The 113,198-nt window shown below is 60.3% G+C and carries 102 protein-coding genes, 5 tRNA genes and 2 pseudogenes (2 of these 109 only partly in view); 66 read left to right on the top strand and 43 right to left on the bottom strand.

The window, feature by feature from the left end:
• Positions 1-410 carry the beginning of an NAD(P)/FAD-dependent oxidoreductase gene (locus ACM530_RS05910; protein ID WP_106578574.1) on the bottom strand. It extends 577 nt beyond the left edge of the window, so the window shows 410 of its 987 coding nt (coding positions 1-410); the start codon lies at positions 408-410; its stop codon lies off the left edge, out of view.
• Positions 411-621: 211 nt separating this feature from the next.
• On the opposite strand from ACM530_RS05910, the gene ACM530_RS05905 reads away from it, so the two are divergent.
• Both ACM530_RS05905 and hemH read left to right on the top strand, forming a co-directional pair.
• The gene (locus ACM530_RS05905) at positions 622-1,521 is read left to right on the top strand and encodes a TIGR01777 family oxidoreductase (RefSeq protein ID WP_416364417.1); all 900 of its coding nucleotides are present in this window, start codon (positions 622-624) and stop codon (positions 1,519-1,521) included.
• A 14-nt stretch (positions 1,522-1,535) separates the two neighbouring features.
• Positions 1,536-2,561, top strand: a complete 1,026-nt coding sequence (hemH, locus tag ACM530_RS05900) for a ferrochelatase (protein ID WP_416364416.1) — start codon at positions 1,536-1,538, stop codon at positions 2,559-2,561.
• A 131-nt stretch (positions 2,562-2,692) separates the two neighbouring features.
• Here hemH and ACM530_RS05895 read toward each other — a convergent pair whose 3' ends face one another.
• The 3 genes from ACM530_RS05895 to algW all read right to left on the bottom strand — a co-directional run bounded on the left by ACM530_RS05895 (position 2,693) and on the right by algW (position 6,799).
• Entirely contained in the window at positions 2,693-3,412 is a 720-nt protein-coding gene (locus tag ACM530_RS05895; protein WP_404486810.1) for a DUF4198 domain-containing protein, read from the bottom strand.
• A 12-nt stretch (positions 3,413-3,424) separates the two neighbouring features.
• Positions 3,425-5,536: a TonB-dependent siderophore receptor gene (locus ACM530_RS05890; protein ID WP_416364415.1), complete on the bottom strand. Its 2,112-nt coding sequence runs from the start codon at positions 5,534-5,536 to the stop codon at positions 3,425-3,427.
• Between the two features lie 108 nt (positions 5,537-5,644).
• A complete protein-coding gene (gene algW / locus ACM530_RS05885; RefSeq protein ID WP_416364414.1) occupies positions 5,645-6,799 on the bottom strand; it encodes a Do family serine endopeptidase AlgW in 1,155 nt (384 codons plus the stop codon).
• 102 nt (positions 6,800-6,901) lie between these two features.
• On the opposite strand from algW, the gene ACM530_RS05880 reads away from it, so the two are divergent.
• The 3 genes from ACM530_RS05880 (at position 6,902) to cysN (ending at position 10,761) form a co-directional block, all read left to right on the top strand.
• A complete protein-coding gene (locus ACM530_RS05880; protein WP_416364413.1) occupies positions 6,902-7,660 on the top strand; it encodes a Nif3-like dinuclear metal center hexameric protein in 759 nt (252 codons plus the stop codon).
• A 271-nt stretch (positions 7,661-7,931) separates the two neighbouring features.
• Positions 7,932-8,849 carry a sulfate adenylyltransferase subunit CysD gene (gene cysD / locus ACM530_RS05875; RefSeq protein WP_017137614.1) on the top strand — a complete coding sequence of 306 codons (918 nt, stop codon included), beginning with the start codon at positions 7,932-7,934 and terminating at the stop codon, positions 8,847-8,849.
• A gap of 13 nt (positions 8,850-8,862) precedes the next feature.
• Complete coding sequence (gene cysN / locus ACM530_RS05870; RefSeq protein ID WP_262210075.1) at positions 8,863-10,761, top strand: sulfate adenylyltransferase subunit CysN; 1,899 nt, start codon at positions 8,863-8,865, stop codon at positions 10,759-10,761.
• Positions 10,762-10,876: 115 nt separating this feature from the next.
• Here cysN and ACM530_RS05865 read toward each other — a convergent pair whose 3' ends face one another.
• The 3 genes from ACM530_RS05865 to ACM530_RS05855 all read right to left on the bottom strand — a co-directional run bounded on the left by ACM530_RS05865 (position 10,877) and on the right by ACM530_RS05855 (position 14,246).
• Entirely contained in the window at positions 10,877-11,776 is a 900-nt protein-coding gene (locus ACM530_RS05865; protein WP_369302559.1) for an acyltransferase, read from the bottom strand.
• Positions 11,777-13,876 carry a phosphate acetyltransferase gene (pta, locus tag ACM530_RS05860; protein ID WP_106578583.1) on the bottom strand — a complete coding sequence of 700 codons (2,100 nt, stop codon included), beginning with the start codon at positions 13,874-13,876 and terminating at the stop codon, positions 11,777-11,779.
• A 79-nt stretch (positions 13,877-13,955) separates the two neighbouring features.
• Positions 13,956-14,246: a DUF3565 domain-containing protein gene (locus tag ACM530_RS05855; protein ID WP_242195076.1), complete on the bottom strand. Its 291-nt coding sequence runs from the start codon at positions 14,244-14,246 to the stop codon at positions 13,956-13,958.
• Between ACM530_RS05855 and ACM530_RS05850 the strand changes: the two genes are divergently transcribed.
• Positions 14,245-14,730: an FKBP-type peptidyl-prolyl cis-trans isomerase gene (locus tag ACM530_RS05850; protein ID WP_003188398.1), complete on the top strand. Its 486-nt coding sequence runs from the start codon at positions 14,245-14,247 to the stop codon at positions 14,728-14,730. The two genes, ACM530_RS05855 and ACM530_RS05850, sit on opposite strands and share 2 nt — an antisense overlap.
• A 283-nt stretch (positions 14,731-15,013) precedes the next feature.
• Here the strand turns inward: ACM530_RS05850 and rpsT are convergent, their stop codons facing one another.
• Entirely contained in the window at positions 15,014-15,292 is a 279-nt protein-coding gene (rpsT, locus tag ACM530_RS05845; RefSeq protein WP_003171647.1) for a 30S ribosomal protein S20, read from the bottom strand.
• 253 nt (positions 15,293-15,545) lie between these two features.
• Here rpsT and murJ point away from each other — a divergent pair, with 253 nt between their 5' ends.
• From murJ to ispH, 6 genes are all read left to right on the top strand, one after another.
• Positions 15,546-17,084: a murein biosynthesis integral membrane protein MurJ gene (gene murJ / locus ACM530_RS05840; protein WP_145165592.1), complete on the top strand. Its 1,539-nt coding sequence runs from the start codon at positions 15,546-15,548 to the stop codon at positions 17,082-17,084.
• Between the two features lie 119 nt (positions 17,085-17,203).
• The gene (gene ribF / locus ACM530_RS05835) at positions 17,204-18,142 is read left to right on the top strand and encodes a bifunctional riboflavin kinase/FAD synthetase (protein WP_064450635.1); all 939 of its coding nucleotides are present in this window, start codon (positions 17,204-17,206) and stop codon (positions 18,140-18,142) included.
• Between the two features lie 14 nt (positions 18,143-18,156).
• Positions 18,157-20,988: an isoleucine--tRNA ligase gene (gene ileS, locus ACM530_RS05830; RefSeq protein ID WP_416364412.1), complete on the top strand. Its 2,832-nt coding sequence runs from the start codon at positions 18,157-18,159 to the stop codon at positions 20,986-20,988.
• Entirely contained in the window at positions 20,981-21,490 is a 510-nt protein-coding gene (lspA, locus tag ACM530_RS05825) for a signal peptidase II (protein WP_106578588.1), read from the top strand. Before ileS ends, lspA begins: the two co-directional genes overlap by 8 nt.
• Before the next feature lie 7 nt (positions 21,491-21,497).
• Positions 21,498-21,935: an FKBP-type peptidyl-prolyl cis-trans isomerase gene (gene fkpB, locus ACM530_RS05820; RefSeq protein WP_010213263.1), complete on the top strand. Its 438-nt coding sequence runs from the start codon at positions 21,498-21,500 to the stop codon at positions 21,933-21,935.
• Positions 21,936-22,119: 184 nt separating this feature from the next.
• On the top strand, positions 22,120-23,067 hold the full coding sequence (ispH, locus tag ACM530_RS05815) for a 4-hydroxy-3-methylbut-2-enyl diphosphate reductase (protein WP_083360219.1): 948 nt from the start codon (positions 22,120-22,122) through the stop codon (positions 23,065-23,067).
• On the opposite strand, the gene ACM530_RS05810 is transcribed toward ispH, so the two are convergent.
• Positions 23,021-23,602, bottom strand: a complete 582-nt coding sequence (locus ACM530_RS05810; protein WP_416364411.1) for a GspH/FimT family pseudopilin — start codon at positions 23,600-23,602, stop codon at positions 23,021-23,023. The genes ispH and ACM530_RS05810 overlap by 47 nt on opposite strands.
• A 206-nt stretch (positions 23,603-23,808) precedes the next feature.
• Here ACM530_RS05810 and pilV point away from each other — a divergent pair, with 206 nt between their 5' ends.
• The 5 genes from pilV to thiO all read left to right on the top strand — a co-directional run bounded on the left by pilV (position 23,809) and on the right by thiO (position 27,121).
• Positions 23,809-24,294, top strand: coding sequence for a type IV pilus modification protein PilV (gene pilV, locus ACM530_RS05805; RefSeq protein WP_416365078.1), 486 nt, complete (start codon positions 23,809-23,811; stop codon positions 24,292-24,294).
• Positions 24,291-24,998 carry a PilW family protein gene (locus tag ACM530_RS05800; protein WP_416364410.1) on the top strand — a complete coding sequence of 236 codons (708 nt, stop codon included), beginning with the start codon at positions 24,291-24,293 and terminating at the stop codon, positions 24,996-24,998. The genes pilV and ACM530_RS05800 overlap by 4 nt, the downstream gene beginning before the upstream one ends.
• 7 nt (positions 24,999-25,005) lie before the next feature.
• Complete coding sequence (locus ACM530_RS05795) at positions 25,006-25,536, top strand: PilX N-terminal domain-containing pilus assembly protein (RefSeq protein ID WP_416364409.1); 531 nt, start codon at positions 25,006-25,008, stop codon at positions 25,534-25,536.
• Between the two features lie 11 nt (positions 25,537-25,547).
• Entirely contained in the window at positions 25,548-25,949 is a 402-nt protein-coding gene (locus ACM530_RS05790; RefSeq protein ID WP_242194796.1) for a type IV pilin protein, read from the top strand.
• 62 nt (positions 25,950-26,011) lie between these two features.
• A complete protein-coding gene (gene thiO, locus ACM530_RS05785) occupies positions 26,012-27,121 on the top strand; it encodes a glycine oxidase ThiO (protein WP_416364408.1) in 1,110 nt (369 codons plus the stop codon).
• Here thiO and ACM530_RS05780 read toward each other — a convergent pair.
• Positions 27,108-27,341, bottom strand: a complete 234-nt coding sequence (locus tag ACM530_RS05780) for a PP0621 family protein (RefSeq protein ID WP_092240641.1) — start codon at positions 27,339-27,341, stop codon at positions 27,108-27,110. The two genes, thiO and ACM530_RS05780, sit on opposite strands and share 14 nt — an antisense overlap.
• A gap of 125 nt (positions 27,342-27,466) precedes the next feature.
• Entirely contained in the window at positions 27,467-28,492 is a 1,026-nt protein-coding gene (locus tag ACM530_RS05775; RefSeq protein WP_106578596.1) for an outer membrane protein assembly factor BamD, read from the bottom strand.
• A 149-nt stretch (positions 28,493-28,641) separates the two neighbouring features.
• Between ACM530_RS05775 and rluD the strand changes: the two genes are divergently transcribed.
• The 9 genes from rluD to ACM530_RS05730 all read left to right on the top strand — a co-directional run bounded on the left by rluD (position 28,642) and on the right by ACM530_RS05730 (position 35,598).
• Entirely contained in the window at positions 28,642-29,604 is a 963-nt protein-coding gene (gene rluD, locus ACM530_RS05770; RefSeq protein ID WP_005784662.1) for a 23S rRNA pseudouridine(1911/1915/1917) synthase RluD, read from the top strand.
• Entirely contained in the window at positions 29,601-30,326 is a 726-nt protein-coding gene (gene pgeF, locus ACM530_RS05765) for a peptidoglycan editing factor PgeF (protein ID WP_369302567.1), read from the top strand. The genes rluD and pgeF overlap by 4 nt, the downstream gene beginning before the upstream one ends.
• A 170-nt stretch (positions 30,327-30,496) precedes the next feature.
• On the top strand, positions 30,497-33,061 hold the full coding sequence (clpB, locus tag ACM530_RS05760; RefSeq protein ID WP_242194788.1) for an ATP-dependent chaperone ClpB: 2,565 nt from the start codon (positions 30,497-30,499) through the stop codon (positions 33,059-33,061).
• A gap of 302 nt (positions 33,062-33,363) precedes the next feature.
• Positions 33,364-33,439, top strand: a tRNA-Asn gene (locus tag ACM530_RS05755).
• A gap of 10 nt (positions 33,440-33,449) precedes the next feature.
• A tRNA-Pro gene (locus ACM530_RS05750) sits at positions 33,450-33,526 on the top strand.
• A gap of 5 nt (positions 33,527-33,531) precedes the next feature.
• A tRNA-Lys gene (locus ACM530_RS05745) sits at positions 33,532-33,607 on the top strand.
• A gap of 94 nt (positions 33,608-33,701) precedes the next feature.
• Positions 33,702-33,778, top strand: a tRNA-Pro gene (locus tag ACM530_RS05740).
• 166 nt (positions 33,779-33,944) lie between these two features.
• Positions 33,945-34,679, top strand: coding sequence for a cysteine hydrolase family protein (locus tag ACM530_RS05735; protein ID WP_242195074.1), 735 nt, complete (start codon positions 33,945-33,947; stop codon positions 34,677-34,679).
• Positions 34,680-34,710: 31 nt separating this feature from the next.
• Positions 34,711-35,598 carry a LysR family transcriptional regulator gene (locus ACM530_RS05730; protein ID WP_242194784.1) on the top strand — a complete coding sequence of 296 codons (888 nt, stop codon included), beginning with the start codon at positions 34,711-34,713 and terminating at the stop codon, positions 35,596-35,598.
• Between the two features lie 59 nt (positions 35,599-35,657).
• Here the strand turns inward: ACM530_RS05730 and ACM530_RS05725 are convergent, their stop codons facing one another.
• The 3 genes from ACM530_RS05725 to ACM530_RS05715 form a co-directional block, all read right to left on the bottom strand.
• Complete coding sequence (locus ACM530_RS05725; protein WP_145165303.1) at positions 35,658-36,956, bottom strand: NAD(P)/FAD-dependent oxidoreductase; 1,299 nt, start codon at positions 36,954-36,956, stop codon at positions 35,658-35,660.
• A 60-nt stretch (positions 36,957-37,016) separates the two neighbouring features.
• Positions 37,017-37,190, bottom strand: coding sequence for a DUF3094 family protein (locus tag ACM530_RS05720; protein ID WP_064450648.1), 174 nt, complete (start codon positions 37,188-37,190; stop codon positions 37,017-37,019).
• 89 nt (positions 37,191-37,279) lie between these two features.
• On the bottom strand, positions 37,280-37,909 hold the full coding sequence (locus ACM530_RS05715) for a DUF1780 domain-containing protein (protein WP_145165302.1): 630 nt from the start codon (positions 37,907-37,909) through the stop codon (positions 37,280-37,282).
• A gap of 100 nt (positions 37,910-38,009) precedes the next feature.
• On the opposite strand from ACM530_RS05715, the gene ACM530_RS05710 reads away from it, so the two are divergent.
• From ACM530_RS05710 to ACM530_RS05700, 3 genes are all read left to right on the top strand, one after another.
• Positions 38,010-38,477 (top strand): FAD/FMN-containing dehydrogenase, encoded by a 468-nt coding sequence (locus ACM530_RS05710; RefSeq protein ID WP_242194782.1) that lies wholly within the window; start codon positions 38,010-38,012, stop codon positions 38,475-38,477.
• Positions 38,474-39,163 carry an energy-coupling factor ABC transporter permease gene (locus ACM530_RS05705; protein ID WP_416364407.1) on the top strand — a complete coding sequence of 230 codons (690 nt, stop codon included), beginning with the start codon at positions 38,474-38,476 and terminating at the stop codon, positions 39,161-39,163. The genes ACM530_RS05710 and ACM530_RS05705 overlap by 4 nt, the downstream gene beginning before the upstream one ends.
• Before the next feature lie 66 nt (positions 39,164-39,229).
• The gene (locus ACM530_RS05700) at positions 39,230-39,445 is read left to right on the top strand and encodes a hypothetical protein (RefSeq protein ID WP_003171680.1); all 216 of its coding nucleotides are present in this window, start codon (positions 39,230-39,232) and stop codon (positions 39,443-39,445) included.
• On the opposite strand, the gene yacG is transcribed toward ACM530_RS05700, so the two are convergent.
• From yacG to ACM530_RS05680, 4 genes are read right to left on the bottom strand one after another with little or no spacing between them, the layout of a single operon-like run.
• Positions 39,442-39,642: a DNA gyrase inhibitor YacG gene (gene yacG / locus ACM530_RS05695; RefSeq protein ID WP_106578604.1), complete on the bottom strand. Its 201-nt coding sequence runs from the start codon at positions 39,640-39,642 to the stop codon at positions 39,442-39,444. The two genes, ACM530_RS05700 and yacG, sit on opposite strands and share 4 nt — an antisense overlap.
• Positions 39,639-40,262: a dephospho-CoA kinase gene (gene coaE / locus ACM530_RS05690; RefSeq protein ID WP_262210097.1), complete on the bottom strand. Its 624-nt coding sequence runs from the start codon at positions 40,260-40,262 to the stop codon at positions 39,639-39,641. The genes yacG and coaE overlap by 4 nt, the downstream gene beginning before the upstream one ends.
• A complete protein-coding gene (locus tag ACM530_RS05685) occupies positions 40,259-41,125 on the bottom strand; it encodes a prepilin peptidase (RefSeq protein WP_416364406.1) in 867 nt (288 codons plus the stop codon). Before ACM530_RS05685 ends, coaE begins: the two co-directional genes overlap by 4 nt.
• On the bottom strand, positions 41,122-42,330 hold the full coding sequence (locus ACM530_RS05680) for a type II secretion system F family protein (protein ID WP_416364405.1): 1,209 nt from the start codon (positions 42,328-42,330) through the stop codon (positions 41,122-41,124). Before ACM530_RS05680 ends, ACM530_RS05685 begins: the two co-directional genes overlap by 4 nt.
• A 202-nt stretch (positions 42,331-42,532) precedes the next feature.
• Between ACM530_RS05680 and ACM530_RS05675 the strand changes: the two genes are divergently transcribed.
• The 3 genes from ACM530_RS05675 (at position 42,533) to ACM530_RS05665 (ending at position 43,561) form a co-directional block, all read left to right on the top strand.
• Positions 42,533-42,946 carry a pilin gene (locus ACM530_RS05675; RefSeq protein WP_262210148.1) on the top strand — a complete coding sequence of 138 codons (414 nt, stop codon included), beginning with the start codon at positions 42,533-42,535 and terminating at the stop codon, positions 42,944-42,946.
• Positions 42,947-43,010: 64 nt separating this feature from the next.
• A tRNA-Thr gene (locus ACM530_RS05670) sits at positions 43,011-43,083 on the top strand.
• A 172-nt stretch (positions 43,084-43,255) separates the two neighbouring features.
• Positions 43,256-43,561: a DUF6388 family protein gene (locus ACM530_RS05665; protein ID WP_106578609.1), complete on the top strand. Its 306-nt coding sequence runs from the start codon at positions 43,256-43,258 to the stop codon at positions 43,559-43,561.
• A 43-nt stretch (positions 43,562-43,604) separates the two neighbouring features.
• On the opposite strand, the gene nadC is transcribed toward ACM530_RS05665, so the two are convergent.
• The gene (gene nadC, locus ACM530_RS05660) at positions 43,605-44,453 is read right to left on the bottom strand and encodes a carboxylating nicotinate-nucleotide diphosphorylase (protein ID WP_145165288.1); all 849 of its coding nucleotides are present in this window, start codon (positions 44,451-44,453) and stop codon (positions 43,605-43,607) included.
• 245 nt (positions 44,454-44,698) lie between these two features.
• Here nadC and ACM530_RS05655 point away from each other — a divergent pair.
• The 6 genes and pseudogenes from ACM530_RS05655 to ACM530_RS05630 all read left to right on the top strand — a co-directional run bounded on the left by ACM530_RS05655 (position 44,699) and on the right by ACM530_RS05630 (position 51,091).
• Positions 44,699-46,855 (top strand): annotated as a pseudogene (locus ACM530_RS05655) (DUF1631 domain-containing protein).
• 61 nt (positions 46,856-46,916) lie between these two features.
• Entirely contained in the window at positions 46,917-47,480 is a 564-nt protein-coding gene (gene ampD / locus ACM530_RS05650; protein ID WP_145165284.1) for a 1,6-anhydro-N-acetylmuramyl-L-alanine amidase AmpD, read from the top strand.
• Complete coding sequence (gene ampE, locus ACM530_RS05645; RefSeq protein WP_369302575.1) at positions 47,477-48,313, top strand: regulatory signaling modulator protein AmpE; 837 nt, start codon at positions 47,477-47,479, stop codon at positions 48,311-48,313. The genes ampD and ampE overlap by 4 nt, the downstream gene beginning before the upstream one ends.
• A 224-nt stretch (positions 48,314-48,537) precedes the next feature.
• A pseudogene (locus tag ACM530_RS05640) lies at positions 48,538-49,632 on the top strand (methyl-accepting chemotaxis protein); the annotation flags it as partial.
• Positions 49,606-50,535, top strand: coding sequence for a methyl-accepting chemotaxis protein (locus tag ACM530_RS05635; protein ID WP_416365077.1), 930 nt, complete (start codon positions 49,606-49,608; stop codon positions 50,533-50,535). The pseudogene ACM530_RS05640 and the gene ACM530_RS05635, both read left to right, overlap by 27 nt.
• Before the next feature lie 127 nt (positions 50,536-50,662).
• Positions 50,663-51,091, top strand: a complete 429-nt coding sequence (locus ACM530_RS05630; RefSeq protein ID WP_124416411.1) for a hypothetical protein — start codon at positions 50,663-50,665, stop codon at positions 51,089-51,091.
• On the opposite strand, the gene ACM530_RS05625 is transcribed toward ACM530_RS05630, so the two are convergent.
• Together ACM530_RS05625 and cra are read right to left on the bottom strand one after the other, a co-directional pair.
• Positions 51,038-51,814 carry a TatD family hydrolase gene (locus ACM530_RS05625; protein WP_242194763.1) on the bottom strand — a complete coding sequence of 259 codons (777 nt, stop codon included), beginning with the start codon at positions 51,812-51,814 and terminating at the stop codon, positions 51,038-51,040. The genes ACM530_RS05630 and ACM530_RS05625 overlap by 54 nt on opposite strands.
• Before the next feature lie 2 nt (positions 51,815-51,816).
• Positions 51,817-52,812 (bottom strand): catabolite repressor/activator, encoded by a 996-nt coding sequence (gene cra, locus ACM530_RS05620; protein WP_145165276.1) that lies wholly within the window; start codon positions 52,810-52,812, stop codon positions 51,817-51,819.
• Between the two features lie 294 nt (positions 52,813-53,106).
• On the opposite strand from cra, the gene ptsP reads away from it, so the two are divergent.
• From ptsP to ACM530_RS05600, 4 genes are all read left to right on the top strand, one after another.
• Positions 53,107-55,965, top strand: a complete 2,859-nt coding sequence (gene ptsP, locus ACM530_RS05615; protein WP_416364404.1) for a phosphoenolpyruvate--protein phosphotransferase — start codon at positions 53,107-53,109, stop codon at positions 55,963-55,965.
• A complete protein-coding gene (pfkB, locus tag ACM530_RS05610) occupies positions 55,966-56,907 on the top strand; it encodes a 1-phosphofructokinase (RefSeq protein ID WP_404486857.1) in 942 nt (313 codons plus the stop codon).
• Between the two features lie 11 nt (positions 56,908-56,918).
• Entirely contained in the window at positions 56,919-58,634 is a 1,716-nt protein-coding gene (locus tag ACM530_RS05605) for a PTS fructose-like transporter subunit IIB (RefSeq protein ID WP_416364403.1), read from the top strand.
• Positions 58,635-58,828: 194 nt separating this feature from the next.
• Positions 58,829-60,370: an alkaline phosphatase D family protein gene (locus ACM530_RS05600; RefSeq protein WP_145165269.1), complete on the top strand. Its 1,542-nt coding sequence runs from the start codon at positions 58,829-58,831 to the stop codon at positions 60,368-60,370.
• A 132-nt stretch (positions 60,371-60,502) separates the two neighbouring features.
• On the opposite strand, the gene ACM530_RS05595 is transcribed toward ACM530_RS05600, so the two are convergent.
• Together ACM530_RS05595 and ACM530_RS05590 are read right to left on the bottom strand one after the other, a co-directional pair.
• Entirely contained in the window at positions 60,503-63,028 is a 2,526-nt protein-coding gene (locus tag ACM530_RS05595; RefSeq protein WP_416364402.1) for a PepSY domain-containing protein, read from the bottom strand.
• A 136-nt stretch (positions 63,029-63,164) separates the two neighbouring features.
• The gene (locus ACM530_RS05590; protein ID WP_369302580.1) at positions 63,165-65,450 is read right to left on the bottom strand and encodes a TonB-dependent receptor; all 2,286 of its coding nucleotides are present in this window, start codon (positions 65,448-65,450) and stop codon (positions 63,165-63,167) included.
• A gap of 207 nt (positions 65,451-65,657) precedes the next feature.
• Between ACM530_RS05590 and ACM530_RS05585 the strand changes: the two genes are divergently transcribed.
• Positions 65,658-66,338, top strand: coding sequence for a Fe2+-dependent dioxygenase (locus tag ACM530_RS05585; RefSeq protein ID WP_369302581.1), 681 nt, complete (start codon positions 65,658-65,660; stop codon positions 66,336-66,338).
• Between the two features lies 1 nt (position 66,339).
• The gene (locus ACM530_RS05580; protein ID WP_416364401.1) at positions 66,340-67,089 is read left to right on the top strand and encodes a tetratricopeptide repeat protein; all 750 of its coding nucleotides are present in this window, start codon (positions 66,340-66,342) and stop codon (positions 67,087-67,089) included.
• A 46-nt stretch (positions 67,090-67,135) separates the two neighbouring features.
• On the opposite strand, the gene ACM530_RS05575 is transcribed toward ACM530_RS05580, so the two are convergent.
• The 5 genes from ACM530_RS05575 to ACM530_RS05555 form a co-directional block, all read right to left on the bottom strand.
• Positions 67,136-68,299 (bottom strand): type III PLP-dependent enzyme, encoded by a 1,164-nt coding sequence (locus ACM530_RS05575; protein WP_053254366.1) that lies wholly within the window; start codon positions 68,297-68,299, stop codon positions 67,136-67,138.
• Positions 68,300-68,765: 466 nt separating this feature from the next.
• A complete protein-coding gene (locus ACM530_RS05570) occupies positions 68,766-69,923 on the bottom strand; it encodes a betaine/proline/choline family ABC transporter ATP-binding protein (protein ID WP_053131666.1) in 1,158 nt (385 codons plus the stop codon).
• Complete coding sequence (locus ACM530_RS05565) at positions 69,920-70,573, bottom strand: ABC transporter permease (RefSeq protein ID WP_027604864.1); 654 nt, start codon at positions 70,571-70,573, stop codon at positions 69,920-69,922. The genes ACM530_RS05570 and ACM530_RS05565 overlap by 4 nt, the downstream gene beginning before the upstream one ends.
• Positions 70,574-70,584: 11 nt before the next feature.
• Positions 70,585-71,481 carry a glycine betaine ABC transporter substrate-binding protein gene (locus ACM530_RS05560; RefSeq protein WP_145165257.1) on the bottom strand — a complete coding sequence of 299 codons (897 nt, stop codon included), beginning with the start codon at positions 71,479-71,481 and terminating at the stop codon, positions 70,585-70,587.
• 20 nt (positions 71,482-71,501) lie between these two features.
• Positions 71,502-72,218, bottom strand: a complete 717-nt coding sequence (locus ACM530_RS05555) for an ABC transporter permease (RefSeq protein WP_025856261.1) — start codon at positions 72,216-72,218, stop codon at positions 71,502-71,504.
• Between the two features lie 332 nt (positions 72,219-72,550).
• Here ACM530_RS05555 and ACM530_RS05550 point away from each other — a divergent pair, with 332 nt between their 5' ends.
• The 3 genes from ACM530_RS05550 (at position 72,551) to ACM530_RS05540 (ending at position 74,938) form a co-directional block, all read left to right on the top strand.
• A complete protein-coding gene (locus tag ACM530_RS05550; RefSeq protein ID WP_145165255.1) occupies positions 72,551-74,134 on the top strand; it encodes a peptide chain release factor 3 in 1,584 nt (527 codons plus the stop codon).
• Positions 74,135-74,322: 188 nt separating this feature from the next.
• Positions 74,323-74,580, top strand: a complete 258-nt coding sequence (locus tag ACM530_RS05545; protein ID WP_145165253.1) for a hypothetical protein — start codon at positions 74,323-74,325, stop codon at positions 74,578-74,580.
• A 97-nt stretch (positions 74,581-74,677) separates the two neighbouring features.
• Positions 74,678-74,938: a hypothetical protein gene (locus ACM530_RS05540; protein WP_404486875.1), complete on the top strand. Its 261-nt coding sequence runs from the start codon at positions 74,678-74,680 to the stop codon at positions 74,936-74,938.
• 85 nt (positions 74,939-75,023) lie between these two features.
• Here ACM530_RS05540 and ACM530_RS05535 read toward each other — a convergent pair whose 3' ends face one another.
• The 11 genes from ACM530_RS05535 to ACM530_RS05485 all read right to left on the bottom strand — a co-directional run bounded on the left by ACM530_RS05535 (position 75,024) and on the right by ACM530_RS05485 (position 89,821).
• Entirely contained in the window at positions 75,024-76,160 is a 1,137-nt protein-coding gene (locus ACM530_RS05535; protein WP_416364400.1) for a hypothetical protein, read from the bottom strand.
• Positions 76,161-76,412: 252 nt separating this feature from the next.
• A complete protein-coding gene (locus ACM530_RS05530; protein ID WP_106578631.1) occupies positions 76,413-77,384 on the bottom strand; it encodes a peptide ABC transporter ATP-binding protein in 972 nt (323 codons plus the stop codon).
• Positions 77,384-78,352 (bottom strand): ABC transporter ATP-binding protein, encoded by a 969-nt coding sequence (locus tag ACM530_RS05525; RefSeq protein WP_242194736.1) that lies wholly within the window; start codon positions 78,350-78,352, stop codon positions 77,384-77,386. Before ACM530_RS05525 ends, ACM530_RS05530 begins: the two co-directional genes overlap by 1 nt.
• 10 nt (positions 78,353-78,362) lie before the next feature.
• Entirely contained in the window at positions 78,363-79,274 is a 912-nt protein-coding gene (locus ACM530_RS05520) for an ABC transporter permease subunit (protein ID WP_145165247.1), read from the bottom strand.
• Positions 79,275-79,284: 10 nt separating this feature from the next.
• Positions 79,285-80,295 carry an ABC transporter permease subunit gene (locus tag ACM530_RS05515; RefSeq protein WP_010565541.1) on the bottom strand — a complete coding sequence of 337 codons (1,011 nt, stop codon included), beginning with the start codon at positions 80,293-80,295 and terminating at the stop codon, positions 79,285-79,287.
• A 76-nt stretch (positions 80,296-80,371) separates the two neighbouring features.
• Entirely contained in the window at positions 80,372-81,970 is a 1,599-nt protein-coding gene (locus ACM530_RS05510; protein WP_416364399.1) for an ABC transporter substrate-binding protein, read from the bottom strand.
• An 80-nt stretch (positions 81,971-82,050) separates the two neighbouring features.
• Entirely contained in the window at positions 82,051-83,445 is a 1,395-nt protein-coding gene (locus ACM530_RS05505; RefSeq protein WP_145165243.1) for an OprD family porin, read from the bottom strand.
• 170 nt (positions 83,446-83,615) lie between these two features.
• Positions 83,616-85,160 carry an ABC transporter substrate-binding protein gene (locus ACM530_RS05500; RefSeq protein WP_370004724.1) on the bottom strand — a complete coding sequence of 515 codons (1,545 nt, stop codon included), beginning with the start codon at positions 85,158-85,160 and terminating at the stop codon, positions 83,616-83,618.
• A 365-nt stretch (positions 85,161-85,525) separates the two neighbouring features.
• Complete coding sequence (locus tag ACM530_RS05495; RefSeq protein WP_106578637.1) at positions 85,526-87,154, bottom strand: ABC transporter substrate-binding protein; 1,629 nt, start codon at positions 87,152-87,154, stop codon at positions 85,526-85,528.
• A 258-nt stretch (positions 87,155-87,412) separates the two neighbouring features.
• Positions 87,413-89,014, bottom strand: coding sequence for an ABC transporter substrate-binding protein (locus ACM530_RS05490; protein WP_416364398.1), 1,602 nt, complete (start codon positions 89,012-89,014; stop codon positions 87,413-87,415).
• A 90-nt stretch (positions 89,015-89,104) separates the two neighbouring features.
• Complete coding sequence (locus ACM530_RS05485; protein WP_145165237.1) at positions 89,105-89,821, bottom strand: SIMPL domain-containing protein; 717 nt, start codon at positions 89,819-89,821, stop codon at positions 89,105-89,107.
• Positions 89,822-90,039: 218 nt separating this feature from the next.
• Between ACM530_RS05485 and ACM530_RS05480 the strand changes: the two genes are divergently transcribed.
• The 3 genes from ACM530_RS05480 (at position 90,040) to ACM530_RS05470 (ending at position 93,679) form a co-directional block, all read left to right on the top strand.
• The gene (locus tag ACM530_RS05480) at positions 90,040-91,302 is read left to right on the top strand and encodes an ATP-binding protein (protein ID WP_106578640.1); all 1,263 of its coding nucleotides are present in this window, start codon (positions 90,040-90,042) and stop codon (positions 91,300-91,302) included.
• Positions 91,295-91,855, top strand: coding sequence for a response regulator transcription factor (locus ACM530_RS05475; protein WP_003171731.1), 561 nt, complete (start codon positions 91,295-91,297; stop codon positions 91,853-91,855). The genes ACM530_RS05480 and ACM530_RS05475 overlap by 8 nt, the downstream gene beginning before the upstream one ends.
• Positions 91,856-91,954: 99 nt before the next feature.
• Positions 91,955-93,679 (top strand): ABC transporter ATP-binding protein/permease, encoded by a 1,725-nt coding sequence (locus tag ACM530_RS05470; RefSeq protein WP_416364397.1) that lies wholly within the window; start codon positions 91,955-91,957, stop codon positions 93,677-93,679.
• Between the two features lie 192 nt (positions 93,680-93,871).
• Here the strand turns inward: ACM530_RS05470 and ACM530_RS05465 are convergent, their stop codons facing one another.
• Positions 93,872-94,309 carry a YhcB family protein gene (locus ACM530_RS05465; protein ID WP_145165233.1) on the bottom strand — a complete coding sequence of 146 codons (438 nt, stop codon included), beginning with the start codon at positions 94,307-94,309 and terminating at the stop codon, positions 93,872-93,874.
• A gap of 147 nt (positions 94,310-94,456) precedes the next feature.
• On the opposite strand from ACM530_RS05465, the gene ACM530_RS05460 reads away from it, so the two are divergent.
• From ACM530_RS05460 to zapE, 3 genes are all read left to right on the top strand, one after another.
• Positions 94,457-95,086 carry an alpha/beta hydrolase gene (locus ACM530_RS05460; protein ID WP_145165231.1) on the top strand — a complete coding sequence of 210 codons (630 nt, stop codon included), beginning with the start codon at positions 94,457-94,459 and terminating at the stop codon, positions 95,084-95,086.
• A 24-nt stretch (positions 95,087-95,110) separates the two neighbouring features.
• The gene (locus ACM530_RS05455) at positions 95,111-96,466 is read left to right on the top strand and encodes a tryptophan--tRNA ligase (protein ID WP_416364396.1); all 1,356 of its coding nucleotides are present in this window, start codon (positions 95,111-95,113) and stop codon (positions 96,464-96,466) included.
• Positions 96,467-96,545: 79 nt separating this feature from the next.
• Positions 96,546-97,640: a cell division protein ZapE gene (gene zapE / locus ACM530_RS05450; protein ID WP_106578645.1), complete on the top strand. Its 1,095-nt coding sequence runs from the start codon at positions 96,546-96,548 to the stop codon at positions 97,638-97,640.
• A 129-nt stretch (positions 97,641-97,769) separates the two neighbouring features.
• Here the strand turns inward: zapE and ACM530_RS05445 are convergent, their stop codons facing one another.
• Entirely contained in the window at positions 97,770-98,666 is an 897-nt protein-coding gene (locus ACM530_RS05445; protein WP_369302610.1) for a GlxA family transcriptional regulator, read from the bottom strand.
• Between the two features lie 244 nt (positions 98,667-98,910).
• Between ACM530_RS05445 and ACM530_RS05440 the strand changes: the two genes are divergently transcribed.
• Positions 98,911-100,047: an acyl-CoA dehydrogenase family protein gene (locus ACM530_RS05440; protein WP_416364395.1), complete on the top strand. Its 1,137-nt coding sequence runs from the start codon at positions 98,911-98,913 to the stop codon at positions 100,045-100,047.
• A 112-nt stretch (positions 100,048-100,159) separates the two neighbouring features.
• Here ACM530_RS05440 and ACM530_RS05435 read toward each other — a convergent pair whose 3' ends face one another.
• Positions 100,160-101,200, bottom strand: coding sequence for an NADP(H)-dependent aldo-keto reductase (locus ACM530_RS05435; protein WP_242194720.1), 1,041 nt, complete (start codon positions 101,198-101,200; stop codon positions 100,160-100,162).
• 248 nt (positions 101,201-101,448) lie between these two features.
• Between ACM530_RS05435 and rplM the strand changes: the two genes are divergently transcribed.
• The 8 genes from rplM to ACM530_RS05395 all read left to right on the top strand — a co-directional run bounded on the left by rplM (position 101,449) and on the right by ACM530_RS05395 (position 107,248).
• Positions 101,449-101,877 (top strand): 50S ribosomal protein L13, encoded by a 429-nt coding sequence (gene rplM / locus ACM530_RS05430; protein ID WP_003171742.1) that lies wholly within the window; start codon positions 101,449-101,451, stop codon positions 101,875-101,877.
• A 14-nt stretch (positions 101,878-101,891) separates the two neighbouring features.
• Positions 101,892-102,284: a 30S ribosomal protein S9 gene (rpsI, locus tag ACM530_RS05425; protein WP_003171743.1), complete on the top strand. Its 393-nt coding sequence runs from the start codon at positions 101,892-101,894 to the stop codon at positions 102,282-102,284.
• Positions 102,285-102,549: 265 nt separating this feature from the next.
• Entirely contained in the window at positions 102,550-103,146 is a 597-nt protein-coding gene (gene petA, locus ACM530_RS05420) for a ubiquinol-cytochrome c reductase iron-sulfur subunit (RefSeq protein ID WP_003216040.1), read from the top strand.
• A complete protein-coding gene (locus ACM530_RS05415) occupies positions 103,146-104,357 on the top strand; it encodes a cytochrome b (protein WP_145165219.1) in 1,212 nt (403 codons plus the stop codon). The genes petA and ACM530_RS05415 overlap by 1 nt, the downstream gene beginning before the upstream one ends.
• Positions 104,357-105,136, top strand: coding sequence for a cytochrome c1 (locus tag ACM530_RS05410; RefSeq protein WP_145165217.1), 780 nt, complete (start codon positions 104,357-104,359; stop codon positions 105,134-105,136). Before ACM530_RS05415 ends, ACM530_RS05410 begins: the two co-directional genes overlap by 1 nt.
• 149 nt (positions 105,137-105,285) lie before the next feature.
• Positions 105,286-105,903, top strand: a complete 618-nt coding sequence (locus tag ACM530_RS05405; RefSeq protein WP_106578651.1) for a glutathione S-transferase N-terminal domain-containing protein — start codon at positions 105,286-105,288, stop codon at positions 105,901-105,903.
• A gap of 17 nt (positions 105,904-105,920) precedes the next feature.
• On the top strand, positions 105,921-106,340 hold the full coding sequence (locus ACM530_RS05400) for a ClpXP protease specificity-enhancing factor (RefSeq protein ID WP_159954235.1): 420 nt from the start codon (positions 105,921-105,923) through the stop codon (positions 106,338-106,340).
• 158 nt (positions 106,341-106,498) lie between these two features.
• On the top strand, positions 106,499-107,248 hold the full coding sequence (locus ACM530_RS05395; protein ID WP_416364394.1) for a FadR/GntR family transcriptional regulator: 750 nt from the start codon (positions 106,499-106,501) through the stop codon (positions 107,246-107,248).
• Positions 107,249-107,410: 162 nt separating this feature from the next.
• Here the strand turns inward: ACM530_RS05395 and ACM530_RS05390 are convergent, their stop codons facing one another.
• A complete protein-coding gene (locus ACM530_RS05390) occupies positions 107,411-108,568 on the bottom strand; it encodes a phospholipase (protein ID WP_416364393.1) in 1,158 nt (385 codons plus the stop codon).
• A gap of 233 nt (positions 108,569-108,801) precedes the next feature.
• Here ACM530_RS05390 and kdgD point away from each other — a divergent pair, with 233 nt between their 5' ends.
• From kdgD to garD, 4 genes are all read left to right on the top strand, one after another.
• Positions 108,802-109,713: a 5-dehydro-4-deoxyglucarate dehydratase gene (gene kdgD, locus ACM530_RS05385; RefSeq protein WP_064450699.1), complete on the top strand. Its 912-nt coding sequence runs from the start codon at positions 108,802-108,804 to the stop codon at positions 109,711-109,713.
• A gap of 54 nt (positions 109,714-109,767) precedes the next feature.
• Entirely contained in the window at positions 109,768-111,213 is a 1,446-nt protein-coding gene (locus tag ACM530_RS05380) for an aldehyde dehydrogenase family protein (RefSeq protein ID WP_416364392.1), read from the top strand.
• A 186-nt stretch (positions 111,214-111,399) separates the two neighbouring features.
• A complete protein-coding gene (locus tag ACM530_RS05375) occupies positions 111,400-112,767 on the top strand; it encodes an MFS transporter (RefSeq protein ID WP_145165211.1) in 1,368 nt (455 codons plus the stop codon).
• Between the two features lie 11 nt (positions 112,768-112,778).
• On the top strand, positions 112,779-113,198 hold the 5' end (the start) of the coding sequence (garD, locus tag ACM530_RS05370; RefSeq protein WP_416364391.1) for a galactarate dehydratase. Its footprint extends 1,134 nt past the window's final position; only the first 420 of its 1,554 coding nucleotides appear in the window; its start codon is at positions 112,779-112,781; its stop codon lies off the right edge, out of view.

The raw sequence follows: 113,198 nt of genomic DNA, 5'->3' as shown, positions 1-113,198 counted from the left end.
TGCTGTTTGCCCTGGAACACTTCGGTGATGCGGCAACCGAATTCCACTGGCAAATCATCCAGCAGCGCACGGGTGATAGCACTCATGCGCGGCGTACCGACCCAGCGAATTTGCTCGTCGGGAGAGGGCGTGAGCTGACCGGACTTGAAGTTGTACAGCTGGGGTTTCCACTGCTCGGCCCAGCCGTTGCTTTGCCAGCGTTGCACCTCGTTGACGAAGCGCCGGTCGCGGGCGGTGAAGTATTGCGCACCCATGTCCAACGCGCCGGCGTCGCTGCGCTTGCTGGACATGCGGCCGCCGCTGCCGCGGCTTTTATCGAAGAGTTGTACAGCGTGCCCCGCGTCTCGTAACGCTCGGGCGGCGGAGAGACCGGCGATGCCGGTGCCGATGATCGCGATGGGAACAGTCATGGGAGGCCTCGTTTTACCGTTGGGTACAGACTACGCCGACACCAATAGCTGTACAATATTGTTTTTTGGTATAAGTTTTGGCGTACCTGTTCTTACGGCGTGGCCTATGGTTAAAGCTGAGGCTTAACCAACAGCCGCGCCCGATTGCAATTGATCCCTGCTTATAAAATAGACCAGTGATCGGCGGCGAACGTTACATGAGGAGTGTCCCATGCATATTTTGCTGACCGGCGGTACCGGCTTGATCGGTCGCCAGCTCTGCCAACACTGGCTTGCCCAAGGGCATCGCTTGACCGTCTGGAGCCGTGAACCGGACACCGTTGCCAAGTGGTGCGGTGCGCAAGTGTTGGGCGTTGGCCGCTTGCAAGACGTGATCGGCAGCGTGGATGCGGTGGTCAATCTGGCCGGCGCGCCCATTGCTGATCGGCCCTGGACCAAAAGGCGCAAGGCCTTGTTGTGGAGCAGCCGCATCAGCCTCACCGAAACGCTGTTGGCGTGGATGGAAGGCCAGGCGCAAAAACCGCAGGTGCTGATTTCCGGTTCGGCGGTCGGTTGGTACGGCGACGGCGGCGAGCGCGAATTGACCGAGGCCAGCGGCCCGGTGCAGGACGACTTCCCGAGCCAGCTGTGTATCGCCTGGGAAGAAACGGCCCTGCGCGCCGAAGCCATGGGCATCCGCGTGGTGCTGGTGCGCACCGGCCTTGTGCTGGCGGCGAAAGGCGGCTTTTTGTCGCGGCTGTTATTGCCGTTCAAGCTGGCGCTGGGCGGGCCGATCGGCGATGGTCGGCAGTGGATGCCGTGGGTTCATATCAAAGATCAAATCGCCCTGATTGATTTTCTTCTGCACAAGGCGGACGCCAGCGGTCCTTATAATGCATGCGCGCCACACCCGGTGCGCAACCGAGAATTCGCCAGGACCCTGGGCCAGGTGCTGCACCGTCCCGCGTTCATGCCGATGCCGGCGTTTGCATTGAAGGTCGGGCTGGGTGAGTTGTCCGGGTTGTTGCTCGGCGGGCAAAAAGCCGTGCCCGAACGGCTGTTGGCGGCCGGTTTCACTTTTCAGTTCACTGAGTTGCACGCGGCCCTGGAAGACTTGTCCAGCCGCCTCTAGAGATAGGATGTTGCATGACGGATCACGCGTTGTTACTGGTCAACCTGGGTTCACCGGCCTCCACTTCGGTGGCCGATGTGCGCAGCTACCTCAATCAGTTCCTGATGGACCCTTACGTGATAGACCTGCCGTGGCCGGTGCGGCGGTTGCTGGTGTCGCTGATCCTGATCAAGCGCCCCGAGCAGTCGGCGCATGCCTACGCGTCGATCTGGTGGGACGAGGGTTCACCGCTTGTAGTCTTGAGTCGTCGTTTGCAGCAGCAAATGACGGCGCAGTGGACGCAGGGCCCGGTGGAGCTGGCGATGCGTTATGGCGAACCGTCGCTTGAAACGACGCTGACGCGCCTGGCCGCCCAGGGGCTTAAGAAAGTTACCCTGGCGCCGTTGTACCCGCAGTTTGCCGACAGCACCGTGACCACCGTGATTGAAGAAGCCAAGCGTGTGGTGCGCGACAAAAAGCTCAACGTGCAGTTTTCGATCCTGCAGCCCTTTTACGATCAGCCGGAATACCTCGAGGCACTGGTTGCGAGCGCCCGGCCGTATGTCGAGCAGGACTACGATCATTTGCTCCTGAGTTTTCACGGCCTGCCCGAGCGTCATCTGAAAAAGCTCGACCCCACCGGCGGGCATTGTTTCAAGGATGCGAACTGCTGCCAGAACGCGTCGCCCGAGGTGCTTGCCACCTGCTATCGCGCGCAATGCTTCAGCGTTGCACGGGAATTTGCCGCGCGCATGGGCCTGCCGGATGGCAAGTGGTCGGTGGCATTCCAGTCGCGCCTGGGCCGGGCGAAATGGATCGAACCCTACACCGAAGCCCGCCTGGAAGCCCTGGCCCAGCAAGGCGTGAAAAAGCTGTTGGTGATGTGCCCGGCGTTTGTTGCCGATTGCATTGAGACACTGGAAGAGATTGGTGATCGTGGGTTGGAGCAGTTCCGCGAAGCAGGGGGCGAGGAGTTGGTGTTGGTGCCGTGCCTCAATGATGACCCGCAGTGGGCTGCAGCGCTGAACACGTTGTGTGAAAGAGCGCCGCTGGCACTCTAGGCAGATTGTCGAAACGATAGAGATCAACTGTGGGAGCGGGCTCGCCCGCGAATGCGAGGTGTCAGTCACCGAATGTATTGGCTGATGCAGCGCCTTCGCGAGTAAGCCCGCTCCCACAGTGTTTTTAGGGTTTATTCGTGATGCGGTTCACCCAGGAACGTCAGCGAACTGAACAGCCCGCGCGTCGCCACATCGGCATTGTCCTTGAGCGGGATCTCCACCTGCGCCGTGATCACATTCAACCCTTCATTACGCACCAGCACCTGGGCGCGACCGTCTTTGTCGGTCTCGGTGCTCAAGGTGTTTGGTGCATTGCGATAGTCGCCCACCAGCTTGATCCCCGCCGCAGGCTTGCCATCCAATAGCACACGCACCGGCAGCGACCGGCCAGGTCCTACAGTCAGTGGATCCACTTCAGGCAGGATCAGCAGCTTGATCTGATCCAGCTTCGGCAACTTCGCCCCCGGCTGATAAATCGCCAGGCTGTACTTGAAGGTCTGGGTCGATGCAATCGCCCCTGGCACATGGCTGCGGCCCTGGTTGATCCACTTCTTGTCCGGCGTTTGCGACCACATGCCGTTATCCAGGGCAACCGCTAAAACGGCGGGTGATTTGAGCGGCTTGAGGCGTGCGTGGTCGGCAAGGCGTTCTACGCTGACCGGGATCATCCTGGCGCTGGCGTCATACGCCCAGGCGCCGCTGATTTTCTCGGCCTTGAAGGCGTTGTCCTCGGCGCCGTGGCCGTAGATCACTTCGATATTGCCGCGTCGCTGTTCGGTCCACAGGCCGTGGGCAGAAACTTGGCTGGCAAACAGCAGGCCGAGCACGGCCAGGGATTTCAAGGCTTGCATGGGAGCGTCCTTTTACAGGTTGAGGGTCAGGCTGACGGTGACGTTGCGCGGCTCACCGGGCGTGACCCAGTAGTTGCTGTAGGAGCGCTCGTAGTACTTTTCGTCGAATACGTTGTTGAGGTTCAGGCCCACGGTGACGTTGTCGCTGGCTTTGTAATGCGCCAGCAGGTCGACGGTGTGGTAGGCGGGCAGTTCGAAACGACTGCCGGCCTCGCCGGAGCGGTCACCGATGTAGGTGAACGCTGCGCCCAGGTCCGAGCCGCGCAACGCGCCATTCTGGAATTCATACACGCCCAACAGGCTGGCGCTGCGCTTGGCCACGCCGAGAATTCGGCTGCCGGTGGGAATGGCTTTGTCGCCCTTGGTCACTTCGGCGTCGATGTAGGCGAAGGCGCCGATGACGCGTACGGCGTCGGTCACTTGCCCGCTCAGTTGCAGATCGACACCCTGGCTGCGCGCCTTGCCCATGGCGCGCTGGGTGTCGGTGGCGGGATCGAGGGCGAGGACATTTTTCTTTTCGATGTGGAAGGCGGCGAGGGTGGTGCTCAGGCGATCGTCGAACAGCTCGCTCTTGAGCCCTATTTCATAACCGACGCCTTCTTCTGGCTCGAAGGATTTACCGCCGGCGTCCAGGCCGTTGTTCGGTTTGAACGACGTTGACGCGTTGGCGAACACGCCGACCTGCGGCGTGAGCTGGTAGAGCAAGCCGGCGCGTTGGGTCAGGGCATCGTGGGTTTGCCGGCCCTTGGCGTGGTTGCGGGTGAAGTCATCGGTGCTTTGTTCGACGTGCTCGAAGCGCGCACCGAGCATGCCGCGCAGGCGGTCGGTGAAAACGATCTGGTCCTGCAGGTTCAGTGCCTGGCTCTTCACCTGTTCGAAAACGTCGGTGCCGGAGCGCGCGCCGTTGGGTTTGGTCTGGCCATAGATCGGTTTATAGATGTCGATGGGGTAGAGGCTGCCGGCAATCGCCGTCACGCGTTCTTTTTTGCGGTAATCCTCGTACTCGCTGCCGATCAGCAGTTCATGCTGCCAACTGCCGATGTCGAACAGGCCGCGCAGTTCGAGCTGGGTAATGCTGTCATGCCAACCGGTAGAGCGTTGGCGGTAGCGGCGGTTGACGGTATGGCCGTCGGCATTCAGCGCGCGGCTTTCCGAGGCGTCGCCCCACAGGCTGCCCTGTTTATAGTGGCTGGCGAGGCGCACTTGCCAGGTGTCGTTGAGGTGGTGTTCCACGGCGGCCTGGAGGCGGTTGTTGTGGTTGCGGATGTTGCCGTCGTTGGGCTCGCCGAGGAAGGTGGAGCGGGACATGCCATGCGGCGCGACGATGCCACGGTCGAAGGTTGAGCTGTGGCGCACGAACTCGCTTTCTACAAGCAGGCGAGTGTCCGGGTCCAATTGCCAGCTGAAAGATGGCGCGACGAATACGCGCTTGGCGTCAACGTGATCGCGAAAGCTGTGATTGTCTTCCACCGCCAGGTTCACGCGCGACAGCATGCGGCCGTCGCTGTCCAGTGGCGTGTTCACATCAAGGGCTGTGCGGTAGCGGTCCCAGCTGCCGGCACTGGTTTGCACGGTGGTGAAGGCTTGCGGCTGGGGTTTTTTGCTGACGATATTGACGGTGCCGCCGGGATCGCCACGCCCGTAGAGGCTGGCGGCGGGGCCTTTGAGCACTTCAATGCGCTCTATATTGGCCGCGTCTGGCGTGCTCGGGTAGCCACGGTTGGCGCTGAATCCATCCTGGTAGAACTGCGAAGTGGTGAAGCCGCGCACGCTGTACTCGTAAAGCGTCAGGCCGCCGAAGTTGTTTTGCTTGGACACGCCACCGGCGAATTCCAGGGCGCGCTCGACATTGGTGCTGCCCAAGTCGTTGAGCACCGTGGCGGGAATCACGCTGATTGATTGTGGGATGTCACGCAGGGCCGTGTCAGTTTTGGTCGCGCTGGCAGAGCGGGTGGCGCGATAGCCTTTGACTGGGCCCATGGCAGATTCATAGGCGTCGCCGGTGACGCTGATGGTGTCCAGTTCGACAGTGTTGTCTTTGGCGTAGCTGTCTTCGGCGTAGGCGGGGTCGAGCAACAATCCCAAGGCCAAACCAGCCAGTGGGGTAAATCTACGAGGCGGCATGATAGAGCGTTCCAATGTCTATATTGAAACAATATAACGTGCCTAATGAGAATGGATTTCTTTTGAAATATTAGGTTACAGGAGCCCGCTAACGGGCTCCCAACCCCGTTATTCCTCTTCTTTCACCGGCGCCGGCGGTGGGCGCAGGCCGATTTCTGCCAGCAGCTTGATCTCTTTGCCGTTGCGCATTACCTGGATCGCCACCTTGTCGGTCGGCTTGATCCGCGCGACCTGGTTCATCGACTTACGGCCATCACCTGCCGGTTCGCCATCGATGCTGAGGATCACATCGCCCAGTTGCAGGCCGGCTTTCTGCGCCGGGCCGTCGCGGAAGATCCCGGCGACCACGATGCCCGGGCGTCCGGTCAAACCGAACGACTCAGCCAAATCCTTGGTCAGCGGCTGTACTTCGATGCCCAGCCAGCCACGGATTACCTGGCCGTGCTCGATGATCGACTTCATCACTTCCATGGCCAGCTTCACCGGGATCGCAAAACCGATGCCCTGAGAACCGCCGGATTTGGAGAAAATCGCGGTATTGATGCCGGTCAGGTTGCCATTGGCATCCACCAATGCGCCGCCGGAGTTGCCCGGGTTGATCGCCGCGTCGGTCTGGATAAAGTCTTCGTAGCTGTTGAGCCCCAACTGATTACGTCCGGTGGCGCTGATGATGCCCATGGTCACCGTCTGGCCGACGCCAAACGGGTTGCCGATCGCCAGTGCCACGTCACCGACGCGCAGCCCTTCGGAGCGGCCGATGGTGATTGAGGGCAGGCTTTTCAAATCGATCTTCAATACCGCGAGGTCGGTTTCCGGGTCGCTGCCAACCACGCGGGCCAGGGTTTCGCGGCCGTCGCGCAGGGCCACCACGATCTGGTCGGCCCCCGTAGTCACGTGGTTGTTGGTGAGGATGTAGCCTTCGGGGCTCATGATCACGCCGGAACCCAGGCTGGATTCCATGCGGCGCTGCTTGGGGCCGTTGTCGCCGAAATAGCGGCGAAATTGCGGGTCTTCAAACAGCGGATGCGCCGGTTTGTTGATGACCTTGGTGGTGTACAGGTTGACCACGGCGGGTGCGGCGATCACCACGGCGTCTGCATAAGTCACCGGACCTTGCACCACCGAACTGGTTTGCGGTGCCTGTTGCAGGTTCACATCAAGGCTGGGTAAGCCCACCCACTGGGGATAACGCTGAATAATCAGCATCGCGATCAGCACGCCAGCCAACAATGGCCATCCAAAAAAACGCAGTGCCTTAAGCATCAAGTAAGTCCTGACAGGTTGCAGGGGGCGGGAGAGCGCCCATAATGTCGCGCATTATACGAGGCTGCGAGCGCCTCGGAACGGGATATTTAGGAGTCTTTTATGGCCGTCCCCCTTACCACCCTCGTCGAGGAAGCGGACCGCTACCTTGGCAGCGCAAAAATTGCCGATTATTGCCCCAATGGCCTGCAGGTCGAGGGCCGTCCGCAGGTGATGCGCATCGTCAGCGGCGTGACCGCAAGCCAGGCTCTGCTGGATGCCGCGGTCGAAGCCCAGGCCGACCTGGTGCTGGTGCACCACGGTTATTTCTGGAAGGGCGAAAACCCGTGCATCACCGGCATGAAACAGCGCCGCCTGAAAACCCTGCTCAAGCACGACATCAGTCTGCTTGCCTACCACCTGCCGCTGGACCTGCACGCGGACGTGGGCAATAACGTGCAACTCGCCCGGCAGCTGGACATTACCGTCGAAGGCCCGCTGGACCCGGGCAACCCCAAAATCGTCGGCCTGGTCGGTTCCCTTGCCGAGCCCCTGTCGCCCCGCGACTTTGCCCGCCGTGTGCAGGACGTGATGGGCCGTGAGCCGCTGCTGATCGAAGGCAGCGAAATGATCCGCCGCGTTGGTTGGTGCACCGGCGGAGGTCAGGGTTACATCGACGACGCGATTGCGGCAGGCGTCGACTTGTACCTGAGCGGCGAAGCTTCCGAGCAAACCTTTCACAGCGCGCGGGAAAACGACATCAGCTTTATCGCCGCCGGCCACCACGCCACTGAGCGCTACGGTGTCCAAGCGTTGGGCGATTACCTGGCCCGGCGGTTTGCGCTGGAGCATCTATTCATCGATTGCCCGAACCCGATCTAAGCCTCGCCGCAGGCCCAATGTGGGAGCTGGCTTGCCTGCGATAGCATCACCTCAATTTACCTGACTGACCGAGGTGCCTGTATCGCAGGCAAGCCAGCTCCCACAAAAGCCAGCTCCCGCAGTTGACCGGGTTTCACGCCAAACCAGGCGGCATATTCATATACCGTTTCGATCTAGCCAGCTCCCTGAATAGAAGAAGGTGCTGTGCTAGCATGCCCCGCTCGAACACGGCCCGCTGGCCGTCCATAAGATCGTTTTTCCGTGAGTAGCCATGGTCGACAAACTGACGCATCTGAAACAGCTGGAGGCGGAAAGCATCCACATCATCCGCGAGGTCGCCGCCGAGTTCGACAACCCGGTGATGCTCTACTCGATCGGTAAAGACTCCGCCGTGATGCTTCACCTGGCGCGCAAGGCCTTCTTCCCGGGCAAGCTGCCGTTCCCGGTGATGCACGTCGACACCCGCTGGAAATTCCAGGAGATGTACAAGTTTCGCGACAAAATGGTCGAAGAGCTTGGCCTGGACCTGATCACCCACGTCAACCCGGACGGCGTGGCGCAGGGCATCAACCCGTTCACCCACGGCAGCGCCAAGCACACCGACATCATGAAAACCGAAGGCCTCAAGCAGGCCCTGGACAAGCATGGTTTCGACGCAGCCTTCGGCGGTGCCCGTCGCGATGAAGAGAAATCCCGCGCCAAAGAGCGCGTGTACTCGTTCCGCGACAGCAAGCACCGTTGGGACCCGAAAAACCAGCGCCCGGAGCTGTGGAACGTCTACAACGGCAACGTCAACAAGGGCGAGTCGATCCGTGTGTTCCCGCTGTCCAACTGGACTGAGCTGGACATCTGGCAGTACATCTACCTGGAAGGCATTCCGATTGTGCCGCTGTACTTCGCCGCCGAACGCGACGTGATCGAGAAGAACGGCACGTTGATCATGATCGACGACGACCGCATCCTCGAGCACTTGTCCGACGAAGACAAAGCCCGAATCGTCAAAAAGAAAGTACGTTTCCGTACCCTGGGCTGCTACCCGTTGACGGGCGCGGTGGAGTCCGAAGCCGAGACGCTGACGGACATCATTCAGGAAATGCTCCTGACGCGAACTTCCGAGCGCCAGGGCCGGGTCATCGACCACGATGGCGCAGGCTCGATGGAAGATAAAAAACGTCAGGGTTATTTCTAAGGGGCTGTCACCAATGTCGCATCAATCTGATTTGATCAGCGAGGACATCCTCGCCTACCTGGGCCAGCACGAGCGCAAGGAAATGTTGCGCTTCCTGACCTGCGGCAACGTCGACGACGGCAAGAGCACCCTGATCGGGCGCCTGCTGCACGACTCCAAGATGATCTACGAAGATCACCTGGAAGCCATCACCCGTGATTCGAAGAAGTCCGGCACCACCGGCGATGACATCGACCTGGCCTTGCTCGTCGACGGCCTGCAGGCCGAGCGCGAGCAGGGCATCACCATCGATGTGGCCTACCGCTACTTCTCCACCGCCAAGCGCAAATTCATCATTGCCGACACCCCCGGCCATGAGCAGTACACCCGCAACATGGCCACCGGTGCCTCCACCTGTGACCTGGCGATCATTCTGATCGACGCGCGTTATGGCGTGCAGACCCAGACCCGTCGCCACAGCTTTATCGCCTCGTTGCTGGGCATCAAACATATCGTGGTGGCCATCAACAAGATGGACATCAACGGCTTTGACCAAAGCGTATTCGAGCAGATCAAGGCCGATTACCTGAAGTTTGCCGACGGTATCGCGTTCAAGCCAAGCACCCTGGCCTTCGTGCCGATGTCGGCGCTCAAGGGCGACAACGTGGTGAACAAGAGCGAGCGTTCGCCTTGGTACACCGGCCAGTCGCTGATGGAAATTCTCGAAACCGTCGAGATCGCCAACGACCGCAACTACACCGACCTGCGTTTCCCGGTCCAGTACGTCAACCGTCCGAACCTGAACTTCCGTGGTTTCGCCGGCACCCTGGCCAGCGGCATTGTGCACAAGGGCGACGAAGTCGTGGTGCTGCCGTCGGGCAAGAGCAGCCGCGTCAAATCCATCGTCACCTTCGAAGGTGAGCTGGAGCACGCAGGCCCTGGCCAGGCCGTGACCCTGACCATGGAAGACGAGATCGACATCTCCCGTGGCGACCTGTTGGTGCATGCCGACAACGTGCCGCAAGTGACCGACGCCTTCGACGCCATGCTGGTGTGGATGGCCGAAGAGCCGATGCTGCCGGGCAAGAAATACGACATCAAACGCGCGACCAGCTACGTGCCGGGTTCCATCACCAGCATCGTGCACCGCGTGGACGTGAACACCCTGGCCGAAGGCCCGGCGAGTTCGCTGCAGTTGAACGAGATCGGGCGGGTCAAGGTCAGCCTCGACGCCGCCATCGCGCTGGACGGTTACGACAGTAACCGCACCACCGGTGCGTTTATCGTCATCGACCGTTTGACCAACGGCACGGTGGCCGCGGGCATGATCATCGCGCCGCCGGTCCACCATGGTGGTTCAGCGCAACACGGCAGCCTTGCTCATGTCGCCACTGAAGAGCGCGCTCTGCGCTTCGGCCAGCAGCCGGCCACCGTGTTGTTCAGCGGCCTGTCGGGCGCGGGCAAGAGCACCTTGGCCTACGCGGTTGAGCGCAAGCTGTTCGACATGGGCCGTGCGGTGTTCGTACTGGATGGCCAGAACCTGCGTCACGACCTGAACAAAGGGTTGCCGCAGGATCGAAGCGGCCGCACTGAAAACTGGCGTCGCGCTGCTCACGTGGCGCGCCAGTTCAACGAAGCCGGCCTGCTGACCCTGGCCGCGTTCGTTGCGCCGGATGCCGAGGGCCGCGAACAGGCCAAGGCGCTGATTGGCGCCGACCGCCTGCTCACCGTCTATGTGCAAGCGTCGCCGCTGGTGTGCGCCGAGCGTGATCCGCAAGGCCTGTACGCGGCGGGTGGGGATAACATCCCTGGCGAGTCTTTCCCGTACGACGTGCCGTTGAATGCCGACTTGGTGATCGACACCCAGGCCACGTCGCTGGAAGACAGCGTCAAGCAAGTGCTGGAGCTGTTGCGTCAGCGCGGCGCGATCTAAACCTCGCCGCCACAAAAAAGCCCGCCACCGATGACTCGGTGGCGGGCTTTTTCATGGAGTCTTGAAGACAACTCGGCCAACTGTGGGAGGGGGGCAAACCCCCTCCCACAGTTGATTATTGTTTGCCTGGGAAATCGGTGTGCAGCTTGTCCAGCAACGCATCCTTGTCTTCCCACAGCTGGTTGATCCAGCCCTGAAACGCCAACCGGTACTCCCCATCCTGCTCATAATTCTTGCCGATAAACCCGGCCGGAATCTGCACTTCTTCAAAGTGCACCACTACATCCTTCACATTCCCACACAGCAAGTCCCAGTACCCAGGGCGCCCGGCAGGGTAGTGAATAGTCACGTTGACCAGTGACTTCAATTGCTCGCCCATGGCGTCCAGCACAAACGCAATGCCGCCGGCTTTAGGTTTGAGCAAATAGCGAAATGGGGATTTTTGCTGCGCATGCTTGCCCGGCGTAAAGCGTGTGCCTTCAGCAAAGTTGAAAATGCCCACCGGGTTGTCACGAAACTTCGCACAGGTCTTGCGGGTGGTTTCCAGGTCTTTGCCTTTCTTTTCCGGGTGTTTTTCGAGGTAAGCCTTGGTGTAGCGCTTCATGAACGGAAAGCCCAGCGCCCACCACGCCAGGCCAATCACCGGCACCCAGATCAGCTCCTGCTTGAGGAAGAACTTCAGCGGGCGAATCCGTCGATTGAGCACGTACTGCAGCACCATGATGTCCACCCAGCTCTGGTGGTTACTGGTCACCAGGTACGAGTGCTCGTAGTCCAGCCCTTCAAGGCCGGTCAGGTGCCAGCGCGTGCGCCGTACCAGGTTCATCCAGCCCTTGTTATTGGTGACCCAGGCTTCGTGGGTGTGGTTCATCAGCCATTCGCTGAAGCGCTTGGCAAATGGCAGCGCCTTGAACAGCGCGACGATAAACAGAAACGAGCACAACACAATCGTGTTCAGCGCCAACAACAAGGACGCGATCACCCCGCGCACGGCGGCAGGTAGAAAATCCAGCATTTAAATATCCATAGGTCGGTTGGCGGCTTGAATCGCAGTCAGGGCGATGGTGTACACGATGTCGTCGACCTGAGCGCCGCGCGGCAGGTCGTTCACCGGTTTGCGCAGGCCTTGCAGCATCGGCCCCAGGCTTACGCAATCGGCGCTGCGTTGCACGGCCTTGTGCGTGGTGTTGCCGGTATTGAGGTCTGGGAACACAAACACCGTGGCTTTGCCGGCGACCAGGCTGTTGGGCGCCAGTTGCCGGGCCACGGTTTCGTTGGCGGCGGCGTCGTATTGCAACGGCCCGTCGATCAGCAGTGAACTTTGCTGTTCATGGGCGAGCAGGGTTGCTTCGCGGACTTTTTCCACTTCCTCGCCACTGGCCGAATCGCCGCTGGAATAGCTGATCATCGCCACGCGCGGGGTGATGCCGAACGCGGCGGCCGAGTCGGCGCTTTGCAGGGCGATTTCTGCCAGTTCCGCCGCGCTCGGGTGCGGGTTCATCACACAGTCGCCGTAGACCAGCACCTGCTCCGGGAACAGCATGAAGAACACTGACGACACCAGGGTGCAGCCCGGCGCCGTTTTAATCAGCTGCAGGGCAGGGCGGATGGTGTTGGCGGTGGAGTGGATGACGCCGGAGACCAGGCCATCCACTTCATCCAGCGCGAGCATCATGGTGGCGATCACCACGGTGTCTTCCAGTTGCTGCTCGGCCATCGGTGCGTTGAGGCTCTTGCTCTTGCGCAGCGCGACCATCGGTTCGACATAACGCTGGCGAATCAGGTCCGGGTCGAGAATCTCCAGGCCTTCGGGCAGCTCGATGCCGTGGGCGCGGGCCACCGCTTCCACATCCGCCGGTTTGGCCAGCAACACGCAACGGGCAATGCCGCGCGCCTGGCAGATGGCGGCAGCTTGCACGGTCAACGGCTCGCTGCCTTCGGGCAACACGATGCGTTTGTTGGCGGCCTGGGCGCGCTGGATCAACTGGTAGCGGAACACGGCCGGCGACAGGCGCATCTCCCGTGGCGTGCCGCAACGCTGGTGCAGCCAGCGCGCGTCGAGGTGGCTGGCGACGAAATCGGTGATGATTTCTGCGCGCTCGCGGTCATCAATCGGAATTTCTTTGTTGAGACTGTTGAGTTGGTTGGCGGTGTCGTAGGAACCGGTGCTCACCGACAACACCGGCAGCCCGGCCTGGAACGCGCCCCGGCACAGATCCATGATGCGCGGGTCGGGCAGGGTGTCGCTGGTCAGCAGCAGGCCGGCCAGCGGCACGCCGTTGATCGCGGCCAGGCTGACGGCGAGGATGATGTCGTCGCGATCGCCAGGGGTAACCACCAGCACGCCGGGCTTGAGCAGCTCCACAGTGTTACGCATGGTGCGCGCGCAGATGATGATTTTGGTCATGCGCCGGGTTTCGTAGTCGCCGGCGTTAAGGATCTGTGCACCCATCAGGTCGGCCACGTCGCGGGTGCGCGGCGCGTTGAGTTCGGGCTGGTACGGGATGCAGCCAAGCAGGCGGAAGTCACCGCTGCGCAACAGTGGCGAATGTTCTTTGAGGCGCGCCGAGAACGCTTCCATGCTTTCGTCGGTGCGCACTTTGTTGAGAATCACGCCCAGCACTTTCGGGTCTTTGGGGCCGCCGAACAGTTGCGCCTGCAGTTCCACGCGGCCAGAGAGCTCGGTGAGCACTTCGTTTTCCGGCGCCGAGACCAGGATCACTTCCGCATCCAGGCTCTTGGCCAGGTGCAGATTGACCCGCGCCGCATAGCTGGCGCTGCGGGTTGGCACCATGCCTTCGACGATCAGCACGTCCTTGCCCACGGCGGCTTGCTGGTAAAGGGTGATGATTTCTTCCAGCAGCTCGTCCAGCTGGCCGTCGCCGAGCATGCGCTCTACATGGGCCAGGCCCAAAGGCTGGGGCGGTTTCAGGCCGTGGGTGCGGGCCACCAGCTCGGTGGAGCGCTCGGGGCCGGTGTCGCCCGGGTGCGGCTGGGCAATGGGTTTGAAGAAACCGACTTTCAGCCCGGCCCGTTCAAGGGTACGCACCAGCCCAAGGCTGATGGAGGTCAGACCCACACCAAAATCGGTGGGCGCGATAAAAAAAGTCTGCATGCGAATTCTCTGGAGGTGCATGGCTTCGGTGGCGCTCTATGGTTGAGCGCCTACCGGGAATCAGACGCCAAGGTTATCGTTATTCGAGCGCTTGCGCACACCAGCCACACGCAAAGGGTTGGCCTATTTTTTCAAGGCGTTGCGCGGGGTCCAGTACCCAGGCGCGCGACTGCCATGGCGGTTGGTGGCGCAGGTGCTGGGTGTGGCCGCAGGACAGCTCGGCGACCCAGTGCCGGTCGTCATCCTGGTGGAATCCGAGGATGAAGGATGCCGTTGATCGGTCCCGTCTGTCCGGGTTGTGTTCGCTTTCGGGCAAATCCTTGTTTAGACTTGTCCGTTCTTCATTCTTATGCAAAAGGTCTCGCCCCATGACGATCGCCGCTAACAAGGCTGTCTCCATCGACTATACCCTGACCAACGACGCTGGTGAGGTCATCGACAGCTCCGCCGGCGGCGCGCCGCTGGTCTACCTGCAAGGCGCAGGTAACATCATCCCGGGCCTAGAAAAGGCTCTGGAAGGCAAGAACGTCGGTGACGAACTGACCGTCGCCGTAGAACCTGAAGACGCTTACGGCGAATACTCCGCCGAACTGGTCAGCACCTTGAGCCGCAGCATGTTCGAAGGCGTTGACGAGCTGGAAGTGGGCATGCAGTTCCACGCTTCCGCGCCGGACGGCCAAATGCAGATCGTCACCATCCGCGATCTGGACGGCGATGACGTGACCGTTGACGGTAACCACCCTCTGGCTGGCCAGCGCCTGAACTTCCAAGTGAAGATCGTTGCCATCCGCGACGCTTCCCAGGAAGAAGTGGCCCACGGCCACGTTCACGGTGAAGGCGGTCATCACCATTGATTGTGGTTTGATCAATAGGTAGCAAAAACGCCCCGACTGGTTCGGGGCGTTTTTTTGTGCCTTGAAAATGTACCCCAGTCCAAATGTGGGAGCGGGCTTGCCCGCGATAGCGGTGTATCAGCCAAGTATTCGGTGACTGACACGCTGTAATCGCGGGCAAGCCCGCTCCCACATTGAACTGCGCACGCCCTATATGCGGCACAAACAAAAATGCCCCGCACCTTTCGGTGCGGGGCATTTCTTAACTGTTACGCGGCCTGGGCTACGTTGCAGTTTTTACCACTTAGGCTGCTGCAGCGACGTTCAGAGCCTTGATGTGGCCATTCAGGCGGCTCTTATGACGAGCGGCCTTGTTCTTGTGGATGATGCCTTTATCGGCCATACGGTCGATAACTGGCACGGCCAGAACGTAAGCAGCTTGGGCTTTTTCAGCGTCTTTGGTGTCGATGGCTTTAACTACATTCTTGATGTAGGTACGAACCATGGAACGCAGGCTGGCGTTGTGGCTGCGACGCTTCTCAGCCTGTTTTGCACGTTTTTTGGCGGAAGGTGTGTTGGCCACCGTCGAGCTCCTCGAAAGACTTTTTAGGAAATAGCAAACAAAATAGGCCGCGAATCATGCCGATGACTTGATGGGTTGTCAAGGGCGGCTGATGCGAACTGCTGAGTGGTCGATCTGAAGAGGCGGGTGATTTATTTCCGGCGCTTGACCTGTAAACTCGCGAGCTTTGGCTCTGTGCTGTTGCAGGCGCGCAGTATCGCATAAGTGGGCGCTTTGTTCGCCTGCTCTTTATCTATAGGCGCAAACTCTTTCAATGAATCTGCTCAAATCGTTGGCTGCCGTCAGCTCTATCACGATGATCTCCCGGGTTTTGGGGTTCGTGCGCGACACCCTGCTGGCGCGCATTTTTGGCGCCAGCATGGCCACGGATGCGTTCTTTATTGCCTTTAAACTGCCCAACCTGCTGCGACGGATCTTTGCCGAGGGGGCATTTTCCCAGGCGTTCGTGCCAATTCTGGCCGAGTACAAAAACCAGCAGGGCGAAGAAGCCACCCGCACCTTTATCGCGTACGTTTCGGGCCTGCTGACGCTGGTGCTGATGCTAGTCACCATCGCCGGCATGCTCGCCGCGCCTTGGGTGATCTGGGCCACGGCGCCGGGTTTTGCCAATACCCCGGAAAAATTCGCGCTGACCACTGATCTGCTGCGCGTGACCTTTCCTTATATATTGCTGATTTCCCTGTCGTCCCTGGCTGGGGCGATCCTCAACACCTGGAACCGCTTCTCGGTGCCGGCTTTCGTGCCGACGCTGCTGAACGTCAGCATGATTATTTTTGCGCTGTTCCTCACGCCGTACTTCGATCCGCCGGTGATGGCCCTGGGTTGGGCGGTGCTGGCGGGTGGCCTGGCGCAACTGCTGTACCAGCTGCCGCACCTGAAAAAGATCGGCATGCTCGTGCTGCCGCGCCTGAACCTCAAAGACACCGGCGTCTGGCGCGTGATGCGCAATATGTTGCCGGCGATCCTCGGGGTCTCTGTCAGCCAGATTTCGCTGATCATCAACACCGCGTTTGCCTCGCTGCTGGTTTCAGGCTCAGTGTCCTGGATGTACTACGCCGACCGTCTGATGGAGCTGCCGTCCGGCGTGCTCGGCGTGGCCCTGGGCACCATTTTGCTGCCAACCTTGTCGCGCACCTATGCGAGCAAGGACCGCCAGGAGTATTCGCGGATCCTCGATTGGGGCCTGCGCCTGTGCTTTATGTTGGTACTGCCGTGTTCTCTGGCCTTGGGCATCCTGGCCGAACCGCTGACCGTGTCGCTGTTTCAATACGGCCAATTCAGCGCGTTTGACGCCTCGATGACCCAGCGTGCGCTGGTCGCCTACTCCGTCGGGCTGCTCGGCATTATTGTGATCAAGGTGCTGGCGCCGGGGTTCTACGCCCAGCAAAACATCCGCACACCGGTCAAGATCGCAATCTTCACCCTGATCGTCACTCAACTGCTTAACCTGGTGTTCATCGGTCCGCTGGCTCACGCCGGCCTGGCCCTGGCCATCAGCGCTGGTGCCTGCATCAATGCCGGCCTGTTGTTTTACCAACTGCGTAAACAACAGATGTATCAGCCGCAGCCGGGCTGGGGCATGTTCGCCCTCAAGCTGCTCGTGGCGGTGGCGACCATGTCGGCCGTATTGCTGGGCCTGATGCACTTTATGCCCGCCTGGGACCAAGGCCATATGCTGGAGCGCTTCATGCGCCTGGGCATTTTGGTGGTTGCCGGCGTGGTGGTGTACTTCGGGATGTTGCTGCTGCAAGGCTTTCGTCTGCGTGATTTCAATCGCAAGTCCCTGGGATAGAGAGTTTGCCGCGATAAAACGATGGTTTTATCGATTCGATCCATTTGGCCTGCGCTGTTGCCTGTCGTCCGGGGCCGGGTGTGGTTATAATCGACCACTTTATGAGCAAGAAGCGCGTTATGCAGCTGGTTCGAGGTCTCCACAACCTGCGCCCCGAGCATCGGGGCTGCGTCGCCACTATTGGCAACTTTGACGGTGTTCACCGTGGCCACCAGGCTATCCTGGGCCGGCTGCGTGAACGTGCGGTCGAGTTGGGCGTGCCCAGCTGCGTGGTGATTTTTGAGCCGCAGCCACGGGAATTCTTTACCCCTGAAACGGCGCCGGCACGGTTGGCTCGTTTGCGCGACAAGCTGCAGCTGCTGGCCGAAGAGGGCGTGGACCGTGTTCTTTGCCTGGCCTTCAACCAGCGTCTGCAAAGCCTCAGCGCCGCGGAGTTCGTCGACCGTATTCTGGTAGATGGCCTGGGCGTACAGCACCTGGAGGTCGGCGACGACTTCCGTTTCGGTTGCGACCGCGTCGGGGATTTCGACTTCCTGCAACACGCCGGTGTGAATCAAGGTTTTACCGTCGAAGCCGCGCAAACCGTCGAACTGGACGGCCTGCGTGTGAGCAGTACCCAGGTGCGTAACGCCCTGGCCGCTGCCGACTTCGCCTTGGCCGAGCGTTTGCTCGGTCGCCCGTTCCGCATTGCCGGGCGGGTACTGCACGGCCAGAAGCTGGCGCGCCAACTGGGCACGCCAACCGCCAACGTGCAACTCAAGCGCCGTCGTGTGCCACTCACCGGGGTTTACCTGGTGAGCGTCGACATCGACGGCCAATCGTGGCCGGGAGTCGCCAACATAGGCGTCAGGCCCACGGTTGCAGGTGATGGCAAGGCCCACCTGGAAGTTCACCTTTTGGATTTTGCCGGTGATTTGTATGACCGGCGTTTGACGGTGGTTTTCCACCAGAAGCTGCGTGAAGAGCAGCGTTTCGCCTCGCTTGAGGCGTTGAAAACGGCGATCAATGCGGATGTCGCCGCCGCCCGTGCACTAGCCGCACCTAGCGCCCATCGCTAACCGAAGAGCCTTAAATGACCGACTATAAAGCCACGCTAAACCTTCCGGACACCGCCTTCCCAATGAAGGCCGGCCTGCCACAGCGCGAACCGCAGATCCTGCAGCGCTGGGACAGTATTGGCCTGTACGGAAAGTTGCGCGAAATTGGCAAGGATCGTCCGAAATTCGTCCTGCACGACGGCCCTCCTTATGCCAACGGCACGATTCACATCGGTCATGCGCTGAACAAAATTCTCAAGGACATGATCCTGCGCTCTAAAACCCTGTCGGGTTTCGACGCACCTTATGTTCCGGGCTGGGACTGCCACGGCCTGCCGATCGAGCACAAAGTCGAAGTGACTTACGGCAAGAACCTGGGCGCGGATAAAACCCGCGAACTGTGCCGTGCCTACGCCACCGAGCAGATCGAAGGGCAGAAGTCCGAATTCATCCGCCTGGGCGTGTTGGGCGAGTGGGACAACCCGTACAAAACCATGAACTTCAAGAACGAGGCCGGGGAAATCCGTGCCTTGGCTGAAATCGTCAAAGGCGGTTTCGTGTTCAAGGGCCTCAAGCCTGTGAACTGGTGCTTCGACTGCGGTTCGGCCCTGGCCGAGGCGGAAGTCGAGTACGAAGACAAGAAGTCCTCGACCATCGACGTGGCCTTCCCGATCGCCGACGACGCCAAGCTGGCCGAGGCCTTTGGCCTGGCAAGCCTGAGCAAACCGGCTGCCATCGTGATCTGGACCACCACCCCGTGGACCATTCCGGCCAACCAGGCGCTCAACGTGCACCCGGAATTCACCTACGCCCTGGTGGACGTCGATGATCGCCTGCTGGTGCTCGCTGAAGAAATGGTCGAAGCCTGCCTGGCGCGTTACGAGCTGCAAGGTTCGGTGATCGCCACGACGACCGGTACCGCGCTGGAACTGATCAACTTCCGCCACCCGTTCTATGACCGTCTGTCGCCGGTGTACCTGGCTGACTACGTTGAGCTGGGTTCGGGCACGGGTGTGGTTCACTCCGCACCGGCCTACGGCGTTGACGACTTTGTGACCTGCAAAGCCTACGGCATGGTCAACGACGACATCCTCAACCCGGTGCAAAGCAATGGCGTGTACGCGCCGTCGCTGGAGTTCTTCGGCGGCCAGTTCATCTTCAAGGCTAACGAGCCAATCATCGATAAGCTGCGTGAAGTCGGTTCGCTGCTGCACACCGAAACCATCAAGCACAGCTACATGCACTGCTGGCGCCACAAGACCCCGTTGATCTACCGCGCCACCGCGCAGTGGTTTATCGGCATGGACAAAGAGCCGACCAGCGGCGACACCCTGCGTGTGCGCTCGCTCAAAGCCATCGAAGACACCAAGTTCGTCCCGGCCTGGGGCCAGGCGCGCCTGCACTCGATGATCGCCAACCGCCCGGACTGGTGCATCTCCCGTCAGCGTAACTGGGGCGTGCCGATCCCGTTCTTCCTGAACAAGGAAAGCGGCGAGCTGCACCCGCGCACCGTCGAACTGATGGAAGAAGTCGCCCTGCGTGTTGAGCAGGAAGGCATCGAAGCCTGGTTCAAACTGGACGCCGCCGAGCTGCTGGGCGACGAAGCGCCGCTGTACGACAAGATCAGCGACACCCTCGACGTGTGGTTCGACTCCGGCACCACTCACTGGCACGTGCTGCGCGGTTCGCACCCGATGGGCCACGAAACCGGCCCGCGTGCCGACCTGTACCTGGAAGGTTCGGACCAACACCGTGGCTGGTTCCATTCCTCCTTGCTGACCGGCTGCGCCATCGACAACCACGCGCCATACCGCGAACTGCTGACCCACGGTTTTACCGTCGACGAGACGGGCCGCAAGATGTCCAAGTCGCTGAAAAACGTGATCGAGCCGAAAAAGATCAATGAAACCTTGGGCGCCGACATCATGCGTCTGTGGGTAGCGTCGACCGATTATTCGGGCGAAATCGCCGTGTCGGACCAGATCCTGGCCCGTAGCGCTGATGCCTACCGCCGTATCCGTAATACCGCACGCTTCCTGCTGTCGAACCTGACCGGTTTCAACCCGGCCACCGACCTGCTGCCGGCCGAGGACATGCTCGCCCTCGACCGTTGGGCCGTGGACCGTACCCTGTTGCTGCAGCGCGAGTTGCAGGAACACTACGGCGAATACCGCTTCTGGAACGTGTACTCCAAGATCCACAACTTCTGCGTGCAGGAGCTGGGTGGTTTCTACCTCGACATCATCAAGGACCGCCAGTACACCACCGGCGCCAACAGCAAGGCACGCCGTTCGGCGCAGACCGCGCTGTACCACATCTCTGAAGCGCTGGTGCGCTGGATCGCGCCGATCCTGGCCTTCACCGCCGACGAGCTGTGGGAATACCTGCCGGGCGAGCGTAACGAATCGGTGATGCTCAACACTTGGTACGAAGGCCTGACCGAACTGCCGGCCGACTTCGAACTGGGCCGCGAATACTGGGAAGGCGTAATGGCCGTCAAAGTGGCGGTGAACAAGGAGCTGGAAGTGCAGCGTGCGGCCAAGGCCGTCGGTGGCAACCTGCAAGCCGAAGTCACTCTGTTTGCCGAGGAAGGCCTGAGCGCCGACCTGGCCAAGCTGAGCAACGAACTGCGCTTCGTGCTGATCACCTCGACTGCCAGCCTGGCACCGTTTGCTCAGGCACCCGCGGACGCGGTGGCTACCGAAGTGCCGGGCCTCAAGCTTCAAGTGGTCAAGTCGGCCTTCCCTAAGTGCGCCCGTTGCTGGCACTGCCGTGAAGACGTTGGCGTGAACCCTGAGCATCCGGAAATCTGCGGTCGTTGCGTCGACAACATCAGCGGTGCTGGCGAGGTTCGCCACTATGCCTAATACCAGCCGTTTCGGACGTCTGGGCTGGCTCGTACTGAGCGTGCTGGTGCTGGTCATTGACCAGCTCAGCAAGGCTCACTTCGAAGGCGCCTTGCAGATGTACCAGCAGATCGTGGTCATCCCTGACTACTTCAGCTGGACCCTGGCCTACAACACCGGCGCTGCCTTCAGCTTCCTCGCTGACAGCTCCGGCTGGCAGCGCTGGCTGTTCGCGTTGATCGCGGTCGTGGTCAGTGCAGTCCTGGTGGTCTGGCTTAAGCGCCTGGGTCGCGATGATACCTGGCTGGCTATCGCCCTGGCCCTGGTGCTGGGCGGCGCGCTGGGCAACCTGTACGACCGCATTGCCCTGGGCCATGTGATCGACTTTATCCTGGTGCATTGGCAGAACCGCTGGTACTTCCCGGCGTTCAACTTTGCCGACAGCGCCATCACCGTCGGTGCAATCATGCTGGCGTTGGACATGTTTAAAAGCAAGAAAACCGGAGAGACCGTCAATGACTGATCAGGTATTGGCTGAGCAACGCATCGGCCAGAACACGGAAGTCACTTTGCATTTCGCACTGCGCCTGGAGAACGGCGACACGGTCGACAGCACGTTCGACAAAGCCCCGGCGACCTTCAAGGTCGGCGACGGCAACCTGCTGCCGGGTTTTGAAGCGGCGCTGTTCGGTTTCAAGGCCGGCGACAAGCGTACCCTGCAGATCCTGCCGGAAAACGCCTTTGGCCAGCCCAACCCGCAAAACGTGCAGATCATCCCGCGTTCGCAGTTCCAGGACATGGACCTGTCGGAAGGCCTGTTGGTGATCTTTAATGATGCGGCGAATACCGAGCTGCCTGGTGTGGTGAAAACCTTCGATGACGCGCAAGTGACCATCGACTTCAACCACCCGTTGGCCGGTAAAACCTTGACGTTTGACGTTGAAATCATCGACGTTAAAGCGCTCTGATCAACGACGCTGGCTCCTGTGGGGGCTGGTTTATGTGGGAGCTGGCTTGCCTGCGATAGCATCACCTCGGTGTACCTGATACACCCAGTCGTCTGCATCGCGGGCAACCCCGGCGCCCACAGGGGCTCACTCCTGTAGAGTTGAGTTGATCCAATTTCTTGCCCTGCAAGACACGAGGCACAGCATGCAAATCAAACTCGCCAACCCCCGTGGCTTCTGCGCCGGTGTGGACCGGGCGATCGAAATCGTCAATCGCGCCCTGGAAGTCTTCGGACCGCCGATTTACGTGCGTCATGAAGTCGTCCACAACAAATTTGTGGTTGAAGACCTGCGCGCCCGCGGTGCCATCTTCGTCGAAGAGCTCGATCAGGTGCCGGACGACGTTATCGTCATCTTCAGCGCGCACGGTGTTTCCCAGGCCGTGCGTACCGAGGCTGCCGGTCGCGGCCTCAAGGTATTCGATGCCACCTGCCCTCTGGTGACCAAGGTGCACATCGAAGTCGCGCGCTACAGCCGTGATGGCCGTGAATGCATCCTGATCGGCCATGCCGGCCACCCGGAAGTCGAAGGCACCATGGGCCAGTACGACGCCAGCAATGGCGGTGCCATTTACCTGGTGGAAGACGAAAAAGACGTTGCCAACTTGCAGGTGCAAAACCCCGAGCGGCTGGCCTTTGTCACGCAGACCACCTTGTCGATGGACGATACCAGCCGTGTAATCGATGCCTTGCGCACGCGATTCCCGGCCATTGGTGGCCCGCGCAAAGACGACATCTGCTATGCCACACAAAACCGTCAAGACGCGGTCAAGCAACTGGCCGATGAGTGCGATGTCGTGTTGGTGGTCGGCAGCCCCAACAGCTCCAACTCCAACCGCTTGCGCGAACTGGCCGAGCGCATGGCCACGCCGGCCTACCTGATTGACGGCGCTGAAGACATGCAGCGCAGCTGGTTCGACGGTGTCGAGCGTATCGGCATTACGGCGGGCGCGTCGGCGCCGGAAGTGCTGGTGCGCGGTGTGATCCAGCAACTGCAGGCATGGGGTGCCACCGGTGCCGATGAATTGGCTGGCCGTGAAGAGAACATCACGTTCTCCATGCCCAAGGAGCTGCGGGTTCGCTCGCTGCTCTGAGTGCCAAGGTGCCGGAGTCATTCCGGCATAACGCCTGCTCGGTGGTTTCACTGCGCAGGCTGATGCGCCCGCTGGGGGCAAGTACCACCTGAAACAGGCTTTGCGCCTGATCCGCGTCGCATACGTGCACAGTGCCCGCGCGGAACCCTCCCGCTGAAAAGATCGGCTCGCCCAATCCGCTGAAGCGTACCTCGCTCTTCACGGGCCCATTGCCTACGATCGGTACCTGCCCGCTGTCCTGTCGTTCCAGCAGCACCGGATTGTTCTCGTCCAGGTGGCCGCGTCCGCTTTCGTCCAGTATCACTCGCCATCCCTGGCTCCAGTTTTCATCCCGCGCGTGAATGACCACCGCACGATTGCGCGCAATGGCCTCGGTGCGCGCATAGCGCATGCCGCTGGCCAAAGCCTGCGCAGCTGTTTGTCGTTGCTGTGACTCGAGCAAGCCTTTGAAACCGGGTACTGCGAGATTTGCCAGGATGCCGCTTAGCAACAGGGTCAGCAGAAGCTCGACCAGGGTGAATCCGCGTTGCTTCATGTGTCGTCCCTCCATGGACGGGTTCACTGTTTCAGGTGACAGGCATAGGTATAGCCGCCAGTTCCTGGCGTGGAGTGATGGCCTTTATGTCCAAAGTATTTCCCTTTGTTCCGGCAGCAGCGCCAGCCGAAAACCGACGCTAGTCTTGGGCCGCACAGCAGGTTTTTCCTGCTTTTCTCCGGCCTTCGACAGGGATGACGACGGTGATGCTTGTTTGTCCGAACCTAAAATTTGCCTGCGTCTTACCCCGCCACCAATCCGGCATGACGCTGATCGAGGTGCTGGTGGCCGTGCTGATTCTTGCGGTCGGGTTGCTGGGCGCGGCGGTGATCCAGCTCAACGCACTCAAATACACCGACAGCTCAAGGATGATCAGCCAGGCCAGTTTCATTGCCTACGACATGCTCGACCGGGTTCGCGCCAACTCGAGCGTCGACTATTCATGGAGCCGAACCGAAGGCGCGCCGCTCGGTACGGCCAGCGCCAGCGTGCGTGACCTGGACCTGCACGACTTCGAAGCAAATATCGTCGGGTTTGCCGGAGCGAGTGCAAAAGGCTCCGTCGTGGTCAGTGGCGGCGAGGTGACCGTCAGTATCAGTTGGGACGACGCCAGGGGCGCGAACCGCAGCGGCGCACGGGAAACCTTCACCCTCGCCAGTCGCATTGCCAGCGAGCCTGGGGTGGCGAAATGAATCGCTTTGCACGGGGATTCAGCCTGGTGGAGCTGTTGCTGGCGCTGTCTGTCGGGTTGTTGCTGATCCTCGGGGTCAGCCAAGTCGTCATCAGCGTTCGAGCCACCCACGCCAGCCAGCAGGCAGCCATGTTGCTGCAGGATGATGCGCGGTTTGTGCTGAGCAAGATGATTCAGGACATTCGCCAGGCGGGTGTGTTTGGCTGCCTGGCGACGGCCTCTATCGATAATGCGCCGGCGGCCTTTGATCGACCGGTCGGCTGGAGCACCTCGGGCAGCTCGAGGTCACTCACGTTAGTCACTGCGGATGCAAGTAGAGAGGGTGGCAGGCCAGACTGGACGGTACTTTCCGACTGCATGACCACGGCCCAGGCCTATGCGGGCAACTCGCCGACGCCCGCGCCTGGCCAGAGCCGGTTTGCGATACGCCAGCTCACCTACACCTTTGAAGCGGGCCAGCTGAAGGTCAGTACACCGGCTGCGCCGGCCAAGGCGGTTCTGGTGGATAACGTACAGGCGTTCGACCTCAGTTTCGGTGTGGCAGCCAAGCCCGGCTCGGCTCGCGTTGCGCGCTATGACCCCACCCCGGCCGACGAATCACTGATACGCAGCGTGCGTATCCGAATGACGCTGCGAGACCCGACGGGGCGCGTTCAGGATCAGGCCTACAGCGTCGTGGCAGCGCTGCGCAACCGGTTGGAGTAGAGCGATCATGCGCAACTTTGACGGCTTCCATCCACGGCAGACGGGCATGGTCCTCTTAATCAGCCTGGTGTTTTTGCTGGTGTTGTCACTGATTGGCCTGGCCTCGATGCAAGGGGCCGTGTCCCAGCAAAGGATTGCCAGCGGCGTCTGGCATCGCAATCAATCATTTCAAAGTGCCGAAAGCGGCCTGAGGTTTGGGGAATCAATGGTCCGTCGCGCGGGGGCGGTGTTGCCGTTATGCCAGTCGATAAGCGCCTGCGCACCGCCACCGGAGTCGTTTTCTGTGGTTGGCGCCGGGCAGCGTTCTGTTTCAGCGGTCAGTTGGGTTGCCTTCAAGGGCGGTCTGTACGGCATTCAAGCGCTGGGGCAGGGCACAGGGCTGACGGGTTTACCTCTGCACACATCTGCCAGGTTATACCGCGTGACGGCGGTGGGCTTCAGTGGCCAATCGCGCACCGTTCTGGAGACGGTCTATGCGCAGGTCAACGAAGCAGCAGGGGCGAGATTTCGTCGGATTTTATGGCGGCAACTTCAATAAGGAGCGTATCAATGGGCAAGGATTGCCAGGGTTTTACCTTGATCGAGTTATTGATCGCTGTCGCGATCATCGCGTTTCTGGCCGGGATCGCTTACCCGGCGTATACCGGGCATGTAAAAAAGGCCTATCGCGCAGAAATCGTTGCGTTGTTGTCCGAGCAAGTCCATTACCTGGAGCGCTTTTACACGCGCAACGGCACTTTTATTGATGCAAGCGGCGTCAGTGCGGGCAATGAACGCTATAGAATCGGCGCTGCACTGAACCCTCAGGACTTCACCCTGGTGGCCACGCCTGCCGTCGGCTCAGTCATGGCAGGCGACCCTTGCGCTGAATTCAGCCTGAGCAGCTCCGGCGTGCGCAGCAACCCGGGCGCGGCACCTGGAATGTCGCGCAAGGCGTGCTGGGGGCAATGATGAGAGTGCTGGATGAGTGGGCGCCCGGTGCGCTTTTCCCTTTTTATCGGCTGGATCAAATGATGGCTAAGCAACAGCAAGTGGTGATTGTCGGTGGCGGAGTAATCGGGTTGTTGACGGCGTACAACCTGGCCACCCAAGGGCAGGCCGTCATACTGCTGGAGCGCTCCGGGCTTGGCCAGGAGTCCTCCTGGGCCGGCGGCGGGATCGTGTCGCCGCTGTATCCGTGGCGCTATAGCCCGGCGGTCACCGCGCTGGCGCATTGGTCCCAGGATTTTTATCCGCAATTGGCCGAACGTCTGTTCGCGGCCACGGGGGTTGATCCAGAGGTTCATACCACGGGCCTTTACTGGCTGGACCTGGAAGACGAGGCCCAGGCGTTGGCCTGGGCTGCCCGCGAGGGACGGCCGCTGAGCAAAGTGGATGTGTCGGCTGCGCACGATGCCGTGCCGGTACTGGGCGGCGGGTATTCCCAGGCGATCTACATGGCGGACGTGGCCAATGTGCGCAACCCGCGCCTGGTCAAATCCCTCAAGGCGGCGCTGTTGGCGCTGCCTGGTGTGACCCTTCATGAGCAGTGCGAAGTACAGGGTTTTGTACTTGAAGGCGAAGACGTAGTGGGCGTGAATACCGCTGCGGGACCGATTCTTGGCGACCAGATAGTGTTGGCTGCGGGTGCCTGGAGCGGTGAGTTACTTGGCAAGTTGGGCTTGGCGCTGCCGGTGGAACCGGTCAAAGGCCAAATGATTTTGTACAAATGCGCCTCGGATTTCCTCTCGAGCATGGTCCTGGCCAAGGGGCGTTATGCGATCCCACGGCGTGATGGGCACATTCTGATCGGCAGCACGCTTGAACACGAAGGGTTCGACAAGACCCCGACCGACTCGGCGCTGGAAAGCCTCAAGGCTTCGGCTGTGGAGTTGATTCCTGCCTTGGCGGACGCCGAGGTCGTGGGGCATTGGGCCGGTTTGCGGCCCGGCTCACCGGAAGGTATCCCTTATATCGGTGAAGTCCCGGGCTTCAAAGGGTTGTGGCTCAATTGCGGGCATTACCGCAATGGCTTGGTGCTTGCGCCGGCATCCTGCCAGTTGTTTGCCGACTTGTTGCTGGGGCGTACGCCGATCATTGAACCGGCGCCTTATGCGCCCGCAGGTCGAATCAACGCTGGATAGACTTCGGCCCCTGTTCCAGGTGTGCCTGAGTGCAATACCACTCCTGGCGTGAACTCAGCGCGCGATCCTGCGGCAAGTGCACGCCGCAGTGGGCGCAGCGCACCATCAGGGCTGCGTCAGGCTCGCTGGCGCGTTGCTGCCGGGCGGCTGGGCTTTTGAATTTGCGCCAGAACCATACCGCGGCAGCAATGACGGCAATCCAGAACAGTAGACGAAGCATGATGGGCAGTTTCTCGACAAGGAATGCGCCAGTTTAGCCAAGGTCGTGGCAGGCGCACAGTGCAATAACGCCGGGCAATAAAAAAGGAGCCTCGAAAGGCTCCTTCTTGATGACGCTGAGTGCAATCAGTCGAATACGCCGAACGTCATGTAGCTGAACCACGAACGATCTTCGTTGTTGCCAAGGGCCTGCGGCTCTTGCTCTTCGATCACATCGCCATTCTCGTCATGCGGCTTGAGCTCCGACGGAATTGCTTCCTTGGCGTCCTGGAACTGTTTGATCACGTCCTGGTTGGCGCGGGTTTCGCCCGGCGGCAAGGGTGGACGGGAACTGATCAGGCCCAGGGTGTACTTGCTCAGCCACGAACGGTTGTCTGTTTCGGCAACCCGAGGCACAAACTGGCCGTCTTTCAAGCTTGGCGAGTCTGGGTAGTTGAGCTTCAGGGTTTCCAGGCTGGTGGCTGCCAATGCATCCAGGTGCAACGCCTGGTAAGCCTCGGTCATCACCGCCAGGCCGTCACCCACGGAAGGGGTTTCCTGGAAGTTCTCCACTACATAGCGCCCACGGTTGGCGGCAGCCACGTATGCCTGACGGGTCAGGTAGTAGTCAGCCACGTGAATCTCGTAGGAAGCCAGCAGGTTGCGCAGGTAGATCATGCGCTGCTTGGCGTCCGGCGCGTAGCGGCTGTTGGGGTAGCGGCTGGTCAGCTGGGCGAACTCGTTGTAGGAGTCGCGGGCAGCGCCGGGGTCACGCTTGGTCATGTCCAGCGGCAGGAAGCGCGCCAGCAGGCCCACGTCCTGGTCGAACGAGGTCAGGCCCTTCATGTAGTAGGCGTAGTCCACGTTCGGATGCTGCGGGTGCAGGCGGATAAAACGCTCGGCGGCGGACTTGGCAGCTTCCGGCTCGGCGTTCTTGTAGTTGGCGTAGATCAGCTCGAGCTGTGCCTGGTCGGCGTAGCGCCCGAACGGATAGCGTGACTCCAGGGCCTTCAGCTTGGCTGTGGCACTGGTGTAGCTATTATTGTCCAAGTCTTTTTGAGCTAATTGATACAGCTCGACTTCGCTCAGGTTTTCGTCGACGACTTCCTTTGTTGACGAGCAAGCAGCAGTCATGGCGAGGATGGCGATCAGCAGCAGGTGTTTCACTTGCATGGCGGCTTGCGTCCCTATGACGGCCGCTGTCTTGGGCGGGGCCGTCCTGTTATGATGAGCGCCCCGTTGAAAGCCTCGGGGCAAAAGACGCCGTATTTAACCACAAGCGCGCAGCCGAAACCAAAGGCTGTGCCACGCCTAGTCTGAGCATGTCCGATAAAATTGAACTTCGCGCAGAGGTGCCGTCCGAATTGGGCGGCCAACGCCTCGATCAAGTCGCCGCACAATTATTCGCTGAGCACTCGCGCTCGCGCCTTTCCGCCTGGATCAAAGACGGCCGCCTGACTGTGGATGGAGCGGTTATCCGCCCGCGAGACATAGTCCATGGCGGTGCGATTCTTGAGCTGACTGCCGAGCAGGAAGCCCAGGGAGAATGGGTCGCCCAGGACATCGAGCTGGACATCGTCTATGAAGACGACGACATCCTGGTCATCAATAAACCCGCAGGCCTGGTGGTTCACCCGGCCGCCGGGCACGCTGATGGCACCTTGCTCAATGCCTTGCTGCACCACGTGCCGGACATCATCAATGTCCCGCGCTGCGGCATCGTGCACCGCCTGGACAAGGACACCACCGGCTTGATGGTGGTGGCCAAGACCATCCAGGCCCAGACGCAACTGGTCACACAGTTGCAGAGCCGTAGCGTCAGCCGCATCTACGAGTGCATCGTGATCGGCGTGGTGGTGGCGGGTGGCAAGATCAACGCCCCTATCGGTCGCCACGGCCAGCAGCGTCAGCGTATGGCGGTGATGGAAGGCGGCAAGCAGGCCGTCAGCCACTACCGTGTGCTGGAGCGTTTCCGGTCCCACACTCACGTGCGGGTCAAGCTGGAAACCGGCCGTACGCACCAGATCCGCGTGCACATGGCGCACATTAACTTCCCGTTGGTCGGAGATCCGGCCTACGGCGGTCGCTTCCGTATTCCGCCGGCGGCGAGTCAGACCATGGTTGAATCGCTGAAATCCTTCCCGCGTCAGGCGCTGCATGCACGTTTCCTGGAGCTGGATCATCCGACGAGCGGTAAGCGAATGAGCTGGGAATCGCCTCTTCCAGACGATCTGGTCTGGTTGTTGTCGCTGCTCAAGCAGGATCGCGAGGCGTTTATCGGATGAATGACTGGCTGATTCCTGACTGGCCTGCGCCGGCTCAGGTTAAAGCCTGCGTCACCACCCGTGCGGGCGGCGTCAGTCTGGCGCCGTTCGACAGCCTCAACCTGGGCGATCATGTTGAGGACAGCCTTGAAGCCGTCCTTGAAAATCGCCGTCGCCTGACCGATACCTTTGATATTCAGCCTGCGTGGCTGCGCCAAGTTCACGGGGTGACCGTGGTCGAGGCTGACCCCTCGCGTATCGCCGAAGCCGATGGCAGCTGGACCAGCACGCCTGGTATCGCCTGCACATCCATGACTGCCGATTGCCTGCCCGCGTTGTTCTGCAACCGCGCCGGTACTCGCGTGGCGGCCGCCCATGCCGGTTGGCGTGGGCTGGCAGCGGGTGTGCTCGAAGCGGCTTTCGAAAGCCTGGGCTGCGAACCTGCCGATGTATTGGTCTGGCTGGGCCCTGCCATTGGCCCGCAAGCCTTTGAAGTCGGCCCGGAGGTGCGTGAAGCCTTCATGCAGCAGCTGCCCACGACCGCTGAAGCCTTCGTGCCAAGCCACAATCCCGGCAAGTACATGGCCGACATCTACCAGTTGGCGCGCCTGCGGCTCGCCGCACGTGGAATCACCGCTGTCTATGGTGGCGGTTATTGCACCGTGACTGACCCGCGCTTCTTTTCTTACCGTCGCAGCCCTCGCACGGGTCGATTTGCCTCCCTTATCTGGCTTGAGCGCTAGACTCACTTGACTTGGGTCAACGCTGATCCACATCCACGATAGCCCGCTTGAATCTTGCAGAATCCACCCCATCTATAGGGGTATCTGGCAGGTTTCTTCATTCAGGATGCGTTTTTCGCGAGCAAGCTCGCTCGCACATAGCTCCGGCCTGCTCAAAAGGAAGGTGACTAATGCGTATTGATCGTTTAACCAGCAAATTGCAGTTAGCTCTATCGGACTCCCAATCCCTGGCGGTCGGCCTCGACCATCCGGCTATTGAGCCTGCGCACTTGATGCAGGCGCTTCTGGAACAGCAAGGTGGTTCTATCAAGCCCTTGCTGATGCAGGTGGGCTTTGACGTCAACAGCCTGCGCAAAGAGTTGAGCAAAGAGCTCGACCAACTGCCAAAAATCCAAAACCCTACCGGCGACGTGAACATGTCGCAGGACCTGGCGCGCCTGCTTAACCAGGCAGATCGCCTGGCTCAGCAAAAAGGTGATCAGTTCATCTCCAGCGAACTGGTGCTGCTCGCCGCGATGGACGACAACAGCAAGCTTGGCAAATTGCTGCTGGGTCAGGGCGTGAGCAAAAAGGCCCTGGAAAACGCCATCAACAACCTGCGTGGCGGCGAGGCGGTGAATGACCCCAACCACGAGGAGTCGCGCCAGGCCCTGGACAAATACACGGTCGACCTGACCAAGCGCGCCGAAGAGGGCAAGCTTGACCCGGTGATCGGCCGTGATGACGAAATTCGTCGCACCATCCAAGTGCTGCAACGCCGCACCAAGAACAACCCGGTGCTGATCGGTGAACCTGGCGTGGGTAAAACCGCGATTGCCGAAGGCCTGGCCCAGCGCATCATTAATGGTGAAGTGCCGGACGGTCTTAAAGGCAAGCGTCTGCTGTCTTTGGACATGGGCTCGCTGATCGCCGGCGCCAAGTTCCGTGGCGAGTTCGAAGAGCGCCTGAAATCCCTGCTTAATGAACTGTCGAAGCAGGAAGGGCAGATCATTCTGTTCATCGACGAACTGCACACCATGGTCGGCGCCGGTAAAGGCGAGGGCTCGATGGATGCCGGCAACATGCTCAAGCCCGCATTGGCGCGCGGTGAGCTGCATTGCGTTGGCGCCACCACGCTGAACGAGTATCGCCAGTACATCGAGAAAGACGCAGCCCTTGAGCGTCGTTTCCAGAAAGTGCTGGTGGAAGAACCCAGCGAAGAAGACACCATCGCGATCCTGCGTGGCCTGAAAGAACGCTATGAGGTCCACCACAAGGTGGCGATCACTGACGGCGCGATTATTGCGGCGGCCAAATTGAGCCATCGCTACATCACTGACCGCCAGTTGCCGGACAAGGCCATCGACTTGATCGACGAAGCGGCCAGCCGTATTCGCATGGAGATCGACTCCAAGCCGGAAGTGCTCGACCGTCTGGATCGGCGCCTGATTCAACTGAAGGTTGAATCCCAGGCCTTGAAGAAAGAAGAAGACGAGGCCGCGAAGAAACGCCTGGAAAAACTCCAGGAAGAAATCGTGCGTCTGGAGCGTGAATATTCAGACCTCGAGGAAATCTGGACCTCGGAAAAAGCCGAGGTGCAGGGTTCTGCGCAGATCCAGCAAAAGATCGAGCAGTCCCGTCAGGAGCTGGAAGCCGCGCGCCGTAAAGGTGACCTGAACCGCATGGCCGAGTTGCAGTATGGGGTGATCCCGGACCTGGAGCGCAGCCTGCAAATGGTCGACCAGCATGGTAAGCCCGAGAACCAATTGTTGCGCAGCAAGGTGACCGAGGAAGAAATCGCCGAAGTCGTTTCGAAGTGGACCGGTATTCCCGTGTCGAAAATGCTCGAAGGCGAGCGCGACAAGTTGCTGAAGATGGAAAGCCTGTTGCACCAGCGCGTCATTGGCCAGGAAGAGGCCGTGGTGGCTGTGTCCAACGCGGTACGGCGTTCCCGGGCCGGCTTGTCCGACCCGAACCGTCCGAGCGGTTCGTTCATGTTCCTCGGCCCGACCGGCGTGGGTAAGACCGAGCTGTGCAAGGCCTTGGCCGAGTTCCTGTTTGATACCGAAGAGGCCATGGTGCGGATCGATATGTCCGAATTCATGGAGAAACACTCGGTGGCTCGCTTGATCGGCGCCCCACCAGGCTACGTGGGCTACGAAGAGGGGGGTTACCTGACCGAAGCCGTGCGTCGCAAGCCTTACTCGGTGATCCTGCTGGACGAGGTCGAGAAGGCCCACCCGGATGTGTTCAACATCTTGCTGCAGGTGCTGGAAGATGGCCGTTTGACGGACAGCCACGGGCGTACCGTGGATTTCCGTAATACGGTGATCGTGATGACCTCCAACCTGGGCTCGGCGCAGATTCAGGAGTTGGTGGGTGATCGCGAGGGCCAGCGCGCTGCGGTGATGGATGCACTGACCACTCATTTCCGTCCGGAATTTATCAACCGGGTCGATGAAGTGGTGATCTTCGAGCCTCTGGCGCGGGATCAGATCGCGGGCATCACCGAGATCCAGTTGGGACGTCTGCGTGGCCGCCTGGCCGAGCGCGAGCTCGACCTGGAGCTGAGCAGCGAGGCGTTGGACAAGCTGATCGCGGTGGGTTACGACCCGGTGTATGGCGCACGGCCACTGAAACGTGCGATCCAGCGCTGGATCGAGAACCCATTGGCGCAGTTGATCCTGTCGGGCAGCTTCATGCCGGGCACCAGCGTCACGGCGACTGTGGAAAACGACGAAATCGTCTTCCACTGAGTCCAGCTTGTATGGCTATAAGAGGAGGCCCCGCATTGCGGGGCCTTTTTTTTCGATAGGGCGTTGAACTGTAAGGCAAAGGCTTGTAAAGTGCGCCCCGCAGCAACGTCAGCCCACGGGTTTCTTCTCCCCAAGAAGAAATCAGAAAGAAGCGCAAATCATTGTCTTAAAAGCAATTTAAAGGGTTGACAGGGGTTTTTAAGATTGTAGAATAGCGCGCCTCAGAGACATGAACGTAGCGATACGGACAAGCCGAAGAGAACGTTTCAACGCAGTAAAGTTACACATTTGAAATATGCAGTTCCGTGATAGCTCAGTCGGTAGAGCAAATGACTGTTAATCATTGGGTCCCAGGTTCGAGTCCTGGTCACGGAGCCAATTTCAAAACCGGGGTATAGCGCAGTCCGGTAGCGCGCCTGCTTTGGGAGCAGGATGTCAGGAGTTCGAATCCCCTTACCCCGACCATTTTTGGGTCGTTAGCTCAGTTGGTAGAGCAGTTGGCTTTTAACCAATTGGTCGTAGGTTCGAATCCCACACGACCCACCATTTTTGAGACCAGTTAACGCTGGAATCAGATCTTAAGATCAGAGGTCAAAAGCCCTGGTCGCAGAAGGCGACTGAAAGGTCGCCTTTTTTTTACCGGGGTATAGCGCAGTCCGGTAGCGCGCCTGCTTTGGGAGCAGGATGTCAGGAGTTCGAATCCCCTTACCCCGACCATATTAAAAATCCTCGTATCGAAAGATACGGGGATTTTTTTTGCCTGTTGTTTGGCCTCACTTGTGCGAATTCCAAACAGATATTGTGCTGATGGGTGCGTTGGTGCACTGGTCGCGGCCTCCTAGACTGGGCCTCGTCCATTCACTCGCCTCAAGGAATCTGCATGATGACCCTCACCCCAGCCGCTCACCCTGTCCGTTCGCTATCTGCCGTACTCAAGTCCACGCTTGTTGGCTTCGGTATGATGGTGGGCCTCGGCCATTACGCTGTCGCCGCCGAAACAGCCACACACCCGCAGCCGACCATTCGCGCGATGTTGGGGGCGAAGCCGACTGACCGTCTTGACCCGAAAACCACCGCGTTGGTGGTCATCGACTTCCAGAATGAATACTTCACCGGCCGCATGCCGATCCCTGACGGCATGAAAGCCCTGGAAAACACTCAGCGTCTGATCAAGTTTGCCGACAAGGAAAACATCCGGGTCATTCACGTGCAGCACATCGCCCCGGACGACGCGGCGGTCTTCGCCAAGAATGGCAAGACCGTCGATTTTCACCCGCTGATGAAGCCACGTGCACAAGACACGCTTGTGCAGAAGACCACGGTCAGCGTGTTTGCCAGCACCGACCTGGATGCGCAATTGAAGAAAGCCGGCGTCAAAACCCTGATTATCAGTGGCCTGATGACTCACGCCTGTGTTGCTGGCGCCGCCCGTGACGCCGCGCCGTTGGGCTACGACGTTGTGGTAGCATCCGATGCCAGTGCCACACGGGCTATTACCCGCGCCGATGGCCGTTCGGTAACCAAGGATGAGTTGCACAACTCGGCACTGGCTGAAATCGAAGACACCTTCGGTTCGGTGCTGACCACCTCGCAAATTATCGCTTTGCCGGTTAACTGATTCCCCTGACCAGCTTGGGATCGCCTGCTTCATGAACCAGTTATCTGCCATGCGCGCCTTTCGGTGCATCGTCGAAGCCAAGGGTTTTTCTGCAGCCGCAGAGCGCCTGGAGACCACGCATTCGACGATATCCCGGCAATTGCAGCAATTGGAGATTGAGCTGGGCGCCCAACTGATCAACCGCAACACGCGACGCTTCAGTCTGACGGGTGCCGGGGAGCAGTACTACGCAGCGTGCGTGGATATCCTTGATCGTCTCGACGCCGCATCCCAGGCCATCGCCCACGGGCATCAACGCCCCGAAGGCCTGCTGAAAGTCAGTGTGCCGCTGGTGGTGGGCACACTGGATCTGCCGCACTGGCTACCGGGTTTTCAACGACGCTATCCGGATATTGAGCTGCAGCTGTGCTGTGATGATCAGTTCGTCGACCTGGTGGCCGACGGGTTTGATGTCGCGATACGCATTGCCAGCGCCCTGGCGGATACGTCATTGATTGCCCGCACGTTGACGATTTCCAGCCAGGTTCTGGTCGCGTCGCCGAGCTACATCGGCCGCCATGGGTTGCCCCGTTCGGCGCAGGAGCTCGACAACCATCACTTGCTGACTTTCATTGGTGCGTCGTCGGATTGGCAACTGAGCGCGGCGCGTGGCGCGGTGGTTACGGTCACCCCATCGGGGCGGTTCAGCACCAACACCATCAGCGCGTTGCACGCGGCCACGTTGGCGGGGGCGGGCATTGCGTGTTTCACCCAGGCCACAGTGCACAGCGACTTGGCGCACGGTCAGCTTGTGCGAATTCTGCCCAATTATTCATTGGGCGAGCGGCACTATTACGCCCTTTATCCACAGTCCCGGCACCTGGCGCCGAAGGTGCGGGCGTTTGTCGACTATATGGCTGAGTTCTACCAGCAGCTCTAGCCCAATAAAAAATCCCCCTATCGTGTGATAGGGGGATTTTTTTGCTGCCGTTCAGTCAATCAGTGCAGCTTGAGCCTCGGCTCGGTGCCGCGCCCGATCTTGCTGCCGAGCATCAGCATGGCCGTGCGGAAGAAACCGTACAACGCCATCTGGTGCATGCGGTACAGCGATACATAGAACATCCGCGCCAGCCAGCCTTCCAGCATCACGCTGCCGGTCAGGTTACCCATCAAGTTACCCACCGCCGAGAAACGTGACAGCGAGATCAGCGAGCCGTAGTCGGTGTACTTGTAGGACGGCAGGTCCTTGCCTTCAATCCGCAGTTTCAGAGACTTGGCCAGCAACGAAGCCTGCTGGTGAGCGGCCTGTGCGCGGGGCGGTACATTGCGGTCGGTGCCTGGTTGCGGGCAGGCGGCGCAGTCGCCGAAGGCGAAGATATTTTCGTCGCGGGTAGTCTGCAGCGTCGGCAACACCTGCAATTGGTTGATGCGGTTGGTTTCCAGGCCGTCGATGTCCTTGAGGAAGCCTGGCGCGCGAATCCCGGCGGCCCACACCTTCAAGCTGGCCGGAATGACCTGGCCGCTGCTGGTGATCAGTGCGTCGGCCGTCACTTCGCTGACCGCCGAATTGGTCAGCACCGTGACCCCGAGTTTCTCCAGGGTTTTATGCACCGGCCCGCCAATTCGTTCCGGCAACGCAGGCAATACCCGCGGGCCGGCTTCGATGAGGGTGATGTGCATGTTTTCCGGTTTGATCTTGTCCAGGCCGTACGCTGCCAGCTCGTGGGCGGCGTTATGCAGCTCGGCGGCCAGCTCAACGCCGGTGGCGCCGGCGCCGACGATGGCGACGCTGATCTGTTCAATGGTATCGGTCTGCCCGGCATGGGCGCGCAGGTAGTGGTTGAGCAACTGCTGGTGGAAACGCTCGGCCTGTTTGCGTGTGTCGAGGAACAGGCAGTGTTGCGCTGCGCCCTCGGTGCCGAAGTCATTGGTGGTGCTGCCGACTGCGATCACCAGGCTGTCATAGCCCAGCACGCGCGCAGGCACCAGTTCGCGGCCTTCTTCGTCAAGGGTGGCGGCCAGCTGAATTTTTTTCTGTTCACGGTCAAGCCCGCTCATGCGCCCCAGCTGAAACTCGAAGTGGTTCCATTTGGCTTGGGCGACGTAGTTGAGTTCGTCTTCCGAAGAGTTCAGCGAGCCGGCAGCCACTTCGTGCAGCAGTGGCTTCCAGATATGGGTCAGGTTGGTGTCCACCAGCGTGATGTTGGCGGTGCCGCGCTTGCCCAGAGTCTTACCCAGGCGGGTAGCCAACTCCAGGCCGCCGGCGCCGCCGCCGACGATAATAATACGATGGGTCATGGGGATATCTCGCAAGGCTAAAAGAAATCGGAGCAGTTACCCTCGCGAGCGCCAGGCAGCTCATAGCGTCAGGTAACTCAAAAGGCGGCTCAGCAGACCGAGCCCGATCACCGCCACCAGCACCACACCAAGGAGCAGCCACGGCCGGAAAGGCTTGCGCTCGACTCGGTTCTGGGAGAGTTGCAGGTACTCTTCGACATGCTGTTGGTCATCGGGGTTCAGGCGGCTGGTCATAAAGGCCTCGTCAGGTAGACGTTGCAAAAGGGCGCCACGTTACAGTCGGGAGATTGGCGGTATCGCCACAAGCGTAGCCTGTGCCCGCGTCACAGGCTGATGCCCACGTCGAATACTATGCTGCGGCCCAAGTTGTTGCGCAAGAAATCCGGGGCATCAGGATGGGCGAACAGCACGCGGGCAAAGGTCGGCCCGACCAGCGACAGCGAGCGCCAACCCTGGCGCAGGTATTCGGTGGGAGGCGGGAAATGGCTGTTGAGGTCCAGCACTTCGCGCTTGAGACTGGCGAAGGCGATGAGGTCCAGCTCGCCCAGGTCAATGCCACGTTCTTTGTAGTTATGCGCTTTTTTGCGCAGCGTCGGCGCCAGGCGCAACAGGAACTCATGGGCGGGGATACGCCGCGGCTTGGCTTCGCGCCGGACCAACTGGCTCAGGGAAAATGCGCTGCGTCGGCGCAGCAACTCATCGCGCCATTCGTCGTTCAGGCGCCGGCCTTCATCCAGTACAAAAAACACCTCGAAACTGGCGTCGCGAAACAACACATCCGGCGGTTCTTGACCGGCGGCATGAAACTCCTCGGCCCGGTAGGGCACATTCAAGCCTTGCAGCAGGCGCTGGCAGACCCAACGCTCACGCTCCCATTTGCGGGCATTGGACAGGAACGCATTGGCTTGTTCGGCCGCTACGGTAAGCAGGCGCAAGTAATCTGAGTCATCCATATTTGCAGCTTAGCGTCCAAATGATGACCGCAGGAAGTCTTGCTTTAAACGGCCGGTGTAGACTGGCTACTCGACCCTCATCCGAATCAAGGAGTCTGCGGTGAAGTTTTTCGTGGTGCTGTTGCTGAGCCTTTTACCGTTGTGGGCCCAAGCTGTTGAGGTGGGTGAGCGCGTGGCGCCATGGACCCTGCTCGACCAGTTCGACCAGGCCTACACCCTGGATGACCAGGCGCAGATTCTGCTGGTAGCCCGCAGCATGGACGCCGCCAAGCGGGTAGATGCCGCGCTGCAAGGCCAGCCCAAGGGCTACCTCGAAGCGCGCCACGCGGTGTTCATCGCCGATATCCAGCGCATGCCCCGGCTCATCGCCAAGCTGTTCGCCGTGCCGGCGATGCAGGCCTACAACTACCGGGTCATGCTGGACCGTGATGCGCGTATTGCCCCGCGTTACCCAGGGGCTGTGGATAAAGTGCTGTGGCTGCAACTCGATAGCGGCAAGGTGATTGCGCAGCACGAATACAGCTCCGCTGACGAGCTGCGCCAAGCACTGGAGCAGGTGAAGCCGTGATCAGTGCCGCCGTGCTGGCGCCGCAAACCCTCAGCATCGGCTGGCTGTTGTATGCGCCCGTGGTGATGTGGGCAATCCTGCGCTCGCCATGGGTCGAGCTGTTTGCCGACCGGCGGCGTCAGCATCTGCTGTTTGGTACGGTGTTCGCGCTGTTCATGTTGTGGCTGGTGCGGCGCGATTTCGATACTGGCGTTTCCTACCACTTTATCGGCATGACCGCCGTGACCCTGCTGCTCGACTGGCCTCTGGCAATCGTCGGCGGGTGGGCGGCGCAGTTCGGGCTGTTGCTGCTGGGGCGTCAGGACCTGGCCGCCGTCGGGGTCAATGGCCTGCTGTTTATCGTGTTGCCAGTACTGGTCACGGAAGGCTGTGCAGTGCTGGTAGAGCGCGCCCAACCCCGCAATCCCTTTGTGTATATCTTCTGCTCGGGCTTCTTTGCCGCCGCGCTGTCGGCGCTGCTCTGCTTGATGGCTGCGCTGGGGTTGCTGTGGTTAGACGGCCGTTTCGCGATGCCGGAGTGGCTGGAAGACTTCATCGGCTACCTGTGGCTGATCATCTTCCCAGAAGCCTTTATCAACGGCATGGTCATCAGCGCTCTGGTGGTGTTTTGCCCGGAGTGGCTTGAGACCTTCAACCGTACGCGCTACCTCTCTGCGCCATGGAAAGACGACGATTCGCGGCGTTGACCCAGATCAAATCCCGGCCGGCCACACAGGCCCATGCTCTGCGAAATTTATGAAGGAGCGTGGGGCATGAGTGTGTACGAATGGGCACGGCAGGAGTTGCGCAGAAGTCAGGACGCCGCGCAGGAAATCGGTTTCGACCCAGGCTTGACCTTGCGCGCCATGCTCAGCGCCGTGGTGCAGCAGAGTAAAGGCGTACGCAGTTTCGAAGACCTGGCCGACGAGCTGCAATACCTTGCAGAGAACCTCGACGACCAGCAGGAGTACGCCTTTATGCGGCCTTAGTGCTTAGGCTGAAAGTCTTCGGAGAACAGGTCGTCTTCGGCATCCGGGCTGACCGGAATCTTGTGCTCTTCCGATGCCCAGGCGCCCAGGTCGATGAGTTTGCAACGGTCCGAGCAAAACGGCCGATTGAGGTTGTCTGTTTTCCATTCCACGGGTGCACCGCAGGTTGGGCAGTCGACGGTCATAGGTTGGCTCATGATCGGCCTCCACGCAAAGTAAGGTAAAAGTGGTGCAGTCGCTCGACCTCGCTGTGCAGCCAGGCGAGGTCCTGGTCATTGACCAGTACGTCATCGGCATGGTTCAGGCGGTCTTCACGGCTGGACTGGGCCTTCAGAATCGCCTGCACTTGCTGTTCGCTGATGCCGTCGCGCTGCAGGGTACGCTGAATCTGCAGTGATTGCGGCACGTCAATCACCAGGATGCGCTGGGTCATGCTGTACTGGCCGGACTCGATCAGCAGCGGTGACACCAGGATTGCGTAAGGCGACCGCGCGCGCGCCAGATGGCTGCGAATCTCCTCGCCGATCAGCGGGTGCAGCAAGGCTTCCAGCCAGCGGCGTTCTTGCGGGACCTCAAAGATCAGTTTGCGCAACGCGGCGCGGTCCAGTTGGCCGTCGGGTAACAGCACGCCTGCACCGAAGTGCTCGGCGATTTGCGCCAGTGCCGGGCGGCCGGGCTCAACCACCCAGCGAGCCGCATGGTCGGCGTCGACCAGGTCGATGCCCAAATCCATGAAGTGCTGGGCGGCCGCGCTTTTGCCGCTGCCGATGCCGCCGGTGAGGCCAAGAATCCAGGGTGTTGCAACAGAAGTGGTCATTTGAAACCGACAGACTGCAAATAGAAGTCGGTTATTTGACCACCCCAGAGCAATGCAATCCAGCCGGCAATCGCCAGACACGGACCAAACGGCATTGGGGCCGACGCCTGGGGCTTGCGCAAGCGCAGCAGGATGAGCCCGGCAAGCACCCCGAGCAACGAAGACATCAGCAGTGTCATCGGCAGAATCTGCCAGCCACCCCAGGCGCCGAGCAAGGCCAACAACTTGAAGTCGCCATAGCCCATGCCGTCCTTGCCGGTGATCACCTTGAACAGCCAGAACACCGTCCACAGGCTCATATACCCAATGACCGCACCCCAGAGCGCATCCGGCAGCGTCACCAGCAAGCCAACACTGTTGAGGATCAGCCCCAGCCATAACAGCGGCAGCACCAGAACGTCGGGCAGCAGCTGATGATCCACATCGATCAGGCTCATCGCCAGCAACCCCCAGCTCAGCAGCATCACCGCGCCGGCTTGCCAGCCGAAGCCGAAATGCCAGGCCACCGCCGCCGAGACCAGCGCGCCGGCAAGTTCGGTGAACGGGTAGCGGGCACTGATAGGTTCTCGGCAATGGGCACAACGGCCCTTGAGCAGCAGGTAGCTGAGCAGCGGAATATTTTCCCCCGCGCGAATCGGATGATTGCACCGGGGGCAGCAGGAATGGGGGCGCATCAGGTTGTAAGCCGGGCCCGCAGGGTCAGCAGGCAAACCGAGCACCTCCTGGGCCTGGGCGCGCCATTCGCGCTCGAGCATTTTCGGCAGGCGCCACACCAGCACATTGAGGAAACTGCCGACAATCAGGCCCAGCACCAGCGCCATCCCGACAAAGAGCCACGGTTGTTCATTCAGCAACGGGTTCAAAATGCCGACCCCAGCTGGAACACTGGCAGGTACATGGCAATCACCAGTGCGCCGACGATGCCGCCCAATACCACCATGATCAGGGGCTCCATCAGGCTGGTGAGGTTATCGACCAGGTTTTGCACATCGGCCTCGTAGTGATTGGCGACTTTTTCCAGCATGCGATCCAGGGTTCCCGATTCTTCCCCGATGGCCGTCATCTGGATTGCCATACTGGGAAACAGGCGGCTGTTGGCCATGGATTGGTGCAACTGCATGCCAGTGGATACATCGTGACGCATATGTTCGATCGCCTGTTTGAACAACCCATTTCCGACCGCCCCCGCCACGCAATCCAGCGCCTGCACCAACGGCACGCCCGCGGCGAAGGTCGTTGAGAGTGTGCGGGCGTAGCGGGCAACCGCGGTTTTTTTCAGCAGTGTGCCTGCCAGGGGCGCGTTCAACAAACCGAGGTCCAGCCAACGGCGAAAACCGGGAGATGCCCGATAGGCGTGGCGCAGCCCGATAATTGTCGCGGCCAAACCCAGTGCCACCATCCACCAGGCACGCTGCAGGAACTCGGACAAGGCAATGACACTCAGCGTGAAGCCCGGCAGTTTGCCATCGACGCCGGCGAACAGGTTCTGGAACTGCGGCACCACGTGGATCAGCAAGACCGTGCTGACCAGGCCTGCAACCACGATGACGGCGATGGGGTAGGTCATGGCCTTCTTGATGCGCGCCTTGAGCTGCTGGCTTTTCTCCAGATGGATGGCAACGCGCTCCAGCAGCGTTTCCAGGGCGCCGGCGTGCTCGCCGGCGGCAATCAGGTGGCAATACAGGTCATCGAAATAGCGCGGTTGTTTTTTCAGCGCTGTCGCCAGGTTGTTGCCGGAAGCGATTTCCTGTTTCAAGCCCTTTATCAGCTCGCGCATCAGGCGGTTGTCGAAGCCTTCGCCAATAATGTCGAACGCTTGCAACAGCGGTATGCCAGCCTTCAGTAATGTCGCCAGCTGGCGGGTGAACAGGGCAATATCGGCGGGTTTTATCGGCGGGGCGAAGCTTGGCAGGCGTGGGGTTTTCTTGCGGATTCGGCCGGGGCAAATCCCTTGCTCACGCAGTTGTGCCTTGATCAGCGCCAGGTTCTGGCCTGTGGTTTGCCCGCATACTCTGCGTCCTTTACGGTTGATGCCTTCCCAGGCGTAGATCGTTGCAGCGTCATTCATGTCACGTTTCCGCACGCAGGTCGTTGAAGATTTATAGCTTAGTCAGGTGAGGGATTCGGACAGGCTGGCGAGGAAGGATAAAATGTCAGATTGTGCGTCTTGCAGGCGATTGGTCGTGCGTGGATGAGTACACTGGCGCCGTTGCACAATGCGGGGCGCAGGACGCGCCTTGTGAGGGTTTCTATTCTGGAGAGTGAATGTGATGCGTCAGAAAGGCTTTACCTTGATCGAGCTGTTGATCGTCGTGGCAATCATCGGCATTTTGGCCACTATCGGTTTGCCCATGTATACCAAGCACCAGGCCAAGGCCAAGTTCACCGCGGGGTTGGCTGAAGTCTCCGCGCTGAAGGCAGGTTTCGAGGACACCCTCAACCAGGGCACCGTACCGACCCTGGCCTTGATCGGTGGCACCAGTCCCACCGCCAATTGCAAGATCGACGTGGCAGGCGATGTGGCCACCGGCGCAGGCTCCATCAGCTGTGAAATTCTTGATGCGCCTGCGCCCGTGCTGGGCAAGACCATCACGTTGACGCGCAGCGCCACCACGGGCTGGAAGTGCGCGACCACGGCTGAAGCGCAATACGTTGCCAAAGGCTGCGGCGCCGACGGGGCCTGACGGCCGTCGGGCGGTAGGCGAGTTAGTTGCCGCCTGCCCAATGCGGTGCTAGCTTTAGCCCACCGCCCGTGTAGCTCAGCCGGTAGAGCAGCGCACTCGTAACGCGAAGGTCGCAGGTTCGATTCCTGTCTCGGGCACAAGGCAACACTGTTGAAAAAACGCAACACTGTTTCAAAAGGCAGCACTGTTTTCAGATGATCCCAGAATGGTTCTGAAGGCCAGACGAGCCGGCATTCATGCTTGCTCTTTCGTATCTGCGCAACCTTGATGACCCAGATGCATCCCCATTCCTCGATCTAAGAGAACAACATGACCACACCAGAAATGACCCAGGAAGCGCGGCACGAAGCAGCCCTCAAAAAGTACGTTGCGGAGTCGCCGGAACTGCTGGATGAGATCAAGGACCTGAGCGCCGATGATCAAAGGGACCAGATCCAATGGTCATTTGAGGATGAGGCCGAGGCCCAGGGCCTGCAGCCATGGGAATTGACCCTCAAATACACGTCGACGCCGGAAGAGTTCGAGGCCGCACGCCTGGCCTTGCACAAGGAGGCCGCCGAGGTGCTGGGTGTCGACTGGAACGAGTATTGCGGGATGAACAACCTCGCGATCTGAAACACTGTGCAGGCGCCGGCTTGCCGGCGCTTACATTAAAACCTCAGATGCTCAGCCGCATCGACAAGTCCACCGCCTTCACATCCTTGGTCATCGCGCCGATGGAGATGTAGTCCACTCCGGTTTGGGCGATGGGCAGCAGCGTGGTTTCATTGATCCCGCCGCTGGCCTCCAGCTTGGCCTTGCCCGCATTCAGGCGTACGGCCTCACGCATGTCATCCAGGCTCAATTCGTCGAGCATGATGATATCGGCGCCCGCCGCCAGCGCTTCGCGCAGTTCCTCCAGGCTTTCCACTTCGATTTCCACGGGCTTGCCCGGCGCGATCTTGTGCGCGGCGGTAATCGCCTGCGCAATCCCGCCGCACGCCGCGATATGGTTTTCCTTGATCAGGAAGGCGTCGTACAACCCGATGCGGTGGTTATGACAACCGCCGCAGGTCACGGCGTATTTCTGCGCCAGGCGCAGGCCCGGCAGGGTTTTGCGGGTGTCCAGCAGCTTGACCTGGGTCGTGGCGACGAAATCCGCCAGGTACTGAGCGCGCGTGGCGACGCCTGACAGCATCTGCAGAAAATTCAGCGCGCAACGTTCGCCGCTGAGCAGTGAGCGGGCAGGGCCCTCAAGGTGGAACAGCGCCTGGTTGGGGCTGACACGCTCACCGTCGGCAACCTGCCAATGCACCGCGACCCGAGGATCGAGCTGGCGGAACACCGCATCGACCCAGGCCGTACCGGCGATGACGGCCGCATCGCGGGTGATGATCGTCGCCTTGGCCAGCCGTTCGGCCGGAATCAATTGCGCAGTGATGTCGCCGCTGCCGATGTCTTCCAGCAGTGCACGGCGCACGTTGGCTTCGATTTCGGCGGTGAGGTCGGCAAGACGGAGATTCGGCATAACAGGCTCCACAAACAAAGTGCCACGGATTATAGGGGCAGCGCGCCTGTGAACCCAGACTCAACACTCATTTACAGAGCAATGGCAGAGTTCACTGGCGCAACTACCCTTATTTGCAAGATAATCCTGCGCCTTGCAATTGGCGTCATAGCTTTGACGTCCTGGTGACAACCGGTTTTCGCAGCCCCCATCGGACCTGTAGCTGATCGCTCCCCACCCCAACACCGCCGTTTCAGGAGGCCAGGATGCACAATGACGGAAAGGTGGTGCCAATCAACAAGGCGCACCCCACGCCATCGCCGCTTGCGCGCCTGCCGGTGGTGTTGCTGCAGGTTCGCGACAAGGCTGCCCAACAGTTGCAGCAAGGTCTGCAGGAACTGTTCGATAACGCCGATGACACGCTGTTCGAAATGGCCGACAAGGCCCGCAGCAATGTTGACCATCACATCTTCTTTGAAGCGATGCGTGACTTGCGCCTCAAGCGCAAAAATTTTGAGCGCGTGTTCATGGCGCAGTTGTTCGCCGCTTTCGCCAGTCTGGGCCATGCAGAGCCAGGCGAGGCGCATTTGGTGCCGGTGGTGTCGTATGAGGCGGCGCCCGGCACGTCCAGCGACGAACTGGAAAAGGCCGTTGCGCTGGAGGCCATGCTCGGACGGGTGCGACATCGCGATGGTCTGGCGCTGGGCCAACTGACCGCGCGCTTGAGTGCATTGCTTGGCAAGCCTCTGAGCGAGTGCGACAACCCGTTGGGTCCGGCGCTGCTTTGCGAGTTCTTTTTGCGCGCGGGGCGCAGCCTGGGCGTAGAGATTCGCGTCAAGCTGATCATGCTCAAACTGTTTGAAAAGTACGTGCTCAGTGACGCCGACCAATTGTTCTGCGAAGCCAATCAGTTGCTGGTCGCCACCGGGGTTTTGCCCGAACTCAAGGCCGTGCCCTCGCGTCGCCCTGGCGGGCGTGCCGCCCGTGACCAGCAGCGAGAAGGCAACCCGCCAGCCATCGACCCGCCCCTGGATGAGAACGGCCAGCAAGCCTTCGCCGCCTTGCAGGTGTTGTTGGCGGCGGTGTGAGGCAGCGTGGCGCCGACCCTGGAAGCCTGCGCCGAACCGCAACCCATTGCCTCGCGCGACCTGCTGCGCCTGCTCTCGCACCTGCAACAATATGTGCCTGAACCTGAGGCCGAAGACGATTTCGACCTGCGTAACCAGCTTGAACAACTGTTGACCCGCGTGAGCGTCAAGAGCGGCAAGTCGCGTGTGGTGGAAGGCGCCGATGAAGACGTGATCAATCTGATCGCCTTGCTGTTCGAGTTCATCCTCAATGATCGCACCGTGCCTGATGCGTTCAAGGGTTTGATCGCGCGCTTGCAGATTCCGATGTTGAAAGTGGCGGTGCTGGACAAGAGCCTCTTCAGCCGCGCCTGCCACCCGGCGCGTCGACTGCTCAATGAAATCGCCTCGGCTGCCATGGGCTGGAGCCCGCACGAGGGCTATCAGCGCGACAGCCTGTACTTGCATATTGAGCAAGTGGTGCAGTGTTTGTTGAATGATTTCGTCGAAGACCTGACGATTTTTTCCCAACTGCTGGCGCAGTTCACTGCGTTCACCTCGGATGAACAACGCCGTAGCGCGTTGCTTGAACAACACACCCGTGAGGCCGAAGAAGGGCGCATACGCACGCAAGCCGCACGTGACCGTGTGGCCGATCTGCTCAATCGGCGCTTGCTCGGCAAGGTCTTGCCGCAATCGGTGGTGCGGTTTCTTCAGCAGGCCTGGAGCCAGGTGCTGTTGTTGGCCTGCCTCAAGCACGGCGAACAGTCGGTGCAGTGGCAGGCGGGTGTGCGCACCATGGACGAGTTGATCTGGAGTGTGGGCCTGCAGACAGACACCGAGGCCGGCCGGCACCTGCTGGAGCAACTGCCCGGGTTGCTCACGGCTTTGCGCAACGGCTTGACCAGCGCGGCGTTCGACCCTTTCAGCACCCGTGAGTTTTTTGTTCAGTTGCAGGCCATGCATGTTCAGTCGGCCGAAGGCGAGTGCATCGACGCGCTGATCAAGGTGCGTGAGCCGTTTTCGTTCAGTGTCGGGTTGCCTGATTCAATACAGCGCTTGCCGAGCGATGACCCGGACCTGCTCAAGGCTCACCAGCTGCGTGTCGGTGGCTGGTTTGAGTTCCAGCAAGACGAAAACACAGCGTTGCGCTGCAAGTTGACGGCGATCATGGCCCCGGCCAATAGCTACATTTTTGTCAGCCGTACCGGCCTCAAAGTCCTTGAAAAAAGTGCCGACCAGCTGGCCATGGCATTCAAGCGCGGGGCCTTGCGTACCTTGGACGACGGGCTGCTGTTCGACCGCGCGCTGGCATGCGTGGTGGGCAACCTGCGTCAACTCAATCGCGGCAAGTGATCGCAACCGCAGGCCTGAACGCGGCATACTGGTAACACCTCGTCTCATTCAAGGAACCCGTATGCAGTTGGACCCCACCAGCGGTTGGTGCCAGGGCATTCGCCATTGCCCTTCGCCCAACTTCAACGAGCGCCCCGCCGGCGAGATCTCCCTGTTGGTGGTGCATAACATCAGCCTGCCACCGGCACAGTTTGCCACCGGCAAGGTGCATGAGTTTTTCCAGAATCGCCTGGATGTCACGCAACATCCTTACTTTGAAGGCATTGCCGACTTACGGGTGTCTGCGCATTTTCTGATTGAGCGCGACGGCAGCGTGACGCAATTTGTGTCGTGCCTGGACCGGGCCTGGCATGCCGGGGTATCGAGTTTCGAGGGGCGCGAGGTGTGTAATGACTTTTCTCTGGGAATCGAGCTGGAAGGAACGGACGAGCTACCGTTTACCGAGGCTCAATATGTTTCGCTGATTGACCTCACGCGGCAGCTGCTGGCGGCTTATCCAGACATCACCCGGCAGCGTATTTGTGGTCACAGTGATATCGCACCGGGTCGCAAGACCGACCCGGGCCCGGCTTTTGATTGGACGCGCTTTCGCAGCGCCCTGCAGGATGGAGGACACGCACGATGAGTTTCCTGGTGTTGGTGTTGGCGGTCTGGATCGAGAAATTCTCGGCCTTGCGTCAGCGGTTACAACGCGACGGTGGATGGTTGCGTGAACTGGCCAAGCTGGAATCCAGCCCGCGCATGGGGAAGCGGCCCTGGCTGATTCTTGTCCTGTTGGTGTTACTGCCGGTGGCCTTGCTGGCGCTGTTGCTGTTGGTGCTGGAACCGGTGGCTTATGGCCTGCTGGCGCTGCCGGTGCATCTGCTGGTGGTGATTTACAGCCTCGGGCGCGGCGATCTGCTGGCTGGGCTTGGGCCGTTTCGCGATGCATGGCGGCGCGGTGACCTGCAGGCCGCCGAGCATGTGGCCGAACGAGACCTGAAGGTGGTGGCTGACAATGGCGAGCAACTGCTGGAGCGCGTTCAAGGCCATTTGCTGTGGCAGGCCTATCAGAGCTTTTTTGCAGTGATTTTCTGGTACTTCCTGTTGGGGCCGGTGGCGGCGTTGGCGTATCGCCTACTGGCATTGGCCAGCGAATACAGCCAGAACCCGCAGGTTGCCGAGCGTGCCGGGCAATTGCGTCACGCGTTTGACTGGGTGCCGGTGCGCCTTCTGGCGGCAAGTTTTGCCTTGGTGGGTAACTTTGTCGCGGTTGGGCGGGTGATGTTGCATGAGTTGTTGAGCTGGGACATCAGCGCTGCACAACTGGTAGAAAAAGTCGGCCTGGCGGCGGCTGAAATCCCATCGCCCGTGGTGGGGCCCGAGGGTATCAACAGCCTGGATCGGCTGTGGGAACTGCTGCTGCGCGCGGCGGTGCTGTGGTATGCCGGGTTTGCGATCTGGACCGTACTGCCCTAGCTAGCCAGACGACCGGGTTTTTGTGGCGAGGGACTTTGCGCCCCCGCCACAAAAAACCGCTCAGCGCAGGTCGTTAACCTTACGTCACAAAACTCCCTTTCAAATTGAGCTATACAGACAGAGCGCCAAATAGTGGCTATCTGCCGCTTCCCCCTGCGCCTCAATAAAAATAATAGAAAGGGAGTACACCTTTGAAGAGCTTGCTCTATCCCGCCATCGCGCTGATGAACCGTCTGAGTTTCGGCATGAAATTCAGCCTGATCAGCGTGCTGTTCCTGCTGCCGATGCTGGCCACCAATTATTTCCTGGTGCGTGATTCCTGGGCGCAATTGCAGGGCACTCGCATCGAACTGCAAAGCCTCGATCTGCTCGGCAGCAGCCTGGCGCTGCGCCGTGACCTGGAAACCCTCAATAACCAGGTGCAGATCAACGCGGTGCTGGGGCAGTCCGGCAAGGCCGGTGATCTGGAGAGCAAGATCAGTGCGTTGGAACAGAGCGTGTTGAGCCGCCTGCAAGGCCTCAACGCGATGACCGGCGACGCTGAACACACCCGTGTTTTTGATGGCAAGCGTGACGAAATGATCGCCGCATTCAAGGCTCAGCAACAGGAAACCTCGCTGCTGAGCAAAAGCGCGCTGATTGGCAAATTGCTCAACAAGGCCCAGATGCTCAGCCAGATCATTGCCAGCCAGTCCGGCTTGAGCCGTGACCCTCAGGGCGATTTGCGCCAACTCAGCGAGCTGGTCACCAGCGTCACCCCGCAAGTCACCCAAACCCTGGGTGAAGGGCGGGCCATGGGCGCCTACTCCTTGGGCCAGGGTTTTCTCAATTCATCCTCCAGTACGCGCTTTGATGAACTGCTGCAGCAACTGGAAAAACTCCAGGCCGAGTACGCCCTGAAGTTGCAGGACGCACTGGGCGCCAGCACCGCCGCGCATGCGGCGCTCGACCCTCTGGCCACGGCCAGCAGCGCAAGTCTCAAGCACGGCAGCGAGTTGTTTGAAGAGCAGGTGGTGATGGCCGAAACCCTCGATGCGCCGTGGCAGGGTTTTTATGAAAGCGTCAGCCAGTTGATGGCCCAAACCTACCAACTCAATGAAGCGACCCTGACGTTTCTTGAACAGCAACTTGAGCAGCGCCTGGCCCAAAAACGCACGCACATGATGGTGCTGGTCTCGGCGCTGGTGGCGGTGTTTGTGCTGATCTTTTATTTGTATGCCGGTTTCTACGCGTCGACCCGCACCACGTTGCGTCGCCTGGGGGCGATGATGAACCAGGTCGCGGGCGGCGACATGACCGTCAGCTTTGTTGCCCACAGCCGCGACGAACTCGGGGAGTTGGGCCAGGTATTCAACGGCACGGTGGCCAGGATTCATGACTTGATCGAGCGCGTCGGTCGCACCGTCAGCCAGGTCGAGTTGCAAGCCGGGCAAGTGCGAGCCGTGTCGGCCCACAGCAACCAGACGGTTTCCGGGCAGCGCAGCCAGATCGAGCAGGTGGCGACGGCCATGAACCAGATGTCTTCCACCGCCCAGGAAGTGGCGCGCAGTGCGGCGGCGGCGGTCAGCAGTGCCCACAGCGTCAACGACGAAACCGTCAGCGGCCGAGGCCTGGTGCAATCCCAGCAGGGCAGCATCGCGAGCCTGGCGTCGGAGATAGAGGCGTCAGTGCAGGTCATCAACCAATTGGCCACCGACAGCCAGTCGATCAGTGGCGTGCTCGAGGTGATCAAGAGCATCGCCGAACAAACCAACCTGTTGGCGCTGAATGCCGCGATTGAGGCGGCGCGCGCCGGCGAGCAGGGCCGCGGTTTTGCCGTGGTGGCCGACGAGGTGCGCACCCTGGCCCGACGCACCCAGCAGTCCACTGAAGAAATCGAACAGATGATCAGCCGCCTGCACAGCGGTGTCGGCGCGGCCGTGAAGGTCATGGGCACCAGCCATGCCATGGCCAATGGCACCGTGGGGCAGTCGGAAAAGGTCCAGCAAGCCCTGGAAAATATCCTGGGCGCCGTCGGAATGATCGTCGATCAGAACCAGCAGATTGCCGCGGCCGTGGAGCAGCAAACCGCCGTGGCCCACGATATCGACCAGAACATCGTTGCCATCAATCGTGCGGGCGAGCATGCCGCCGAGGGCGCGCATCAGACCGAAACGGCCAGTCGGCTGCTGTCGGTGCAAGTCGTCGAGTTGAAGCAATTGATCGGCGCGTTTCGTGTGTAGGGCAGGCGCGTAGGACTTGGTCTTCGTGGGCCGTGGTGCCCGTCCTGATTTCGCTGTGTGGCTTTTTTGAATGCCTGAATGGGTGAGAATTTGTTTCAACCCGTCACGGTTCAAGGGAGGCACAGCGATGGCCACTGCCATGGGGATCAAAGGGCATTGCGCCCATTGCGACATCACGTTTGAACTCAAGCCCTGGCAAGTGAATGCGATTGCCATCCACGAGCCCTTTGAATGCCCCTATTGCCAGCGCACCCTGCAGTTGATATGCCCCAGGCAGCTGCGCCAGTTCAAGGCGCTGGACCACTGGGCCATGGTGGCCCCGAGCATGGTGGTATTGACCTGCTCGGTGCTGATTGTGGCGCTGGTGGCGGAGTGGGTCGGGTTGCTCAGCGTGGTCGGGCAACTCAACGTTTCGCTGGTGGCGGTGCTGATGCACTTTCTAGTGCTGCGTTACGCCCGTCATCGGCAACGGCTGACGTTGAACTTGCAGGCGGTCAAACCGCTACCAGTTGAACAGCTCGCGCGCATTGCGTGTGCTCGTCTCGGCCAGCAGTAAAGGGCTGATCGCCATGCGTTCGGCCAAGTCGGTGCAGATGTCCGGCAGGTGTTGCGGGCTGTTGCGCTGGCCCGGGTACATGGCGGGCGCCATGTCCGGTGAATCGGTTTCCAGCACCACCGCGTCAAGGGGCAGTCGCGCAAGTACTTTGTGCATGCGCAGCGCCTGCGGCCATGTGGCGGCGCCGCCCAGGCCGAGTTTGAAACCCAGCTTGATGTACTCGCGGGCTTCCTCAAAACTGCCGGCAAACGCATGGATGATGCCGCCGCGTGGCAGGCGAATGCGCTTGAGGGTGGCGATCACTGCTGCGTGGCTGCGGCGCACGTGCAGTAGGGCCGGGAGCTGGAAGTCCGCTGCCAGTTTCAGTTGCGCTTCAAACAGGCGCTGCTGGCGCTCGCGGTCCAGCTGTTCGAGAAAGTAATCCAGGCCGATTTCACCGACGGCGCACAGTTGCCGGTGGCCCTTCAAGCGCGTCAGCCAGTCGCCCAGCTCCGTCAGGTCGGCGGGGCGATGCTCATCGAGGTACACCGGGTGCAGGCCGAAGGCGGCGAACAAGCCTTCGTCTTCCTGCACCAGATCCCACAGCCGTTGCCAGTTTTGCTGATACACACCCAACACCACCATGCGCTGCACGCCGAGTTGGCGGCTGTGGGCGAGGACTTGCCGGCGATCAGGGTCGAAGTCCGGGAAGTCCAGGTGGGTATGGGTGTCGATCAGCTCCACGCTCAAGCCTCGTGAATACGCTGCTTGAAGGTCCGGCCGATGGCGTGCACGCCCGGTTGGTACTGTTCTTCCTCGATGGCGGCCAGCGCCAGGCGCAGGGCGGTGTCGGCAATCAGCTGATGTTGCTGGGCCATGGCGTTGACCGGCAGCGGCAGGAAGTCCAGCAACTGGGTGTCACCAAAAGTGCCGAGGCGCAGCGGCCGGGATTTGAGCGGGAAGTCGTGCAGCGCGTCGAACACCCCTTGCAGCAGCACGTACGAAGTGGTCACCAGCGCGTCAGGCAAATGCCCCAGTTGTTGCAGAAGTTGCTCCATCAGTTGTCGGCCGCAATCTCGGCTGAAGGCCTCGCCCTGTTCGACGATGACCTCACCCGTGAAGCCTTTCAGCGCTTCATGAAAGCCGGCAGCGCGCTCCTGGCTGATGCCCAGCTCGGGACGCGCACCGATCAGCGCGATCTGCTTGGGCAACGGTTGCAGCAGGCTGCTGGTCAACTGCTGGCAGGCCTGGCGGTCATCGCTGACCACCGAGCAAAACTGCTCAGTTTCCATCACCCGGTCGATCGCAATCACTGGCAGGCCTTTGGCTTGCAGTTCGCGGTAGCTGTCATCGCTGGCCGGCAGGCAACTGGCCACAAACAGCGCATCGCAACGCCGCGCGCGAAACAGCTGCAGTAATTGGCGCTCGCTGTCGGCCTCATCGTCGGAGCTGGCAATCAGCAACTGATAGCCGCGCGCCCGTGCGCCTTGTTCCAACAACTTGGCGATCCGTGCGTAACTGGGGTTTTCCAGGTCCGGCAGGATAAAGCCCAAGGTGCGCGTGTGCCGACTGCGCAGCCCGGCCGCCTGAGGGTTTGGGGTAAAGCCATGGGCTTCAACCACCGCGCGCACCCGCTCGACGGTTGCGCTGCTGATGCGTTGTTGCGCGGCCTTGCCATTGATGACGTAGCTTGCGGTGGTCACGGACACACCGGCCAGACGTGCGATATCACTGAGTTTCAAACCGGGATTTCCTTGTTTTTTAGAGCTTGCCCCGACATTTTGTCCAATCGTAACCGATTACTGCACACGACTATTGGCTGAGCTCAAGCGCCGAGTGGCGCTTCAAGCTTGCATAATTAGCGCGTAATCTGCCATAAATTCTAGATTAAACGTTTCAGCCAGCGTATTTTTACGACGTTCGCGACTGACTGGCTACTGCCAATTGACCACTCAGTCAGCTATTTTTGAACGCAGCCACGCTGATTTATTCAAAACAATACCTAGTGCGCCCACCGCACTAACTAGGAGAACGGCATGCTTGAGCTCACTGTAGAGCAGATATCCATGGGCCAGGTGGCTGTGGATAAATCTGCTGCCTTGCACCTGCTCGCTGACAAACTGGTGGCCGACGGCCTGGTCGCCGAGGGTTACCTCAGTGGCTTGCAAGCGCGTGAAGCCCAAGGTTCGACCTTTCTCGGCCAAGGCATTGCCATCCCTCACGGCACCCCGGAAACCCGCGACCAGGTTTTTTCCACCGGCGTACGCCTGCTGCAGTTCCCCGAAGGGGTGGACTGGGGCGATGGCCAGATCGTCTACCTGGCCATTGGCATTGCCGCCAAATCCGATGAACACCTGCGCCTGCTGCAATTGCTGACCCGCGCCCTCGGTGAAACCGATCTGGGCGAGGCGCTGCGCCGTGCCGGTTCGGCCGACGCCTTGTTGAAGCTGCTGCAAGGCGCGCCGCAGGAACTGGCGCTGGACGCGCAAATGATCAGCCTTGGCGTGTCCGCCGATGACTTCGAAGAGCTTGTCTGGCGAGGCGCACGCCTGTTGCGTCAGGCTGATTGCGTGAGCAATGGTTTTGCTGCCGTGTTGCAGCAAGTCGACGCGTTGCCGCTGGGCGATGGCCTGTGGTGGCTGCACAGCGAGCAGACGGTCAAACGGCCGGGCCTTGCGTTTGTCACGCCGGACAAACCCATGCGTTACCTCGGCCAGCCGCTCAACGGTTTGTTTTGCCTGGCCAGCCTTGGCGAAGCGCACCAGAGCTTGCTCGAACGCCTGTGCGCGTTGTTGATTGAAGGACGCGGCCAGGAACTCGGCCGCGCCACCAGCAGCCGCGCGGTGCTCGAAGTACTCGGCGGCGAACTGCCGCCTGACTGGCCCAGCGTGCGCGTCACCCTGGCCAACGCCCATGGCTTGCATGCGCGGCCGGCGAAAATCCTCGCGCAATTGGCGAAAAGTTTTGATGGCGATATCCGCGTGCGCCTGGTTGACGGCCCAGTGGGCGCCGTGTCGGTGAAAAGTTTGAGCAAGTTGCTGAGCCTTGGCGCCCGTCGCGGCCAAGTGCTGGAGTTTGTCGCTGAACCGACAATTGCCGGCGATGCATTGCCCGCGTTGCTCGCGGCCGTAGAAGAAGGTCTGGGCGAAGAAGTCGAGCCGCTGCCGACCGTAAGTGCCCAGCCTGCCAGCGTCGAGATCGAACCGGCCATCAGCGCGCCCGCGGCCGGCAGCCAGATCCAGGCCATCGCTGCCGCGCCAGGCATTGCCATCGGGCCTGCACACATCCAGGTTCAGCAAGTCTTCGATTACCCCCTTCGCGGCGAGTCCTCGGCCATTGAGCGCCAGCGCCTGCAGAGCGCACTGGCCGATGTGCGCCGCGATATCCAGGGCCTGATCGAACGCAGCCAGGCCAAAGCCATCCGCGAGATCTTCATCACCCATCAGGAGATGCTCGACGACCCGGAACTGACCGACGAAGTCGACACCCGCCTCAAGCAGGGCGAGAGCGCCGAAGCGGCGTGGATGAGCGTGATCGAGGCCGCCGCCAAACAGCAGGAGGCGCTGCAGGATGCCTTGCTCGCCGAGCGCGCCGCCGACCTGCGCGACATCGGCCGTCGGGTGCTGGCGCAATTGTGCGGCGTCGAAACCGCCCAGGAGCCGAGCGAACCCTACATTTTAGTGATGGACGAAGTCGGCCCCTCCGACGTCGCGCGTCTGGACCCGGCCCGCGTCGCCGGCATTCTCACCGCGCGTGGCGGCGCCACGGCGCACAGCGCCATCGTCGCGCGCGCCCTGGGCATTCCCGCCTTGGTAGGCGCAGGCGCGGCGGTGTTGCTGCTCGCGTCCGGCACGCCATTGTTGCTCGATGGCCAGCGCGGTCGCCTGCATGTCGACCCCGACGCCACCACCTTGCAACGCGCCAGCGTCGAGCGCGACACCCGCGAACAGCGCCTGCAAGCGGCTTCGGCGCAGCGCCACGAACCGGCGTTGACCCGTGACGGTCACGCCGTGGAAGTGTTCGCCAATATCGGCGAGAGCGCGGGTGTTGCCGGCGCGGTGGAGCAGGGCGCCGAAGGCATCGGCCTGCTGCGCACCGAGCTGATTTTCATGGCTCACCCACAAGCGCCGGATGAAGCCACTCAGGAAGCCGAATACCGCCTCGTACTCGACGGCCTTGGCGGTCGCCCGCTGGTGGTGCGCACCCTCGATGTGGGCGGTGATAAACCGCTGCCGTATTGGCCGATCGCCCAGGAAGAAAACCCCTTCCTCGGTGTGCGCGGTATTCGCCTGACCTTGCAACGCCCGCAGATCATGGAAGCGCAATTGCGTGCGCTGCTGCGCTCGGCGGACAACCGACCGCTGCGCATCATGTTTCCGATGGTCGGCAGCGTCGATGAATGGCGCGCGGCCCGAGACATGACCGAGCGCCTGCGCCTGGAAATCCCGGTCGCCGACTTGCAGCTGGGCATCATGATCGAGGTGCCGTCCGCCGCCTTGCTCGCGCCGGTACTCGCCAAAGAGGTCGATTTTTTCAGCGTCGGCACCAACGACCTGACCCAGTACACGCTGGCTATCGACCGTGGCCACCCTACCTTGTCGGCCCAGGCCGACGGCCTGCACCCGGCGGTGCTGCAACTGATCGACATCACCGTGCGTGCCGCCCATGCCCATGGCAAGTGGGTGGGCGTGTGCGGCGAATTGGCGGCGGACCCGCTGGCGGTGCCGGTGCTGATCGGGCTGGGGGTGGATGAGTTGAGCGTGTCGGCCCGCAGCATTCCCGAAGTGAAGGCGCGGGTACGCGAATTCAGTCTGAGCGAGGCCCAGAGCCTGGCGCAAAAAGCCCTTGCGGTGGGTTCGCCCGCGCAAGTGCGAGCCCTAGTGGAGGCCGTGTAAATGGCGAAGATTCTGACCCTGACGCTGAACCCGGCGTTGGACCTTACGGTCCGCCTGGCACGCCTGGAGCCGGGTGCCGTCAACCGCAGCGAAACCCTGCTGACCCACGCCGCCGGCAAAGGTGTGAATGTCGCCCAGGTGTTGGCGGACCTTGGCCATCACGTCACCGTCGGTGGCTTTCTCGGTGAAGACAATCCGCAAGCCTTCGAGGCGTTGATTGCCCGGCGTGGTTTTGCCGACGCGTTTATTCGCGTACCGGGCGAAACCCGCAGCAACATCAAGATCGCCGAGCAGGACGGCCGGGTCACCGACGTCAATGCGCCGGGACCGCAGGTCAGTGAGCAGGCCCAGCAGGCGTTGCTCAATCAACTGACGCTGATTGCGCCAGGGCACGACGCGGTGGTGGTCGCCGGCAGTTTGCCGCGCGGCATCAGTGCGCAGTGGTTTAAAGGCTTGCTGGAACACCTCAAAAGCCTCGGTTTGAAAGTCGCCCTCGACACCAGCGGTGAAGCCTTGCGCGCCGGTTTGCAGGCGGGCCCGTGGCTGATTAAACCCAACACTGAAGAGCTGGCCGAGGCCTTGGATTGCCCCACGGACTCCATCGCGCAACAGGCCCAGGCCGCCGAGCGTCTGCACGCCCAAGGCGTGGAGCATGTGGTGGTGTCCCACGGTGCCGACGGCGTGAACTGGTTCAGCCCGGGCACCGCGCTGCACGCCACGCCGCCCAAGGTTAGTGTCGCCAGTACGGTGGGTGCCGGCGATTCGCTGCTGGCCGGGATGCTTCACGGTTTGCTCAAGGTTGATCTGCCACAAACCACCTTGCGGCGCGCCACGGCAATTGCCGCGATGGCCGTCACACAGATCGGGTTTGGCATCAGCGATGACGCGCAGTTGGCGCGTCTCGAAAGCGGCGTCCATGTGCGCGCGCTGACAGAACAATAAGAGGGTTTGTGATGAAGTTAGCCATTGTTACCGCCTGCCCGAACGGCATGGTCACCAGTGTGCTGTGCGCCCGCTTGTTGGACGCCGCCGCGCAGCGCCAGGGCTTGCACACCAGCGTCGAAGTGGTGGACGTGCAGCACCCGGAACGCCAGTTGTCCCAGGCCACGCTCGATGACGCCGATTGGGTGTTGCTGGTCAGCAGCACGCCGGTGGAGATGCAGCGCTTTGTCGGCAAGCGCGTGTTCCAGAGCACGCCGGCCCAGGCGTTGGCGGATGTGGACGCAGTATTGCGTCGCGGCGCCGAAGAGGCTGAGGTCTATGTGGCGACGCAGCAGGCAGCCAAAACCGCGCCGCGTATCGTCGCGGTCACGGCCTGCCCAACCGGCGTAGCGCACACCTTTATGGCGGCTGAAGCCTTGCAGCAAACCGCCAAGCGCCTGGGCTACGACTTGGAGGTCGAGACCCAGGGCTCGGTGGGCGCGCGCACGCCTTTGAGCCCGGAGGCCATCGCCAATGCCGACGTGGTGTTGCTGGCGGCCGACATTGAAGTGGCCACCGAGCGCTTCGCCGGCAAGAAGATTTACCGCTGTGGCACCGGCATTGCCCTCAAGCAATCCGAAGCCACGCTCAACAAAGCCTTGGCCGAAGGCGCGGTGGAAAGCGCGGCCGGCAGCGCGCTGGCGAAAAAATCGGAAAAGACCGGCGTGTACAAACACCTGCTCACCGGTGTGTCGTTCATGTTGCCGATGGTGGTGGCCGGCGGGTTGCTAATTGCCTTGTCGTTTGTGTTCGGCATTCATGCCTTTGAAGAAAAGGGTACCTTGGCGGCGGCACTCAAAACCGTCGGCGACCAGGCCTTCATGCTGATGGTGCCGTTGCTGGCGGGCTATATCGCCTACTCGATTGCCGACCGCCCCGGCCTCGCGCCGGGCATGATTGGCGGCCTGCTCGCGGGCACGTTGGGCGCGGGTTTTATCGGCGGGATTTTCGCCGGTTTCCTCGCCGGTTATTGCGTCAAACTGATCACCCGCGCGGTGAAGTTGCCGCAGAGCCTGGAGGCGCTCAAGCCGATCCTGATCATTCCATTGCTGGCGAGTTTGTTCACCGGCCTTGCGATGATTTATCTGGTCGGCCCGCCGGTCGCGCGGCTGCTCAGCAGCCTGACCGACTTTCTCAGCACCATGGGCACCACCAACGCGGTGCTGCTGGGTATCCTCCTGGGCGGCATGATGTGCGTCGATTTGGGTGGGCCGATCAACAAGGCGGCGTATGCGTTTTCCGTCGGCTTGCTGGCCGCTTCCAGCGGCGCGCCGATGGCCGCGACCATGGCCGCTGGCATGGTGCCGCCGATTGGCATGGGCATCGCCACGTTCCTGGCGCGGCGCAAGTTCGCCCAGACCGAGCGCGAAGCCGGCAAGGCCGCGATGATTCTGGGCCTGTGCTTTATCTCCGAAGGCGCGATTCCGTTTGCGGCCAAAGACCCACTGCGCGTGATCCCGGCCAGCATCGCCGGTGGCGCCTTGACCGGCGCGCTGTCGATGTATTTCGGCTGCAAACTGGCGGCGCCTCATGGTGGCCTGTTTGTGCTGATCATTCCCAATGCGATGAACCATGCCCTGCTGTACTTGCTGGCGATTGTTGCCGGCAGCCTGTTGACGGGGTTGGTGTATGCGCTGATCAAGCGCCCTGAGGCGCTGGAACTCACAGAAGCTGCGGGAAAGGCCTGACACCGGCCAAAAATTTGGGAGCGGGCTTGCTCGCGAACGCAGTGTGCCAGTCAATGTATTGGTTGATTGACACTGCGCTTTCGCGGGCAAGCCCACTCCCACATTTGGATCTTCGGGGCTGCCGAGTCGGGTGTCACATCCGCTTCATCCCCGCGTGCTTTAGTTGACCTTTTGATACTCAAGAGGGCACCTGCATGAGCCACTTCGATCTCGGCCGTCGCCGCGTGATGCAAGCCGTCGGCGCGGGCCTGCTGCTGCCGGGCCTGGCGCCGGCGGTGATCGCGTCGGTCAAGGACCGGCCGCAACTCACCGATGGCGTGCAGTCCGGCGACCTGCTGGGCGACCGCGCGATGATCTGGAGCCGCAGCGACCGCCCGGCCAAGATGGTGGTGGAATGGGACACCCGCAGCGTGTTCAGCAACCCGCGAAAATTCATCTCGCCACTGGCCGACAGCCGCACCGACTTTACTGCCCGCGTCGAACTCACGGGGTTACCGGTCGACCAGGCGATCTTTTACCGCGTGCATTTTGAAGACGCCCAGACCGGCGTCGCCAGCGAGCCGTGGTTCGGCCACCTGCGCAGCGTGCCGCAACAACGCCGTGACATCCGTTTTGTGTGGAGCGGCGACACCGTCGGCCAGGGCTTTGGTATCAACCCGGACATTGGCGGCATGCGCATCTACGAAGCGATGCGCCTGCGCCTGCCGGACTTTTTTATCCACAGCGGCGACACCATCTACGCCGACGGCCCGGTGCCGGCGCAACTGAGCGTTGAAGACGGACGCATCTGGCGCAACATCACCACCGAAGCCAAGAGCAAAGTCGCCGAAACCCTGGATGAATACCGCGGCAATTACCGCTACAACCTGCTCGACGAAAACGTGCGCCGCTTCAACGCCGAGGTGCCGCAGATCTGGCAATGGGACGATCACGAGGTGGTGAATAACTGGTCGCCGAGCAAGCAACTCGATGAGCGCTATCAGACCAAGGACATCAACACCCTGGTCGGCCGCGCACGTCAGGCCTGGCTGGAGTATTCACCGATGCGTCGGCAAAGCGCCGATGGCGGCGGGCGGATTTATCGCAAGCTCAGCTACGGCCCGCTGCTGGATGTGTTCGTACTGGACATGCGCAGTTACCGCGGCCCCAACGACGACAACCTGGGTGGCGAAAAACCGTTCATGGGCCGTGAGCAACTGGACTGGCTCAAGCGCGAACTCAAGGCCTCAAAGGCGCAATGGAAGGTCATCGCCGCTGACATGCCCATCGGCCTTGGCGTGCCCGACGGCGAGGTCAGCCCCGGCGTACCACGTTGGGAAGCGATCGCCAATGGCGACCCTGGCCCGGCCCAGGGCCGTGAGCTGGAGATTGCCGAACTGTTGGGGTTTCTGCGTGCCCAGCAGGTGCGTAACCACGTTTGGCTGACGGCGGATGTGCACTACTGCGCAGCGCACCATTACCACCCCGACCGGGCGGCGTTTCAGGATTTCGAGCCGTTCTGGGAGTTTGTGGCCGGGCCCTTGAATGCAGGGAGTTTTGGGCCCAACCCGCTGGATAAAACCTTTGGCCCGCAGGTGGTGTTCGAGAAGGCGCCGCCTGCGCAGAACACCTCGCCGCTGGCCGGGTTTCAGTTTTTTGGTGAGGTGCAGATTGACGGGCAAACGGCGGAGTTGACGGTGATCTTGCGCGACTTGGATGGGGTCTCGGTGTTCGAGCAAAAGCTGCAGCCTGCCTGACCTGCAATGCACTTAAACACTGTGGGAGCTGGCTTGCCTGCGATTGCATCACCCTGGTGTCACTGATACACCGAGGTGCCTGCATCGCAGGCAAGCCAGCTCCCACATTTGATCCTCGGTGTTTATGAGGGCTTAGTACACATCCCGGCGATAGCGGCCCTGCTCGATCAGGCGCTCGACTGCTTCGCTGCCCAGCACCTCATGCAGCACCTGGTCCACGCCCGTCGCCATGCCCTGCAAACTGCCGCAGACATAAATGGCGGCGCCGTCCGCCAGCCATCGACGCAGCACGTCCGCCGACTCGCGCAGGCGATCCTGTACGTAGATTTTTTCCTCCTGATCGCGCGAAAACGCCAGGTCCAGCAGGGCCAGATCGCCGCTGGCCAGCCAGCCTTGCAGCTCGTCCTGGCACAGGTAGTCGTGGGCGATATTGCGCTCGCCAAACAGCAGCCAGTTGCGCTGCTGACCAGCGGCAATGCGTGCCTTGAGCAAGCTGCGCAGGCCGGCAAGGCCAGTGCCGTTGCCCAAAAGGATCAGCGGCACTGGCGCCTCAGGCAGATGGAAACCACTGTTGCGACGCACGCGCAGGCTGATGCTTGAGCCGAGGGCGGCGTGTTCGGTGAGCCAGCCGGAACCCAGGCCCAGGCTGCCGTCGGGGTGACGTTCCTGGCGCACGATCAGCTCCAGCACGCCGTCGCTGGCAATCGAGGCGATGGAGTATTCGCGCATGCCCAGGGGCACCAGGGCGTTCACCAGTGCCTGGGCATGCAGGCCGACCAAGTGCGCGCGGTTGTCCGGCAGTTGGCGGGTTGCCAGGGCTTGGTTGAGGGTTTGCGCAAGGCCCTCGATCAACACGCCGTCGCTGCCGGCCAGGCCCAGGCCGGCGAGGAAGTGTTCAATGGCCCACGGGCAATTGCGCGGCAGTATTTCCACCAGGTCGCCGGCCAGCCAGGTGTGTGGCGCAGGCGGTGTGAGGCCGAGCAAGTAGATGTCCGAGCCGACGCTGTCGCGGTTGAGCAGGGTGCGTCGGGTCAGGGTCCAGTTTTCGTACTGGGCGGTCTGCCAGGCGGATGCCGGCGCATGTCCGGTGAGCTGGCCCAGTTGCTGTTGCCAGGTCAGCAGCGCGTCGGTGTCGCCGCTGTCGACTTCCACAGGCGCGAACAACGGGTTGCCGCCTTGATGGGTTAGCCAGAAATGCAGGCGCCGGGCAAAGCCGCAGAAGTGTTCGTACTGGCGGTCACCCAGGGCCAGCACCGAGTAGTTGAGGCCTTTGAGCGACAGGTCCTGGCCGAGCACGCTGCGTTCGAAACCACGGGCGCTGTCGGGCGCTTCGCCGTCGCCGAAGGTGCTGACCACAAACAGTGCATGTTCTGACTCACACAGGTCTTGCTGGCTGACACTGCCCAACGGCTGCACCTTCACCGGCAGGCCGGCGGCCTGTAATTGGCCGGCCGTCTGCCACGCAAGCTGTTCGGCAAAGCCGCTCTGGCTGGCAAAGCCGATCAGCCACGCCGGGGTGTCGCTGTGGTTGGCGCCGAGGCCTTTGCGGGCATCGCGGACCTGGCGCTTTTTGCGGCGGCGGTCGAGGTACAGCAGCCAGCCGGTAATAAAGAACAGCGGCATGCACAGCGCACTGACGGTCAGGATGATGCGGCCTACCAGGCCGAAGTAGCTGCCGGTGTGCAGCGCGTAGACACTGGTGAGCAATTGCGACTTGAAGGTCTTGCTCGCGTAGCGGTCATGGGACTTGATCTCGCCGGTGGCCGGGTCGAGGTTGATCTGGTTCAGCGCGCGGTCATGCGGCGATGTGTTGAGCAGGTAATACACAATGGCCGGCTGCCCGGCGACGGCCGGCATACGGATGTTGTAGGCGCTCAAGCCGGGGCCGGCGTTGGCGTAGATGCTGCTCCAGATTGCGTCGTAGTCGGCCACCGGCGCCGGGCCTTCGGGCGGCGGGCCGCGCTTGCGCATGCGTTCATTTTGCGGGGCGTCGGAGAGCAGTTTGGTCACGCCCTGGTTGTACCAGTCATACGACCAATACAGGCCAGTGAGCGCGGCCAATAGATAAAACAGCAGGCACCAGGTGCCGAACACCGAGTGCAGGTCCCAGTTGAAACTGCGGCCCTTTTTGCGCCAGTCCAGCGTCAGCCAGGCGCGCCAGCTTGCCACCTGGCGCGGCCAGCGCAGGTACAGGCCCGACAGGCAGAAGAACACCAGGATCAGCGTGCAGGCGCCAGTGATTTGCCGGCCGGTATCGCCAGCCGCCAGGAAGCGGTGCAGCTGCAAGATGAAACCGAACACGTCCTGGCCGACGGCGTCGCCCAGGTAGTTGCCGGTGTACGGGTCGAAGTAGCGCATCTGGCCACGCCGTTCGCCCGGCGGTGCGGTGAAGAACACGCGCGCAGCGTTGCCGCTGTCGCTTTCCACCCACAGCATCGACACGGTTTTGCCTTCGGTGGCCTCCAGCTTGCGCACCAGTTCGGCAGGCGGCAGCACGCCGGCTTCGCGTTTTTCGACGCTCAATACGGTCGGATTGAGCGCGCGCAGAATTTCATCCTGAAACGAGACCGTAGCCCCGGTAATCCCCATCAATGCCAGCACCAGCCCGGCGGTAATGCCGAAGAACCAGTGCAACTGGAACAGGGTTTTCTTCAACACGTCGGACCGCCTCGCTCATCTGGATATATAAGTCACGGCGCGCATTATGCCGTGGGCTAACGAGAAATCTTCTGTTTTACACGCAAAAGCCCCACGCATCCGATGCGTGGGGCTTTGGGCCAGAAGTTTGCCGCGTTTAGAAGTGGAAACTGGTGGTCAACAACGCCGTACGACCGGCCGCCTGGTTGGCGAAGTGCGCCGCGTAAGCTTTGTCGTAGTAGGTCTTGTCGGTCAGGTTTTGCACGTTCAATTGCAGGTCGACGTTCTTGGTCAGCTTGTAGCTGGCCATGGCGTCGTAGCGCGTGTAGGACGGCACGTAAACGGTGTTGGCCGCATCGCCGTAAACCTGGTCGACGTAGAACGCGCCGCCGCCGATGGTCAGCTTTGGCGTGATGTCATAGGTGGTCCACAGGCTGAAGGTGTTTTTCGGCGTGTTGGGCATTTGGTTGCCCTGGTTGGAACCGGCAGTGACGACACCCTGGCGGTTGCCGTTTTTGCCGGGGTCAACCAGCTCGCTTTTCAGGTAGCTGTAGCCGGCGAACACTTGCCATTGTTCGGTGAGCTTGCCGCTGGCGGACAGTTCGATGCCGTCCACTCGCGATTCGCCCGCGGTCTCGTAGGTGTTGGAGTCCACCAGAATGCGCGTGTTTTTCTTCTCGGTACGGAAGATCGCGCCGGTCAGGGACAGGCGGTTGTGGAACAGGTCCCACTTGGTGCCCAGTTCGTAGTTGACGGTTTCTTCGGGTTTCAGGTCGCTGGTGTTGATGCCGGTGACGAAGCCGTTGGTTTCCTGGCCTTCGCCGACCATGCCGCCGGCAGGCGATGCCGAGGTGGCGTAGGAGGTGTAGATGCTGCCGTTCTCCAGCGGCTTCCAGACCAGGCCCGCCTGCCAGTTGAAGAACTGGCTGTCGTCCTTGATTTTGCTGCGCCCCGCGGCGGCGTTGGTGTTGGCTTCGGTGTCGAAGGTGTCGTAGCGCAGGCCCAGGTTCAACAGCCATTTCGGGTCCAGCTCAATGGTATCGAACGCGTAGGCGGCGCGGCTGGTGGCCTTGGTGTTGGTGCCGTAGTAGTTGCGCGCGACGCTGCCGGTCCAGGCGTCGTCCGGCGTCGGGTTGCTCAGCGAGGTGCACTGCCCGCCCAGGCTGCCTTTGGCCACGGTGCAGGTCGGGTTGGCGTTCGGGCTGACCGTGTAGCCGCTGACGCGGGTTTCTTCGCCGGTGAATTCCAGGCCGGTGGAGTACGAGTGCTTCATGCCCGCCAGCTGGAAATTGCCGAACAGGTCGGTCTGGTTGGTGGTGGTGTCGGTGGTCGACACTCGCGTGTTGGCACGGCGCCACACGGTGCCGAAACGGCTGACGTTGCGCTGGCTGTCGTCCGGTTGAGTGAGCACGTAGTCCTGGCCGGTGCTGCCATGGCGAAGGGTGTTTTTCAGCGTCATGTTGTCGTTCAGGTCGTGCTCGATGGAGAACGTGCTGATATCGGCGCGGGTCTTGCGGAAGTCGCGGTCCTTCAAGCCGTAGAAGTTGTTGCTGTCGCCGCCATCGGTGGGTTTGTCGTGCCCGTGGGCTGTGGCGGTCGGCGAGCTGTAGCCGTAGGGAATGCCCGAGTCCGGCAGGTCGTTGCTTTCCATGTGGTAGTAGCTGAAGTTGACGCGCGTCGGCGTGCCCAGGCCGAAGGTCAGCGACGGCGCAACACCCCAGCGGTCATAGTCGATGACATCGCGGCCAGCCACGTTCTGCTCGTGGCTCATCAGGTTCAAGCGGAACGCGGCGTTGTCGAGGAACTGGCGGTTCACGTCGAGCACGTAGCGGCGGGTCTGGTCGGAGCCGTAGGTGAAACCGCCGTTGGTGAAGTCGCGCGCCTGTGGCGTTTTGCTCACCAGGTTGATGCTGCCGCCCGCCGAGCCACGACCGCCGAACGAGGAGTTCGGGCCTTTGCTGACTTCAATCGATTCGATGTCGAAGATCTCGCGGCTCTGGCCGCCGGTGTCGCGCACGCCGTCCAGATAAGTGTCGCCCTGGGCATCAAAGCCGCGAATGAACGGACGGTCGCCCTGAGGGTTACCGCCTTCACCGGCACCGAAAGTAATGCCCGGTACAGTGCGCAAGGCGTCCTGCAACGAGGTGGCGGCGGTGTCCTTGAGCACTTGTTGCGGCACCACGGTCACCGAGCGTGGGGTGTCTACCAATGGCGCGGTGTACTTTTGCGAAGCGGCTTTTTCCACCTGGTAGGACGTGTTGTCCTGCTCCTGGCCGGTAATGCTGGTGGCGCCCAGGGAGATGCTGTTGCGCTCGCCTTTCTGTTCGGTGCTCTCGGCCGCTTGCGCCAATTGGGCGGCAGAGCTGGCGCTGAGTGCGACGCCGATGGCCGAAGCCAGCATGCGTGGTGAACTGGCTGGTGTTTTTAGCAGTGTGCGCGACATTGACGTGTCCCTTCCCCAAGGTTGTAAGGCCGCGGAATATAGGGTCAACAAGAGTTTCTATCAATTGCGATACATTACTATTCGCACTGAATTTACATTCTTTACACTTTTTGCTTACGGTTTTTACCAACTCGTTCGTCTCCCGCGTTTTACAGGGCGGATAAGAATCAATACCATTGGCGCCTCTCTGCCTTCAGGTACTGCCCCATGCTGCTGCACATTCCCGGCCTGTTCTCTCGCGAGGAGGTGCTGCGCATTCGCCAAGCCTTGGAAAGCACCGAGTGGGCCGACGGTAAAATCACCGCCGGGCATCAGTCCGCCAAAGCCAAACACAACCTGCAATTGCCCGAAGGCCACCCGCTGGCCAAGGAAATTGGCGCGGCGATGCTTGAGCGTTTGTGGAAAAACCCGCTGTTTATGTCAGCGGCGTTACCGCACAAGGTCTTCCCGCCTTTGCTCAATTGCTACACGGCCGGTGGCAGTTTCGACTTCCATATCGACAACGCCGTGCGCCAGGCGCGGGGCAGCCATGAACGGGTGCGGACCGATCTGTCGTCCACGCTGTTCTTCAGTGATCCAGAGGAATACGACGGCGGCGAGCTTGAGATCCAGGACACCTTCGGCCTGCAGCGGGTCAAACTGCCGGCCGGCGACATGGTGCTGTACCCGGGTTCGAGCCTGCACAAGGTCAACGCCGTAACCCGTGGCGCGCGTTACGCCTCGTTCTTCTGGACCCAAAGCCTGGTGCGTGAAGACAGCCAGCGCACCTTGCTGTTCGAGATGGACGGCGCCATCCAGCAACTGACCCGCGATGTTCCTGACCATCCAGCGCTGATCCAACTCACCGGCACGTACCACAACCTGTTGCGCCGCTGGGTCGAGGTCTGACATGGGCTTTTTATTGCGCCGTGAAGAAGTGCTCAACGTCGAGCAACTGCAAAGCATGCTCGACGATTCCCCGGTGCGCGCCGCCCAGGCGATTTTGATGGCCGCCAAGGAGGGCGTGGTAGACGCCCAGGCCTTGCTGGGACAAATCCTGCTGGAAGGGCGCGGCATTGCGCGCGATGAAGCGCTGGCGCTGCGCTGGTTCCAGATCGCCGCCAACGGCGGGCAGTTGATGGCACGCAATATGGCCGGGCGTTGCCTGGAACATGGCTGGGGCTGCGCCGTCGATGAGGTGGCAGCTGCGCGGGAGTATCGCCTGGCGGCAGAGGCCGGGTTGGATTGGGGCCAGTACAACTATGCCAATTTGCTGGCAACCGGTCGTGGTGTCGACGAAGACCGACCGCGAGCGCTGGGGTTTTATCGGCTGGCTGCAGAGCAGGGCCACGCCAAGTCGATGAACCTGCTGGGGCGTTATTTGGAAGACGGCCACTCTTGCCCGAGGGATTTTGAGGCGGCTGTCGAGTGGTATCGGCGTTCAGCCGAGGGCGGGGATTTTCGCGGGCAGTTCAGCTATGCCGCGATATTGGCTGACCGAGGCCGAATCGACGAGGCATTGGCGTGGCTGCGCAAGGCGCTGGCGGGCGGCAATCTGAAGTTTTTGCGAACGGCTCACACCGCGTTGGCCGCAGCCAGTGATCCGCAGGTCCGGGCGATGGCCGAGGCCTACCAACAGCGCGCCGCGAGCCTGTCCTGACCAAAAAAACCCATGACATGTCATGGGTTTTTTGTGTGCGAATTGCTTACACGTAGTAAGACTTCAACGGCGGGAAGCCATTGAATTCCACAGCGCTATAGCTGGTGGTGTACGCACCGGTCGACAGCCAGTACAGACGGTCACCAATCGCCAGGTTCAGCGGCAGGCCGTACTTGTAGTTTTCGTACATGATGTCGGCGCTGTCGCAGGTAGGGCCGGCGATGACCACTTCTTCCATCTCGCCTTTTTTCTCGGTCCAGATCGGGAACTTGATGGCTTCGTCCATGGTTTCGATCAGGCCGGAGAACTTGCCCACATCGGTGTACACCCAACGCTCGACGGCGGTGCGGGATTTACGCGCCACCAACACCACTTCGCTGACCAGGATGCCGGCGTTGGCGATCAACGAACGGCCTGGTTCCAGGATGATTTCCGGCAGGTCGTCGCCGAAATCTTCCTTGAGGAAGCGGATGATTTCTTCGGCGTAGGTTTCCAGGCTGTTGGTGCGGGTGATGTAGTTGGCCGGGAAGCCACCGCCCATGTTGATCAGCTTCAGATGAATGCCGTCTTCTTCTTTCAGGCGTTCGAAGATCACTTTGACCTTGGCGATCGCCGCGTCCCACACGCTGATGTCGCGCTGCTGCGAGCCGACGTGGAAGGAGATGCCGTATGGCACCAGGCCCAGGTCACGGGCGAGGATCAGCAGGTCCATGGCCATGTCGGTCTGGCAGCCGAATTTGCGCGACAGCGGCCAGTCAGCCGTGGTCGAGCCTTCGGTGAGGATACGCACATAGACTTTCGAGCCCGGCGCGGCCTTGGCGATGTTGCGCAGGTCGGCTTCGGAGTCGGTGGAGAACAGGCGCACGCCCTTCTCGTAGAAGTAGCGGATGTCCTTGGATTTCTTGATGGTGTTGCCGTAGCTGATACGGTCGGGGCTGACGCCACGGTCCATGACCTTGTCCAGCTCGTAGATCGAGGCGATGTCGAAGCTCGAACCCTTGTCTTTCAACAGGTCGATGATCTCGACGGCAGGGTTGGCCTTGACTGCGTAATAAACTTTGGCGAATTCGAAACCGGCGCGCAGGTCATCGTAGGCCTGGCTGATCATCGCGGTGTCGATCACCACGAATGGGGTTTCTTGCTTGTCGGCGAACGCTTTCATTTTGTCAAACGTGGCGCGCGCGAAATAATCTTCGACGTTGATCGACATGCTGGGAACTCCTAAGGGCAAACTAATTTGATCAATGGGTGCAAATGAACGTCCTCCGTATCCCCACTTTGGTTCGCCTACTTCCCAAGGCATGTCGCCGAAAGCAAAAAGGCCACGGGAATCACTGCTTCCCTTGGCCTTGCTGTCTCGTCGTCAGTACTTGAGCCGGATGGATCGTTTCCAGCATGGACGTTCGGCGCGAACTTTAGGACGTGAGGGGCCATAGATCAACTAAAAATGTCGCGTTTTTGCACGCGTTCGTCGCAGGACCTCGTGCAGCTACTTATGTAACCGACCGGTGTGACGGATTGATGTTCCCCGGGAGGGCTAAATCGGCGGGATTTCAGCGAGCAAATGTGGGAGGGGGCTTGCCCCCGATAGGGGTGGATCAGTGACTGATGAAGTGACTGACACACCGTCATCGGGGGCAAGCCCCCTCCCACAGGTTGACCTGGGTTGTTTCAGATCAGGCCAGGGCGGTCTCGGCAGGGGAGACAATACTGGTCTTGCCGCCACGCGACTTACCGGAACTCAGGTACTCGGCAATCGATTCCTGAGTCACTTCACCCAGGAACACACGCTCCGCGTCCATCACCGGCAACCACGAGCGGTTGAACTCGTACATGCGCGACAACAGGATGCGCAAGTGCTCGTCATACGCCGCCGTGGCGTTGAACTCGCGCAAGTACTGGCCGCAGGTACCGGTCTGACGGTGCAGGTCGCGACGTCGTACATAACCCAGCGCCTTGTTCTCGGCACAGGTGACCACCACGTAGCGACGGTCCGTTTCGTCCATCAGCTCCAGGGCCTCGGCCACCGGGGTTTCGGGGCTCACCGACGGGGCGTTGTCCGCCGCGTCCTCGGCTTTCACCAGCAGCAGGCGCTTCAGCGTGCTGTCTTGGCCGACGAAATTGCTCACGAACTCGTCAGCCGGGTGCGCCAGGAGCGTGTCCGGGTGGTCGATCTGCAGCAGCTTGCCGGCGCGGAAGATCGCGATCTTGTCGCCCAGCTTGATCGCTTCGTCGATGTCGTGGCTGACCATGATCACGGTCTTGTTCAGCGCGCGCTGCATCTCGAAGAATTCGTTCTGGATCATCTCGCGGTTGATCGGGTCAACCGCGCCGAACGGCTCGTCCATCAGCAGCAGCGGCGCATCGGCCGCCAACGCACGGATCACGCCGATGCGCTGTTGCTGGCCGCCCGACAGTTCACGCGGGTAGCGATGCAGATACTGCTTGGGCTCCAGCTTGATCATGCTCATCAACTCGCGGGCGCGGTCGTGGCATTTCTGCTTGTCCCAGCCGAGCAGCTTGGGTACGACCACGATGTTTTCCTCGATGGTCATGTTCGGGAACAGGCCGATCTGCTGGATCACATAACCGATGTTGCGACGCAGGGTCACCTCATCCAGGTCGGTGGTGTCTTCGCCGTTGATCAGGATCTTGCCCGAGGTGGGCTTGATCAGGCGGTTGATCATTTTCAGCGTGGTGCTTTTGCCGCAACCCGATGGGCCGAGGAACACGCAAATCTCGCCTTCATTGACGGTCAGGCTTACGTCGTTCACGGCAGATACGGTTTTGCCGTTGCTTTGAAAAGTCTTGGTCAGGTTTTGAAGTTCGATCATTTGAGCAGTCCTTTTGGAGTCAGCGAGCGTTGCAGCCATTGCAGAAGCAGGTCGGCGAAGATGGCCAGAAGACTGACCAGCACGGCGCCAACGATCAGCATCGACATGTCGCTGCGGCTGATGGAAGCCAGAATAAGTACACCCAGGCCACCGGCGCCGATGGTGGCGGCGATGGTCATCACACCAATGTTCATCACCACGGCGGTGCGCACACCGGCGAGGATCACCGGCACGGCGATGGGCAGTTCAACCATGCGCAGGCGCTGGCCGAAGGTCATACCGATGCCTTTGGCGGCTTCGCGGATGCCCGGTTCCACGCCCGTCAGGGCCAGGTAGGTGTTACGCATGATCGGCAGCAGCGAGTAGAGGAACACCGCGGTGATCGCCGGCATCGGCCCCAGGCCCTGGCCGAACTTGGAATAGAACGGCAGCAGCAGGCCGAACAGCGCGATCGACGGCACGGTCAGCAGCACCGTGGCGCTGGCTTGCAGCGGGCCGGCCAGGGTCGGGAAGCGCGTCATCAGCACGCCCAGCGGCACGCCCACGACGATTGCCAGAATGACGGCAATGCCGACCAGGGTGATGTGCTGCCAGGTCAGGTGCAGGACCTGGGCCCAATCAAGATGGGAAAAGGCGTTCAGAAATTCCATGTCTTCTCCTCTTATTGGCTTATGGGATGTTGGCGCAGGAAGTCTGCGGCCACGGCGGACGGGCTTTCATGGTCAACGTCGACCCGCGCGTTCAGCTGGCGCATGGTTGCGTCGTCGAACAGCGCGGCCAGCGGTTTCAGGTCAGCGGCCAGTTCAGGGTGAGCGTTGAGATAATCCTGACGCACCACCGGCGCAGCGGTGTAGTCCGGGAAGTAGTGTTTGTCGTCTTCCAGCAGCTTCAATTTGAAGGCATTCAGGCGACCGTCGGTGGTGTAGACCAACCCGGCAAACACCTGGCCATTACGCAGCGCGGTGTAGACCAGGCCGGCATCCATCTGCCGGGTGTTTTTGCGGGTCAGGTTCATGTCATACAGCTTGACCATGCCGGCCATGCCGTCGGAACGGTTGGCGAACTCGGTGTCCAAGGCCACCAGGCGCGTGCCTTTGGTTTTCTCGGCCAGGGCTTGGGTCAGGTCGCTGATGCTGTTGATCTGCGGGAATTCCTTGGCCACGTTTTCCGGCAACGCCAATGCGTAGGTGTTGCTGAATTTCGACGGGGAGAGCCAGACCAGGCCTTTTTTCGCATCGAGTTCTTTAACTCGGGCGTAGGACTGTTCGCTGTCGAGCTTCTCGTCCACATGGTTGTAGGCCACCAGCGACACGCCGGTGTATTCCCAGATCAGGTCCAGTTGCCCGCTTTCCTGGGCACTGCGCGCCAGGTTGCTGCCCAGGCCGCCGGTCACGCGGGTGTCGTAACCCTTGGTGCGCAGGTACTGGGAGGTGATTTCGGCGAGCAGGGTCTGTTCGGTGAACACTCGGGCGCCGATGCGGATCACCGGTTTTTCAGCGGCTTGCGCAAAACCTGCGAACAGCAGGACGCAGCTCAATATCAATGTCAGTTTTTTCATGTGAATTCCTTTGCCAAGCCTTAAGACGGACGCAACCCGCGTTCCAGCCAGAGGCGGCTGGCCATGGTCACCAGACCGTCAAGCAGCAATGCCAGCAGCGCGGTGCACGCGGCGCCGAGCAGCAGTTGCGGCTGATTGTTCAGGGCGATGCCGGGGAAGATCAGGCTGCCCAGGCTGTTGGCACCAATCAGGAACGCCAGCGGTGCGGTGCCGACGTTGATCGCCAGGGCCACGCGCACACCGCCGATGATGATCGGCACGGCGTTGGGCAATTCCACGCGAAACAGCACCTGGCGCGGCGTCATGCCGATGCCGGTGGCGGCTTCTTTCAGTGAGCCTTGAACGTTTTTGAGGCCTTCGTAGGTGTTGCGCACAATGGGCAGCAACGAGGCGAGGAACAACGCGAAGATGGCCGGGCCACTGCCGATGCCGAGGACGCCGAGGGCGATGGCCAGTACGGCCAGGGGAGGGACGGTGTTGCCGATGTTGAAGATCTGCATGAAACGTTCTGCGCGCCCGACCATGTTCGGTCGGCTGAGCAGGATACCGGCGGGGATGCCTACAACGAGGGCAGCCAGCATGGAGACAAGAACGAGGATCAAGTGTGCTTGCAGGTAAAACAACAAATCGTCGCGGTACAGTTCGATCGTGTTGATGCCGATCCAGTGGACCAGCAGGGCCAGGAGAGCGACGACAACCGCTCCTCCTATCAGCCCTTTGCCATAGCGAATAGCCACAGGCGGACTCCTTTTTTTCTTTTGTCGGCGAACACATTTCCGAGCGGCAATGCCATTCCTGGCTGTCGGCGAATGAGTTCGCGAAAAGCAGCTCGCCGATACCGGCAACGCGGTATGCGATCAAGCCATGAGCGCAGCCTCGTCAGGCTAACTTGCTGATTTTTCAGCCCCTGGTACGAGTGCGGTAGCAGGGGAGTGGACGTCTCTACCTTTTAAAAGGTTCCACACTTGGCAGCATTTAGCCACCCCCAATCGGGTGAACGGTGGTCTGGCTCCCTGGGTTTGCGCTATACTCGCCGCCCTTTTTTGACTCACCTGCCAGGCGATTTCCCATGACCCACCAGGCCGCCGAAGTCGCGAAACGCCGCACTTTCGCCATTATTTCCCACCCCGATGCCGGTAAAACCACCATCACCGAGAAGCTCCTGCTGATGGGCAAGGCAATCGCAGTGGCCGGCACGGTGAAATCCCGCAAATCCGACCGCCATGCCACCTCCGACTGGATGGAAATGGAAAAACAACGGGGTATTTCCATTACCACGTCGGTCATGCAGTTCCCGTATCGCGACCACATGGTCAACCTGCTCGACACCCCGGGCCACGAAGACTTCTCCGAAGACACCTACCGCACCCTGACCGCGGTGGACTCGGCCTTGATGGTCCTCGACGGCGGTAAGGGCGTTGAGCCACGTACCATTGCGCTGATGGACGTGTGCCGCCTGCGTGACACGCCAATCGTCAGCTTCATCAACAAACTCGACCGCGATATTCGCGACCCGATCGAGTTGCTCGATGAAATCGAAGCGGTCCTGAAGATCAAGGCTGCGCCGATCACCTGGCCGATTGGTTGCTACCGCGACTTCAAGGGCGTGTACCACCTGGCCGACGACTACATCATCGTTTACACCGCTGGCCACGGCCACGAGCGCACCGATGTGAAAATCATCGAGAAGCTCGACTCCGACGAAGCCCGCGCCCACCTGGGTGACGAGTACGACCGCTTTGTTGATCAACTGGAGCTGGTGCAGGGCGCCTGCCATGAGTTCAATCAGCAGGAATTCCTCGACGGCCAGCTGACCCCGGTGTTCTTCGGTACTGCGTTGGGCAACTTCGGTGTCGACCACGTACTCGACGCCGTCGTGAACTGGGCGCCGAAGCCTCTGGCCCGGGTTGCCAATGAGCGCACCGTGGAACCGGTCGAAGAGAAATTCACCGGCTTTGTGTTCAAGATCCAGGCGAACATGGACCCCAAGCACCGCGACCGTATCGCCTTCATGCGTATCTGCTCCGGCAAATACGAAAAAGGCATGAAGATGCGCCACGTGCGCACCGGCAAGGACCTGCGCATCGGCGATGCCCTGACGTTCTTCTCCTCCGAGCGTGAACAGCTCGAAGAAGCCTACGCCGGCGACATCATCGGCTTGCACAACCACGGCACCATCCAGATCGGTGACACCTTCACCGAGGGCGAAGTGCTGGGCTTCACCGGTATCCCGCACTTCGCCCCGGAACTGTTCCGCCGCGTACGCCTGCGCGACCCGCTCAAATCCAAGCAACTGCGCCAGGGCCTGCAGCAATTGGCGGAAGAGGGTGCCACCCAGGTGTTTTTCCCCGAGCGCAGCAACGACATCATCCTTGGCGCCGTCGGCGTGTTGCAGTTCGATGTGGTCGCCAGCCGCCTGAAAGAGGAATACAAGGTTGAATGCTCCTACGAGCCAATCACCGTGTACTCCGCGCGCTGGATCGATTGCAGCGATAAGAAGAAGCTGGAAGAGTTCTCCAACAAGGCTGTGGAAAACCTGGCAGTGGACGGCGGCGGTCACCTGACCTACCTGGCCCCGACCCGCGTGAACCTGGCATTGATGGAAGAGCGCTGGCCGGATGTGAAATTCCGCGCGACGCGTGAGCACCATTAAGGTCTGAGCGGTAAAAAAAGGGCGAAGCTGTCATGGCTTCGCCCTTTTTTGTGGGCGCGCCGCTGACTCAATGTGGCAAGCCAGCTCCCACATTTGATCCTCATCTGTCAGCGGCATTGGCGAGAAGTCCGCATCCGGTCTAGCGTTTCAACTACTTCACCCAATCAGCGACGGATCAGGAGGCGACCTTGCGTATAACTCAACGCGCCATTCATGTGGTGCTGCTGGGGGCCTTGGGGCTGTCCACTGCTTTGGCTCACACCGCGGCGCTGGCGGATGCCGGAACCCCCCAGTGGAAGGACACCGGCCCCGTCAGCAAAAAAAAGCAAAAGGAAGTCAACTCCGGCAGTTGGCAACCCCAAGCCCAACCCGCGCCGAAGGAAGACGCAGAAAACCCTTATAACGAAGGCGAGGACAGCGACACCTACGACGATGGCGACACCTGAAGCCTGGCGCAAACCCGGCATTGGGACTAGCTTCTAACCTGGCGACGGTAAAACGCTGTCGTGCAGGATTCATCTACTGACTGGACGGAAATCGACCATGAGTATTTTTCAACGTGTAGTGCTGTTGATAAAAGTGCTGGTGCTGTTGTCGTTGGGGATGTCGACGGCCTGGGCGCATAACCCGGTGCAGGGCAGTCAGACGGGCTTTTCGGCGGTGCAGACAGTGCAGGGCAAGGGCCTGCAACTGGCCAAGTCGGAAGCCGAACCAGGCGATGAGGACCAAGGCGGTTCCAAGGATGATGACGACCAGCAAGCCCCGGATGACGATGATAGCGATCAAGGTGACAGTGATACCTGATTCGGCCTGAAGCACGGCCCCTCCCGTCAGGTATGCACCGCCTGACGGGAGGGCTGTAAACGCTTAACCTGTTCCCTTATAAGAATTACGCGATGTCTTTGAAATAGTCGCTGTCCACTATCTTGTCTATTGAAAGTCCCTGTCCTGGCAGGTAATCGGTGCCGCTCGCGGCGGTGAATTTAATATCGCTGCTGCCCTTGGTAATGCTGCGTTCACCTGCAGTGGACGTGCGGGTGGTGTAAACCGTACTACGCATCGCCACGTACCCGCTCAAATCATTATTCATCTTTGTAAGACGGTCATTTATCTGGCCGGGCGTGAGGTTGAGTTTCTTTTCCAGGCGCACACCCCATCGCGTCAGGCAAGTTTCTGCAAAGTGACGAACAATCTCTCCGGGTTCGGCATACACCTTGGCACCCTGGTTTCCGTCGGGGGCAGCATTACCCATCAAGGTCGCGTGGCGCCCGGGCATTGGATAGATATGAACATGGGTACTTTTATCAAAGGTGGGCACGACACATGCGAAGCCGGAAGATCGCTCGTCCCTTGCGTAAAAACCGACGTACTCTTTGACGTTGCTGCCGAGCGTTACTCGACTGCTCTGGAAGTTCAAAAGTCCCGGAACCGGGTCGACAGCGAAGATATTGACCGGCACATTCTTCAAGACGCTGTCGTTGAGCATGGCGTTGGCCAGCATGTGGCAGCTGATCCCGCCGCGGCTCCAGCCGACCAGGTTGACGCGCGTGGGAATGATGCCGTCTTTTCGGAAGGTCTTGATGATCTGCTCTTGCAACTGCTGCTGCGTTACTTTGCGCGTACCGTAATCGTAAGTGCGCCAATACCAACTGCCGGTGACTTTGACGTCTTCAATCGGAATGCCGGCTTTTTGCAGTTGGGTGTAGTTTTCCTCCGTCAGTTTTTCGCGCTGCCAGGTAAACGTGCCCTTCATGATGTTAACCGCGTGAGCCACATTTTCTTCCCAGCCGGAGCCCAGGGCGGTGCCCTTTAACTGAGGATAATTGCCAGACTCGGAGAACATCTCATCGGCCTGCAAGTTGCCGCTGCCGGGGCCGTCGATAACAATCCATTCGGCAAACTCCTTACTGACGCTTTGAGTGTTTTGCGCCAGCGTGGAAATCAACTCACCGTTCCAATAACTTGCGTGAGTATCGTCAAACTTGGTTGAGCCAGTGCCGCAGAAAAAAACAGTGAAAGTTGTCATGAGCGATTACCCGTCCATTGGATAAAGGGGTGAACTCATAACAATGCAAAAGGCCGTGGCTGGCTACTGTGAGAACTGACAGGCAGTTAGATTGGTTTCGAATACTGAAAGGGATTTGGTCATCAAAAGCGGGTGGTGCGAGCCAAAAAAAAGCCCCTCCCAACAGGCTGATGCGCAACCTGATGGGAAGGGCTTGTAGAACACCTGTCATGCCCTGGCGCTATCGCCAGGGCATTTTTGTTGCCAGCAGGCTCAGGCCACGAACTGCTCCGCGTAGTGGCAAGCCACCTGGCGGTTGTCCAGCGGCCGCAACAACGGCTCCTCGCTGCTGCAACGCGCTGTCGCATACGGGCAGCGCTTGTGGAACGCGCAGCCAGATGGCGGGTTCAGCGGGTTGGGCAGTTCGCCGACGATCTTGATCTTCGGCTTGTTCGGGTCTGGGTGGATGGTCGGGGTGGCCGACAGCAGCGCCTGGGTGTACGGGTGCAGCGGGCGGGCGTAGATGTCTTCCTTGGGGCCCACTTCCACCGGGCGGCCGAGGTACATCACCATCACGTCGTCGGCAACGTGTTGCACCACTGCCAAGTTGTGGGAAATGAACACGTAGGCGGTGTTGAATTCCTGCTGCAGGTCCATGAACAGGTTAAGCACCTGGGCCTGGATCGACACGTCGAGTGCCGAGGTCGGTTCATCGGCCACCAGCACTTTGGGTTGCAGCATCATGGCGCGGGCCAGGGCAATACGCTGGCGCTGACCACCGGAAAACATGTGCGGGTAGCGCTGATAATGCTCAGGGCGCAGGCCCACTTGCTTCATCATCGCCTGCACTTTCTCGCGGCGCTCGGCGGCGGACAGATTGGTGTTGATCAACAGCGGCTCGCCGAGTTGATCACCGACTTTCTGCCGTGGGTTCAGCGAGGCATACGGGCTCTGGAACACCATCTGCACGTCTTTGCGCAGTTGCTTGCGCTGGGCCTTGTCGGCACCGGCGACTTCCTGGCCGGCGATTTTCAACGAGCCCGACGACGGCTCTTCAATCAGCGTCAGCGCGCGGGCCAGGGTGGATTTGCCGCAACCCGACTCACCCACCACGGCGAGGGTCTTGCCGGCTTCCAGTTCAAACGACACACCATTAAGCGCGCGTACCAGCGCGTGGCCCTTGAACAGGCCACGGGAGACTTCGTAGTGACGGGTCAGGTCGCGGGCGGTAAGAACGACGGCCATTACGCCACCTCCTGGTTCAAGGGGTAGAAGCAGCGCGCGAGGCTGTTGGTTTTCGGGTCAAGGCCAGGCCGCTGGGCACGGCAGGATTCCTGCACATACGGGCAACGTGGCGACAGCAGGCAACCCTGCGGGCGGTCATAACGACCGGGCACGATGCCCGGCAGCGTGGCTAGGCGCGTGGCGCCCAGGCTGTGCTCGGGGATCGCCTTGAGCAGCGCTTCGCTGTACGGGTGCGCCGGGATGTCGAACAGTTGCGGCACCTGGCCGACTTCCACGGCTTGGCCGGCGTACATCACGCACACGCGCTGGGCGGTTTCGGCCACCACGGCCAGGTCGTGGGTGATCAGCACCAGGCCCATGTTCTGCTCTTTCTGCAGGGCCAGCAGCAGCTCCATGATCTGCGCCTGAATGGTTACGTCCAAGGCCGTGGTCGGCTCATCCGCGATCAGCAGTTTCGGCTCGCCGGCAATCGCCATGGCGATTGCGACACGCTGGCTCATACCGCCGGACAGTTGGTGCGGGTAGGCATCCATACGGCTGGCGGCGCCCGGGATTTCCACTTTTTCGAGCAGTTCGATCGCACGTTTGCGCGCTTGCTTGCCGGACATTTTCAGGTGCAGGCGCAGCACTTCTTCGATCTGGAAACCCACGGTGTAGCTGGGGTTCAGCGCGGTCATCGGGTCCTGGAACACCATCGCCAGGTCTTTGCCGACGATTTGGCGGCGCTGACGGTTGCTCAGCTTGAGCATGTCCTTGCCATCGAAGTTCAGGGCGTCGGCGGTGACGATGCCGGGGTGCTCGATCAGGCCCATCAGCGCCATCATGGTCACGGATTTACCCGAGCCCGACTCGCCAACGATCGCCAGTACTTCGCCTTTGTCGACGGAAATGTCGAGGCCATCGACCACCGGCACGGCGGTCGTGTCGCCGAAGCGTACGTTGAGATTCTTGATTTCTAACAGTGACATGGGAATCTCCTCAGGCGGCGTTCTTGAGTTTCGGGTCCAGCGCATCGCGCAGGCCGTCACCCATCAAGTTGATTGCCAGCACGCTGAGCAAAATGGTCAAACCCGGCAAGCTCACGACCCACCAGGCGCGTTCGATGTAGTCACGGGCCGAAGCCAGCATGGTGCCCCACTCTGGGGTTGGCGGTTGTACGCCAAGGCCAAGGAAGCCCAGGGCCGCGGCATCGAGAATCGCCGAAGAGAAGCTCAAGGTGGCCTGTACGATCAGCGGCGCCATGCAGTTGGGCAGCACGGTGATGAACATCAGGCGTGGCAGGCCGGCGCCGGCGAGGCGGGCGGCCGTCACGTAGTCGCGGTTCAGTTCGCCCATCACCGCAGCACGGGTCAGACGCACATAAGAGGGCAGCGACACGATCGCAATGGCGATCACGGTGTTGATCAGGCCAGGGCCGAGGATCGCGACAATGGCAACGGCCAGCAGCAGCGACGGCAGGGCCAGCATGATGTCCATCAAACGCATGATGGTTGGGCCAAGCAGGCGCGGGAAGAACCCGGCGAACAGGCCCAGCAGGATGCCCGGGATCAGCGACATCACGACCGACGACAAGCCGATCAGCAAGGACAGGCGCGAACCCTGGATCAGGCGCGAGAGCAGGTCACGGCCCAGTTCGTCGGTGCCGAGCAGGAACTGCATCTGCCCGCCTTCCAGCCAGGCTGGAGGGGTGAGCAGGAAGTCACGGTATTGCTCGCTCGGGTTATGCGGCGCAACCCAAGGGGCGAAGATCGCGCAAAACACCACCAGCAACATGAACAGCAGGCCGGCGACGGCGCCTTTGTTCTTGGAAAAGGCTTGCCAGAATTCTTTGTACGGGGACGGGTACAGCAGGCTTTGATCGACTGCTACCGCGGAAGTAGGTGTGGTCATGGTCATGATCTCAGCGCTGGTGACGGATGCGTGGGTTGGCGAAGCCGTAGAGGATATCCACCACGAAGTTCACCAGAATCACCAGGCAGGCGATTAACAGGATGCCGTTTTGCACCACGGGATAGTCCCGTGCGCCAATGGCTTCGATCAGCCATTTGCCGATGCCGGGCCACGAGAAGATGGTTTCGGTCAGAACCGCACCGGCCAGCAGAGTACCCACTTGCAGGCCGACCACGGTGAGTACCGGGATCAGTGCGTTACGCAGGCCGTGGACGAACACCACGCGCGCCGGCGACAGGCCTTTGGCCTTGGCGGTACGGATATAGTCTTCGCGCAGGACTTCGAGCATCGACGAACGGGTCATCCGCGCGATAACCGCCAGCGGGATGGTGCCGAGCACGATGGCCGGCAGGATCAAGTGGTGCAGGGCGTCGAAGAACGCGTCCGGCTCGTCAGCCAGCAGCGTGTCGATCAGCATGAAGCCGGTGCGCGGCTCGATGTCGTAGAGCAGGTCGATACGCCCGGAAACCGGGGTCCAGCCCAGGCTTACCGAGAAGAACATGATCAGGATCAGGCCCCACCAGAAGATCGGCATCGAATATCCCGCCAGGGAGATGCCCATCACCCCATGGTCGAACAGGGATCCTCGTTTCAAGGCCGCGATCACCCCGGCCAACAGGCCCAGGATACCGGCGAACAACAGGGCGGCCATGGACAGTTCCAGGGTCGCAGGGAAGAGGGCGGTGAATTCGGTCCACACGCTGGTGCGCGTGCGCAGGGACTCACCGAGGTCGCCGTGGGCGAGTTTGCCTACGTAGTCCAGGTATTGCGCGTACAGCGGCTTGTTAAGGCCGAGGCGTTCCATTGCCTGTGCGTGCATCTCGGGGTCGACTCGTCGTTCGCCCATCATGACTTCGACAGGGTCGCCGGGGATCATGCGAATCAACGCAAACGTCAGCAACGTGATGCCGAAAAACGTGGGGATCAATAACCCCAATCGGCGGGCAATAAAACTAAACATCTTGTTGTGTACCTCAATCAGCCGGTTAGGCAGGTTCGGCACCGTCAATGGCGACGGTGCCGAGCGTCTTCTCTTATTACTTCACCTGGGTGGTGGCGAAGTTATTGGTCGTCAGAGGGCTTTGGGTATAACCCTCGACGTTTTTGCGCATGGCGGTGAACATTTTCGGGTAAGCCATGGGAATCCATGGTTGGTCCTTCTCGAAAACGTCCAGTGCTTGTTCATAGAGTGCAGCGCGCTGGGCCGGTTCAGCGATAGCGCGTGCCTTGTCGATCAAGTCTTGAAACTCTTTGTTACACCAGCGGGCGTAGTTTTCGCCGTTTTTGGCTGCATCGCAACTCAGGTTTGGTGTGAGGAAGTTATCCGGGTCCCCGTTATCCCCCGCCCAACCGGCGGACACCATGTCGTGCTCACCGTTTTTGGCACGCTTGAGCATTTCGCCCCATTCCATGACCTTGATGTTCACTTTCAGGCCGATCTGCGCCAGATCCGCCTGCATGCGCTGGGCGCCGAGCATCGGGTTGGGGTTGGTCGGGCCGCCGCCGTTACGGGTGAACAGGGTGAACTCGGTGCCTTCCGGTACGCCGGCTTCCTTGAGCAGGGCGCGGGCCTTGTCCAGGTCACGCGGTGGGTTTTTCAGCTTTTCGCTAAAGCCCAGCAGGGTTGGCGGGTACGGGCCGGTGGCGTCGATTGCGTTGCCTTTGCCGTACAGGGACTCGTTGTAGCCTTTTTTGTCGAACGCGATGTTGATCGCGTGGCGCACGCGCGCGTCGCTCATGTACTTGTGGGTGGTGTTCAAGGCGGTGTAGCTGGTGGTCATCGCCGCCAGTTCCGCGACTTTCAGATTGGGATCAGCCTTGGCGCTCGGCACATCATCGGGCTTGGGATACAGCGCGATCTGGCATTCGTTGGCCTTGAGCTTTTGCAGGCGCACGTTGCTGTCGGTAGTGATGGCCAGGATCAACGGGTCAGCCGGCGGCTTGCCACGGAAGTAGTCCGGGTTGGCCTTGAAGCGCACCTGGGCGTCTTTGGCGTAACGGTTGAAGATGAACGGGCCGGTGCCGATGGGCTTGGCGTTCAGGTCATCGGTCTTGCCGGACTTGAGCAACTGGTCGGCGTATTCGGCGGAGTGAATCGAGGAAAACGCCATGGCCAGGTCGGACAGGAACGGTGCTTCAGGACGGGTCAGGGTGAAGACCACGGTGTGGTCGTCGGTCTTCTCTACGCTCTTGAGCAGTTCCTTGAAACCCATGCTTTCAAAGTACGGGTAGCCCACGTTGGACTTGTTGTGCCACGGGTGATTCGGGTCCAGCTGGCGCTGGAAGCTCCAAAGCACATCGTCGGCATTCATGTTGCGCGTGGGTTTGAAGTAATCGGTGGTGTGGAACTTGATGTCGTCACGCAGGTGGAACGTGTAGGTCAGGCCATCGGCGCTGATTTCCGGCAGGTCTTTGGCCAGGGCAGGCACGACTTCGGTGGTGCCGGGCTTGAAGTCCACCAGGCGGTTGAACATGGTTTCTGCCGCGGCGTCAGCGGTGACGGCGGTGGTGTACAGGACCGGGTCAAAACCTTCCGGGCTGGCTTCGGTGCAGACCACCAACGGTTTGGCCGAAACGCCGATCGCAACGCTCAATAGCGCAGCGGCAATGGCAGCTTGTAACGGGAGCATTTTCATTCAGAGCCCTCTGCAATCGAGTGAACCAGACAAGCGTAGACGGCGGGCTCGTCCTGAGCCCGCCGTCTACCTGGCGCTAATTAAAGAATGTTGAACGGGATGGTGGTGACCAGGCGGAACTCACGCAGGTTGCCGTCAGCCTGGTTAGCGCTGGCACGGTGAGTCACGTAGGTACCACGAATGGTGGTGGCCTTGAGTGCGCCGCTTTGAATCGCGTAGGAAGTACCCACGCCGTATTCCTGGTGTTTCTCGCCGTCCTGGGTCTGGATACCGTTGTAAGCAAAGCCGGCACGGCCGCCGTCGCCGGTGTAGTGAGTGCCGTCGATGCCCCAGCCGCGAGCCGAGTAGATGTTGAACTTCAGGCCTGGCACGCCGTATTCGGCCATGTTGATGCCGTAAGCGATCTGGAACGATTTCTCGTTCGGACCGTTGAAGTCGGACGTCAGGGAGTTGGCCAGGTAGATGCCGTTGGTTTCGTGCAGGTAGTCGAAGTACTCGTTACCGTTCACTTCCTGGTACGAGAAGGTCAGGCTGTGAGCCTGGTGAGTCAGGCCGAGCGACAGCGAGTAAGTGTCGTTGTCGATCTTGCCCATCAACTTTTTGCCTTCGTCGACGGTTTTGTAGTAGTTCAGGCCGGTGGTCAGGCTCAGTTGCTGGCTGTCACCCAGTTCATGGGTTGCGCCGAAGTAGTACTGGTTCCAGAAGTCTTTGACTTGAGCGCCGAAGAAGCTGGTTTTCAGGCTCTTGAACGGCTGGTAGTTCACGCCCGCGGTGTAGACGTGATCCGCTTCCTGGCCATTGCCGTATTCGCTGCGGAATTTCGACAGGCTCTGTTCGGTACGTGGCGACACGCGGTCGAAGTAAGCGCCCTGGAACGACAGGTTGCTGAACTCTTCGCTGTTGAGGGCAAAACCTTCAAAGCTCGACGGCAGTGCACGGTTGCCGATGGTGTCGACGATGCCGCTGCTGAAGTTCTGGCGACCGGCGGTCAAGGTGGTGTTGGACACACGGAACTTGACGTTGGCCAGGCCCAGTTTGCTCCACTGGCCTACTGCATCGCCGTCGGAGTCGGCCAGGGTACGGTTGGAACCGCCCTTGATGTCACGCTTGCTCTGGTCGAGCGCGATGACGTTGTAACCCGCTACTTCGGTTGCTACCCCAACAGTGCCTTGGGTGAAGCCCGAGGAGTAGTTAAGGATGGTGCCTTGCAGCCAGTTGGTACGGTAGGCGTCGGTGCGAGCCTCGCCGTGCTTCTGGTAAGTGAACTTGCTACCACGGAAACGCTGCTCGTTGGAAAACCAGTTACGGGTGGTACCGCCCAGGCTTTGACCGTCGATAAAGCCTTTGGCCTCGCTTTGGGCGCTGGTGCCGGCCAACGTGGTAGGGACGAAGTCCTGGCTTTGGGTTTCAGCGAAGGCGGTTGCCGTGATGCTGCTGATGGCCAGGGCCAGAAGCGCTTTGCTGCTCAGTTTCATGGGTGAAGCTCCTTTGGTTCTCTTTTTAATGCCGGTCTTTTTAGGTGAACCGGCTATTGGGTGTGTAACTCGTTCAAGCCTTTGCAAACGTTTGCTGTAGGAAATTTCGCAACAAAAGGCTGCACGTTTGCCAGGGAGCCAACGTCGCTCCCTGCAATCCGGTTATTTTTTTATGGGTTGATACTGACGCCCGAGAACACGTTGCGGCCGAAGGGGCTGACTTTGAAACCTTCGACTTTGGCGCTTAACGGCTGGTTGACCGTCGAGTGGGCGACGGGCGTGATCGGCACCTGTGCTTTAAGCAGTTGCTGCGCCTGTTTGTACAGAACAGTCCTTTGTTCGCGGTCGGTGACGACCTTGGCTTGCTTGATCAGCTTGTCGTACGCCGGGTCACACCACATGGAATAGTTGTTCCCGCCGATGGCGTCGCAGCTGTAAAGAGTGCCCAGCCAGTTGTCCGGGTCACCGTTGTCGCCGGTCCAGCCGATCAGGCTGACGTCGTGCTCACCGTTCTTGGTGCGCTTGATGTACTCGCCCCATTCGTAGCTGACGATCTTGACCTTGAGGCCGATCTTGGCCCAATCGCTTTGCAGCATCTCGGCCATCAGCTTGGCATTGGGGTTGTACGGACGTTGCACCGGCATCGCCCACAGGGTGATCTCGGTACCTTCCTTGACGCCGGCGGCCTTGAGCAATTCCTTGGCTTTTTCCGGGTTGTAGGCAGCGTCCTTGATGGTGTCGTCGTAGGACCACTGGGTCGGCGGCATGGCGTTGACCGCCAGTTGGCCGGCGCCCTGGTACACGGCGTTGAGGATGCTCTGCTTGTTCACCGCCATGTCCAGTGCCTGACGCACTTCGAGCTGGTCGAAGGGTTTGTGGCGCACGTTGTAGGCGATGTAACCCAGGTTGAAGCCGGGTTTGGTCAGCAGTTGCAGGTTCGGGTCGGCCTTGAGGGCGTCGACGTCGGCCGGGCGCGGGTGCAGCGTGATCTGGCATTCGCCGGCCTTGAGCTTCTGTACCCGCACCGACGCATCGGTGTTGATGGCGAAGATCAGTTGGTCCAGCTTGACCCGGCTTGGGTCCCAGTACTGTTTGTTAGCCACGTAACGGATCTGCGAGTCTTTCTGATAACGCTGGAACACAAACGGGCCAGTGCCGATCGGCTTCTGGTTGATGTCGCTGGGCTTGCCTTCCTTGAGCAACTGCTCGGCGTACTCGGCCGACAGAATCGAGGCAAAGCTCATGGCGATGTTTTGAACGAACGCGGCGTCAACCGTATTCAAGGTCATCACCACGGTGTGCGGGTCGGTTTTCTCGACCTTGGCAATGTTCTTGTTCAGGCTCATCCCGTTGAAGTATGGAAACTCGGTGGGGTAGGCCTTGCGAAACGGGTGGTCGGGGTCAAGCATGCGGTTGAAGGTGAACAGCACGTCGTCGGCGTTGAAGTCGCGCGTCGGCTTGAATTCCTTGTTGCTGTGGAATTTCACCCCTTCACGCAAATGAAAGGTGTAGGTCAGGCCGTCTTCGGAAATATCCCACTTGGTTGCCAACCCAGGTACCACATTGGTCGCGCCTTTTTCGAACTCAACCAAGCGGTTGTACAGCGGCTCGGCCGCATCGTTGTCGGTGGCGGTGGTGTACTGCGCGGTGTCAAACCCGGCCGGGCTGCCTTCAGAGCAGAACACCAGGCTCTTCTTGTCGGCGGCTTGGCCCATCGTGGCCACAGCCAGCAGGCTGGTGCCAAAAATTGCGGATAGAACAGTGGTATGGCGCATGACGATCCCGATCCTTGTTTGTAGTTGTCATCAGCGAGCAATCACCCAGGCTCGAAGCCTGGGAGATATCACTGATCCCACACACGGCAGGTGCCTTTCCGATATTGGTGCCTCTGCTGTCGTACGACGGTATGGGCCGTGGACTTCGCAGTAAATGCGCCAAAACGGATTGACCTTGTAGGCAACAGACGCACCTATCGCAGTTCGTTGCCGTAGGACGGTAACGGTCGCAAAGGTGGTCTGATTCCTACGGTCCAGGCGGATGCAATAACGGCGACGTTATGAAACGTCGCCGTTATTAATCCTTACTTGCCGCTTACGCTTACGCCGTAGAAAGAGTTCAAGCCAAACGGGCTGATCTTGAAGTCCTGCACGGTGTTGCGCATGGGTTGATACACCGTCGAGTGCGCGATAGGTGTGTAAGGCAATTCATGTTTCAGGAGTTGTTGCGCCTGCTTGTACAGTTCGGTGCGCTTGGCCACATCAGTGGTCGACTTGGCCTGACTGATCAGGTCGTCGTACTGCTTGTTGGTGAACTTGGAGAAGTTGTTACCGTTCAAGGCCGAGGAGGCAAAGAGGGTACCCAACCAGTTGTCCGGGTCACCATTGTCACCGCTCCAGCCGATGATCATCGCCTGGTTCTCGCCGCCTTTGGAGCGCTTGATGTACTCACCCCATTCGTAGCTGACGATGTTGACCTTCAGGCCGATCTGTTTCCAGTCGCTCTGCAGCATCTCAGCCATCAGCTTGGCGTTCGGGTTGTACGGACGCTGAACCGGCATGGCCCACAAGGTGATCTCGGTGCCTTCCTTGATACCGGCTTCCTTGAGCAGTTCCTTGGCTTTGGCCGGGTCGTACTTGGCGTCTTTGATGGTGGTGTCATACGACCATTGGGTCGGCGGCATGGCGTTGACGGCCAGTTGGCCTGCGCCCTGATACACGGAGTCGATGATCTGCTGCTTGTTGACCGACATGTCCAGCGCCTGGCGAACCCGCAGGTCTGCCAATGGGTTTGGCGTGGTCTGGCCCTTAAGCACAGGCATGACGTTGTAAGCGATATAACCCAGGTTGAAGCCCGCCTGGTGCGGCATCTTCATGTCCTTGTCCGCTTCCAGTGGCTTGATGTCCGCTGGGCGAGGATAGGCCGTGATCTGGCACTCGTTCTTCTTGAGTTTTTGAATGCGTACCGAGGCGTCAGTGGAGATCGAGAAGATCAGGTTATCAACCTTGACGTCTTCAGGCTTCCAGTAGTCCTTGTTGCCGGTAAAGCGGATGTTGGAGTCTTTCTGGTAGCTCTTGAAGACGAACGGCCCGGTGCCGATTGGCTTCTGGTTGATGTCGCTGGCTTTGCCTTCCTTCAACAGCTGGGCAGCGTATTCGGCCGACTGGATCGACGCGAAACTCATTGCCAGGTTCTGGATGAAAGCCGCGTCCACGGTGCCAAGGGTGAACTTGACGGTATGGTCATCAACTTTTTCGATGTTCTTGATGTTCTTGTCCATCTCCATGTCCGAGAAGTACGGGAACTCGGTTGGATAGGCTTTGCGGAACGGATCGTCCTTGTTGATCATGCGATTGAACGTGAACAGCACGTCATCGGCATTGAATTCACGAGTCGGCTTGAAATACGGGGTGGTGTGGAACTTGACGCCTTCACGAAGGTGGAAGGTATACGTCAGGCCATCCGGGGAAACGTCCCAACTGGTGGCCAGGCCTGGAACAACGGCGGTGCCGCCACGTTCAAATTGGCTCAGGCGGTTGAACACGGTTTCGGCCGAGGCATCGAAGTCTGTTCCGGTGGTGTACTGGCCTGGGTCAAAACCGGCCGGGCTCCCTTCGGAGCAGAACACCAGGTTAGTCGCCGCTTGGGCGAAAGGGGCTGCGGCCATAAGGCCAGCGCTAACTAAAAGCGGAAGGACTGCGTGTTTAAGCATGTTGGCCTCATGATTTGTTGTCATTTTTGGTGTTGAGGGCGACCTCGTGAGTCGGCCTGCGGATACTTATGCAGGGGCCATACCCATTGCAAGATGCTGAACCGTCGTGGAGGCCAAACAGTGGTACGAACGTACAGGAATGTCGCATTTATGAAAGTTTGTACATAAATGCATATATATAGAGGGTTTTTTCGGTGCATTTGACGCACCAAAAAAGCCCAACCGAGGCGTCTGGCGCACTCGGTTGGGGCGCAGCTGTTACTTATCTAGACTGACACCATAAAACGGCGTCAGGCCAAAAGGACTGATCTTGAAGTCCTGCACTTCTTTTCGAATAGGCTGGAAAACCGTCGAGTTTGCGATAGGCGTTATAGGTACTTGTTCCTTAAGGATTTTTTGTGCCTGTTGATACCACTTGATGCGCTGGTTGCGGTCACTGCTGACTTTGGCTTGCTGCACCAGTTTGTCGTAGGCCGGGTTACACCATTTGGCGTAGTTGCTGCCTTTGACCGCGGCACAACTGTAGAGCACGCCGAGCCAGTTATCCGGGTCGCCGTTGTCGCCGGTCCAGCCGTAAATCATCGCGTCATGTTCGCCATTTTTGGCGCGTTTGATGTATTCGCCCCATTCGTAGCTGACTATGTTGGCTTTGATACCCACCTTTTCCCAATCCTGCTGAATCATCTGCGCCGACATTCGCGCGTTGGGATTGGAGGCGCGCTGCACGGTCATCGCCCAAAGATTGATGGTGGTACCTGGTGCAACCCCTGCTTCTTTTAGTAGCGCCCGCGCCTTGGTCGGGTCGTAGGGCGCGTCCTTGATGGTGGGGTCATAAGACCACTGGGCAGGTGGCAATGCGTTCTGCGCCAATTGCCCGGCGCTCTGGTACACGGCCTTGATGATTGCCGGCTTGTCGATGGCCATATCCAGGGCCTGACGCACTTTGAGTTGGTCGAGCGGCGGGTGAGTCACGTTGTAAGCAAGAAAGCCCAGGTTAAAGCCGGCTTGTTGCAGCACGCGCAGGTTTGGGTCCTGTTTCATCACCTCGATATCGGCCGGGCGTGGGTAACCGCTGACCTGGCATTCGCCGGCCTTGAGCTTCTGCAAGCGCGAAGCGGCGTCCGGAGTAATCGCAAACACCAGGTTGTCGAGCTTCACATCCTCGGGTTTCCAATACTGTTTATTGGCGACGTAACGGATCTGCGAGTCTTTCTGGTAGCGCTTGAACACAAACGGCCCGGTGCCGACGGGTTTCTGGTTGATGTCTTCAGCCTTGCCCTGTTTCAACAGCTGGGCGGCGTATTGGGCCGATTGCACCGAGGCAAAACTCATGGCCAGGTTTTGCACGAACGAGGCATCGACATTATTCAGGTTAAAACGCACGGTGTGATCGTCGAGTTTTTCGACGTTTTTGATCGTGGTGTTCAACCCCATGTCGGTGAAGTATGGCGACTCGGACGGGTAAGCCTTGCGAAATGGGCTGTCGGCATCCAGCAGGCGGTTGAAGGTAAACAGCACGTCATCCGCGTTGAAGTCGCGGGTAGGGGTGAAGTAGTCGGTGGTGTGGAACTTGACGCCATCGCGCAGATGGAAGGTGTAGCTCAGGCCGTCATTGGATACCTCCCAGCTTGTTGCCAGGCCGGGTTCGACTTCGGTGCCGCCACGCTTGAACTGGGTCAAGCGGTTGAACACGGTTTCGGCGGAGGCATCAAAATCGGTGCCGCTGGTGTACTGACTGGGGTCGAAGCCGGCAGGGCTGGCTTCGGAGCAGTAGACCAGGGTGCTGGCCGCCTGGGCCATCGGCATGAACGCCAGCAGGCTTGCAGCCAGGAGTAGCGGTTTGAAAGCGGTTCTTTCCATGGAAACTCCTGAAGTGGCAGGCCTATACAGCCGCCCAAACGAAAACGGCGGCAACCGAGGTTACCGCCGTTCAGGTTTGTCAGGTAGAGGTCACTGCATCTGTACTTCGATCACGCCGTCGGCGCTCATGTTGACCTGGCTGGTACCCGCTTCTACTTCAGGCGTCGGTGCCGAATCCGCCATCGCCGCTTTCATCATCATGCCGGCGCCGCGCGCGTAAGGCATCGGGTAGCCGTTGGTGTTGAAGTTCAGGTTGACGATCTTGTAGCCCTTGCCGCCCAGCGCATCGGTGGCCAACTGCGCGCGCGCCTTGAAGGCGGCGACCGCGTCTTTAAGCAGGGCATCTTCGCTGGACTTGCGCGTGGCGTCGGCGATGGCGAAGTCCATGTTTTCCATTTTCAGGGTGTTCAGCAGATCGCCGGTGAGCTTGGACAGCGCCGGGAAATCCGCGCTTTCCAGGCGCAGTTCGGCACGCTCGCGCCAGCCGGTGATCTTCTGGTTCTTGTTGTCGTAGATCGGGTAGCTGTTACGGCTGCCCTGGCGCAGGGTCACGCCTTTGACTTCGCGCGCTTCGCCCAGGGCCTTGTTCAGGGTGGTGGTGATTTCGGCGGCGAGCTTGGCCGGGTCGGTGTTTTGTGACTCGGTATAAAGGGTGACGATCATCTTGTCGCGAGCCACTTCCTGGCTGACTTCGGCACGCAGGGAGATCTGGTTGTAATGCAGTTCATCGGCGGCCATGGCCGGCAGGCTGGCCAGGGCGCTGGCGCTGAGAGTGAGGACAGCTGCACTGCGAGTGAAACGAGACATGGAAGCTCCTTGGGATGGTCGTGTTGGTATAACCGTGTTCGGTAAGACTGTAGACGGTGCTATCGGGTTCTTCGGGTTTACACATTCGCTACAAGTGGCGCGGTGCCGACGAACGGTCATCTGCCCGGCCTGCGTCAAAGAGCCACACGCGCCGTGCCAGCGGGTCTGCTTCGTTTATACTCCTGCCGATCCGCCTGCAGCGCTCACCGGGAGAGCTCATGCTCGCCGCCGTAAAACTGACTTCCGCCACCCGCCAGAACCTCTGGCGCCTGACGTTCATTCGTACCTTGGTACTGGCCGCACAGGCCGGCTCCGTCGGGCTCGCGTATTGGTTCGACCTGCTGCCGCTGCCGTGGCTGCAGCTGGCCGTGACACTGGGCTTTTCCATCGTGCTGTGCGTGTTCACTGCCATTCGGCTGCGCACCACGTGGCCGGTGACCGAGCTGGAATACGCGCTGCAATTGGCCTGCGACCTGTTTATCCACAGTGTGTTGCTTTATTTCTCCGGTGGTTCCACCAACCCGTTCGTGTCTTATTACCTGGTGCCGCTGACCATTGCCGCCGTGACGTTGCCATGGCGCTATTCGGTGGTGCTGTCGGGCATCGCGCTGACGCTGTACACCTTGCTGCTGGCGCAGTTTTACCCCCTGAAGACCTTCCCTATCGCCCGGGAAAACCTGCAGATCTACGGGATGTGGCTGAGCTTTGCGCTGTCCGCTGCGGTTATCACGTTTTTCGCCGCGCGCATGGCCGAAGAGCTGCGCCGCCAGGAAGAATTGCGCGCCATTCGCCGTGAGGAAGGCCTGCGTGACCAGCAGTTGCTGGCCGTCGCCACCCAGGCCGCCGGCGCCGCCCATGAGCTGGGCACACCGCTGGCAACCATGAGCGTACTGCTCAAGGAAATGACCCAGGACCATCACGACCCGGCGCTGCAAGATGACCTGAGCGTGTTGCAGGAACAGGTCAAGCAGTGCAAGCAGACCTTGCAGCAACTGGTACGCGCCGCCGAGGCCAATCGCCGCCTGGCGGTGGAGATGCAGGACGTGACCCAGTGGCTCGACGAAGCCCTGAACCGCTGGCACCTGATGCGCCCCGAAGCCAGTTACCGTTTCAACCTGCTGGGCCAGGGCAGCGTGCCGCGCATGGCGCCGCCGCCAGACCTGACGCAGGCGTTGCTCAACCTGCTGAACAACGCCGCCGATGCCTGCCCTGAAGGGTTGGGCGTGCAGCTGGACTGGGACGCGGAAAACGTGACCATCAGCATTCGTGACCACGGCGCGGGCGTGCCGCTGGCCATTGCCGAGCAGATCGGCAAACCCTTCTTTACCACCAAGGGCAAAGGCTTCGGCCTCGGCCTGTTTTTGAGCAAGGCCAGCGTGACCCGCGCGGGCGGCTCAGTGAAGCTCTATAGTCATGAGGAAGGTGGCACGCTCACCGAGCTGCGCCTGCCCCGTGTCGCACGAGGAGATATCGATGAGTGACGAGATCCAAGTCGAAGGCGAAGAACTGCCGCACCTGCTGCTGGTAGATGACGACGCCACCTTTACCCGCGTGATGGCGCGCGCCATGAGCCGCCGTGGTTTTCGCGTGAGCACCGCAGGCTCGGCCGAAGAAGGCCTGACCATCGCCCAGGCCGATTTACCGGACTACGCCGCGCTCGACCTGAAAATGGACGGCGACTCCGGCCTGGTGCTGCTGCCCAAGTTGCTGGAACTCGACCCCGAAATGCGCGTGGTGATCCTCACCGGTTACTCGAGCATCGCCACCGCCGTCGAGGCCATCAAGCGCGGCGCCTGCAATTATTTGTGCAAGCCGGCGGACGCCGACGACGTGCTGGCCGCGCTGCTCTCCGAGCATGCCGACCTCGACACTCTGGTGCCGGAAAACCCGATGTCGGTGGACCGTCTGCAGTGGGAGCATATTCAGCGCGTGTTGACTGAACACGAAGGCAATATCTCCGCTACCGCCCGCGCCCTGGGCATGCACCGGCGTACCCTGCAACGCAAGCTGCAGAAGCGTCCGGTACGGCGCTGAACAAAGTCTGAACAATCTGCTTCAGGCTGCACGGAGCCCTGAACCGATCGTCTATGATCGGTTCAAACGCCTGTCACTTTTTCCTACCGAGCCTGAACGATGAATCAGAACGCTGAGTACTCCGCGGTCAACGATGCGGTGCGTGGGCACTTCTTTCGCCGAACCTGGGCGATGATCACGCCCTATTGGCGCAGCGAAGAGAAGGGCAAGGCCTGGTTGTTGCTGGCTGCAGTGATTGGCCTGTCGCTGTTCAGCGTGGCGATCTCCGTGTGGATCAACCACTGGTATAAAGACTTTTACAACGCGCTGGAGAAGAAGGACACCGCCGCCTTCTGGCAGCTGATCGGCTATTTCGGCGGGATCGCCGCCGTAGCGATTCTCGGCGCGGTCTACCGCCTCTACCTGACCCAGATGCTGACGATCCGCTGGCGTGCCTGGCTCACCGAAAAGCATTTTGCACGTTGGCTTGCCCACAAGAATTACTACCAGCTGGAGCAGGGCGGTTACACCGATAACCCGGACCAGCGGATTTCCGAAGACCTCAACAACTTCACCTCCAGTACCTTGAGCCTGGGGTTAGGCCTGCTGCGCAACGTGGTGAGCCTGGTGTCGTTCTCGATCATCCTGTGGGGCGTGTCGGGCAGTATCGAAGTGTTTGGTTTCACCATCCCCGGCTATATGTTCTGGTGCGCGTTGGTGTACGCGGGCGTCGGTAGCTGGCTGACCCACCTGATCGGCCGTCGTTTGATCGGCCTGAGCAACCAACAACAACGCTTTGAAGCAGACCTGCGTTTCTCCATGGTGCGTGTGCGTGAGAACGCCGAGAGCATCGCCTTGTACAACGGCGAGCCGAATGAGAACCAGCGCCTGAGCGCACGCTTTGGCAAGGTCTGGCACAACTTCTGGGACATCATGAAAGTGTCCAAGCGCCTGACCTTTTTCACCGCTGGCTACAGCCAGATTGCGATCATCTTCCCCTTCATTGTCGCCGCGCCGCGCTACTTCACCGGCAAGATCGAGCTGGGCGAGCTGATGCAAATCAACTCGGCGTTCGGCAACGTGCAAGAGAACTTCAGCTGGTTTATCAACGCGTATTCGGAGCTGGCTTCATGGCGCGCGACCAGTGATCGTCTGCTCAGCTTCCATCAGGCCATGAGTGACAACGAGCAGCGTGTGCCCGCCATCGATGTGCACGCCGAGGGCGAGCGCCTGGTGGTGAAAAACCTGGGCATGGATTTGGCTGACGGTCGTCACTTGCTGACCGACGCCGACATGACCGTAGAGCCGGGCCAGCGCGTGATGCTCAGCGGGCGCTCAGGCAGCGGCAAGAGTACGCTGCTGCGCGCAATGGGCCACCTCTGGCCAGCGGGCCACGGCAGCATTCGTCTGCCGGCTGCGCGTTACCTGTTTCTGCCGCAAAAGCCTTACTTGCCCATTGGCACGCTGAAGGCTGTGTTGAGTTATCCACAAGACGACAGCGCGTACTCGGCCGAACGTCATGCACAGGTCCTGGAAACGTGCCGCCTGCCGCATCTGGTTGCGCGCCTGGACGAAGCCAATCACTGGCAACGCATGCTCTCGCCGGGTGAGCAGCAGCGCCTGGCTTTTGCTCGCGCGTTGTTGTTCGCGCCGCAGTGGCTGTACATGGATGAAGCCACCTCGGCGATGGATGAGGAAGACGAGGCCACGTTGTATCAAGCATTGATTGACGAGTTGCCGGGACTGAGCATCGTCAGCGTCGGCCATCGCAGCAGCCTCAAGCGCTTCCATGGGCGGCATGTACGGATTGACGGTGGGTTGTTGCAGGAGCAGCAACCGGCTTAAGGTCGTACGCGGTCAACGTGGGAGCGGGCTTGCTCGCGAATACGGTCTGTCAGTTAGCGATGTGCTGATGACCCACCGCATTCGCGGGCAAGCCCGCTCCCACAGTGGATCTCCAGTGTTCTGGAAAGTGAAGCCCAATAAAAAGCCCGGCTGATCATCGATCAGCCGGGCTTTTTATTGCTTGCAGAAGACTTACTTCTTCAAGCCGTAATGCTCATCCAGCATGCCTGGGGCGTCCGGCGTTTTTGGCGCGTAGTCCCGTGGTGGCTCCTGGTTTTCCCGCGGAGGCGTCAGGCGCTCCCGTGGCGCGTGCGGTGCATCGGAATGCAGCGCGGCCAGCAGACGCTGGCGGGTGATGTCGTCGAGGGCCAGGCGGTTAGCGCCATCGGCGAGGTGATCCTGTACATCCTGGTAGCTCTGGGTGAGCTTCTTGACCAGGGTCGCGGTGCTGTTGAAGTGGGTAACAACCTCGTTCTGATAACTGTCAAAACGTTCCTGAATGTCATCCAACTGACGCTGCGTGCGGTTAGGCGCGGCATTTGGCAGCAGGCGGGCAACCAGGAATCCAATGGCGACACCGGCAACCAAGGCGAGAGTCGGCAACAACCAAACTAAGAGCGAGTGTTCCACGAGTCCTTCCTCTATAAACGGCTTTGCTTTACGTTAACGGCTCGGACCTGCGCTGTATACCGCGATTAAGCTCGCAATGATGCCATGCACAGACTTTTAGCTAGACGAGTCGACCCTTTGTGAGGTCACGGAGTTCATTCCTTGCTCATGCGTGAAACCCCCGTTTTGATCGATGGCCCGGTTGGCCAATTGGAAGCCCTGTACCTGGATCACCCCGAGCCACGTGGCCTGGCGCTGATCTGCCACCCTAACCCGGTGCAGGGCGGGACCATGCTCAATAAAGTTGTCTCGACCCTGCAACGCACCGCTCGCGATGCCGGTTTGATTACTTTACGTTTCAATTACCGCGGTGTCGGTGCCAGCGCCGGTACCCACGACATGGCCACCGGTGAAGTGGATGATGCCGAAGCGGCCGCCACCTGGCTGCGGGAAAAACACCCCGACCTGCCGCTCACCCTGCTCGGGTTTTCCTTTGGTGGTTACGTGGCCGCCAGCCTCGGCGGCCGTCTGGAAGCCAAGGGTGAAAAGCTCGCGCACCTGTTCATGGTCGCCGCCGCCGTGATGCGCCTGCGTGATACCGACGTGCTGCCCCAAGGCTGCCCATTGACTTTGATCCAGCCGGAAACCGACGAAGTGGTCGACCCGCAGGTCGTCTACGATTGGTCCGCTGCCCTGAAACGCCCCCATGAGCTGCTGAAAGTGGCAGAATGCGGGCACTTTTTTCATGGCAAGCTCACCGATCTCAAGGATCTGGTGCTGCCGCGCCTCTCGAATTGATAGCAGTCTGATAAGCGATTACCCATGACGACTCGTACCCGTATTCTCACCGGCATCACCACCACCGGCACGCCGCACCTGGGCAACTACGCCGGCGCGATCCGCCCGGCGATCCTCGCCAGCCAGGACGCGAATGCCGACTCCTTCTACTTCCTGGCCGACTACCACGCCCTGATCAAATGCGATGACCCGCAGCGCATCCAGCGCTCGCGTATGGAAATTGCCGCGACCTGGCTGGCCGGTGGCCTGGATGTGAACCGGGTGACGTTCTATCGCCAGTCCGACATCCCGGAAATTCCTGAACTGACCTGGCTGCTGACCTGTGTTGCCGCCAAGGGCCTGCTCAACCGCGCCCACGCCTACAAGGCCTCGGTGGATAAAAACCTGGAAACCGGCGAAGACCCGGACGCGGGCATCACCATGGGCTTGTACAGCTACCCGGTGCTGATGGCGGCGGACATCCTGATGTTCAATGCGCACAAGGTGCCGGTCGGCCGCGACCAGATCCAGCACGTGGAAATGGCCCGCGACATTGGCCAGCGTTTCAACCACCTGTTTGGCAACGGTAAAGAATTCTTCACCATGCCTGAGGCGTTGATCGAAGAAAGCGTCGCCACCTTGCCGGGCCTGGATGGCCGCAAGATGTCCAAGAGCTACGACAACACCATCCCGTTGTTCACCAGCGCCAAGGACATGAAGGAGGCGATCTCGCGGATCGTCACCGACTCGCGCGCGCCTGACGAAGCCAAGGACCCGGACAACTCGCACCTGTTCACCCTGTTCCAGGCGTTTGCAACCAAGGCCCAGGAAGAAGAGTTCCGTGCCGAGCTGCTGCAAGGCCTGGGCTGGGGCGAGGCAAAGAGCCGTCTGTTCCAACTGCTCGACGGCCAACTGGGTGAAGCGCGCGAGCGTTATCACCAACTGATGTCGCGCCCCTCGGACATGGAAGACCTGCTACTGATCGGTGCCCAGAAAGCCCGCGCCGTGGCGGCGCCGTTCCTGGCCGAGCTGCGTGAGGCGGTTGGCTTGCGCTCGTTCGTCAATCAGGCCGCCGCGCCGGTGGCTGCCAAGAAGAAAGCCGCCAAAGCCGCGCGCTTTGTGAGCTTTCGCGAAGACGACGGCAGCTTCCGCTTCCGCCTGCTGTCGGCCGACGGCGAGCAACTGCTGCTGTCGCGCAATTTCGCCGACGGCAAAGCGGCCGGCGCGGTGACCAAGCAACTGCAAAACGGCGACGCGCTGGATGTACGCACTGAAGCCCTGAGTTTCAGCGTATGGCTCGATGGCGCGGTGGTTGCCGACAGTGCCGCGTTCGCCGACGAAACGTCGCGCGATGCAGCCATCGCCGCGCTGCGCGTTGCGTTGACCCCAACCGAGGATTAACCCGACCAAGGGTTGATTGCCATTATCCAGGGCCGTCGTTACAGTGACGGCCCGTTTTTGTTGCCTTGCTAACGAAATTATGACGCCCCTAGAACGATATCAAGCTGATCTGAAACGCCCTGAATTCTTCCATGACGCTGCGCAGGAAAATGCGGTGCGTCATTTGCAGCGCCTGTACGACGACCTGGTCGCGGCCTCGCAAAACAAGCCAGGGATGTTCAGCAAGCTGTTTGGCAAGAAAGACCATACGCCGGTCAAAGGCCTGTACTTCTGGGGTGGCGTGGGCCGCGGCAAGACTTACCTGGTCGACACCTTCTTCGAAGCGCTGCCGTTCAAGGAAAAGGTGCGTACGCACTTTCACCGCTTCATGAAGCGCGTGCACGAAGAAATGAAGACGCTGCCGGGCGAGAAAAACCCGCTGACCATCATCGCCAAGCGCTTCTCCGACGAGGCGCGGGTGATTTGTTTCGACGAATTCTTCGTCTCCGACATTACCGATGCGATGATCCTCGGCACCCTGATGGAAGAGCTGTTCAAGAACGGCGTGACCCTGGTTGCGACCTCGAACATCGTGCCCGATGGCTTGTACAAGGACGGCCTGCAACGCGCGCGCTTCCTGCCGGCCATCGCGTTGATCAAGCAGAACACCGAGATCGTCAACGTCGACAGCGGCGTCGACTATCGCCTGCGTCACCTTGAGCAAGCGGAGCTTTACCACTATCCGCTGAACGATGCCGCGCTGGACAGCCTGAAAAAAAGCTTCCGCGCGCTCACGCCGGAATGCACCAAGGCGGTCGAAAACGACAAGCTGATGATCGAGAACCGCGAAATCATCGCGCTGCGCACCTGCGATGACGTGGCCTGGTTCGAGTTCCGCCAGCTGTGCGATGGCCCGCGCAGCCAGAACGACTACATCGAACTGGGCAAGATCTTCCACGCGGTGATCCTGAGCGGCGTGGAACAGATGAGCGTCACCACTGACGACATTGCGCGCCGGTTTATCAACATGGTCGACGAGTTCTACGACCGCAACGTCAAGCTGATCATCTCGGCGGAAGTCGAACTCAAGGACCTCTACACCGGCGGTCGCTTGAACTTCGAATTCCAGCGCACGCTGAGCCGCTTGCTGGAAATGCAGTCCCACGAGTTCCTGTCGCGCGGGCACAAACCCTAACAGCGACACGCATAAATGGTGGGAGGGGGCTTGCCCCCGATAGCGGTGTGTCAGGGCCAGGTGTACTGACTGACCGACTGCTATCGGGGGCAAGCCCCCTCCCACATTTTTTACGGTGTTTGACCCTGCTTAAGCGGCTTGCTGGAACTGCTGCCGGTATTGGTTCGGCGACAGCTCGGTGTGCTGGCGGAACAGCCGCGCAAAGAAGCTCGCATCGTCGTAACCCACCTCATAGCTGATGGTCTTGATGCTTTTGCGGCTGCCCGAGAGCAAGCCTTTGGCGGTCTCGATGCGCAGGCGTTGCAGGTAGTGCAGCGGCTTGTCGCCGGTGGCGGTCTGGAAACGGCGCATGAAGTTGCGGATGCTCATGCCGTGTTCGCGGGCGACGTCTTCGAAGCGGAACTTGTCGGCAAAGTGCTCTTCGAGCCAGTGCTGGATCTGCAGGATGATCACGTCCTGGTGCAGCTTCTGCCCACCAAAACCAATGCGCCCCGGTGCGTAGCTGCGTTGCACTTCGTAGAGGATGTCGCGGGCCACGGCCTGGGCGATGTTGGCGCCGCAGAAGCGTTCGATCAGGTAGATATAAAGGTCGCACGCCGAGGTGGTGCCGCCGGCGCAATACAGGTTGTCGGCGTCGGTCAGGTGCTTGTCCTGGTTGAGCTGCACCTTGGGGAAGCGTTCGCTGAAGGCATTGAAGAAACGCCAGTAGGTGGTCGCCTCCTTGCCATCGAGCAATCCGGCCTCGGCCAGCCAGAACACTCCGGTGGCCTCGCCGCAGAGTACAGCGCCGCGTGCGTGTTGCTGGCGCAGCCAGGGCAGCACTTGCGGGTAGCGTGTGCATAACGCGTCGAAGTCGTCCCAGAAGGCCGGTAGCACGATGATGTCGGCGTCTTCCAGGCCGCCGTCCACCGGCATGATCACATCACTGAAGCTGCGCACCGATTGCCCGTCGGGGCTGACCAGACGCGTTTCAAACGCCGGGGTCAGGCCCAGGCCTTGTTGTTTGCCATAACGCAGACTGGCCAGATGGAAGAAATCCTTGGCTTGCATGAGGGTGGAAGCGAATACCCGATCAATGGCCAAAATGCTGACGCGCCGCAAGGGCGTGGAGATTTGGTTAGACATAATTTCATTTATTCTTATAGGGGAAAGTGGTCACCAGACGGCTGGATCGTCTTATTTTTTGTCGCATGTGTCCAGTGTCCCGTGACGGCTTCGCGGCATAGGCTCTGTGGTCTGGCCTTTGTCCGACAATCCACGCAGGTGACCCATGATCCCCAGAACCTTGTTCAGCTCGGAGCACGAACTTTTCCGCGAGAGCGTGCGCACCTTCCTTGAAAAACACGCCGCGCCGTTCCATGGGCAATGGGAGAAACAGGGCTATATCGACCGTGCGTTGTGGAGCAAGGCGGGGGAGGCGGGGATGCTTTGCTCCCACTTGCCGGAAGAGTATGGCGGCCTGGGCGCCGACTTTCTCTACAGCGCGGTGGTGATCGAAGAGGTCAGTCGCCTGGGTTTGACAGGCATCGGTTTCTCGCTGCATTCGGACATCGTCGCGCCATACATCCTGCATTACGGCAGCGAGGCGCTGAAGCAGAAGTACCTGCCCAAATTGATTTCCGGTGAAATGGTGACGGCCATCGCCATGACCGAGCCAGGGGCGGGTTCCGACTTGCAGGGCGTGAAGACCACCGCGGTGCTGGACGGCGATGAGTACGTGATCAACGGCTCAAAAACCTTCATCACCAATGGCTTTCTCGCCGAGCTGGTGATCGTCGTGGCCAAGACCGATCCCAAGGCCGGCGCCAAGGGCACCAGCCTGTTTCTGGTGGAAGCCGACACGCCGGGCTTCGACAAGGGCAAGCGCCTGGAGAAGGTGGGCATGAAGGCCCAGGACACCTCGGAGCTGTTTTTCCAGGACGTGCGTGTGCCCAAGGGCAACCTGCTGGGGCAGGCGGGCATGGGCTTCGCCTATTTGATGCAGGAGTTGCCGCAGGAGCGTTTGACCGTGGCGATTGGTGCGCTCTCATCGGCGGAGGCGGCGCTGCAGTGGACCTTGGAATACACCCGCGAGCGCAGGGCGTTCGGCAAGGCGATTGCCGATTTCCAGAACACCCGGTTCAAGCTGGCGGAGATGGCCACGGAGATTCAGATCGGTCGCGTATTTGTCGACCAGTGCATGGCGTTGCACCTGGAAGGCAAGCTCGACGTGCCTACTGCCGCGATGGCCAAGTACTGGGCCACGGACCTGCAATGCAAGGTGCTCGACGAGTGTGTGCAGCTGCACGGCGGTTACGGCTTTATGTGGGAATATCCGATCGCGCGGGCCTGGGCGGATGCGCGGGTGCAGCGGATTTATGCGGGGACCAACGAAATCATGAAGGAGATTATTGCGCGAGCGCTTTGACTTTCGGTGGTGCTCAGGGCCTCATCGGGGGCAAGCCCCCTCCCACATTTTGATGTGTGAATACAGTCAAATGTGGGAGCTGGCTTGCCTGCGATAACGCTTTGGGGATCAATCAAGGCGCTGGATTCGGATGATCCTTCTGAATCGCTTCAATCCCTTCCAGTACCTCTTTCGACAGCTTCAAGTCAGCGCTGGCGATGTTGCTATCCAGTTGCTCCAAAGACGTCGCACCAATGATGTTGCTGGTCACAAACGGCTGTTGCGTCACAAACGCCAAGGCCATCTGCGCCGGGTCCAGGCCGTGTTCACGTGCCAGCGCCACATAGCGGCTGCACGCCGCTTCGGACTGCGGGTTGAAGTAGCGGCTGAAACGGCTGTATTCGGTCAGGCGTGCCTTGGCCGGGCGTGCGCCGTTCTCGTACTTGCCGCTGAGCATGCCGAACGCCAGGGGCGAATACGCCAGCAGGCCGCACTGTTCACGAATCGCCACTTCCGCCAGGCCAACCTCAAAGCTGCGGTTGAGCAGGTTGTAGGGGTTCTGGATCGACACCGCGCGGGGCCAGCCACGGGCTTCGGCCAGGGCGAGGAATTTCATGGTGCCCCACGGGGTTTCGTTGGACAGGCCGATGTGGCGGATCTTGCCGGCTTTTACCTGCTCGTCCAGCGCTTCGAGGGTTTCTTCCAGCGGGGTGAGGTCGTCTTCGTCCTTGTGCTTGTAGCTCAGTTGGCCGAAGAAGTTGGTGCTGCGTTCCGGCCAGTGCAGCTGGTAGAGGTCGATCCAGTCGGTTTGCAGGCGCTTGAGGCTGGCATCCAGTGCTTCGACGATGTGCTTGCGGTTGTGGCGCAGGTGGCCGTCGCGGATGTAGTCGATGGTGTTGCCGGGGCCGGCGATCTTGCTGGCGAGGATCCAGTCGGCACGGTCACCGCGGCTTTTGAAGTAATTACCGATGTAACGCTCGGTAGTGGCATAGGTATCGGCCTTGGGCGGCACCGGGTACATTTCCGCCGTGTCGAGGAAGTTGATCCCCGCGGCCTTGGCCCGTTCGATCTGCGCGAAGGCCTCTGCCTCGCTGTTCTGCTCACCCCAGGTCATGGTGCCCAAGGCTATCGCGCTTACGTTCAGATCGGTTCGGCCCAGCTGTCGATAATCCATCGGGTACTCCTTCAGGGAAAACAATCATAAAAGCAGGTTGAATTTTTTTTCGCAATCTGCATAATTGCCCACCTCTTTCTGCAGTGGAAGTGATGCGCCGCCTGCCGAAGAATCTTGCCGTTGAACGGACGCGCCGACCCGAGCCCCCGATAGCGTCTGTATCCGGCTGCCTTTGACTTGTCAAAGTACGCACTATTCAGTAAGATCCGCCGTCTAATTTACAGGGCGGCCCCTGAGGCTATTAAAGAATGACAACTTTTACTGCAAAACCGGAAACAGTTCAGCGCGACTGGTTTGTCGTCGACGCCGCTGGTCAGACCCTGGGTCGTCTGGCCACTGAAGTCGCCAGCCGTCTGCGTGGCAAGCACAAGCCTGAGTACACCCCTCACGTTGACACCGGTGACTACATCGTGATCATCAACGCTGAGCAGGTACGTGTTACCGGCAACAAAGCGCAAGACAAAATGTACTACCGTCACTCCGGTTTCCCAGGCGGTATCAAGTCTTCGAACTTTGAAGGCCTGATTTCCAAGAAGCCTGAAGCCCCGATCGAAATCGCGGTCAAAGGCATGCTGCCGAAGGGCCCACTGGGTCGCGATATGTTTCGCAAGCTGAAAGTCTATGCGGGCGCTGTACACCCTCATGCTGCTCAGCAGCCCCAAGAACTGAAGTTTTAACGGAATAGTTCATTATGTCGGCGACTCAAAATTACGGCACTGGCCGTCGCAAAACCGCAACCGCACGCGTTTTCCTGCGTCCGGGCACTGGTAACATCTCGATCAACAACCGCACTCTGGACAACTTCTTCGGTCGCGAAACTGCCCGCATGGTAGTTCGTCAGCCGCTGGAACTGACCGAGACTGTTGAAAAGTTCGACATCTACGTCACCGTTATCGGTGGCGGTGTAAGTGGTCAAGCTGGCGCAATCCGCCACGGTATCACTCGCGCTCTGATGCAGTACGACGAAACCCTGCGTGGCGCACTGCGCAAAGCTGGCTTCGTAACTCGCGATGCTCGTGAAGTTGAACGTAAGAAAGTCGGTCTGCGTAAAGCGCGTAAGCGTCCGCAGTACTCGAAGCGTTAATTCGCTTTACGTTCCACAAAAACGCCCAACTCCTCACGGAGCTGGGCGTTTTTTATTGCCTGCGATTTATGCACAAATTTCGCCGTGACAACTTGCCACATCCGTAGACCCCCTATACTACAAGGCCTGGAGAGGGAGCCCCGGGCAATTCCCTTGTCATACGTGGGGCTTTTCATTACCATTCGGCAAAATTTTTATAAGTAAAGATTCAACACTTAGTAGACGCCTGATTTAACAGGCCAAAAAGCTGATGGGAGAGGACTGAATGAGCAATGACGGCGTGAATGCAGGCCGGCGTCGCTTCTTGGTAGCAGCCACATCCGTGGTGGGTGCTGCAGGAGCGGTGGGGGCTGCGGTCCCGTTCGTGGGGTCATGGTTTCCCAGTGCCAAGGCGAAAGCCGCAGGTGCACCGGTGAAGGTGAATGTCAGCAAGATCGACCCAGGCCAGCAGATGATTGCTGAGTGGCGCGGTCAGCCGGTCTTCATCGTTCGTCGTACTGAGGAAATCCTGGGGAATCTGAAAAAAATCGAAGGTCAGCTGTCTGATCCCGACTCGAAGAATTCCGACCAACCCGCCTACGTCGATAAGGAAATCCGTTCGATCAAGCCGGAGATTCTGCTGCTGATCGGTATCTGCACCCACCTCGGCTGCTCGCCTACCTTCCGCCCTGAAGTTGCCCCTGCCGACCTGGGCAAAGATTGGGTGGGTGGTTACTTCTGCCCTTGCCATGGCTCTCATTACGACCTGGCCGGCCGCGTCTACAAGTCACAACCCGCACCACTGAACCTGCCAGTTCCGCCACATCACTACGAGACTGACAGTGTCATTGTCATTGGCGTCGACGAGGGGGAGAAAGCCTGATGAGCAAGTTCATGGATTGGGTGGATGCGCGCTTCCCCGCTACCAAAATGTGGGAAGACCATCTCAGCAAATATTACGCACCAAAAAACTTCAACTTCTTCTACTTCTTCGGCTCCCTGGCGCTGTTGGTGCTGGTCAACCAACTCGTCACCGGCGTCTGGCTGACGATGAGCTACACACCTTCGGCTGAAGAGGCCTTTGCGTCCGTTGAAGGGATCATGCGCGACGTCGAGTACGGCTCGATTCTGCGTTTGCTTCACTCCACCGGCGCCTCGGCGTTCTTCATCGTGGTCTACATGCACATGTTCCGTGGCTTGCTCTATGGCTCATACCAGAAACCCCGCGAGCTGGTGTGGGTGTTTGGCATGCTGATCTATCTGGCGCTGATGGCAGAGGCCTTCATGGGTTACCTGCTGCCGTGGGGGCAGATGTCGTACTGGGGCGCTCAGGTGATCATCTCGCTGTTCGGCGCGATCCCGGTCATCGGCAACGACCTGACCCAGTGGATCCGTGGTGACTACCTGATCTCCGGCATCACCTTGAACCGCTTCTTCGCCTTGCACGTTGTGGCCCTGCCGATCGTGATTCTCGGCCTGGTGGTGCTGCACATCCTGGCGCTGCACGAAGTGGGTTCGAACAACCCCGATGGCGTCGACATCAAGAAGCACAAAGACGAAAACGGCATCCCGCTGGACGGCATTCCGTTCCACCCGTACTACACCGTGAAAGACATTGTCGGCGTGGTGGTGTTCTTGTTCATCTTCTGCTCGATCGTGTTCTTTTTCCCGGAGATGGGCGGGTATTTCCTCGAGAAGCCTAACTTCGAACAGGCCAACGCCTTCAAAACGCCTGAGCACATTGCACCGGTCTGGTACTTCACGCCGTTCTACGCGATCTTGCGGGCGATTCCAGACAAGCTCATGGGCGTTGTTGCCATGGGCGCCTCGATTGCGCTGTTGTTTGTCCTGCCGTGGCTTGACCGCAGCCCGGTCAAATCGATGCGCTACAAGGGATGGTTGAGCCGAATCTGGCTGGTCGTGTTCTGCATCGCGTTCATGCTGCTGGGCTGGACCGGCGTCCAGGCACCGAAGCCTGCGCTGACGTTGCTGTCGCAGGTCTGCACCTTCCTGTACTTCGCCTACTTCATTCTGATGCCGTTCTACACCCGGCTCGAGAAGACCAAACCGGTTCCGGAAAGGGTGACTGGCTGATGAAAAAGTTATTCGTTGCTTTGATGCTTGCGGCACTGCCGCTACTGTCCTTCGCGGCCGAGCAGGGCCCGGAACTGGAAAAAGTCGATATCGACGTCTCTGACAAAGCTGCAATGCAAGATGGCGCGCGTACCTTCGCCAACTACTGCATGGGCTGCCACAGCGCCAAGTTCCAGCGCTATGAGCGGGTTGCCGATGACCTCGGTATCCCTCATGAGCTGATGCTGGAGAAACTGGTGTTCACCGGCGCCAAGATTGGCGACCACATGAACATCGGCATGCAGCCTGCCGACGCCAAAGCCTGGTTCGGTGCTGCACCGCCTGACCTGACCCTGGTGGCGCGCGTGCGGGGTACCGACTGGCTGTATGGCTACCTTAAATCCTTCTACGAAGACCCGGCGCGCCCTTGGGGTGTGAACAACAAAGTCTTCCCGAACGTCGGTATGCCTAACGTTCTGGTCGGCCTGCAGGGTCGCCAAGTGGTAGGATGCAAGCAGGTTCAGGTCGTTGAAGACGGCAAGAAGCAATATGATCCGTTGACCGGCACGCCTCTGACGCATGAAGCGTGTGATCAACTGACCATAGTGCCCAAGACCGGTACGCTGAACGAAGAGCAGTTCGACGAGAAGGTCAAGAATCTGGTGACCTTCCTGGCCTACTCGGCCAACCCGGTCAAACTGCAACATCAGCGCATCGGCACCTATGTATTGCTGTACCTGGCCTTCTTCTTCGTATTCGCCTATCTGCTCAAACGCGAATACTGGAAGGATGTGCATTGATCCAACCGTAAGCAATTGCTGTTAATCTTGCGCGCCCAGCGGCATCTCTGAACACGTAGCGGTCTGGTTGAACCAGGCACTGCAGAGATGCTCTCTGGGCGCGCTCGTTTTTGAGCTTTCGATAATTTCAACAAGCGAGGAGGACCGCCATGGGCGTGACCAATCGGTTGGCCTGTTACTCCGACCCCGCCGACCACTATTCCCACCGAGTACGCATCGTGCTCGCAGAGAAGGGTGTCAGCGCCGAGATCATCAGTGTGGAGGTGGGACGTCATCCGCCGAAACTGATCGAAGTGAACCCTTACGGCAGCTTGCCCACCCTGGTCGATCGTGACCTGGCGTTGTGGGAGTCAACCGTGGTGATGGAATACCTGGATGAGCGTTACCCGCATCCGCCTTTGTTGCCGGTGTACCCGGTGGCGCGTGCCAACAGCCGCCTGCTGATCCATCGGATCCAGCGTGACTGGTGCGGGCTGGTGGATGTGATTCTGGATTCACGCAGTAAAGAAGCCGTTCGGGTGCAGGCGCGCAAGGAATTGCGTGAGAGCCTGACCGGTGTTTCGCCGCTGTTCGCCGACAAACCTTTTTTCCTCAGCGAGGAACAAAGCTTGGTGGATTGCTGCCTATTACCCATACTCTGGCGCTTGCCGATCCTGGGCATTGAACTGCCACGGCCGGCCAAGCCGTTGCTTGATTACATGGAGCGCCAGTTTGCGCGTGAGGCTTTCCAGGCGAGTCTGTCTGGTGTCGAACGCGATATGCGCTAAGGCTTAAGGAGCCGCTGATGAACTCCAGTCGACCCTATTTGGTCCGCGCGCTCTATGAGTGGATTGTGGACAACGATTGCACCCCGCACATGCTGGTCAACTCCGAATTTCCCAAGGTTGACGTGCCTCAAGGTTTTGCCAGTGACGGGCAGATTGTGCTGAACGTATCACCCAGTGCCGTGCGCCACCTGCACATGGACAACGAGGCTGTCAGCTTCGAAGGGCGTTTCGGCGGCGTGCCCCATACGCTGTTCGTGCCGATTGGCGCGATTCTCGGGATCTATGCCCGCGAGAATGGCCAAGGCATGGTGTTCGATCTGGAGTCGCCTTTCGAGGACGACGAATCGATCGAAGGCGAAGACGGTGATGATGTGCCACCACCGGACTCCGAGCCACCGCGTCCAAGCGGCCGGCCGAGCCTGAAAGTGGTGAAGTAAGCGGCTTTCACCCTCGGGTGAGCCTGAAAAATGCCTCGACATGCGTCGGGGCATTTTTTTGCGCGAAGGATGTAGATGAAAGTCGCGACACAACGGTGATCGTACAACCGCCATGGGCTATGATGCGGGCTCAAGTTCGCCGAGAAAGATGGTTCATCATGGAAAACGCCAACACCACCCCTCGTCTTCCCCGCAAGCGCCGCAGCCTTGCCCAGGAATTGGTCACGGTGTTGTCTGAGCAGATCCGTGACGGTCAACTCAAACGTGGCGATAAGTTGCCCACCGAGTCGGCCATCATGGAAGCCCATGGCGTCAGCCGCACGGTCGTGCGTGAGGCCATCTCGCGCTTGCAGGCGGCGGGGCAGGTGGAAACTCGCCACGGTATCGGCACCTTTGTGTTGGACACGCCAAGCCCGAGCGGTTTCCGGATTGACCCGGCCACGGTGGTTACGCTGCGCGATGTGCTGGCGATTCTGGAGCTGCGGATCAGCCTGGAAGTGGAGTCCGCCGGCCTTGCCGCGTTACGTCGCAGCGACGAGCAACTGGCCGCCATGCGTGCGGCGCTCGATGCCCTGAATGAAAGCGCGGCCCACGCCGGCGATGCGGTGGCGTCAGACTTCGCGTTCCATCTGGAAATTGCGCTGTCCACCGGCAACCGCTACTTCACCGACATCATGACCCACCTGGGCACCAGCATCATTCCGCGTACGCGCCTGAATTCAGCACGCCTGGCTCACGACGATCAGCAGCACTACATGGGCCGCCTGAGCCGCGAGCACGAAGAGATTTATGAGGCAATTGCCCGCCAGGATTCGGACGCTGCACGCGCCGCCATGCGCTTGCATTTGACCAACAGCCGAGAGCGACTGCGCCATGCCCACGAAGAGGCAGAAGCGCAGCGCGGTTAACCGGGCAACCGAGTGGTGTCGGGAGTAAATCGATCCAAGTGTGGGAGCGGGCTTGCCCGCGAATGCGGTGTGTCAGTCTGCACATGCATCAACTGAAAAACGCCTTCGCGAGCAAGCCCGCTCCCACATTTTGATCTCCTTGGCCTGGAGTTTTGCGCCCACTTAATTAGCCGGCTGATTGGGCTTGTAGTCCTTGAGCAGCAGATACGTACTCCAACCCCACCAATCATTGGTCCAGTGTTTGTCGTTCAGGTCATTCACGTCCTTGCGGCGCAGCACCTTGTCGCCCTCCATCTTGAACAGCGGCGAAAAGTTATTCGCCGGGTTCTGCGCTGCGTTCAAATCCGGCACATACAGCGGCGCCTTGAAGTTGGCCGGGGAGGGCGCCACGCCGCTGATAAAGGTCTCGAAGACCTCATCGGCCGAGGCCTGTACCGCCCGTTTGACCATCGCCCGATTGTCCGTGTCGATGGCATCGAAGTAGCGTTTATCCCCATAGGCATGCCATTGATCGCCCTTGGCGTTGCGCACCTTGAGCCCGAACTTGCTGTCCTCATCGTGCATGAAGCGGCTGATCAGCGAGCCCAGTTCGCCAGGCGTCACCACCGCCGCCAATTGCTTGCGCGGCACGCGCAGGTGGCCGGCGGAAAACAGGTCGGTCAAGAAGTGATCAGCAAAGCTGTTCATGGCGTAGGCCAATTCCAGTGCCTGATCGGTGCCGGTTTGATGGGCAACGACCGCCTGTTGCAGTGCCGCCGTATGGCCAGCCAGATACGCTGACAGCGCCCATTCGCCGAAGTGGTCAGCGTTGTCTGCGGCCAATTTCAGGTAGCGCCCCAGCGGAATCAATGCCGAAACGGCACTGCCGCCGCCGGTGATGCGGTTCCATTCCTCCGACAACGTATCACCCAGCGCGTCATAGGCTTCGTGTGGTTGTTTGCCGTCCTTGATCGCCTGGTTCACTGCGCTGATCTCCTTTTGCATCACCGCAAGGATTTTCCCGGCCTCTTCCCGCGAGGCTGGCAGCACCGCCAGCGAATTGAACGCTGCGGTAAAGCGTTGCACGCGCTCGTCGGCCGACGCGCCGTCGCTGATCGGCTGGCCAGGAATGCCATAGAAGTCGCCCCCCAGCGCGATCACTTGGCCATAGGTGAGTGCCAGCCCGTTGGGCAGGTGCAACTCGACCTGGTGGGCGGGAATCGCCGGGGCGTCCTTGACGAAACGCAACAGCGTGTCATCGCCGATGGCGGTGTGCTCACCGCCTTCGAAGCGCAGGGTAGGTGGGTTTTTCTCGGGTGCTGCGAGTTCAAGACCTGACATGTTAGCTCCTTGCTATGTCGTAGGAATCTTCCGTGATAACTGTATGTATATACAGCTTGTCGGAGCATAGAAGATTAATTTCCTTCGTCAAGAAAGCGCGTTTAAACGCAGCGCCGTATGAAGCCCGATGAATTGCAGTTGACGAATCTTTTTATAGTTGTACGATGACGTACGACATCAACAAACCAACAATAACCTTTCGACAGAAAGTCTTCGCCCAGGGTGTTCGAATAATGAATCCACAAGAACTGAAGTCCATCCTCTCCCACGGTCTGCTGTCTTTCCCCGTGACCGATTTCAATGCGCAGGGTGACTTCCACCAGGCCGGCTACATCAAGCGTCTGGAATGGCTCGCCCCGTACGGCGCCACCGCCTTGTTCGCCGCCGGCGGCACCGGTGAGTTTTTCTCCCTGGCTGCCAGCGAATATTCCCAAGTGGTGAAGACCGCTGTTGATACCTGCGCCACCAGCGTGCCGATTCTCGCCGGTGTGGGTGGTTCTACCCGCCAGGCCATCGAGTACGCCCAAGAGGCCGAACGCCTGGGCGCCAAAGGCTTGCTGTTGCTGCCGCACTACCTGACCGAAGCCAGCCAGGACGGCGTCGCCGCCCACGTGGAAGCGGTGTGCAAGTCGGTCAAAATCGGCGTGGTGGTCTACAACCGCAACGTTTGCCGCCTGACTGCGCCTCTGCTGGAACGCTTGGCCGAGCGCTGCCCGAACCTGATCGGCTACAAGGACGGCCTGGGTGACATCGAGTTGATGGTGTCGATCCGCCGTCGCCTGGGTGACCGTTTCAGCTACCTCGGCGGCCTGCCGACTGCAGAGGTTTACGCCGCTGCCTACAAGGCCCTGGGCGTGCCGGTGTACTCCTCGGCGGTATTCAACTTCATCCCGAAAACTGCGATGGACTTCTACCACGCGATTGCCAAGGACGATCACGCCACCGTCGGCAAGATCATCGACAACTTCTTCCTGCCTTACCTCGACATCCGCAACCGTAAGGCGGGTTATGCCGTGAGCATCGTCAAGGCCGGGGCAAAAATCGCCGGCTATGACGCAGGCCCGGTGCGCACGCCGCTGACCGACCTGCTGCCGGAAGAATACGAAGCCCTGGCCGCGCTGATCGACAAGCAAGGTCCGCAGTAACTTATCAACAAGGCCGCTGAGAGATCAGCGGCCTTTTGCGTCAGGAGAAGATTTGTGTCCCAAGCCAAACGTTTTGAGAACTACATCAACGGCGAGTGGGTGGCCGGTGCCGATTACTGCAACAACATCAATCCGTCGGAGTTGTCCGATGTCATCGGCGAATATGCCAAGGCTGACGTAGCTCAAGTTAACGCCGCCATCGATGCCGCCCGCGCCGCCTTCCCGGCCTGGTCGACCTCCGGCATCCAGGCTCGCCACGATGCGCTGGACAAAGTCGGCAGTGAAATCCTCGCCCGTCGTGAAGAACTCGGCACCCTGCTGGCCCGTGAAGAGGGCAAGACCCTGCCCGAAGCCATCGGCGAAGTGACCCGCGCCGGTAACATTTTCAAGTTCTTCGCCGGTGAATGCCTGCGCTTGTCCGGTGACTACGTGCCGTCCGTGCGCCCGGGCGTCAATGTGGAAGTCACCCGCGAAGCCCTGGGTGTGGTCGGCTTGATCACCCCGTGGAACTTCCCGATTGCGATCCCCGCCTGGAAAATCGCCCCGGCCCTGGCCTACGGCAACTGCGTGGTGATCAAACCGGCCGAACTGGTGCCGGGCTGCGCCTGGGCCCTGGCCGAGATCATCTCCCGCGCCGGCTTCCCCGCCGGTGTGTTCAACCTGGTGATGGGCAGCGGCCGCGTGGTTGGCGACGTATTGGTCAACAGCCCGAAAGTCGACGGCGTCAGCTTTACCGGTTCGGTCGGCGTGGGCCGTCAGATCGCCGTCAGCTGTGTGTCGCGCCAGGCCAAAGTGCAGTTGGAAATGGGCGGCAAGAACCCGCAGATCATCCTCGACGACGCCGACCTCAAGCAGGCCGTCGAGCTGTCGGTACAGAGCGCGTTCTACTCCACCGGCCAGCGTTGCACCGCCTCCAGCCGCTTGATCGTCACCGCCGGTATCCACGACCAGTTCGTTGCGGCCATGGCTGAGCGCATGAAGTCGATCAAAGTCGGCCACGCGCTGAAAAGCGGCACCGACATCGGCCCGGTCGTTTCCCAGGCCCAGCTGGACCAGGACATGAAGTACATCGACATCGGCCAAAGCGAAGGTGCGCGGCTGGTCAGCGGTGGCGGCCTGGTGACCTGCGACACCGAAGGCTACTACCTGGCGCCGACGCTGTTTGCCGACAGCGAAGCCGCCATGCGCATCAGCCGTGAAGAGATCTTCGGCCCCGTGGCCAACGTGGTGCGCGTAGCGGATTACGAGGCGGCACTGGTCATGGCCAACGACACCGAATTCGGCCTGTCGGCGGGCATTGCCACCACCTCGCTCAAGTACGCCAACCACTTCAAGCGCCACTCCCAGGCCGGGATGGTGATGGTCAACCTGCCGACTGCCGGTGTGGATTACCACGTGCCGTTCGGTGGCCGTAAGGGCTCCTCGTATGGTTCGCGCGAGCAAGGTCGCTACGCGCAAGAGTTCTACACCGTGGTGAAAACCAGCTACATCGGTTCGTAACACGTAACACCCGTGGGAACCGGCTTGTGTGGGAGCTGGCTTGCCTGCGATAGCGGTACATCAGTCACAGAGATGTTGACCGATACACCGCCATCGCAGGCAAGCCAGCTCCCACAGAAAGCGGTTCCTGCACTTAAAACAGAAATGCTTACCCGCAAAAAAAATAATTAGTGGGAGTACATCTTCATGCAAGCGACCAAGCCGACCCACGTCCGCTATTTGATCCTGCTCATGCTGTTTCTGGTGACCACGATCAACTACGCCGACCGGGCCACTATCGCCATCGCCGGCTCCAGCCTGCAAAAAGACCTCGGTATCAGCGCGGTCACCCTCGGTTATATCTTCTCCGCATTCGGTTGGGCCTACGTGGCCGGGCAAATCCCCGGTGGCTGGTTGCTGGACCGGTTCGGCTCGAAAAAAGTCTATGCCCTGAGCATCTTCACCTGGTCGCTGTTCACCATTCTGCAAGGCTATGTCGGCGAGTTTGGCGTTTCCACCGCGATCGTCGCGCTGTTTATGCTGCGCTTTCTGGTGGGCTTGGCGGAAGCGCCGTCGTTCCCTGGTAATGCGCGCATTGTGGCCGGCTGGTTCCCCACCGCCGAACGCGGTACGGCCTCGGCGATCTTCAACTCGGCGCAATACTTTGCCACGGTACTGTTCGCGCCGCTGATGGGCTGGATCGTCTACACCTTCGGCTGGCAGCACGTGTTTATCGTGATGGGCGGGATTGGCGTGCTGTTCTCGCTGATCTGGCTGAAAATTATCCACAGCCCGCGTCAGCACCCGATGATCAACGAGGCCGAACTCAAGTACATCTGCGAGAACGGTGCAATGGTCGACATGGACCAGGAGAAGACCAAGGGCCAGAAAACCGACGGTCCGAAGTGGGACTACATCCGCCAGCTGCTGACCAACCGCATGATGCTCGGTGTGTACCTGGGCCAGTACTGCATCAATGGCATCACCTATTTCTTCCTGACCTGGTTCCCGGTGTACCTGGTGCAGGAGCGTGGCATGACCATCCTCAAGGCGGGGTTCATTGCTTCTCTGCCGGCCATCTGTGGGTTTGTCGGCGGGGTATTGGGTGGTTTGATTTCCGATTACCTGCTGCGCAAAGGCCATTCCCTGACGTTTGCGCGCAAGGCACCGATCATTGGCGGGTTGCTGGTGTCGTGCAGCATCGTGGCGTGCAACTACGTGGATATCGAATGGATGGTGGTGGGCTTCATGGCGCTGGCCTTCTTCGGTAAAGGCGTTGGCGCACTGGGTTGGGCGGTGGTGTCTGACACCTCGCCGAAACAAATCGCCGGCCTCAGTGGCGGTCTGTTCAATATGTTTGGCAACCTGGCCTCCATCAGCACACCGATTGTGATCGGCTACATCATCGCCACCACCGGCTCGTTCAAGTGGGCCCTGGTGTTCGTCGGCGCCAACGCCTTGCTGGCGGTGTTCAGCTACTTGGTGATCGTCGGCCCGATCAAGCGTGTGGTGCTCAAAGAGCCGCCCAGCAGCAAAGGGCCTGAGCTGACCCAATTTATCCAAGCGCATTCCTGAGGGGCGATGTAATGCAGTTGATTGAACATGCCGACTCGCCGCGCTCGATCCGTTTGCACGAGCGCGACAACGTAGTGATCGTGGTCAACGATCAAGGCGTACCGGCCGGGACCGAGTTCCCGGACGGCCTGGTGACTGTGGACTTCATCCCGCAGAGCCACAAGGTGACCCTGGAAGATATCCCTGAAGGCGGTCAGATTATTCGCTACGGGCAGACCATTGGTTACGCCCTGGCGCCGATTCCACGTGGCAGTTGGGTGCAGGAAGACCAACTGCGCATGCCCACCGCGCCGCCGCTGGACAGCCTGCCGCTGCCTACCGAAGTGCCTGAAACCCAGGCGCCGCTGGAAGGTTTTACGTTTGAGGGTTACCGCAACGCCGACGGCACCGTGGGCACGCGCAATATTCTGGGCATCACCACCACGGTGCAG

The sequence above is a fragment of the Pseudomonas sp. NFX183 genome (genome assembly GCF_047943075.1).
Classification (GTDB): domain Bacteria; phylum Pseudomonadota; class Gammaproteobacteria; order Pseudomonadales; family Pseudomonadaceae; genus Aquipseudomonas.
Note: the sequence above shows the minus strand (reverse complement) of the source record. Positions and strands in the feature narration are given on the sequence as shown.

What these genes read in the sequence shown, in the direction of transcription:
- ACM530_RS05905 (WP_416364417.1), top strand. Translation starts at nt 622, where the DNA reads ATGCATATTTTGCTGACCGGCGGTACCGGCTTGATCGGTCGCCAGCTC.
- hemH (WP_416364416.1), top strand. Translation starts at nt 1,536, where the DNA reads ATGACGGATCACGCGTTGTTACTGGTCAACCTGGGTTCACCGGCCTCC.
- ACM530_RS05895 (WP_404486810.1), bottom strand. Translation starts at nt 3,412, where the DNA reads ATGCAAGCCTTGAAATCCCTGGCCGTGCTCGGCCTGCTGTTTGCCAGC.
- ACM530_RS05890 (WP_416364415.1), bottom strand. Translation starts at nt 5,536, where the DNA reads ATGCCGCCTCGTAGATTTACCCCACTGGCTGGTTTGGCCTTGGGATTG.
- algW (WP_416364414.1), bottom strand. Translation starts at nt 6,799, where the DNA reads ATGCTTAAGGCACTGCGTTTTTTTGGATGGCCATTGTTGGCTGGCGTG.
- ACM530_RS05880 (WP_416364413.1), top strand. Translation starts at nt 6,902, where the DNA reads ATGGCCGTCCCCCTTACCACCCTCGTCGAGGAAGCGGACCGCTACCTT.
- cysD (WP_017137614.1), top strand. Translation starts at nt 7,932, where the DNA reads ATGGTCGACAAACTGACGCATCTGAAACAGCTGGAGGCGGAAAGCATC.
- cysN (WP_262210075.1), top strand. Translation starts at nt 8,863, where the DNA reads ATGTCGCATCAATCTGATTTGATCAGCGAGGACATCCTCGCCTACCTG.
- ACM530_RS05865 (WP_369302559.1), bottom strand. Translation starts at nt 11,776, where the DNA reads ATGCTGGATTTTCTACCTGCCGCCGTGCGCGGGGTGATCGCGTCCTTG.
- pta (WP_106578583.1), bottom strand. Translation starts at nt 13,876, where the DNA reads ATGCAGACTTTTTTTATCGCGCCCACCGATTTTGGTGTGGGTCTGACC.
- ACM530_RS05850 (WP_003188398.1), top strand. Translation starts at nt 14,245, where the DNA reads ATGACGATCGCCGCTAACAAGGCTGTCTCCATCGACTATACCCTGACC.
- ACM530_RS05855 (WP_242195076.1), bottom strand. Translation starts at nt 14,246, where the DNA reads ATGGGGCGAGACCTTTTGCATAAGAATGAAGAACGGACAAGTCTAAAC.
- murJ (WP_145165592.1), top strand. Translation starts at nt 15,546, where the DNA reads ATGAATCTGCTCAAATCGTTGGCTGCCGTCAGCTCTATCACGATGATC.
- ribF (WP_064450635.1), top strand. Translation starts at nt 17,204, where the DNA reads ATGCAGCTGGTTCGAGGTCTCCACAACCTGCGCCCCGAGCATCGGGGC.
- ileS (WP_416364412.1), top strand. Translation starts at nt 18,157, where the DNA reads ATGACCGACTATAAAGCCACGCTAAACCTTCCGGACACCGCCTTCCCA.
- lspA (WP_106578588.1), top strand. Translation starts at nt 20,981, where the DNA reads ATGCCTAATACCAGCCGTTTCGGACGTCTGGGCTGGCTCGTACTGAGC.
- ispH (WP_083360219.1), top strand. Translation starts at nt 22,120, where the DNA reads ATGCAAATCAAACTCGCCAACCCCCGTGGCTTCTGCGCCGGTGTGGAC.
- ACM530_RS05810 (WP_416364411.1), bottom strand. Translation starts at nt 23,602, where the DNA reads ATGAAGCAACGCGGATTCACCCTGGTCGAGCTTCTGCTGACCCTGTTG.
- pilV (WP_416365078.1), top strand. Translation starts at nt 23,809, where the DNA reads ATGCTTGTTTGTCCGAACCTAAAATTTGCCTGCGTCTTACCCCGCCAC.
- ACM530_RS05800 (WP_416364410.1), top strand. Translation starts at nt 24,291, where the DNA reads ATGAATCGCTTTGCACGGGGATTCAGCCTGGTGGAGCTGTTGCTGGCG.
- ACM530_RS05795 (WP_416364409.1), top strand. Translation starts at nt 25,006, where the DNA reads ATGCGCAACTTTGACGGCTTCCATCCACGGCAGACGGGCATGGTCCTC.
- ACM530_RS05790 (WP_242194796.1), top strand. Translation starts at nt 25,548, where the DNA reads ATGGGCAAGGATTGCCAGGGTTTTACCTTGATCGAGTTATTGATCGCT.
- thiO (WP_416364408.1), top strand. Translation starts at nt 26,012, where the DNA reads ATGGCTAAGCAACAGCAAGTGGTGATTGTCGGTGGCGGAGTAATCGGG.
- ACM530_RS05780 (WP_092240641.1), bottom strand. Translation starts at nt 27,341, where the DNA reads ATGCTTCGTCTACTGTTCTGGATTGCCGTCATTGCTGCCGCGGTATGG.
- ACM530_RS05775 (WP_106578596.1), bottom strand. Translation starts at nt 28,492, where the DNA reads ATGCAAGTGAAACACCTGCTGCTGATCGCCATCCTCGCCATGACTGCT.
- rluD (WP_005784662.1), top strand. Translation starts at nt 28,642, where the DNA reads ATGTCCGATAAAATTGAACTTCGCGCAGAGGTGCCGTCCGAATTGGGC.
- pgeF (WP_369302567.1), top strand. Translation starts at nt 29,601, where the DNA reads ATGAATGACTGGCTGATTCCTGACTGGCCTGCGCCGGCTCAGGTTAAA.
- clpB (WP_242194788.1), top strand. Translation starts at nt 30,497, where the DNA reads ATGCGTATTGATCGTTTAACCAGCAAATTGCAGTTAGCTCTATCGGAC.
- ACM530_RS05735 (WP_242195074.1), top strand. Translation starts at nt 33,945, where the DNA reads ATGACCCTCACCCCAGCCGCTCACCCTGTCCGTTCGCTATCTGCCGTA.
- ACM530_RS05730 (WP_242194784.1), top strand. Translation starts at nt 34,711, where the DNA reads ATGAACCAGTTATCTGCCATGCGCGCCTTTCGGTGCATCGTCGAAGCC.
- ACM530_RS05725 (WP_145165303.1), bottom strand. Translation starts at nt 36,956, where the DNA reads ATGACCCATCGTATTATTATCGTCGGCGGCGGCGCCGGCGGCCTGGAG.
- ACM530_RS05720 (WP_064450648.1), bottom strand. Translation starts at nt 37,190, where the DNA reads ATGACCAGCCGCCTGAACCCCGATGACCAACAGCATGTCGAAGAGTAC.
- ACM530_RS05715 (WP_145165302.1), bottom strand. Translation starts at nt 37,909, where the DNA reads ATGGATGACTCAGATTACTTGCGCCTGCTTACCGTAGCGGCCGAACAA.
- ACM530_RS05700 (WP_003171680.1), top strand. Translation starts at nt 39,230, where the DNA reads ATGAGTGTGTACGAATGGGCACGGCAGGAGTTGCGCAGAAGTCAGGAC.
- yacG (WP_106578604.1), bottom strand. Translation starts at nt 39,642, where the DNA reads ATGAGCCAACCTATGACCGTCGACTGCCCAACCTGCGGTGCACCCGTG.
- coaE (WP_262210097.1), bottom strand. Translation starts at nt 40,262, where the DNA reads ATGACCACTTCTGTTGCAACACCCTGGATTCTTGGCCTCACCGGCGGC.
- ACM530_RS05680 (WP_416364405.1), bottom strand. Translation starts at nt 42,330, where the DNA reads ATGAATGACGCTGCAACGATCTACGCCTGGGAAGGCATCAACCGTAAA.
- ACM530_RS05675 (WP_262210148.1), top strand. Translation starts at nt 42,533, where the DNA reads ATGCGTCAGAAAGGCTTTACCTTGATCGAGCTGTTGATCGTCGTGGCA.
- ACM530_RS05665 (WP_106578609.1), top strand. Translation starts at nt 43,256, where the DNA reads ATGACCACACCAGAAATGACCCAGGAAGCGCGGCACGAAGCAGCCCTC.
- nadC (WP_145165288.1), bottom strand. Translation starts at nt 44,453, where the DNA reads ATGCCGAATCTCCGTCTTGCCGACCTCACCGCCGAAATCGAAGCCAAC.
- ampD (WP_145165284.1), top strand. Translation starts at nt 46,917, where the DNA reads ATGCAGTTGGACCCCACCAGCGGTTGGTGCCAGGGCATTCGCCATTGC.
- ampE (WP_369302575.1), top strand. Translation starts at nt 47,477, where the DNA reads ATGAGTTTCCTGGTGTTGGTGTTGGCGGTCTGGATCGAGAAATTCTCG.
- ACM530_RS05635 (WP_416365077.1), top strand. Translation starts at nt 49,606, where the DNA reads ATGACCGTCAGCTTTGTTGCCCACAGCCGCGACGAACTCGGGGAGTTG.
- ACM530_RS05630 (WP_124416411.1), top strand. Translation starts at nt 50,663, where the DNA reads ATGGCCACTGCCATGGGGATCAAAGGGCATTGCGCCCATTGCGACATC.
- ptsP (WP_416364404.1), top strand. Translation starts at nt 53,107, where the DNA reads ATGCTTGAGCTCACTGTAGAGCAGATATCCATGGGCCAGGTGGCTGTG.
- pfkB (WP_404486857.1), top strand. Translation starts at nt 55,966, where the DNA reads ATGGCGAAGATTCTGACCCTGACGCTGAACCCGGCGTTGGACCTTACG.
- ACM530_RS05605 (WP_416364403.1), top strand. Translation starts at nt 56,919, where the DNA reads ATGAAGTTAGCCATTGTTACCGCCTGCCCGAACGGCATGGTCACCAGT.
- ACM530_RS05600 (WP_145165269.1), top strand. Translation starts at nt 58,829, where the DNA reads ATGAGCCACTTCGATCTCGGCCGTCGCCGCGTGATGCAAGCCGTCGGC.
- ACM530_RS05590 (WP_369302580.1), bottom strand. Translation starts at nt 65,450, where the DNA reads ATGTCGCGCACACTGCTAAAAACACCAGCCAGTTCACCACGCATGCTG.
- ACM530_RS05585 (WP_369302581.1), top strand. Translation starts at nt 65,658, where the DNA reads ATGCTGCTGCACATTCCCGGCCTGTTCTCTCGCGAGGAGGTGCTGCGC.
- ACM530_RS05580 (WP_416364401.1), top strand. Translation starts at nt 66,340, where the DNA reads ATGGGCTTTTTATTGCGCCGTGAAGAAGTGCTCAACGTCGAGCAACTG.
- ACM530_RS05575 (WP_053254366.1), bottom strand. Translation starts at nt 68,299, where the DNA reads ATGTCGATCAACGTCGAAGATTATTTCGCGCGCGCCACGTTTGACAAA.
- ACM530_RS05570 (WP_053131666.1), bottom strand. Translation starts at nt 69,923, where the DNA reads ATGATCGAACTTCAAAACCTGACCAAGACTTTTCAAAGCAACGGCAAA.
- ACM530_RS05565 (WP_027604864.1), bottom strand. Translation starts at nt 70,573, where the DNA reads ATGGAATTTCTGAACGCCTTTTCCCATCTTGATTGGGCCCAGGTCCTG.
- ACM530_RS05560 (WP_145165257.1), bottom strand. Translation starts at nt 71,481, where the DNA reads ATGAAAAAACTGACATTGATATTGAGCTGCGTCCTGCTGTTCGCAGGT.
- ACM530_RS05550 (WP_145165255.1), top strand. Translation starts at nt 72,551, where the DNA reads ATGACCCACCAGGCCGCCGAAGTCGCGAAACGCCGCACTTTCGCCATT.
- ACM530_RS05540 (WP_404486875.1), top strand. Translation starts at nt 74,678, where the DNA reads ATGAGTATTTTTCAACGTGTAGTGCTGTTGATAAAAGTGCTGGTGCTG.
- ACM530_RS05535 (WP_416364400.1), bottom strand. Translation starts at nt 76,160, where the DNA reads ATGACAACTTTCACTGTTTTTTTCTGCGGCACTGGCTCAACCAAGTTT.
- ACM530_RS05530 (WP_106578631.1), bottom strand. Translation starts at nt 77,384, where the DNA reads ATGGCCGTCGTTCTTACCGCCCGCGACCTGACCCGTCACTACGAAGTC.
- ACM530_RS05525 (WP_242194736.1), bottom strand. Translation starts at nt 78,352, where the DNA reads ATGTCACTGTTAGAAATCAAGAATCTCAACGTACGCTTCGGCGACACG.
- ACM530_RS05520 (WP_145165247.1), bottom strand. Translation starts at nt 79,274, where the DNA reads ATGACCACACCTACTTCCGCGGTAGCAGTCGATCAAAGCCTGCTGTAC.
- ACM530_RS05515 (WP_010565541.1), bottom strand. Translation starts at nt 80,295, where the DNA reads ATGTTTAGTTTTATTGCCCGCCGATTGGGGTTATTGATCCCCACGTTT.
- ACM530_RS05510 (WP_416364399.1), bottom strand. Translation starts at nt 81,970, where the DNA reads ATGAAAATGCTCCCGTTACAAGCTGCCATTGCCGCTGCGCTATTGAGC.
- ACM530_RS05505 (WP_145165243.1), bottom strand. Translation starts at nt 83,445, where the DNA reads ATGAAACTGAGCAGCAAAGCGCTTCTGGCCCTGGCCATCAGCAGCATC.
- ACM530_RS05500 (WP_370004724.1), bottom strand. Translation starts at nt 85,160, where the DNA reads ATGGGCCAAGCCGCCGACAAGAAGAGCCTGGTGTTCTGCTCTGAAGGC.
- ACM530_RS05495 (WP_106578637.1), bottom strand. Translation starts at nt 87,154, where the DNA reads ATGCTTAAACACGCAGTCCTTCCGCTTTTAGTTAGCGCTGGCCTTATG.
- ACM530_RS05490 (WP_416364398.1), bottom strand. Translation starts at nt 89,014, where the DNA reads ATGGAAAGAACCGCTTTCAAACCGCTACTCCTGGCTGCAAGCCTGCTG.
- ACM530_RS05485 (WP_145165237.1), bottom strand. Translation starts at nt 89,821, where the DNA reads ATGTCTCGTTTCACTCGCAGTGCAGCTGTCCTCACTCTCAGCGCCAGC.
- ACM530_RS05480 (WP_106578640.1), top strand. Translation starts at nt 90,040, where the DNA reads ATGCTCGCCGCCGTAAAACTGACTTCCGCCACCCGCCAGAACCTCTGG.
- ACM530_RS05475 (WP_003171731.1), top strand. Translation starts at nt 91,295, where the DNA reads ATGAGTGACGAGATCCAAGTCGAAGGCGAAGAACTGCCGCACCTGCTG.
- ACM530_RS05470 (WP_416364397.1), top strand. Translation starts at nt 91,955, where the DNA reads ATGAATCAGAACGCTGAGTACTCCGCGGTCAACGATGCGGTGCGTGGG.
- ACM530_RS05460 (WP_145165231.1), top strand. Translation starts at nt 94,457, where the DNA reads ATGCGTGAAACCCCCGTTTTGATCGATGGCCCGGTTGGCCAATTGGAA.
- ACM530_RS05455 (WP_416364396.1), top strand. Translation starts at nt 95,111, where the DNA reads ATGACGACTCGTACCCGTATTCTCACCGGCATCACCACCACCGGCACG.
- zapE (WP_106578645.1), top strand. Translation starts at nt 96,546, where the DNA reads ATGACGCCCCTAGAACGATATCAAGCTGATCTGAAACGCCCTGAATTC.
- ACM530_RS05440 (WP_416364395.1), top strand. Translation starts at nt 98,911, where the DNA reads ATGATCCCCAGAACCTTGTTCAGCTCGGAGCACGAACTTTTCCGCGAG.
- ACM530_RS05435 (WP_242194720.1), bottom strand. Translation starts at nt 101,200, where the DNA reads ATGGATTATCGACAGCTGGGCCGAACCGATCTGAACGTAAGCGCGATA.
- rplM (WP_003171742.1), top strand. Translation starts at nt 101,449, where the DNA reads ATGACAACTTTTACTGCAAAACCGGAAACAGTTCAGCGCGACTGGTTT.
- rpsI (WP_003171743.1), top strand. Translation starts at nt 101,892, where the DNA reads ATGTCGGCGACTCAAAATTACGGCACTGGCCGTCGCAAAACCGCAACC.
- petA (WP_003216040.1), top strand. Translation starts at nt 102,550, where the DNA reads ATGAGCAATGACGGCGTGAATGCAGGCCGGCGTCGCTTCTTGGTAGCA.
- ACM530_RS05415 (WP_145165219.1), top strand. Translation starts at nt 103,146, where the DNA reads ATGAGCAAGTTCATGGATTGGGTGGATGCGCGCTTCCCCGCTACCAAA.
- ACM530_RS05410 (WP_145165217.1), top strand. Translation starts at nt 104,357, where the DNA reads ATGAAAAAGTTATTCGTTGCTTTGATGCTTGCGGCACTGCCGCTACTG.
- ACM530_RS05405 (WP_106578651.1), top strand. Translation starts at nt 105,286, where the DNA reads ATGGGCGTGACCAATCGGTTGGCCTGTTACTCCGACCCCGCCGACCAC.
- ACM530_RS05400 (WP_159954235.1), top strand. Translation starts at nt 105,921, where the DNA reads ATGAACTCCAGTCGACCCTATTTGGTCCGCGCGCTCTATGAGTGGATT.
- ACM530_RS05395 (WP_416364394.1), top strand. Translation starts at nt 106,499, where the DNA reads ATGGAAAACGCCAACACCACCCCTCGTCTTCCCCGCAAGCGCCGCAGC.
- ACM530_RS05390 (WP_416364393.1), bottom strand. Translation starts at nt 108,568, where the DNA reads ATGTCAGGTCTTGAACTCGCAGCACCCGAGAAAAACCCACCTACCCTG.
- kdgD (WP_064450699.1), top strand. Translation starts at nt 108,802, where the DNA reads ATGAATCCACAAGAACTGAAGTCCATCCTCTCCCACGGTCTGCTGTCT.
- ACM530_RS05375 (WP_145165211.1), top strand. Translation starts at nt 111,400, where the DNA reads ATGCAAGCGACCAAGCCGACCCACGTCCGCTATTTGATCCTGCTCATG.